Source organism: Janthinobacterium sp. SUN033 (assembly GCF_030397595.1).
In the GTDB taxonomy this organism is placed as follows: domain Bacteria; phylum Pseudomonadota; class Gammaproteobacteria; order Burkholderiales; family Burkholderiaceae_D; genus Janthinobacterium; species Janthinobacterium kumbetense.
The window spans coordinates 1,307,725-1,423,067 of the sequence record NZ_JAPQNV010000001.1; the positions used below are offsets into that span (position 1 = coordinate 1,307,725).

At 61.9% G+C, this 115,343-nt stretch carries 96 protein-coding genes, 3 tRNA genes and 1 pseudogene (2 of these 100 only partly in view); 42 read left to right on the forward strand and 58 right to left on the reverse strand.

What is annotated here, in order from left to right:
- The 3 genes from OX460_RS06065 to OX460_RS06075 form a co-directional block, all read left to right on the forward strand.
- A protein-coding gene (locus tag OX460_RS06065) for a hypothetical protein (RefSeq protein WP_143451315.1) crosses the window boundary here: on the forward strand, window positions 1–97 show its 3' end. It extends 353 nt beyond the left edge of the window; the window shows 97 of its 450 coding nt (coding positions 354–450); the start codon falls outside the window, past its left edge; its stop codon occupies window positions 95–97.
- Between the two features lie 33 nt (window positions 98–130).
- Window positions 131–523 carry a hypothetical protein gene (locus OX460_RS06070; RefSeq protein ID WP_289898059.1) on the forward strand — a complete coding sequence of 131 codons (393 nt, stop codon included), beginning with the start codon at window positions 131–133 and terminating at the stop codon, window positions 521–523.
- A gap of 63 nt (window positions 524–586) precedes the next feature.
- Window positions 587–1,114 (forward strand): hypothetical protein, encoded by a 528-nt coding sequence (locus OX460_RS06075; protein WP_289898060.1) that lies wholly within the window; start codon window positions 587–589, stop codon window positions 1,112–1,114.
- Window positions 1,115–1,151: 37 nt separating this feature from the next.
- Here the strand turns inward: OX460_RS06075 and OX460_RS06080 are convergent, their stop codons facing one another.
- Complete coding sequence (locus tag OX460_RS06080) at window positions 1,152–1,607, reverse strand: tellurite resistance TerB family protein (protein WP_289898061.1); 456 nt, start codon at window positions 1,605–1,607, stop codon at window positions 1,152–1,154.
- 269 nt (window positions 1,608–1,876) lie between these two features.
- Between OX460_RS06080 and OX460_RS06085 the strand changes: the two are divergent.
- The 4 genes and pseudogenes from OX460_RS06085 to OX460_RS06100 form a co-directional block, all read left to right on the forward strand.
- Window positions 1,877–1,960 (forward strand): annotated as a pseudogene (locus OX460_RS06085) (DUF2837 domain-containing protein); the annotation flags it as partial.
- Between the two features lie 419 nt (window positions 1,961–2,379).
- Window positions 2,380–5,676, forward strand: a complete 3,297-nt coding sequence (locus tag OX460_RS06090; RefSeq protein WP_289898062.1) for a hypothetical protein — start codon at window positions 2,380–2,382, stop codon at window positions 5,674–5,676.
- A gap of 10 nt (window positions 5,677–5,686) precedes the next feature.
- Window positions 5,687–6,130: a response regulator gene (locus OX460_RS06095; RefSeq protein WP_289898063.1), complete on the forward strand. Its 444-nt coding sequence runs from the start codon at window positions 5,687–5,689 to the stop codon at window positions 6,128–6,130.
- 5 nt (window positions 6,131–6,135) lie between these two features.
- Window positions 6,136–7,356: a hypothetical protein gene (locus OX460_RS06100; protein WP_289898064.1), complete on the forward strand. Its 1,221-nt coding sequence runs from the start codon at window positions 6,136–6,138 to the stop codon at window positions 7,354–7,356.
- A gap of 104 nt (window positions 7,357–7,460) precedes the next feature.
- Here OX460_RS06100 and purL read toward each other — a convergent pair whose 3' ends face one another.
- Window positions 7,461–11,510, reverse strand: coding sequence for a phosphoribosylformylglycinamidine synthase (gene purL / locus OX460_RS06105; protein WP_289898065.1), 4,050 nt, complete (start codon window positions 11,508–11,510; stop codon window positions 7,461–7,463).
- 193 nt (window positions 11,511–11,703) lie between these two features.
- Complete coding sequence (locus OX460_RS06110; RefSeq protein ID WP_289898066.1) at window positions 11,704–12,768, reverse strand: GGDEF domain-containing protein; 1,065 nt, start codon at window positions 12,766–12,768, stop codon at window positions 11,704–11,706.
- A 348-nt stretch (window positions 12,769–13,116) separates the two neighbouring features.
- On the opposite strand from OX460_RS06110, the gene OX460_RS06115 reads away from it, so the two are divergent.
- A complete protein-coding gene (locus OX460_RS06115; protein WP_289898067.1) occupies window positions 13,117–14,742 on the forward strand; it encodes a tetratricopeptide repeat-containing response regulator in 1,626 nt (541 codons plus the stop codon).
- Between the two features lie 207 nt (window positions 14,743–14,949).
- On the opposite strand, the gene OX460_RS06120 is transcribed toward OX460_RS06115, so the two are convergent.
- The 7 genes from OX460_RS06120 to OX460_RS06150 form a co-directional block, all read right to left on the reverse strand.
- Window positions 14,950–16,044, reverse strand: a complete 1,095-nt coding sequence (locus OX460_RS06120; RefSeq protein WP_099664132.1) for a S41 family peptidase — start codon at window positions 16,042–16,044, stop codon at window positions 14,950–14,952.
- A gap of 109 nt (window positions 16,045–16,153) precedes the next feature.
- A complete protein-coding gene (locus tag OX460_RS06125) occupies window positions 16,154–16,687 on the reverse strand; it encodes a MarR family transcriptional regulator (RefSeq protein ID WP_289898068.1) in 534 nt (177 codons plus the stop codon).
- Window positions 16,688–16,982: 295 nt separating this feature from the next.
- Window positions 16,983–17,285 (reverse strand): HNH endonuclease, encoded by a 303-nt coding sequence (locus tag OX460_RS06130; RefSeq protein ID WP_289898069.1) that lies wholly within the window; start codon window positions 17,283–17,285, stop codon window positions 16,983–16,985.
- 172 nt (window positions 17,286–17,457) lie between these two features.
- The gene (locus OX460_RS06135) at window positions 17,458–18,165 is read right to left on the reverse strand and encodes a hypothetical protein (protein ID WP_289898070.1); all 708 of its coding nucleotides are present in this window, start codon (window positions 18,163–18,165) and stop codon (window positions 17,458–17,460) included.
- A 263-nt stretch (window positions 18,166–18,428) separates the two neighbouring features.
- Window positions 18,429–19,079, reverse strand: coding sequence for a TetR/AcrR family transcriptional regulator (locus OX460_RS06140; RefSeq protein WP_289898071.1), 651 nt, complete (start codon window positions 19,077–19,079; stop codon window positions 18,429–18,431).
- 11 nt (window positions 19,080–19,090) lie between these two features.
- Window positions 19,091–21,526 (reverse strand): membrane-bound PQQ-dependent dehydrogenase, glucose/quinate/shikimate family, encoded by a 2,436-nt coding sequence (locus OX460_RS06145; RefSeq protein WP_289898072.1) that lies wholly within the window; start codon window positions 21,524–21,526, stop codon window positions 19,091–19,093.
- A gap of 298 nt (window positions 21,527–21,824) precedes the next feature.
- Entirely contained in the window at window positions 21,825–22,877 is a 1,053-nt protein-coding gene (locus tag OX460_RS06150) for an NAD(P)-dependent alcohol dehydrogenase (RefSeq protein WP_251348907.1), read from the reverse strand.
- A gap of 179 nt (window positions 22,878–23,056) precedes the next feature.
- Between OX460_RS06150 and OX460_RS06155 the strand changes: the two genes are divergently transcribed.
- A complete protein-coding gene (locus OX460_RS06155) occupies window positions 23,057–24,019 on the forward strand; it encodes an AraC family transcriptional regulator (RefSeq protein WP_289898073.1) in 963 nt (320 codons plus the stop codon).
- On the opposite strand, the gene OX460_RS06160 is transcribed toward OX460_RS06155, so the two are convergent.
- A complete protein-coding gene (locus OX460_RS06160) occupies window positions 24,001–27,492 on the reverse strand; it encodes a hydantoinase B/oxoprolinase family protein (protein WP_289898074.1) in 3,492 nt (1,163 codons plus the stop codon). The two genes, OX460_RS06155 and OX460_RS06160, sit on opposite strands and share 19 nt — an antisense overlap.
- A 132-nt stretch (window positions 27,493–27,624) precedes the next feature.
- On the opposite strand from OX460_RS06160, the gene OX460_RS06165 reads away from it, so the two are divergent.
- On the forward strand, window positions 27,625–29,169 hold the full coding sequence (locus OX460_RS06165) for an NAD(P)H-hydrate dehydratase (RefSeq protein WP_289898075.1): 1,545 nt from the start codon (window positions 27,625–27,627) through the stop codon (window positions 29,167–29,169).
- 91 nt (window positions 29,170–29,260) lie between these two features.
- Here OX460_RS06165 and OX460_RS06170 read toward each other — a convergent pair whose 3' ends face one another.
- Window positions 29,261–29,908, reverse strand: a complete 648-nt coding sequence (locus OX460_RS06170) for an ABC transporter ATP-binding protein (protein ID WP_289898417.1) — start codon at window positions 29,906–29,908, stop codon at window positions 29,261–29,263.
- Between the two features lie 112 nt (window positions 29,909–30,020).
- On the opposite strand from OX460_RS06170, the gene OX460_RS06175 reads away from it, so the two are divergent.
- Window positions 30,021–30,710 (forward strand): arylesterase, encoded by a 690-nt coding sequence (locus OX460_RS06175; RefSeq protein WP_099664141.1) that lies wholly within the window; start codon window positions 30,021–30,023, stop codon window positions 30,708–30,710.
- A 169-nt stretch (window positions 30,711–30,879) separates the two neighbouring features.
- Here the strand turns inward: OX460_RS06175 and OX460_RS06180 are convergent, their stop codons facing one another.
- The 11 genes from OX460_RS06180 to OX460_RS06230 form a co-directional block, all read right to left on the reverse strand.
- Window positions 30,880–32,805: a SurA N-terminal domain-containing protein gene (locus OX460_RS06180; RefSeq protein WP_289898076.1), complete on the reverse strand. Its 1,926-nt coding sequence runs from the start codon at window positions 32,803–32,805 to the stop codon at window positions 30,880–30,882.
- A gap of 411 nt (window positions 32,806–33,216) precedes the next feature.
- A tRNA-Asp gene (locus tag OX460_RS06185) sits at window positions 33,217–33,293 on the reverse strand.
- 17 nt (window positions 33,294–33,310) lie between these two features.
- Window positions 33,311–33,387: transfer RNA gene (locus OX460_RS06190), tRNA-Asp, on the reverse strand.
- A gap of 124 nt (window positions 33,388–33,511) precedes the next feature.
- Window positions 33,512–33,784, reverse strand: a complete 273-nt coding sequence (locus OX460_RS06195) for an HU family DNA-binding protein (RefSeq protein ID WP_010398442.1) — start codon at window positions 33,782–33,784, stop codon at window positions 33,512–33,514.
- A 204-nt stretch (window positions 33,785–33,988) separates the two neighbouring features.
- On the reverse strand, window positions 33,989–36,400 hold the full coding sequence (gene lon, locus OX460_RS06200) for an endopeptidase La (protein ID WP_034787304.1): 2,412 nt from the start codon (window positions 36,398–36,400) through the stop codon (window positions 33,989–33,991).
- A gap of 276 nt (window positions 36,401–36,676) precedes the next feature.
- On the reverse strand, window positions 36,677–37,945 hold the full coding sequence (gene clpX / locus OX460_RS06205) for an ATP-dependent Clp protease ATP-binding subunit ClpX (RefSeq protein WP_010398446.1): 1,269 nt from the start codon (window positions 37,943–37,945) through the stop codon (window positions 36,677–36,679).
- A 200-nt stretch (window positions 37,946–38,145) separates the two neighbouring features.
- Entirely contained in the window at window positions 38,146–38,772 is a 627-nt protein-coding gene (clpP, locus tag OX460_RS06210; protein WP_034787300.1) for an ATP-dependent Clp endopeptidase proteolytic subunit ClpP, read from the reverse strand.
- A gap of 198 nt (window positions 38,773–38,970) precedes the next feature.
- On the reverse strand, window positions 38,971–40,311 hold the full coding sequence (gene tig, locus OX460_RS06215) for a trigger factor (protein ID WP_077409110.1): 1,341 nt from the start codon (window positions 40,309–40,311) through the stop codon (window positions 38,971–38,973).
- Between the two features lie 724 nt (window positions 40,312–41,035).
- Window positions 41,036–41,118: transfer RNA gene (locus OX460_RS06220), tRNA-Leu, on the reverse strand.
- Between the two features lie 189 nt (window positions 41,119–41,307).
- Window positions 41,308–44,406 carry an efflux RND transporter permease subunit gene (locus OX460_RS06225; protein ID WP_099664143.1) on the reverse strand — a complete coding sequence of 1,033 codons (3,099 nt, stop codon included), beginning with the start codon at window positions 44,404–44,406 and terminating at the stop codon, window positions 41,308–41,310.
- The gene (locus OX460_RS06230) at window positions 44,403–45,566 is read right to left on the reverse strand and encodes an efflux RND transporter periplasmic adaptor subunit (protein WP_289898077.1); all 1,164 of its coding nucleotides are present in this window, start codon (window positions 45,564–45,566) and stop codon (window positions 44,403–44,405) included. The genes OX460_RS06225 and OX460_RS06230 overlap by 4 nt, the downstream gene beginning before the upstream one ends.
- Window positions 45,567–45,855: 289 nt before the next feature.
- On the opposite strand from OX460_RS06230, the gene hpnC reads away from it, so the two are divergent.
- The 6 genes from hpnC (at window position 45,856) to OX460_RS06260 (ending at window position 50,900) form a co-directional block, all read left to right on the forward strand.
- Window positions 45,856–46,737: a squalene synthase HpnC gene (gene hpnC / locus OX460_RS06235; protein WP_289898078.1), complete on the forward strand. Its 882-nt coding sequence runs from the start codon at window positions 45,856–45,858 to the stop codon at window positions 46,735–46,737.
- Between the two features lie 46 nt (window positions 46,738–46,783).
- Window positions 46,784–47,617, forward strand: coding sequence for a presqualene diphosphate synthase HpnD (gene hpnD / locus OX460_RS06240; RefSeq protein ID WP_077403957.1), 834 nt, complete (start codon window positions 46,784–46,786; stop codon window positions 47,615–47,617).
- Entirely contained in the window at window positions 47,610–48,989 is a 1,380-nt protein-coding gene (gene hpnE, locus OX460_RS06245; protein WP_289898079.1) for a hydroxysqualene dehydroxylase HpnE, read from the forward strand. Before hpnD ends, hpnE begins: the two co-directional genes overlap by 8 nt.
- 130 nt (window positions 48,990–49,119) lie before the next feature.
- Window positions 49,120–49,275, forward strand: a complete 156-nt coding sequence (locus OX460_RS06250; protein WP_180278542.1) for a hypothetical protein — start codon at window positions 49,120–49,122, stop codon at window positions 49,273–49,275.
- Between the two features lie 19 nt (window positions 49,276–49,294).
- Window positions 49,295–50,083, forward strand: coding sequence for a DUF1700 domain-containing protein (locus OX460_RS06255; RefSeq protein ID WP_289898080.1), 789 nt, complete (start codon window positions 49,295–49,297; stop codon window positions 50,081–50,083).
- A gap of 10 nt (window positions 50,084–50,093) precedes the next feature.
- Entirely contained in the window at window positions 50,094–50,900 is an 807-nt protein-coding gene (locus tag OX460_RS06260; protein WP_251348915.1) for a head GIN domain-containing protein, read from the forward strand.
- Here OX460_RS06260 and OX460_RS06265 read toward each other — a convergent pair.
- Window positions 50,887–52,137: a TIGR03862 family flavoprotein gene (locus OX460_RS06265; RefSeq protein ID WP_289898081.1), complete on the reverse strand. Its 1,251-nt coding sequence runs from the start codon at window positions 52,135–52,137 to the stop codon at window positions 50,887–50,889. The genes OX460_RS06260 and OX460_RS06265 overlap by 14 nt on opposite strands.
- A 155-nt stretch (window positions 52,138–52,292) precedes the next feature.
- On the opposite strand from OX460_RS06265, the gene OX460_RS06270 reads away from it, so the two are divergent.
- Entirely contained in the window at window positions 52,293–52,535 is a 243-nt protein-coding gene (locus OX460_RS06270; RefSeq protein ID WP_289898082.1) for a hypothetical protein, read from the forward strand.
- A 47-nt stretch (window positions 52,536–52,582) separates the two neighbouring features.
- Here the strand turns inward: OX460_RS06270 and moaD are convergent, their stop codons facing one another.
- Genes moaD through thrC form a run of 3 tightly spaced genes read right to left on the reverse strand, consistent with a single transcriptional unit; the run spans window position 52,583 to window position 55,570 of the window.
- On the reverse strand, window positions 52,583–52,837 hold the full coding sequence (gene moaD, locus OX460_RS06275; RefSeq protein WP_077403939.1) for a molybdopterin converting factor subunit 1: 255 nt from the start codon (window positions 52,835–52,837) through the stop codon (window positions 52,583–52,585).
- Window positions 52,838–52,847: 10 nt separating this feature from the next.
- The gene (glp, locus tag OX460_RS06280; protein WP_289898083.1) at window positions 52,848–54,074 is read right to left on the reverse strand and encodes a gephyrin-like molybdotransferase Glp; all 1,227 of its coding nucleotides are present in this window, start codon (window positions 54,072–54,074) and stop codon (window positions 52,848–52,850) included.
- Window positions 54,075–54,088: 14 nt separating this feature from the next.
- Complete coding sequence (gene thrC, locus OX460_RS06285; RefSeq protein WP_289898084.1) at window positions 54,089–55,570, reverse strand: threonine synthase; 1,482 nt, start codon at window positions 55,568–55,570, stop codon at window positions 54,089–54,091.
- A gap of 268 nt (window positions 55,571–55,838) precedes the next feature.
- Here thrC and OX460_RS06290 point away from each other — a divergent pair, with 268 nt between their 5' ends.
- Window positions 55,839–56,579, forward strand: a complete 741-nt coding sequence (locus OX460_RS06290) for an AAA family ATPase (RefSeq protein ID WP_099664153.1) — start codon at window positions 55,839–55,841, stop codon at window positions 56,577–56,579.
- A 128-nt stretch (window positions 56,580–56,707) separates the two neighbouring features.
- Here the strand turns inward: OX460_RS06290 and OX460_RS06295 are convergent, their stop codons facing one another.
- Genes OX460_RS06295 through kbl form a run of 3 tightly spaced genes read right to left on the reverse strand, consistent with a single transcriptional unit; the run spans window position 56,708 to window position 60,366 of the window.
- Window positions 56,708–58,108 (reverse strand): L-serine ammonia-lyase, encoded by a 1,401-nt coding sequence (locus OX460_RS06295; RefSeq protein ID WP_289898085.1) that lies wholly within the window; start codon window positions 58,106–58,108, stop codon window positions 56,708–56,710.
- 48 nt (window positions 58,109–58,156) lie between these two features.
- Window positions 58,157–59,122 carry an NAD-dependent epimerase/dehydratase family protein gene (locus OX460_RS06300; protein ID WP_289898086.1) on the reverse strand — a complete coding sequence of 322 codons (966 nt, stop codon included), beginning with the start codon at window positions 59,120–59,122 and terminating at the stop codon, window positions 58,157–58,159.
- Between the two features lie 20 nt (window positions 59,123–59,142).
- Complete coding sequence (gene kbl / locus OX460_RS06305; RefSeq protein ID WP_289898087.1) at window positions 59,143–60,366, reverse strand: glycine C-acetyltransferase; 1,224 nt, start codon at window positions 60,364–60,366, stop codon at window positions 59,143–59,145.
- Window positions 60,367–60,587: 221 nt separating this feature from the next.
- Here kbl and OX460_RS06310 point away from each other — a divergent pair, with 221 nt between their 5' ends.
- Window positions 60,588–61,163 carry an XRE family transcriptional regulator gene (locus OX460_RS06310; protein ID WP_077403922.1) on the forward strand — a complete coding sequence of 192 codons (576 nt, stop codon included), beginning with the start codon at window positions 60,588–60,590 and terminating at the stop codon, window positions 61,161–61,163.
- A 31-nt stretch (window positions 61,164–61,194) separates the two neighbouring features.
- Here the strand turns inward: OX460_RS06310 and OX460_RS06315 are convergent, their stop codons facing one another.
- Window positions 61,195–62,298: a PEP-CTERM sorting domain-containing protein gene (locus OX460_RS06315; RefSeq protein ID WP_289898088.1), complete on the reverse strand. Its 1,104-nt coding sequence runs from the start codon at window positions 62,296–62,298 to the stop codon at window positions 61,195–61,197.
- Between the two features lie 270 nt (window positions 62,299–62,568).
- On the opposite strand from OX460_RS06315, the gene OX460_RS06320 reads away from it, so the two are divergent.
- Genes OX460_RS06320 through OX460_RS06340 form a run of 5 tightly spaced genes read left to right on the forward strand, consistent with a single transcriptional unit; the run spans window position 62,569 to window position 67,700 of the window.
- Complete coding sequence (locus tag OX460_RS06320) at window positions 62,569–63,495, forward strand: STM4015 family protein (protein ID WP_289898089.1); 927 nt, start codon at window positions 62,569–62,571, stop codon at window positions 63,493–63,495.
- Window positions 63,496–63,510: 15 nt separating this feature from the next.
- Entirely contained in the window at window positions 63,511–64,608 is a 1,098-nt protein-coding gene (locus tag OX460_RS06325) for an STM4014 family protein (RefSeq protein WP_289898090.1), read from the forward strand.
- Window positions 64,601–65,452, forward strand: coding sequence for an STM4013/SEN3800 family hydrolase (locus OX460_RS06330; protein ID WP_289898091.1), 852 nt, complete (start codon window positions 64,601–64,603; stop codon window positions 65,450–65,452). Before OX460_RS06325 ends, OX460_RS06330 begins: the two co-directional genes overlap by 8 nt.
- The gene (locus OX460_RS06335; RefSeq protein ID WP_289898092.1) at window positions 65,449–66,828 is read left to right on the forward strand and encodes an STM4012 family radical SAM protein; all 1,380 of its coding nucleotides are present in this window, start codon (window positions 65,449–65,451) and stop codon (window positions 66,826–66,828) included. Before OX460_RS06330 ends, OX460_RS06335 begins: the two co-directional genes overlap by 4 nt.
- Entirely contained in the window at window positions 66,822–67,700 is an 879-nt protein-coding gene (locus tag OX460_RS06340) for an STM4011 family radical SAM protein (RefSeq protein ID WP_289898093.1), read from the forward strand. Before OX460_RS06335 ends, OX460_RS06340 begins: the two co-directional genes overlap by 7 nt.
- A 49-nt stretch (window positions 67,701–67,749) precedes the next feature.
- On the opposite strand, the gene OX460_RS06345 is transcribed toward OX460_RS06340, so the two are convergent.
- Window positions 67,750–69,945 (reverse strand): prolyl oligopeptidase family serine peptidase, encoded by a 2,196-nt coding sequence (locus OX460_RS06345; RefSeq protein WP_289898094.1) that lies wholly within the window; start codon window positions 69,943–69,945, stop codon window positions 67,750–67,752.
- Between the two features lie 413 nt (window positions 69,946–70,358).
- On the opposite strand from OX460_RS06345, the gene OX460_RS06350 reads away from it, so the two are divergent.
- Complete coding sequence (locus OX460_RS06350) at window positions 70,359–72,146, forward strand: GGDEF domain-containing protein (RefSeq protein WP_289898418.1); 1,788 nt, start codon at window positions 70,359–70,361, stop codon at window positions 72,144–72,146.
- Window positions 72,147–72,190: 44 nt separating this feature from the next.
- On the opposite strand, the gene OX460_RS06355 is transcribed toward OX460_RS06350, so the two are convergent.
- From OX460_RS06355 to OX460_RS06375, 5 genes are all read right to left on the reverse strand, one after another.
- On the reverse strand, window positions 72,191–72,634 hold the full coding sequence (locus OX460_RS06355) for a DUF6386 family protein (RefSeq protein WP_289898095.1): 444 nt from the start codon (window positions 72,632–72,634) through the stop codon (window positions 72,191–72,193).
- Window positions 72,631–73,107 carry a DUF4262 domain-containing protein gene (locus OX460_RS06360; protein WP_289898096.1) on the reverse strand — a complete coding sequence of 159 codons (477 nt, stop codon included), beginning with the start codon at window positions 73,105–73,107 and terminating at the stop codon, window positions 72,631–72,633. The genes OX460_RS06355 and OX460_RS06360 overlap by 4 nt, the downstream gene beginning before the upstream one ends.
- Window positions 73,108–73,197: 90 nt before the next feature.
- Window positions 73,198–74,595, reverse strand: coding sequence for an SEL1-like repeat protein (locus OX460_RS06365; protein WP_289898097.1), 1,398 nt, complete (start codon window positions 74,593–74,595; stop codon window positions 73,198–73,200).
- A 175-nt stretch (window positions 74,596–74,770) separates the two neighbouring features.
- Window positions 74,771–75,400, reverse strand: coding sequence for a 3'-5' exonuclease (locus OX460_RS06370; protein WP_171985014.1), 630 nt, complete (start codon window positions 75,398–75,400; stop codon window positions 74,771–74,773).
- A gap of 119 nt (window positions 75,401–75,519) precedes the next feature.
- Entirely contained in the window at window positions 75,520–76,770 is a 1,251-nt protein-coding gene (locus OX460_RS06375) for an Hsp70 family protein (protein ID WP_034781446.1), read from the reverse strand.
- Between the two features lie 179 nt (window positions 76,771–76,949).
- Between OX460_RS06375 and OX460_RS06380 the strand changes: the two genes are divergently transcribed.
- Window positions 76,950–79,052, forward strand: coding sequence for an Ig-like domain-containing protein (locus OX460_RS06380; RefSeq protein WP_289898098.1), 2,103 nt, complete (start codon window positions 76,950–76,952; stop codon window positions 79,050–79,052).
- Between the two features lie 239 nt (window positions 79,053–79,291).
- Window positions 79,292–80,329 carry a LacI family DNA-binding transcriptional regulator gene (locus OX460_RS06385; protein ID WP_251348933.1) on the forward strand — a complete coding sequence of 346 codons (1,038 nt, stop codon included), beginning with the start codon at window positions 79,292–79,294 and terminating at the stop codon, window positions 80,327–80,329.
- Between the two features lie 178 nt (window positions 80,330–80,507).
- Here OX460_RS06385 and OX460_RS06390 read toward each other — a convergent pair whose 3' ends face one another.
- The gene (locus tag OX460_RS06390) at window positions 80,508–81,011 is read right to left on the reverse strand and encodes a YidB family protein (RefSeq protein ID WP_354669817.1); all 504 of its coding nucleotides are present in this window, start codon (window positions 81,009–81,011) and stop codon (window positions 80,508–80,510) included.
- A gap of 176 nt (window positions 81,012–81,187) precedes the next feature.
- Here OX460_RS06390 and OX460_RS06395 point away from each other — a divergent pair, with 176 nt between their 5' ends.
- The 3 genes from OX460_RS06395 to OX460_RS06405 all read left to right on the forward strand — a co-directional run bounded on the left by OX460_RS06395 (window position 81,188) and on the right by OX460_RS06405 (window position 82,779).
- Window positions 81,188–81,400: a hypothetical protein gene (locus OX460_RS06395; protein WP_034751103.1), complete on the forward strand. Its 213-nt coding sequence runs from the start codon at window positions 81,188–81,190 to the stop codon at window positions 81,398–81,400.
- Window positions 81,401–81,509: 109 nt separating this feature from the next.
- Window positions 81,510–82,217 (forward strand): hypothetical protein, encoded by a 708-nt coding sequence (locus tag OX460_RS06400; protein ID WP_289898100.1) that lies wholly within the window; start codon window positions 81,510–81,512, stop codon window positions 82,215–82,217.
- An 88-nt stretch (window positions 82,218–82,305) separates the two neighbouring features.
- On the forward strand, window positions 82,306–82,779 hold the full coding sequence (locus OX460_RS06405; RefSeq protein WP_289898101.1) for a DUF6328 family protein: 474 nt from the start codon (window positions 82,306–82,308) through the stop codon (window positions 82,777–82,779).
- Here OX460_RS06405 and OX460_RS06410 read toward each other — a convergent pair.
- Window positions 82,776–83,678 carry a LysR family transcriptional regulator gene (locus OX460_RS06410; protein WP_289898102.1) on the reverse strand — a complete coding sequence of 301 codons (903 nt, stop codon included), beginning with the start codon at window positions 83,676–83,678 and terminating at the stop codon, window positions 82,776–82,778. The genes OX460_RS06405 and OX460_RS06410 overlap by 4 nt on opposite strands.
- A 102-nt stretch (window positions 83,679–83,780) precedes the next feature.
- On the opposite strand from OX460_RS06410, the gene OX460_RS06415 reads away from it, so the two are divergent.
- The 5 genes from OX460_RS06415 (at window position 83,781) to OX460_RS06435 (ending at window position 88,485) form a co-directional block, all read left to right on the forward strand.
- Window positions 83,781–84,797: an aldo/keto reductase gene (locus OX460_RS06415; protein WP_289898103.1), complete on the forward strand. Its 1,017-nt coding sequence runs from the start codon at window positions 83,781–83,783 to the stop codon at window positions 84,795–84,797.
- Window positions 84,798–84,813: 16 nt separating this feature from the next.
- Window positions 84,814–85,230, forward strand: coding sequence for an SRPBCC family protein (locus tag OX460_RS06420; protein ID WP_099664170.1), 417 nt, complete (start codon window positions 84,814–84,816; stop codon window positions 85,228–85,230).
- A gap of 294 nt (window positions 85,231–85,524) precedes the next feature.
- Window positions 85,525–86,742, forward strand: a complete 1,218-nt coding sequence (locus OX460_RS06425) for an MFS transporter (RefSeq protein WP_083299622.1) — start codon at window positions 85,525–85,527, stop codon at window positions 86,740–86,742.
- A gap of 166 nt (window positions 86,743–86,908) precedes the next feature.
- Complete coding sequence (locus OX460_RS06430) at window positions 86,909–87,649, forward strand: HipA family kinase (protein ID WP_289898104.1); 741 nt, start codon at window positions 86,909–86,911, stop codon at window positions 87,647–87,649.
- Window positions 87,646–88,485, forward strand: coding sequence for a DUF3037 domain-containing protein (locus OX460_RS06435; protein ID WP_289898105.1), 840 nt, complete (start codon window positions 87,646–87,648; stop codon window positions 88,483–88,485). Before OX460_RS06430 ends, OX460_RS06435 begins: the two co-directional genes overlap by 4 nt.
- A gap of 113 nt (window positions 88,486–88,598) precedes the next feature.
- Here the strand turns inward: OX460_RS06435 and OX460_RS06440 are convergent, their stop codons facing one another.
- The 6 genes from OX460_RS06440 to OX460_RS06465 all read right to left on the reverse strand — a co-directional run bounded on the left by OX460_RS06440 (window position 88,599) and on the right by OX460_RS06465 (window position 93,927).
- Complete coding sequence (locus OX460_RS06440) at window positions 88,599–89,297, reverse strand: amino acid racemase (RefSeq protein WP_289898106.1); 699 nt, start codon at window positions 89,295–89,297, stop codon at window positions 88,599–88,601.
- Window positions 89,298–89,364: 67 nt separating this feature from the next.
- A complete protein-coding gene (locus tag OX460_RS06445) occupies window positions 89,365–89,769 on the reverse strand; it encodes a hypothetical protein (RefSeq protein ID WP_289898107.1) in 405 nt (134 codons plus the stop codon).
- A gap of 20 nt (window positions 89,770–89,789) precedes the next feature.
- Window positions 89,790–90,311, reverse strand: coding sequence for a hypothetical protein (locus OX460_RS06450; protein ID WP_289898108.1), 522 nt, complete (start codon window positions 90,309–90,311; stop codon window positions 89,790–89,792).
- Between the two features lie 360 nt (window positions 90,312–90,671).
- Window positions 90,672–91,025, reverse strand: coding sequence for a hypothetical protein (locus OX460_RS06455; protein WP_251348942.1), 354 nt, complete (start codon window positions 91,023–91,025; stop codon window positions 90,672–90,674).
- A 524-nt stretch (window positions 91,026–91,549) separates the two neighbouring features.
- Window positions 91,550–93,085 carry an ATP-binding protein gene (locus tag OX460_RS06460; RefSeq protein ID WP_289898109.1) on the reverse strand — a complete coding sequence of 512 codons (1,536 nt, stop codon included), beginning with the start codon at window positions 93,083–93,085 and terminating at the stop codon, window positions 91,550–91,552.
- Between the two features lie 11 nt (window positions 93,086–93,096).
- The gene (locus OX460_RS06465) at window positions 93,097–93,927 is read right to left on the reverse strand and encodes an alpha/beta hydrolase (protein WP_289898110.1); all 831 of its coding nucleotides are present in this window, start codon (window positions 93,925–93,927) and stop codon (window positions 93,097–93,099) included.
- A 238-nt stretch (window positions 93,928–94,165) separates the two neighbouring features.
- Here OX460_RS06465 and OX460_RS06470 point away from each other — a divergent pair, with 238 nt between their 5' ends.
- Both OX460_RS06470 and OX460_RS06475 read left to right on the forward strand, forming a co-directional pair.
- Window positions 94,166–95,425, forward strand: a complete 1,260-nt coding sequence (locus tag OX460_RS06470; protein WP_289898111.1) for a PepSY-associated TM helix domain-containing protein — start codon at window positions 94,166–94,168, stop codon at window positions 95,423–95,425.
- A gap of 322 nt (window positions 95,426–95,747) precedes the next feature.
- Window positions 95,748–98,051, forward strand: a complete 2,304-nt coding sequence (locus tag OX460_RS06475; protein WP_289898112.1) for a TonB-dependent receptor — start codon at window positions 95,748–95,750, stop codon at window positions 98,049–98,051.
- On the opposite strand, the gene mdcH is transcribed toward OX460_RS06475, so the two are convergent.
- Genes mdcH through mdcA form a run of 9 tightly spaced genes read right to left on the reverse strand, consistent with a single transcriptional unit; the run spans window position 98,048 to window position 105,358 of the window.
- Complete coding sequence (mdcH, locus tag OX460_RS06480; RefSeq protein ID WP_289898113.1) at window positions 98,048–98,986, reverse strand: malonate decarboxylase subunit epsilon; 939 nt, start codon at window positions 98,984–98,986, stop codon at window positions 98,048–98,050. The genes OX460_RS06475 and mdcH overlap by 4 nt on opposite strands.
- Complete coding sequence (locus tag OX460_RS06485; protein ID WP_289898114.1) at window positions 98,983–99,600, reverse strand: malonate decarboxylase holo-ACP synthase; 618 nt, start codon at window positions 99,598–99,600, stop codon at window positions 98,983–98,985. The genes mdcH and OX460_RS06485 overlap by 4 nt, the downstream gene beginning before the upstream one ends.
- The gene (gene madM / locus OX460_RS06490) at window positions 99,600–100,364 is read right to left on the reverse strand and encodes a malonate transporter subunit MadM (protein ID WP_289898115.1); all 765 of its coding nucleotides are present in this window, start codon (window positions 100,362–100,364) and stop codon (window positions 99,600–99,602) included. Before madM ends, OX460_RS06485 begins: the two co-directional genes overlap by 1 nt.
- A complete protein-coding gene (gene madL, locus OX460_RS06495; RefSeq protein WP_070288196.1) occupies window positions 100,357–100,785 on the reverse strand; it encodes a malonate transporter subunit MadL in 429 nt (142 codons plus the stop codon). The genes madM and madL overlap by 8 nt, the downstream gene beginning before the upstream one ends.
- 54 nt (window positions 100,786–100,839) lie before the next feature.
- Window positions 100,840–101,652, reverse strand: coding sequence for a biotin-independent malonate decarboxylase subunit gamma (gene mdcE / locus OX460_RS06500; protein WP_289898116.1), 813 nt, complete (start codon window positions 101,650–101,652; stop codon window positions 100,840–100,842).
- Window positions 101,649–102,503: a biotin-independent malonate decarboxylase subunit beta gene (locus OX460_RS06505; RefSeq protein ID WP_289898117.1), complete on the reverse strand. Its 855-nt coding sequence runs from the start codon at window positions 102,501–102,503 to the stop codon at window positions 101,649–101,651. The genes mdcE and OX460_RS06505 overlap by 4 nt, the downstream gene beginning before the upstream one ends.
- A complete protein-coding gene (locus tag OX460_RS06510; protein WP_289898118.1) occupies window positions 102,500–102,808 on the reverse strand; it encodes a malonate decarboxylase subunit delta in 309 nt (102 codons plus the stop codon). Before OX460_RS06510 ends, OX460_RS06505 begins: the two co-directional genes overlap by 4 nt.
- Window positions 102,795–103,676: a triphosphoribosyl-dephospho-CoA synthase gene (locus OX460_RS06515; RefSeq protein ID WP_289898419.1), complete on the reverse strand. Its 882-nt coding sequence runs from the start codon at window positions 103,674–103,676 to the stop codon at window positions 102,795–102,797. Before OX460_RS06515 ends, OX460_RS06510 begins: the two co-directional genes overlap by 14 nt.
- Window positions 103,677–103,684: 8 nt before the next feature.
- Window positions 103,685–105,358 (reverse strand): malonate decarboxylase subunit alpha, encoded by a 1,674-nt coding sequence (gene mdcA / locus OX460_RS06520; RefSeq protein ID WP_289898119.1) that lies wholly within the window; start codon window positions 105,356–105,358, stop codon window positions 103,685–103,687.
- Between the two features lie 119 nt (window positions 105,359–105,477).
- On the opposite strand from mdcA, the gene OX460_RS06525 reads away from it, so the two are divergent.
- Window positions 105,478–106,401 carry a LysR family transcriptional regulator gene (locus OX460_RS06525; RefSeq protein WP_289898120.1) on the forward strand — a complete coding sequence of 308 codons (924 nt, stop codon included), beginning with the start codon at window positions 105,478–105,480 and terminating at the stop codon, window positions 106,399–106,401.
- 103 nt (window positions 106,402–106,504) lie between these two features.
- Here the strand turns inward: OX460_RS06525 and OX460_RS06530 are convergent, their stop codons facing one another.
- The 4 genes from OX460_RS06530 to OX460_RS06545 all read right to left on the reverse strand — a co-directional run bounded on the left by OX460_RS06530 (window position 106,505) and on the right by OX460_RS06545 (window position 111,906).
- Window positions 106,505–106,864, reverse strand: coding sequence for a hypothetical protein (locus OX460_RS06530; RefSeq protein WP_289898121.1), 360 nt, complete (start codon window positions 106,862–106,864; stop codon window positions 106,505–106,507).
- A 159-nt stretch (window positions 106,865–107,023) separates the two neighbouring features.
- Window positions 107,024–108,853, reverse strand: coding sequence for a glycoside hydrolase family 15 protein (locus OX460_RS06535; protein ID WP_289898122.1), 1,830 nt, complete (start codon window positions 108,851–108,853; stop codon window positions 107,024–107,026).
- Between the two features lie 3 nt (window positions 108,854–108,856).
- Complete coding sequence (otsB, locus tag OX460_RS06540; protein WP_289898123.1) at window positions 108,857–109,618, reverse strand: trehalose-phosphatase; 762 nt, start codon at window positions 109,616–109,618, stop codon at window positions 108,857–108,859.
- Window positions 109,618–111,906 (reverse strand): trehalose-6-phosphate synthase, encoded by a 2,289-nt coding sequence (locus OX460_RS06545; RefSeq protein ID WP_289898124.1) that lies wholly within the window; start codon window positions 111,904–111,906, stop codon window positions 109,618–109,620. The genes otsB and OX460_RS06545 overlap by 1 nt, the downstream gene beginning before the upstream one ends.
- 237 nt (window positions 111,907–112,143) lie before the next feature.
- On the opposite strand from OX460_RS06545, the gene OX460_RS06550 reads away from it, so the two are divergent.
- The 3 genes from OX460_RS06550 to OX460_RS06560 form a co-directional block, all read left to right on the forward strand.
- A complete protein-coding gene (locus OX460_RS06550; protein ID WP_289898125.1) occupies window positions 112,144–113,259 on the forward strand; it encodes a mechanosensitive ion channel domain-containing protein in 1,116 nt (371 codons plus the stop codon).
- Between the two features lie 51 nt (window positions 113,260–113,310).
- Window positions 113,311–114,606, forward strand: coding sequence for a cation:proton antiporter (locus OX460_RS06555; RefSeq protein ID WP_289898126.1), 1,296 nt, complete (start codon window positions 113,311–113,313; stop codon window positions 114,604–114,606).
- Between the two features lie 109 nt (window positions 114,607–114,715).
- Window positions 114,716–115,343, forward strand: the 5' portion of a protein-coding gene (locus tag OX460_RS06560) for a serine hydrolase domain-containing protein (RefSeq protein ID WP_251348961.1). It continues 563 nt past the right edge of the window; 628 of the gene's 1,191 nt are visible here — the first part of the coding sequence; its start codon is at window positions 114,716–114,718; its stop codon lies off the right edge, out of view.

The window sequence follows — 115,343 nt, forward strand, 5'->3', positions numbered from 1 at the left end:
GGGCGGTGAAGTGCTGATGCGGGTACCGGCCGAAAAACTGGCCAGCGGCGAGATCGTGCCCGCCCATGTGCAAAGCATGAGCCTGGCATCGCGTTAGGGCGGCAAGCCGCATGCCGCATGGGTGACAGCCATGAGCAAACAGTATTCTGTGCAACAGCAAAACGCGCTGACCCAGGCCGCCATCAAGCAGACGGCGGCCTGGTGGCGCGCCCGTCCCCTGCCCGACGCCTTGCGCCAATGCGCGGCCAGCCATGGCGTGGCGCTGGGCACGGCCCTCATGCTCGACCTGAAACTGGCCTGCCCCGGCATGCCCGCCGTGTACGGCAAGCTGCTGAGCGCCGATGGCCACTTCATTCATTTCGAGATGGACCTCGACGACGACTTGCGCCCCTTGCCCGGCAGCGTGGCGTGGGACGACATCAGCGCCGGCTACGACCTGGCCGCGCACAAACGGGGCACGGGCGTCGGCTATGGCGTGCTGTGCAAGAAGGTGTTGCAGGAATTGAATCGCGGCGCATGCTAGCGGAACCGCCCTTGGCGCATGCTATGATCGGCGCCCCGTTCATGAGATAAATGGCAACGCTACATGCAGCATCCATCCGGCAACAACCCGATCCCGGCGCTGCTGCGCCGCGTCCTGCGCCTGCTGGCCTGGCCCTTGCTGGCCCTGGTCAGCGCCGCCTGCACCACCACCACGCGCCATCCTGCCAGCGAGCCCACGCAAGTCATCCTGCGCTTTACCTTTGACGATGGCAAGCCGATGCGGCATGAAGATCACATGGTCATGGCGCGCCAGGAAACGTATACCAAGTACTGCAGCAAGATAGGCAGCACCACTGTCTGCGATGTCGGCATCGATATACTGTATGCAAGCGCCGACGCGCCGCTCGATGCCACTGGCGAAGTGCGCGTCACCCTGCGTTCGACCGGCCCCATCGGCGACCTGCCGACCGAACGCTGCATCAATGGCAAGTCCTACCTCTTTAATTCCGGCGACTGGATACGCGGTCCGTTTCACCAAGGGCAGGTGATCGAGATCCGCTACAAGATAAGTCCATTGAAGATGGCATGCCCGAGGTCGGAGAGCGCGCCGCCGTGGTGGGACAAGGATTAAGCTAGCCAGTCCCAGCCGGGGCCGGCTGGCTTGGCGCTTACTGCAGCTCGAACTCCGCCGGAGTCAAGCCCAGCTCGCGCGCGATCTTGCCGGCCACGCGCTGCTCGTTGGCGTCGAAATTGCCGTCCGACGAAGCGACGGCGATGATCATGCGCACCAGCAGGCGCGACGCCTCCACATTCGACTTCATCTTGCCCAGCGCCTGATACGCCTTGGCTTCGCCGATATCCTTGTCGAACTCCAGCTGGCCGACATATTCCTGGAACGCCTTGATCACGTCCGTGGTGCTAAACACCGACAGCGCATCATTGCTTTCAATAAACTTCACCATCTTCTGCTTCTCTTCCGCACTGACGCTGCCGTCGGCCATGGCGATCAAGGCCGATCCCGCCATCGCGGCATTCAGGAAATCCTTGTTCTTGTACTTCAGTGCCTCGGTTTTCAGTTCGCTGGCTTTGCTCTTCAGTTTGGACAGAAAGGAATCGAAACTCATGGTGTACCTCCGGTTTGGTTGGTGCATATCGAGCGGCAAGACATGCCGCCACCAGGGATAGTTGAGGGTGCAAGCTTGAAATACAAGCAAGGGACGAGCAACAAGCACGCAACTGAGCGCGCCGCGTTTGCCGATCGCCATGCCTTGCCCTGAAAAACAACTGCAATCCAACACCAATTGAGCCACACGCAACGTTAAATAATTTGCAGTTGAAAAATAAGTAACTTCGTGGCAGCATGGAATTACATTTTCTTCACTGCAAGGTTGTGATGGACAAGCAATTGCTGTTGATTTGCGCACTGACGTTCATCATCCACATCATCGGCACCCTCGCCTATTCCGTGCGCATCGCCGCGGCCCCTGCGCGACAGCATCCTGATGTTGCTGTCGCGCAGGTCGACATCCGTTCTCGCTCTCTTACCCCAAAAGCACTTGAAGACTGGCGTCGACCAATACGTGGTCGACAGCACGCGGTGGATCAAAATTCGTCGGCTACTCTTGTCGCCGGCCGGCCGAGCCTATCCACATCACTGGCCAATTCCTGCATTTGGGAAGTACACCGCCATAACAATCTTGGCCCACATTTCACTCACTACATAAGGTAGTAGGAATGAATCAAAACTCTACGATTCTCGATGAAGTATTCAGAAAATTAAATCTCACACAAATTTAAATAAATATATCCATAAAAAAATATTATCCAACAACTAAAAATCAAACAATTAAAAAATAGCACTATTAACGTAAAATAAATCAAAAATGCGAGGAAGAATTGACTGATCAAACACTTATTTTATTGCGAAGCGCAAATTCTAGCAATGCAAAATTTTTTTCAGTTATAGATCAAATAAGGAAAAAAAGTGCAATAAGTAATTATAGGCATCTATTTTCAAAAATTAAACGAGTAAAGCCATTTGGCAGAAACACTCTTATTCCAACAAAAACGGAAAACCTAAGTAAAATTTCTGGCGTAATACCTTTAAAATCACTCCCTTTTGAAAAGGAGGTTGCCTGGACTGCCTTTCAGATATTTGACAATTTAAAAAAATTAATTTTTCACATTGAATGTACTGGAAAATTAGCCAAATTCATAAATAATGGTGAATTTGATAGTGCCATAGAAATTATTGAGCAGCACATTAGGCAGTATGGTGAAACACTCTGGGGCATAGAAGCAAAAATTGGAATTTTAAGCAGAAAAGATTTCTCATCAGAAGAGGTAAATAAATACTTAGACTCTCGTTTTGAAGTTTATGGGTCCATCGCGGATTATCTCGCATATTTATTTTTAGATTTATATGACGAAGACACCACATTAGGAGGTTTCCAGAGAAGAATGACTCTCCGATTAAAAACATTTACACGATCCGATCTTAAAAATTTTATCAATGTAAAAGCGATGAGCTTTGAAGAAACTACTAGTGAAGCATTAAGCGACTTCGTTAGAGTAAATTCAAATTTTAGCTTAGTGGATGCATATGAAGCCTTACTAACCTCCGTTCCTCAGCATCTATTTTCCGCTTTAGACTTTCAAAAGAACGGTGTACTTCTAACTGTATTGGCGCCCTTAAGCAAATTAGGAGATCCACGCCTCGTACAAATATGCAACACATTAAGTTATTCTGCACATTTTGAAAAAAGCATTAGTATTGAATTATTACACAAAATTAGTCCCGTAGATGACTTCCCAGATTTTCGAAAAATATCAATCACCTCGCTCTGTTCTACAGAGCAAGCAGCATCAGTTGGAGTAACATCTGAAAATTTTTCCAATATAGAACGTCAGTTTTCGGATCTACTGCTATCATTCAAAGATAGAAATATTGAACTAATATCGACCTATGAACAATTACAAACATTTGCCTCTAAATATTATTTTCTTCCATGGTTTTTATCTGCAAAATCCTGGATAGAAGGTATTTTCTTACCATTTTCAGGGGAGCTAAGGTTCCTACTATACAGAGCAAGCACCTGCTTTCAGGACATCTCCTATGTAAATCTGGAATCGCTCACACAATCACTTCCGTGGTCCACGATATATGAATCGTCACCAGAGGAAAGAAATATTTATTTACAGAATTCATTTAGTTTGCTTTCAGAAAATAAAAATCACTGTGTAGAAATTCCGTTATCGAACAATGAATCATTGAAATATGGCAACCAGTTGCTTGGACTAGCAGTAGCCTTAAATTTTAGAGACGAAAACAAAACACTAAAGATTTGCGTTAACATTGCCATTACCAATATTGGTAGCTCGACATTTTTGCCTTTTGCGTATATTTTTGAAGGAAAAGAGACTTGGGCGGACTTAATTGACCTAGATACTTTAGACGTAATTATAGGATTATATTTTACCTCCCTTGGCGATCGTGAATCCAGAAATAGATTTTTACTTGAATTCGCTTGCAAAAAGATGCTATCCGACTTCCGTGACGGATCACCATCAAAAATACTAGACATCATCGACAAAAGCGATCCGAGGGTATTATTTATTCTGAGAGAAATATTTGTCCCTAAAAATTTACGATTAGTTGGCGGACTACATACAGTTGAAGATCTTGAAAAATTTCGCATTGATGTTTGCGCGGCAATGCTAGATATAGATAAAGAATATAGTGATAGATATGTCGCGGAAACCATGGAGATTCTACAGTCGCAAGATTTAAGAAAAGCGGAAAAGGAAGTAGAGAGTGCTCGCATTAATGTAGATAGAGAGGGTATTAAACAATGGGCCGAAAAAACATATCGTGAAGAATTTCTGCGGGCCAAGAAGGCGCGCACTACAAAAATGGCGCCTTCTATTGAAGAAATAGAAAAAAACTTTTCCGAGAATGTATACTCCAGTGAAAATAAGGAAAATGCCAGTCTAGCTCAAAATCTCAAGGATCCGATATTTTCAATTGCCTCTGAAATATTTAGTAAATGCTTTTGGAAAGAAGATGATGGGCTAGATCATTTTCTAAGTCTTAGAATTCGGCATGGGTCATTCGCGGGTTATTTACGCGCGCCACTCGAACAAGTCAATCTTGTAGGTGCTGGATCCCCTACTGCTGGTTTAACTAAAAGATTCTGGAGCGCAAATCTATCTCGTTCTTCGGAGCGCTCCTTAGAATTGCTATTAACTGCATTGGATAGCTTTCAAATATCATATGATACGATAGTTGAACATTTTAGAAGTGATTTACTTCAAATATCCACCGTCACAAAGCCACACGGACTTTTCATTCCAGGTCTTCATAAAGCCCTATGGGACGCTTATCATTTAGATTGGGAAGGCGCAAAGAATTTTGACGTATTTTTTGACTATATTTGGAATGCTTTTCAAGAGGCACTGAATTCATCTTTAAAAATTGTCATATCATCAATTGACGAGAAAATATTATATGGGAGTGAGAACCTATTGAGCAACCTTCGCAGAACTGTAAATGAATGCGGGTTAGATGATATTGATAGAGCAAGTGTAATTTCAGCTTTAAATGAAGGAGTTAGATCGTTACAGGAAGCTGTTAAATCAGTCAAAAAATGGTTTGAAGTGAAACGCGACCCAACAAGCGATATAACCTTAAATTCAAAACAAGTGCTTGAGCTAGCCTTAAAATTATTTAAAAAAATACGTCCAAATTTCGCGCTGGAATTTCAGCCCACAATAGAATCAGGCAATGTTGTCTTTTCAGGGACAAATATTTCTCGCGTTACGGATGCTTTGTTTATAATATTCGACAATATCTACAAACATTCTGGACTACACGATGTAGCAAAAATACATCTGACTTTTAAATGGGAAGAAGATTCAGATAAAACTGGCTTTTTCTACATATCAATAATTAGCCCTATCAGCAAAGATAAAAATATAGACGATATTGAAAGGCGAATTCATGACGTAAAAAATATTATGAATTCTGGAAATAATAGAATTGCATTGGTAAATGAGGGGCTTAGCGGACTCATAAAATTATCATGGCTTGCGTCAAAAGGACAGCATGGAGGAAAAATAGATTTTTCAGTATCAGAAAATAAGGAGTTTAGCGTATCCATTTGGATGGGATTTAGTTTTCAATCCTTATCTTAAGAGGGAAATTATGAAATATAAAATTCTACTCGTCGAAGATGATGAATTTAAAAGAAAAAAGATACAGGATTTCATACTAAGTGAATCTTGGTGTGAAAAACTATCTACAGCAGTATCTGTATCAGGCGCGATACGTGAGCTAGACGATAATATTTTTGATATTTTACTTCTCGACATGGCAATTCCTAATCATGATGATGGTGCTGATGGCGCACAAGGACTAGGCGGACTTGCAGTTTTTAGGTATCTTCAAATTATTTCAAAATCAACAGATGTAATCGTCGTCACTCAATTTGAAGCATTGAATGAAGGTTCAACAGTTGTAGATATAGGAACGCTTCAAAATTTATTGGTAAACGAATTTAATTCACAATTTTTAGGATTAATTCAATACTTAACAGATACCGACACATGGAAAGAGCGTGTGACAAAAATGATAAACACAAAAAGGTGACGACATTGGATATATTAATTGTTGAGGATGACCATGAAAAATTCGTTAGAATATGTCAGGTCATTAAAAGCTGCCAAGATAAAAGCCAAGAGAAATCGGAAAACATTACAAGAGCAACTACAGTTGCCGACTCACGGCAACATTTATCAGAAAAGTACTTTGACCTGATGATCTTGGATGTGCGCATGCCAATTCGAGAAATGGAATGTCCGGACGATACAGCTGGCATACAACTTCTCGAACAACTATTTTTAGATGATGAATATAAGCGCCCACGATATGTCGTGGGTCTATCAGGCATTGAAGGTTTATACTCAAGCGCATCCAAAAAATTTCATCGGCATGGGTGGATATTACTGCAGTACTCTCCAACTGATCAATCTTGGTGTGATGCATTGTGTTATTTCGTCAAACACATTAATACCGTTGCATCTCCGGGTACGAAACATCTGCAAGCCGATGTAGTTATTCTTGCTGCACTTGAAGATCCTGAATTCACTTCTGTTAGGGAGGTATTCCCCGAGCTTAAAGGACCACGGACACTCGATGGAAAAACACTTTATTGGGAAGGTGATATTATTACGAAAAATGGTAATATCAGAGTGGTGGCTGGCTACTCTTGGCAGATGGGTCTCACAGCGGCTGCAGTTTTGACTGGGAAATTCATAAATGAATTTTCACCAAAACTAATTGCAATGACAGGAATATGCGCCGGATTTGAAGATAGTATTAACTTAGGAGATGTAATTGTGGCCACTCAAAGTTGGGAGTGGCAAGGAGGGAAAATAAAAGATGGGCCTGAAGGGCCAACGCTATTTATGGCTCCCGAACCTTATCGCGCTTCGCAATCTATAATTACAAACCTGAGATCCCTTAGCTCTGATAAGAATTTTTCCTCGGAAATTACACGTAATGTATATCCACAAGACGTTGGTGAAACTTGGGCTGTACATTATGGCCCTATAGTTTCTGGTTTGAGCGTAGTGGCATCATCAACCGTAATGACAGAGGCGCAACTGCAACATCGTAAGATGCTTGGCTTAGAGATGGAAGCATATGCGATCTATGCTGCTACGGATTTGAATGCTCATGAATGTAAAAGAGTCGTACTAAAAGGAGTATGCGATTTTGGTACTGCTGAAAAAGCTGATAATTTTCAGAAAAAGGCGGCTATGCGATCTGCGATATGTTTGCGCGCATTAATTACAGAAAAAGATATTGATTGAGAGTACTCATAGTTAAGAAAGCCGCTGTTTCCCGACAGCGGCTTTCTCATTCCTCCCCCAGCAGCAGCGCCTTGTAGTCCAGCGCTGCCCTGCAAGCGAGCTAATTACCCCACAAACTTCCGCGCATTCCTGAACATGCGCATCCATGGCGAATCCTCGCCCCATGCTTCAGGGTGATAGGACTGCTGCACACTGCGGAACACGCGCTCCGCGTGCGGCATCAGCACGGTGAAGCGGCCGTCTGGCGTGGTGACGGAGGTGATGCCTTCCGGCGAGCCGTTCGGGTTGTACGGATACGCTTCCGTGGCGGCGCCCTTGTTGTCCACAAAGCGCATGGCTTTGGTGACCTGGGTGATGTCGCCCGTTTGCGAGAAGTCGGCGTAGCCTTCGCCGTGGGCGATGGCGATGCCGGCTTGGGTGCCGGCCATGCCGTTGAAGAAGATCGATGGGGAATCCATCACTTCGACCATGGCAAAGCGGCCTTCGAATTTCTCCGACTTGTTGCGCGTGAATTTAGGCCAGGCGTGGGCGCCGGGGATGATGGATTTCAGATTGCTCATCATCTGGCAGCCGTTGCAGATACCGAGGCCGAAGCTGTCCGTGCGGTTGAAGAAGCGCGCGAACTGTTCCGCCAGGCTGGCGTTGAACAGAATCGTTTTCGCCCAGCCTTCGCCCGCGCCCAGCACGTCGCCGTAGGAGAAGCCGCCCACGGCGATGACGCCCTGGAAGTCGTCCAGCTTGACGCGGCCCGCGATCAGGTCGCTCATGTGCACGTCGACGGCCGTGAAGCCTGCCTGGTGCATCACGTACGCCGTCTCGATGTGCGAGTTGACGCCCTGCTCGCGCAGGATGGCGACACGCGGACGCACGCCCGTGGCGATGAATGGCGCGGCGATGTTCTCGTTCTGGTCGAAGGTGACGATCGGCGACATGCCCGGATCTTGCACGTCCAGCAGGCGGTCGTATTCGGCGTCCGCGCAGGCCGGATTGTCGCGCAGGCGGGCGATGCGCCAGCTCGTTTCGCTCCACAGGCGGTGCAGTTCGGCGCGCGGCTGGGTATAGATCAGCTTGGCGTCGCGCGTGAATTCGATCACGTCGCGGTCGTTCAATTTGCCGATGATATGGCTGCAGGCGCCCAGGTTGAAGGTGCGCAGCACGTCCATGACGAGCGATTTTTCTTCCGCGCGCACCTGGATCACGGCGCCCAGCTCTTCGCTGAACAGGGCGCGCAGGGTCAGTTCGTTGCGGCGTTCCGCTACCTGGCCCGTCCAGTTCTTGGCATCGCCCCAGTCGCTCGAATGCTCGCCTTCCATGGTCAGCATGTCCAGGTTGACGGACATGCCCGTGTGGCCGGCGAAGGCCATTTCCGTCAGGGTGGCGTACAGGCCGCCATCCGAACGGTCATGGTAGGCCAGCAGCTTGTCGTCGCTGTTGAGCTTTTGAATGGCGGCGAAGAAGCCTTTCAAGTCTTCCGCGCTGTCCACGTCCGGCGTTTCATTGCCCAGCTGGCCCATGACTTGCGCCAGCGCCGAGGCGCCCAGGCGGTTCTTGCCGCGGCCCAGGTCGATCAAGATCAAGGACGTGTCGCCCTGGTCCGTCTTCAGCTGCGGCGTGAGCGACTTGCGCACGTCCGTCACCGGCGCGAACGAGGAAACGATCAGCGACACGGGCGACGTGACGGATTTCGCCGCGCCCGTGCTCTCGTCTTTCCACGTCGTGCGCATCGACAGCGAATCCTTGCCGACGGGGATGCTGATGCCCAGCGCCGGGCACAGGTCCATGCCGACGGCTTTTACCGTGTCGTACAGGGCCGCGTCCTGGCCAGGCTGGCCGCAGGCGGCCATCCAGTTGGCGGACAATTTGATGTCGGAGATATCGGCAATCGCCGCTGCGGCGATGTTGGTGACGGCTTCGCCCACGGCCATGCGGCCCGAGGCGGCGGCGTCGATGACGGCCAGCGGCGTGCGTTCGCCCATGGCCATCGCTTCGCCCAGGTAACCTTCAAAGCTCATGGTGGTGACGGCGCAATCGGCCACCGGCACTTGCCATGGTCCCACCATCTGGTCGCGCACGGTCATGCCGCCCACGCTGCGGTCGCCGATGGTGATCAGGAAGGATTTGTCGGCCACGGTCGGCAGCAGCAGCACTTTTTGCGCTACATCAACCAGGTCCATGCCCGTCAAGTCGATGGCAGGGAAATCGTTGGCCACGTGGACCACGTCGCGCTGCATCTTTGGCGGTTTGCCCAGCAAGACGTCCATCGGCATGTCAACCGGCTCGTTACCCAGTTCCGGGTCGATCAGTTTCAGTTGACGCTCTTCGGTGGCCACGCCCACGGCGGCGAACAGGCAGCGTTCGCGTTCGCACATGGCTTTGAACAGCGGCAGGCTTTCCGGCGCGATGGCCAGAACGTAGCGTTCCTGCGATTCATTGCTCCAGATTTCCTTCGGCGCCATGCCCGATTCTTCCAGCGGCACTTTGCGCAAGTCGAAAATCGCGCCGCGCTTGGCGTCGTTGGTGATTTCCGGGAAGGCGTTCGACAAGCCGCCCGCACCCACGTCGTGGATGGAGATGATCGGATTGTCCGCGCCCATTTGCCAGCAGGCGTTGATGACTTCCTGGGCGCGGCGTTCCATTTCCGGATTGCCGCGCTGGACGGAGTCGAAGTCCAGGTCGGCCGTGTTGCTGCCGGTGGTCATCGACGAGGCGGCGCTGCCGCCCATGCCGATGCGCATGCCCGGGCCACCCAGCTGCACCAGCAGGCTGCCGACGGGGATATCGTTCTTGTGCGTGTGCTGCGCCGAGATATTGCCGATGCCGCCAGCGATCATGATCGGCTTGTGGTAGCCGAAGACGGCGTCCGGTGCGCCAGCTTCTTGCGCGCCGACGTTCTGTTCATACGTGCGGAAGTAGCCGCCCAGGACAGGACGGCCGAATTCGTTCGAGAACGCGGCGCCGCCCAATGGGCCTTCGATCATGATTTGCAGGGGCGAAGCGATGCGTTCCGGTTTGCCGTATTGATCTGCGTCAGTACGCGCGGCCAATGGCGCCGTCACGGAAGCGGCCGTTTCCCAGCTGCGCACGGCATCCGGCAGCGACAAATTCGATACGGTGAAACCCGTCAAACCGGCTTTCGGCTTGGCGCCGCGGCCCGTCGCGCCTTCGTCGCGGATCTCGCCGCCCGCGCCCGTCGAGGCGCCGGGGAAGGGAGAAATGGCCGTCGGATGGTTATGCGTTTCCACCTTCATCAAGGTGTGCGTCAATTCGTTTGACGCCGCATATTCGTGCTTGTCGCCGCGCGGGTAGAAGCGCGACACGGTCGCGCCTTCCATGATGGACGAGTTGTCGCTGTAGGCGACGACGGTGCCTTTCGGCTGCAGTTCATGCGTGTTCTTGATCATGCCGAACAGGGACTTGGGCTGCGCCACGCCGTCGATGGTCCAGTCGGCGTTGAAGATCTTGTGGCGGCAATGCTCGCTGTTCGCCTGCGCGAACATCATCAGTTCCACGTCCGTCGGGTTGCGGCCGGCCTTGGTGAAGGCGGCGTCCAGGTAGTCGATTTCGTCTTCCGACATCGCCAGGCCCAGTTCCGTGTTCGCCGTTTCCAAAGCAAGCTTGCCCTGCCCCAGCAAGTCGATCGATTCCAATGGGCGTGCTTCCAGGGTGCGGAACAGGCCCTTGGCGTCGTCCGCGCTGCGCAGCACGGATTCCGTCATGCGGTCGTGCAGCAGGTCGGCCACGGCCTGTACCTGCTCGTCCGTCAGTTTGCCGGCGCCAATGGCGCTGCCCAGGATGCCCGATTTCAGGTTGATGCGGAAAGCGATGCCGCGTTCGACGCGCTTGATGTGCGCCATGCCGCAGTTGTGCGCGATGTCGGTGGCTTTCGAAGCCCACGGCGAAATCGTGCCGAAACGGGGGATGACGAAGAATTCTTCGGCAGCGCCTTCCGTATTGTCAGCGTGGGCCGGCTCGCCGTACGTCAGCAAGGCGCCAAGGCGCGTGCTGTCGTCGTTACTGAGAGGCGCGCTGGCATCGATGAAATGGACATAGCGTGCTTGCACGGCAACAATCGCAGGCGAAACGGCTTGCAGTTGGCTTAACAGACGGTGGCTACGGAAATGGGACAGGGCATTGGAACCCGGCAGTATCAACATGATTGGAAGGTGGTTGATGCAGCGTGGCTGCGGGTTAAAGGTAGGTATGACAATATCTTTCGTACGGCAAATTTCCTTTGCGCGCATTATACCCGTTTTACCCCTGCCTTATGACCGGAACTTGGGCCTTTGCCACCCTTTTGCCCCGCACAGCGGCCATTTATGACGCGACAACAACACCGTCAGCCGACGATCAGGCGATCACGTAGCGGTTCTTGCCCTGCCGCTTGGCCAGGTACAGCGCCTCGTCGGCCAGCCGGTAGCTGTGGCCCAGCTCCTTGCCCCGGTCCAGCTCGGCCACGCCCACGCTGATCGACACAAACTGTGCCGCATGGAAAGCCTGGCTGACGGCCTCGACCAGGGCGCCGGCAAATGCGCGCGCCGCGTCGCGGTCGCCCGCGTAGACGATGCCGAATTCCTCGCCGCCCAGGCGCCCGCACAGATGGCCTTGCGCCTTGTCGGCGATGATGGCGGCCGTGCGCACCAGCACCTCGTCGCCCGCATCGTGGCCCTGCTGGTCGTTGATGATCTTGAAATCGTCGATATCGATCATCAGGAAATACAGCATGCCGCCGTGCGGCGCGCCATGCATCTGCTGGGCGCGCTGCGTGAACATGCGGCGGTTGTTGAGGCCCGTCAAGCCGTCCTGGAAGGCCAGCCGCGTCAATTCCACCTTGGAGTGATAGTTGCGCAAGCGCAATAAACTAAAGCTGACATTCAGCGCCAGCCCGAACAGCACGCTGACGGCGATCATCAGCGGCGCCCAGGATTCGTCGGGCAAGCCCGCGTTCACCGGATACAGGCCGTGGCCCACGTTCCACCACACGCCCGCCACGACGGCCAGGTAACTGAGGCCGCCATTGAAGATGGAGGCGATGGCCAGGGTCATGAAGACGCCCACGGGCAAGACCCAGAAGCTGGCGTGATGGACGGCGTCGGCCATGGTGCGCAGGCCGAAGGTCAGGGTCAGCACGGCGCAGGCGCCCGTAATGGTCAGCACGGGCAAGGTGGTGCAGCGGTAGCGCACGATCAGGCTCGTCAACATGCCCAGCAGCGCCAGCACGGCGTGCGAGAAGTTTGGATGATAGGGATCGGGCATCAGCAGCCAGGTCAGGCTGTAGGCGATGATGCCCAGCAGCTGCGTCACCATGCCGACCCGGTGCAATTCCGCGAAATACGTGTGCTGCTGCTCGCTGTTGCCGCCAAAAGCGAGGGGGACGGCAATGCGCCGCAAGAAAGAAAGGTCAGGAACACGCATACGGGTATCGACACCACAAAGAGAAAAAGCGCCCGGTACAGCCTTGCGCATGCCTGGCCGCAAGATTGCGCGGCATCCAACATTAGTTGTAATTAGGATACTATCATGCTAGTCAACTATGTGCTGGAATATACGGCTCCGGCGCCCGCGCGCAGGGCAACGGCGCCATGAAATACAACGCCGCGCGCCAGCGGATGCATCCTGCGCCCCGCCCCGCGCCCGATTGCATGCATTTTGCTGGCAGTGTCGGGCGCCTTTGCAGTATGCTGATAAAAAACAATACTGCCAGGCAGAGACATATAAGAAGAGTTCCCGCAAATGACCGAACAGATGAACGAGAGCTGAACAATGCCAGAAACTAGCGACTTATCTGTCCTGATCGTCGACCCGAACCCCAGCATGCGGGGCAATCTGCACAATATGCTGAACCAGGCGGCCATCACCAAGGTGGAATATGCCGTCAATTCCGGCACGGCCATCCGCTTGCTGACGAAGAAACCGTTCGACATCATCCTGTGCGAATACGATCTTGGTAGTGGCACGGATGGCCAGGATGGCCAGCAATTGCTGGAAGACTTGCGCCACCACAAGCTGATCGGCCTGTGGACGATCTTCATCATGCTGACTTCCGAAGCCATCCACAGCAAGGTGATCAGCGCGGCCGAACTGACCCCGTCCGACTACATATTAAAACCGTTCACCGTCGACGTGCTGAGCGGACGCATCGCGCGCGCCATCGAGCGGCGCGCCATGTTCCTGCCCACCTACCAGCTGATCGACAAGGGCGACTTGCGCGAAGCCGTGAAAAGCTGCCGCGCGGCCGAGCTGCAGCATCCGCGCCTGGCGGCCGATTTCACCCGCCTGCGCGCCGAGCTGCACCTCACCCTGGGCGAATGGAAGGAAGCGGAACAGCTGTACGCCGACATGCTGGCCACGCGCCCCATGGCCTGGGCCCACCTGGGACTGGCGCGCACCCTGTTCGAGCAGCAGCGCCACGAAGAGGCGCAGGATTCTCTGCTGGAACTGGTGGAAATCTATCCCCGCTTCATGGCCGCCTACGACTTGCTGGCGAAAAACCACGAAGCCATGGGCCAGCAGCTGCAGGCCAAGAAAATACTCGAAGACGCGGTGGCCATCTCGCCGCACATGGTGCGCCGCCTGCGCCACCTGGGCGGCATCGCGTATGACACGGGCGACATCGGCGCGGCCGAACGGGCGTATAAACAGGTCGTGACGAAAGCGAAGTACTCCGAATTCCGCGATCCGGAAGACCACGTCAACCTGGTGAAGACGCTGGTGAAGAAAGGCGATGCGCCGCAGGCGAGCGGCGTACTGCGCGACATGGAACGCTCGCTGCGCGGCGGCGCCAACGTGGAAGCGTGCCGCGCCATCTCGGCCGCCATGCTGCATGAATTGTCGGGCAACGACATCGCCGCCGCCAGCGAACTGCAGCTGGCCGCCGCCGCCCTGGACACGGCGCGGGGCCTGTCGACGCAGCTGAAGGTGGGTCTGGTGCAAAGCTGCCTGAAGAACAACCTGGAGCAGGCGGCGTCCGACGTCATGATGAAGCTCGTCAACGAAGCGGACAGCGAGGTGACGATGGAAGCGGCCGTGGACGTGTTTGAAAAGGCGGGCCGCCATGATCTGGCGCAAGGCATGGGCCAGCAGATCACGAACCAGGTGCAGGAACTGATGCAGGATGCGGCCAGCAAGTCGGAAAGCGGAGAGCTCAAGGGCGCCGTCTTCGTGCTGCGCCAGGCCCTGCGCAAGACGCCGGGCAACCTGCCCGTGCTGTTCGCCTCCGTCGACGCCATCTTGCGCCAGCTCAATATGCTGGGCTGGGAAGCCCCGCTGGCCGAACAGGCGCAGCACCAGATGCAGGTGATCCGCAAGATCGACCCCAAGCATCCGAAGCTGGAGTCGCTCAAGCAGCAGTATGCGGCCACGCAGCACAAATATGGTATTGCGACCTGATCTGAGGGACGCACTGCAAACCTGCTGCGCAGCCCACTCTCGGGTCGGCGTTGCTCACCGTACTAAAGTACGGCTGCGCTGCTCAACCCGACATTGGGCTTGCTCGCTACGGTTTTCAGAGGCGTCGTGACGTGCGTTGGCGTCAAAAGCGCGCAGGTCGGATTAGCGAGCCGCGCGCTTCTTCGCCGGCATGTCCGGCGGCTTGCATCAAGGCTCTCCCCTGAGCGTGTAGACCGGCTTCTCGGATTCGCCTTTTTCCGCCATCGCAAGCACGCGCTGCAGTTCCTTGCGCTCGCTGCCCTCCTTGGCCGATGACACCAGGTTGCGCAGGATGGCGACATGCGCCGCCTGCAGCGCCTGCGCCGCGGGCACGGCGATGTCCGGTTTCACGCCGACGTGCTCCCAGTTGGTTTTGGTGACGACATTGGTCGTGCGCGCGGTCGGGATCGAGACGATGATGTCCTGCCCAAGGTTGTACCAGCTCACGGGATTGGAGCCGCCGCCGGTGGTTTCCCCGACCACCGTGCCGCGCTTTTGCGCCTGGATGCCATACGAGAAATCCTCTCCGGCGGAAAACGTGCGGGCCGAGGTCAGCACGTACACGGGCTTGTCGTAACGCTGTGCGACCGTCTTCACGGTCCAGAACTGCCGCGTCAGACCGGTCGGGCGATCGTACATGTCGATCAGATGGCGCTCGTCGCCGAGCGGGAAGAAATGACTCATCAGGTAAGCCACGCTGGCCGGGCTGCCGCCGCCGTTGCGGCGCAGGTCGAGGATCAGCGCATCCGTCCCCGCCATGAGCGACATCGCCGCCGTGTACGCCGCGCTGACGTATTCCGGGCCGCCAAAGCCGCGCAGCTCGATATAGCCGACGTTGCCGGGAAGGCGTTCGATCTTCTCGATGTCATAGCCGCGCCGCGCGGTCTGGTCGCGCCATTCGTCCGTCTTGGCGCGGCTAGGCAGCTCGGGGTTGGCGCTGCGCTCGCGAAGGCCTTCGTACACTGCGGTGCCAAAATGCAAGTCGCCGCTCAATTCCCGCAAGTCCTTTGCCAGCGCGGTACTGAACGCCTGGGTGTTGGCGGCGCTCGCATAGCCTCCTTCGGCATTTTTCCTGGCGATCGCAGTGCCGACCCGTTCGGCCACAGCCGGTTCGATGTAATTCGCGTTCATTTTCGTGACCAGTGTCTGCACGATCGCAGCGCGGCCGGACGCGTTCAACGCGGTGTCCGCCGCCGCAAAGGCCTGAAACGACACCAGCGTACCCAATACGACAGCTGCGACAAATTTCTTGCTACCTGACATACATTCCTCCAAGTTGGACTGCGAAGCGATTGATCGTTGTGTGAAAAAAATACGCGTGACGCCCCCCTGGGCGCGTCATCGAAGCGGCGCCTGGGCAGGCATGCCTGCATCATTCGGGTTGATCGTCCAGGTGTGGCCGTGCCTGCGCCAGAGCGGTATCCGGCTGCAGCCCGCCGTCGCGCAGGCGCTGCAAGTTGGCGTCGCGGATGCGCGCGCCGAAGGAGCGTGTCTCGAGTACGGCGATCGCCTGTCCGAGGCAGGCGGACAAGGGAAACGCCAGTTCCGCATCGAGGCTGTCGGCCGCCGATTTGGTCGCCTGCCAGCACACGCGCAGGCGCGGCAGCAGCGTTTCGCCAGTGGCGCTGAGCCGCACCACGCGCTGCCTGCCGTCTGCGCCGCCGGCGGTCACCGTCAACAGGCCCTTTTTCACCATCAAGGCCACTGTCTGCGTCGCGGCGGGCTGCGTGAGGCCGGCCAGGGCCGCCAGCTCGCCGACGGTCGCGCTAGCCTGCTCGGCCAGCACCCGCATCACCGGTGTGTAGCGCGGCCGGTAATCCAGCCCCGCGTCCACGTAGGCTTGCTCGACCGCGCCGTCCAGCAGTTCGATGAGATGTCGTAATTGTGTGCCGAGTCCAGGTTTCATGGAACCATGGTAGCACCATTTACATAAGAGCTTATATAAATATTTTACATATTTGAAAACGCTTGCGGCGAGCTGCCGCCGGAGGCTGCCGCGTGGAACTCAGGAAGATGAGAGACGAGATAAGGTGAAAAACGGATGGATGGCGTCAAGGGCCAACGGGGCATCCCCGCCCTGACGGATGGCGAAGGATGCCCTGCCCGACCGGGCTGGCATCAGCAGCGCGCCGGCTACTGCGCGCCACAGGTCATCGCCTGCATTTACGCCAGGTTGTAAGCTGTTTCCAGGACCGCGATTGTCAGCGCGGCAATTTGTACCGTATCAGCAGCGTAGGTCCCTTGCCGCCGGATGGCGTCAGCAGTATCTCGTCACCGGGCAGCATCTCTTCATACATCACGGTGCAGCAGGTCGGCATTGAGTGGCCGCGCGCCGGATAGATGCCGACGTCGGTGTGCAGGGTTGCAGCGCGCACGTCCACGCTGGTCTTGCCGGCCTTTCCCTCTTCTTGCAGCAGTTTGCGCAATGCGGTGACGAAGTCCCCTTTGCTGAGCCTGACAGGCGTCTGGCTGGCTTGCGGGCGCGCGGTTGCGTCGTTTTTCATGGCAGTTTCTTTCAGTGTATACATTCCCGCCACTATATCATCCGCCCCCTGGCGGCATCACGCCAAAATAGACGCCAGCCCTGGCCGCTTAAGCTCTGCTGATGGTGCGCTCCGGCGGAACTCGCAGGCAGGTGACGCTTATTTCTTTCCGAGGCAGGTGCAACAGGCCGGCTTAGCTAAAGTCCAACATGATTAAAATAGTACTCGATGGAGTGTCGTAGAACATCAAAAGTTTATCTGCTCCATGATCCCGATAGCGATACCCAAGCAATATCCCAATTAATCGATATCGCTGCCCCTGTTCGTTTAGCGGATGAGTGAAGTTGACGCCATTAACCGTCTCGTCCTCGCGCATCATCCGAGATGGCCTGAATCCCCATTTAGCCACCTCATCAGGCAAGGAGAGATCGTTGGTCCAGTTGCCGGCCAGGGCATTTTCTCCAAAAGCGCTGCCCCAACCAAAGCTGTCAGATTGCCGATTCATGAGACCCTGCTCATGCCATGCGCGCCTACGCTCGGCATAGCTTTTGTTGGCCTCCCCGTACCAGAAGTCAGCCTCCACATCATGCTCCCTATTAATCGCAAAATAGCGCCAATCCCCGGCGAATCGATACTTTGATCCTATCCGAACGAACTTAATCCATGCTTCGCCACAGTGAGGACCGTAGTAATCCGTGCTGCCTTCGCCCAAAGCACCATCATACGGCTCTATGGGCAAGACGAAGTGGAACTGCCCGGTCCACGTAGGGTCGACCTGTGCTGCGGGTATGGTTAGAATAGGATGGAACACTTTCAGATGGAGCCCGACGTCTTCCATAAAGACGTCGTCTGGATCAGGATAGGGCACGAATCCGGGAGGGACTACTAAATTTTGAGCCATTGATGATGCAACCTTATGTAAATAGTGACTTACATAAGCCAGACGTTTCTCGGAGATGGAAACCGCATTTATTTTGCATCATTATGCAAAAATATTTTTTAGATTGCGACGGGTTCACACGACACCGCAGAACTGATCATCAACATCGCCGAAAGGCGGCCAACCGCCTCCCGGTCGCGCAGATCGGATTAACAGGGCCGCCGAAGCACGCAAGCGCGTCATCCGAATACCAGCGGCCAACAGACTATTCTCGGATTACGGTCCTAGCGGGCCGAATCCGCCTTGCGCGCCACCCTTGCCACCACCAGTTCGATCAGTTCCGCGATCAGGGGCCGGAACGTAGCCGCATTGCCGCCCTGCCCCAGCATGACGGTGCGCGTGGTCAGGTGCGAAAAGACGGCGTCGAACAGGATCTGCGGCAGGTTGGAAAACGAGGTGTCGGGCGCGATGCGCCCCTGGGCGCGCTGCTGCTCCAGCAGGCGTAATATCAGTGCGTGCCACACTTGCGGACCGTGTTCGTACCAGGTCAGGCCGACGGCCGGCACGGCGGCCGCGCCTGTGACGACAAGGCGGTAGAAATCCACGTGGCGGGGGCTGGTGACGACGGCCACCAGTTCATCGAGGATCAGCTGCAAGCCCTGTTCCAGGCCCGCTTGCGAGGTATCGAGCCGGCGCAGGTCGATGATGAAATCGGCGCACAGGTATTCGACCACCGCCACCAGCAGCTCCTGCTTGCTGCCGAAGTAGCGGTAGGCCGTGGCCTTCGAGCCGCCCGCCTCGGCCACGATGGCGTCCATGCTGACGCCGTCGTAGCCGGAAGCGAGGAAGAGGTCCGCCGCCGCCACCAGCAGCTTGCGCCGCCGCTCCTCGCTTCGGGTACTCGGGGAAGCTGGAACGGTGCGCAACTGGGGCATGAAGCAAACTCTTACTGTGTCTTGGGAAGCGCGTATGCTATCACGTAATCTCCCCGGTCCGGGCTCTGGCGGGCGCCGCCCGCCGCCACCACGACGTACTGGCGGCCCGAGGCTGGCGACACATACGTCATCGGCGTGCCTTGCGAACCGACGGGCATGCGCGCCTTCCACACTTCACGTCCCGTGGCGATGTCCATGGCGCGCAGATAGTAATCCTGCGTGCCCGCATAAAACACGAGGCCCGACGCCGTGCTCACGCCGCCGCCCAGGGTGGGCATGCCCAGCGGGATGGGCAGCCGCGCGCGCACGCCGTTGATGACGGCGTCCTGCACCGTGCCGGCCGGACGTTCCCACACTTTCGTGCGCGTCTTCAAATCGATGGCGGCAAACACGCCCCACGGCGGGCTTTGGCAAGGTATGCCCAGCGGCGAATTGAAGGCCTTGTGGTCGATGACGAAGGGCGTGCCATCCATCGGATAGGTGCTGCCCACGCCGTGGCCCGACGTCAGCTTGGCCACGTCCACCGTTTCGCGCGGCACCAGCTTGACCACTTGCGGCATGCGGATATCATTGACGAACATATAGCCATTGCTTTCATCGACGGCCGCGCCGCCCCAATTGAAGCCGCCGTAGTAGCCCGGATAGATCAAGGTCTCTTGCGTGCTTGGCGCAGTGAACTCCCCTTTGTAATTAAGCTTGCGGAAGCTGATGCGGCACGCCAGCTGGTCGAAGAAGGTGGCGCCCCACATGTCGCGCTCCGTCAGGGTTTCCGCGCCCAGGGCCGGCATGCCGGTGGAGTATGGCTGCGTCTTTGCCACCCAGTCGCCGGCCGCGTGCTCCTGCGGCACGGCTTTTTCGATGACTTCGGCAATCGGCTTGCCCGTGCGGCGGTCCAGCATGAAGATCTGGCCACGCTTGGTCAGCTGCACCAGTGCGGGAATCTTGCCGCCCTTGCCGTCCGGGACGTCGTACAGGGCCGGCTGCGCCGCCACGTCGTAATCCCAGATGTCGTGGTGGACGGTTTGATACGTCCACCGTTCGCGGCCCGTGGCCATGTCGAGGGCGACGATGGCCGACGCGTATTTTTCCGTCAGCGGCGGGCGCTTGCCGCCCCAGAAGTCCGGCTGCTCGTTCCCCGTCGGCAGGTAGACGAGGCCCAATTCGTCGTCGAAGGCCGGGGTCGACCACATGTTCGGCGTGCTGCGCGTGTAGGTCTGCCCTTCCGGCGGCAACTTGGTGATGGCCGGATTGCCCAGGTCCCAGGCCCACACCAGTTCCCCCGTGTCGGCGCTGTACGCGCGCACGACGCCCGACGGTTCATCGGTGGAGCGGCCGTCGAAGACCCAGCCGCCGAGGATGATCAGGTTGCGCGCCACCGTGGGCGCGGACGTGTAGGCGTAGTACGGCACGTTCATTTTCACCTTGCCCAGGCCGACGGTGAGGTCGACGGACCCCTTGTCGCCGAAGCCCTCGCACTGCTTGCCCGTCTGCGCGTCGATCTCGATCAGGCGCGCATCCATGGTCACTTGCACGATGCGCTTGGCGCACGCGCCCGCCGCCGGCGCGCCGGACGCCTGCATGCCCTCGACACGGAACGGCTTTGTCACTTTGGCCGGCTCGTAATAGCCGACGCCGCGGCAGCGGTTCCACGTCTTCGTGTTGACCGGCTTCGGATCGAAGGTCCAGCGCTCCTTGCCCGTGTCCGCGTCCAGCGCGATGACCTTGCTGGTCGGCGTACACGTATAGATGGTGTTGCCGATCTGCAGCGGCGTATTCTGCGATTCGGACGCGCCCTCGGCCAGCTCGCCCGTGCGGTAACTCCACGCCACTTGCAGCTGGCCGACATTCTGCTGGTCGATCTGCGTGTACGGCGCGAAGCGCGTGCCTTTCGGCCCATGGCCATAATGCGCCCAGTTGGCGCTGCCGTCATTGACGGGCGTCACGGCATCCTGCTGCGGCTGCGCGGTGGCTTCCAGCACGCCGTGCGGCTGGAACATAGAGGCAAAGCCGGCCACCAGCACGACGGCAAACAGGGCCGCGAAGCCGTGCGACTGGCCGCCGTGGCCACGGCCTGCCAGCCACGGATGCAGCAAGGCGGCCACCAGACCGATGACGAGGAATGGCGCCAGGCGCGGCACCATGGGCCAGAAGGCGAAGCCGATTTCCCACACGGCCCACAGCAAGGTGGCCAGCACCAGCGCAGCGACCACGCCACTGGCCAGCGGTTTGCGGCGCCAGTACAGCACGCCGGCCAATATTAAACCGAGACCGGCCAGCAGGTAATACCAGGAACCGCCGAGAGTAATCAGTTCGATGCCGCCCGCCGCCAGGGCCAGGCCGGAACATCCGAGAAAAACGCCAAAAACCGCCAGGGTAATGCGCTTGCCCCTGGAGACCGCCGGGATCGCCGGGATCGCCGCCGCTCCATTCTTTGTTGAAGTGTCCATTTTTTATCCATGACGCCTCCCCTGCCCAGGCCAACACGCCGGGGATGGCTGATTTTTTAAATCTACGTAGTGAAACTGTACTGTACGGTTTCATTTTATGCCGATTTTTGACGCAAGGAAAGAAAAATTGATGTGGAAGCTTGATTTTTGGCGGAGATGAGGTGTTGGCGGCAACCAAGGGGTCAGACCCGATGGGTCTGACCCCAGCCTTGTGCCTCGCTCGGAGTATCCAATGGTGCTCAGGGCTCAGCACCGGAAAAGCTGGGGTCGGACCCGACGGGTCCGACCCCTTGTCAAATTACTCAGCCAGCGATGACATATCGATCACAAAACGATATCTGACATCGCTCTTGACGACGCGCTCGAACGCCTCATTGATATCCTGGATGCGGATGATCTCGATGTCGGAGACGATATTGTGCTTGCCGCAGAAATCCAGCATTTCCTGGGTTTCCTTGATCGAGCCGATCATGGAACCGGACAGGCTGCGGCGGGCGCCCACCAGGCCGAAGGCGCTGATCGGCGGCACGGCGCCGTCGGGAATGCCGACGATGACCATGCTGCCATCGACTTTCAGCAGGTTGATGTACTGGTTCCAGTCGATCGAAGCGCCCACGGTGCAGATGATCAGGTCGAAGGTGCCGGCCAGTTTGCTGAACGTTTCCGCGTCATTGGTGGCGTAGTAGTGATCGGCGCCCAGGCGCAGGCCGTCTTCGCGCTTCGACAGGGTCTGGCTCAGCACCGTCACTTCGGCGCCCATGGCGTGGGCGATCTTCACGCCCATGTGGCCCAGGCCACCCATGCCCAGGATGGCGACCTGCTTGCCGGGGCCGGCTTTCCAGTGGTTCAGCGGCGAGTACAGGGTGATGCCGGCGCACAGCAGCGGCGCGGCCGCATCCAGCGGCAGGTTGTCGGGAATCGACAGCACATAGCCTTCCTTGACGACGATGCTGTCCGAGTAGCCGCCCTGCGTGGCCGTCTTGCCGTCCGCTTCGACGCCGTTGTAGGTCTGGATCAGGCCGGGCATATACTGTTCCAGGTCCACGTTGCGCGTCTTGCAAGTGGTGCAGGAGTCGACGAAGCAGCCCACGCCCACGTGGTCGCCCACCTTGAACTTGCTGACGTTGGCGCCGACGGCCGTGACGACGCCGGCGATTTCATGGCCGGGCACCATCGGGAAGGCGGCGCCGCCCCATTCGTCGCGCGCCTGGTGGATGTCGGAATGGCACACGCCGCAGTATTTGATCGAGATGGCCACGTCGTCTTCGCGCGGGGCGCGGCGCTCGAACGTGAACGGTTGCAGTGCGGAGGTCGGGCCCAGTGCGGCGTAGCCTTTGGCGATGGTGGTCATGAAAACTCCTGTATCTATATGTGTGTAACGAGGGGGAACGCGTGCCATGCATGCGATTGCACAAGTGTGCCCGAGAAGCCGCCCCGCCGTTACCGCGATCCTGCAAGACCTTTGCACGATCCTCCAAATCTGCGTAAGATCAACCCCTGCCCTCCCTCGCCTGACGCATACTGCCACCCATGCCTACCTTACTCCTGCCCCAAGATGAAATCGCCGCCCTGATCAGCCGCCACGCGCCGCGCACGGGCGATTACGCGACGGCCATCGGCAACCTCACCTTCCACCGCCAGTCGTCCGTCACGGAATCGCTGTTCCATGCGGCGCGCCCCAGCGTGGCCATCATCGCGCAAGGAGCGAAGGACGTCACCCTGGGCACGGAAACCTTCCATTACAGCCGCATGCAGTATCTGCTGACGTCCGTCGACCTGCCGGTGCAGGTGCGCGTGGTGGAAGCGAGCGTGGACAAGCCGCACCTGTGCGTGGTGCTGGGCATCGACATCGCCGACGTGGCCGCGCTGCTCGATAGCGAAAGCGGCGGCGACAGCGCCGCGCAGCAGAAAATCCTGCCCGCCGCGCGCGGCATTTCCGTCAGCGACGTGTCGCCCGAGCTGCTCGACGCGATGCTGCGCCTCGTGCGCCTGCTCGACAAGCCGGGGGAAATCGCCGCGCTGGCGCCCCTGATCCGCCGCGAGCTGACCTACCGCCTGCTCAATGGCCCCGTGGGTGCGCGCCTGCGCCACATGGCGCTGGCCAGCAGCCAGTCGCACCAGGTGGGGCAAGCCATCGACTGGATCAAGCACCATTACGCGCAGCCGCTGCGCATCGAGCACCTGGCCGGCATGGCGAACATGAGCATGTCGTCGCTGCACCACCACTTCAAGGCGATTACCGCCATGACGCCGATGCAGTACCAGAAGCTGCTGCGCCTGCAGGAAGCGCGGCGATTGATGCTGGTCGAGCAGATCGACGCGGGCACGGCCGGCTACCGGGTCGGCTACGCCAGCGAGTCGCAGTTCAGCCGCGAATACAGCCGCCAGTTCGGCCGCGCGCCCATGCGCGACGTGGGCCAGGTGCGCGCGCAGCTGAGCGGCGCCAGTGCCGCCAGTGCCAGTGCCGACCTGGCCTATTCCGTCTTGCCGTAGCCGCCGCCGCCCGGCGTTTCGATGACGAACACGTCGCCCGCCAGCATGTCCGTCTTGCCGATATGCGCCAGGTGCTCGATGCTGCCATCAAGCCGCTCGACGTAATTGCGCCCCAGCGCGCCCGCCTCGCCGCCGGCCATGCCGAACGGCGGAATAATCCGGTTGTTCGACAGGATCGCCGCCGTCATCGGCTCCAGGAAACGCACCCGGCGCACGCCGCCATTGCCGCCATGCCAGCGCCCCGCTCCGCCCGAACCTGGGCGGATGCTGTAGCTGTCCAGGCGCACGGGGAAGCGCCACTCGAGGATTTCCGGGTCCGTCAGGCGCGAATTGGTCATGTTCGTCTGCACCACGTCCGTGCCGTCGAAGCCGGGGCCGGCGCCCGAGCCGCCCGATATCGTCTCGTAATACTGGTATTTCTCGCTGCCGAACGTGAAATTGTTCATCGTCCCCTGCGAGGCGGCCATGGCCCCCAGCGCGCCATACAGGGCATTCGTGATGCAGGTCGAGGTTTCCACGTTGCCCGAGACGACGGAAGCCGGATACCGCGGGTTGAGCATGGAGCCGGGCGGGATGATCACGGTCAAAGGCTTCAGACAGCCCGCATTCAGGGGAATCGCGTCGTCGACGAGGGTGCGGAACACATACAGCACGGCCGCCATGCAGACGGCGGATGGCGCATTGAAGTTGTTCGGCAGCTGGCTCGAGGTGCCCGTGAAATCGATGACGGCGCTGCGCCGCGCCACGTCGACCCTGATCGCCACCTGGATGCGCGCGCCGTTGTCCAGGTCCAGCGCGTAGCTGCCATCCTTCAGGGTCGTGATGACCCGGCGCACGGCTTCCTCGGCATTGTCCTGCACGTGGCCCATGTAGGCTTGCACGACAGGCAAACCGAAATGCGCGACCATGTTATGCAGTTCTTCGGCCCCCTTCTGGTTGGCCGCCACCTGGGCGCGCAGGTCGGCCAGGTTTTGCCGCGGATTGCGGGCCGGCCAGCTGGCGCCCGCCAGCAGGGCCAGTGTTTCCGCCTCGCGCATCACGCCCGTGGCGCCGTCGACCAGCTTGAAATTGTCGATCAACACGCCCTCTTCCTCGATGCGCGTGGAGTCCGGCGGCATGGACCCGGGCGTCGTGCCGCCGATATCCGCATGGTGGCCGCGCGAGCCCACGTAGAACAGGATGGATTCTCCCTTTTCATCGAAGACGGGCGAAATCACCGTCACGTCGGGCAGATGCGTGCCGCCGTGGTACGGGTCGTTCAGCATGTACACATCGCCCGGCCGCATGGCGCCCGCGTTGCGCGTCATGACGGTGCGGATGCTCTCGCCCATGGAACCGAGGTGCACGGGCATGTGCGGCGCATTGGCGATCAAGTGGCCTTGCGCATCGAAGATGGCGCAGCTGAAATCGAGTCGCTCCTTGATGTTGACGGAATGGGCCGTATTTTGCAGGCGCAGACCCATCTGCTCGGCGATCGACATGAACAGGTTGTTGAAAATTTCCAGCATCACGGGGTCGGCATCAGTCCCGATGGCGCGCCGCTCCGGCAAGGCGGCGACTCTGCGCAAGATCAAATGGCCATGCACCGTCACTTGCGCGCGCCAGCCCGGCTCAATGACGGTGGTGGCGTTGGCGTCGCTGACGATGGCCGGGCCGTCGACGGCATCACCCGGGCGCAGGCTGTCCGCCGCATACAGGCCGCTGTCGCGCCATGCACCGGCGCAGTACATGGCCACCGTCTGCACGGGCGCCAGCGCGCCAGCGCGGGCCGCATACGCCGGCGCGGCCACTTGCGGCGCATCGGATGCGCCGAGGGCTTCCACGGAAATGGCTTCGACGATCAAGGCGCGCGCCGGCATCAGGAAGGAAAAGCGTTTTTTGTACGCCGCTTCGAACTGCGCCTGCATGCTGGCCACCGTATCGAACAGCACGACGAGGGCCGAATCCGTGCCTTCGTAGCGCAGGTGCACGCGGTGCACGAGCGCGATGCGCTCGCCTGCCACGCCCTGGCGCAGCAAGTCGCCCCGCGCCTGCTCTCCCAGTGCGGCGAAATCGCGCGCCAGGTCGGCCCCCAGTGTCGCTTCGATGGCCCGTTCGCGCATGGCGCTCTGGTCGGCCAGGCCCATGCCGTAGGCCGACATCACGCCCGCCAGGCTGTGGATGAACACCGTGCGCATGCCCAGCGCGTCGGCCACCAGGCAGGCGTGCTGGCCGCCCGCGCCGCCAAAGCTGGTGAGCGTATATTCCGTGACGTCGTGGCCGCGCTGCACGGAAATCTGCTTGATGGCGTTGGCCATATTGCCCACGGCGATGGCGACATAGCCTTCGGCCACCTCCTCCGGCGTGGCATTGACCGTGCGCGCCAGCGCTTCGAACTGGGCGCGCACCGTGGCCGCGTCCAGCGCTTCATCGGCGTCGGGGCCGAAGACGCGGGGGAAGAACGCGGGCTGCAGCTTGCCCAGCATGACGTTGCAGTCGGTGACGGCCAGCGGGCCGCCGCGCCGGTAGCTGGCGGGCCCCGGGTTGGCGCCCGCGCTGTCCGGCCCCACCTTGTAGCGGGCGCCGTCGAAATGCAGCAGGGAGCCGCCGCCAGCGGCCACCGTATGGATGCTCATCATGGGCGCGCGCATGCGCACGCCGGCGATCTGCGTCTCGAACACGCGTTCGAACTCGCCCGCGTAATGCGACACGTCCGTCGAAGTGCCGCCCATGTCGAAGCCGATGACCTTGTCGAAACCGGCCAGCGCGCTGGCGCGCACCATGCCGACGATGCCGCCCGCGGGGCCGGACAAGATACTGTCCTTGCCCTGGAAGGCGCGCGCATCCGTCAAGCCGCCGTTCGACTGCATGAATTGCAGGTGCACGCCGGGCAGCTCCATCGCCAGCTGGTCGACATAGCGGCGCAGGATCGGCGACAGATAGGCGTCGACCACGGTGGTATCGCCGCGCGCCACCAGTTTCATCATGGGGCTGACCTCATGCGACACGGACACCTGCGTAAAACCGGCTTCGCGCGCCAGCTGCGCCACCCGCGCCTCGTGCGCGTGATGGCGGTAGCCGTGCATCAGCACGATGGCGATGGCGCGCACCCGTTCATCGATCTCGATCACGTCACCATACAGCAGTTCGGGCAGGATGATCTTGCGCGCGAACAATTGCGGGCGATTCTGGTAGGCGATGCGCAAGGCGTCGCGAAAACCGCGCGTGATGGCCAGCACGGTGGGCTCGCCCTTGCGTTCGAGCAGCGCATTGGTGGCGACCGTCGTGCCCATCTTGATGGCGCCCACCTGCTCCACGGGCAGCGGCGCACCGGGCGCAAGGTCCATCAGCCGGCGCATGCCGGCCAGCGCCGCGTCGCGGTACTGGCCCGGATTTTCCGACAGCAGTTTGCAGGTGGCCAGGCTGCCATCGGGACGGCGCGCCACGATGTCCGTAAAGGTGCCGCCACGGTCGATCCAGAATTGCCAGTCCATCGCCTTGCCCCCGCGCTTATGTGAGATGGCTATTGTAGCCGCCAAACAGGCGCGCATTTCAGGCGTGCGCGCCTTGCCTTTCGCCCGCATCGGCCTTATGTTGAAGACATGCTGACTAACGGAACACGCTCCATGCCCCTGATCGACTCTGCAACACCGCTGTACTCCATCGCCGAACTGCGCGCCATCGAACAGGCGGCCATGCGCGACTTGCCGCAAGGGCTGCTGATGCAGCGCGCGGGCCAGGCCGCCGCCAGTGCCGCCCTGAAGCTGCTGCACGCCCAGGAAGAAGGCGGCGATGCGGGCCACCGGCGCGTACTGGTGCTGGCCGGCCCCGGCGACAACGGCGGCGACGCGCTGGAAGCGGCCGCGCACCTGGCCGGCAGCGGCACCGAGGTGCTCGTCTGGCTGGCGCCCGCGGCGCAAGCCACGTCGCCCGAGCGCGAACAGGCGCTGAGCCGCGCGCGCAACAGCGCCGCGCGCTGCATGGATGCGGCAACCAGCACGGCGTCGGCCGCCGTGGGCGCGGCGCCGTGGCACCTCGTCATCGATGGCCTGTTCGGCATCGGCGCATCGCGTCCCCTGGACGGCGAATGCCGCGACGTGGTCCAGCTGGTGAACCAGCTCGATTGCCCCGTGCTGGCGCTCGACGTGCCCAGCGGCCTGCACGCGGACACAGGCGCCATCGACGGCGTCGCCATCCGCGCCACGCATACGCTCACCTTCATCGGCGACAAGCCTGGCCTGCACACGGCAAATGGCCGCGACCATGCGGGCGAAGTGGAAGTGGCCGCGCTGGCCATCGATCCCGCCCTGCTACTGCCGGCGAAGGCGCAGCTGGGCGGCCTGCACCTGTTCGCCCGCCAGCTGCAGCCGCGCCGGCAAAACACGCACAAGGGCAGCTACGGCAGCGTGGCCATCATCGGCGGCGCGCAAGGCATGGCCGGCGCGCCCATCCTGGCGGCCCGCACGGCCCTGCACGCGGGCGCGGGACGGGTGTATCTCGCCTTTCCCGACGCGCCGCCCGCGTTCGACAGCGGCCAGCCGGAACTCATGTGCCGGCACGCCCGGGACGTGGATTTCTCGGGCCTGCACTTCGCCGCGCTGGTGGCGGGGCCCGGCCTCGGCGACAAGGCCGGCACGGTGGAGCTGCTGCTGCGGGCGTTCGACAGCGACAGCCCCCTGCTGCTGGACGCCGATGCGCTGAACCTGATGGCGGCCGAGCCGGAACTGCAATCGGCGCTGGCCGTGCGCACGGGCGCGGGGGCGACGATATTGACCCCGCATCCGCTGGAAGCGGCGCGCCTGCTCGACATGACGGTGACCGAGGTGCAAGCCGACCGCCTGGGCGCGGCGCGCCAGCTGGCCACGCAGCTGGGCGTCATCGTCGTCTTGAAAGGGTCGGGCACGGTGATCGCCGCGCCCGACGGCCAGGTCGTCGTCAACAACACGGGCGGCCCCGCGCTGGCGACGGCCGGCACGGGCGACGTCTTGGCGGGCCTGTGCGGCAGCCTGCTGGCGCAGGGCTGGCCGGAATGGGAAGCGGCGCTGGGCGCCGTGTGGCTGCACGGTGCGGCAGCCGATGCGCTGGTGGCCGCAGGCAGCGGCCCCATCGGGCTGACGGCGGGGGAATTGATCCCGGCCATCCGCCGGTTGATCAATGCCTTGTCGGTGTAATAACGACGTATTACAAGGAATGTCACGACGTCTGACAGCAAGTAGGTCGGATTAGCGCGTCAGCGCGTAATCCGACAATCAGCAGCACCAATCACACCAGCCTGCCCGCCGCAATCGTAATCGTGCGCCCGCATCGGGCCGCGATCGAGCTGTCGTGCGTGACGAGCACGAGGGTCGAGCCCCGTTCACGGTTCAGCTCGAACATCAGCTGGATCACGGCTTCGCCCGTGGCAGCGTCCAGGCTGCCCGTCGGCTCGTCGGCGAACAGCAGCGGCGGCTCCGTGACGAAGGCGCGGGCCAGCGCCACGCGCTGCTGCTCGCCGCCGGACAGGTATTTCGGATAGTGCTTCAGGCGGCTGCCCAGGTTGACCCTTCCCAGCATGGCTTGCGCCTTCTCTTTCGCGTCCGGGTCGCCGCGCAATTCCAGCGGCAGCATGACGTTTTCCAGCGCCGTCAGATGGGCCAGCAGCTGGAAGGACTGGAACACGAAGCCGAGCTTTTCCTTGCGAAAACCGGCGCGGCCGTCTTCGTCGAGGGCGAAGATATCGGTGCCGTCGAGCATGACCTTGCCCTCGCTGGGCGTGTCCAGGCCGGCCAGCAAGCCCAGCAAGGTAGACTTGCCGGAACCGGAGGCGCCGACGATGGCCAGCGTCTCGGCCGTTTGCACGGTAAAATCGACTTGATGCAGGATGGTCAGTTCACCATCGGCATCGGGTACGCGCTTGGCCAGCTGGACCACTTCGATGGCCGGCCGGGCATTTTGGCTGTTTTGACTGTTAGGTGCGGCGGGCCGCTGGGCCGCTGCTTCTGACGGGAGAAAACTGGTGGAAGTCGCTTTAGGGAATTCGGGCATGCTGATCTATCTTAAAAAATTTCGTGAACAAATAAGTGTCGAGGGCGGCAACCGCCTGCGGCGGCGTACCCTGTCCTTGCTTCCTGCGGCAGCCCTGCTCCTGGTGTCAGGCATGACGAACGCCTATTCTGCACCAAAAACGCTGCTGGTGCTCGGCGATAGCCTGTCGGCTGAGTACGGGCTGGCACGGGGCACGGGGTGGGTGGCGCTGCTGGAACAGCGGCTGCAAGCGCAAAAGAACGACACGCGCATCGTCAACGCCAGCATCAGCGGCGAGACCACCAGCGGCGGCCGCGCGCGCCTGCCCGCCCTGCTGGCGAAGCACCAGCCCGACGTCGTGCTGATCGAACTGGGCGCCAACGACGGCTTGCGCGGCTTGCCCGTGGCGGCCGCCGAAGCGAATCTGCGCGCCATGGGCGAGGCGGCCAAAAAATCGGGTGCGCAGGTGGTGCTGGTGGGCATGCGCATGCCGCCCAACTATGGCCGCGCCTACGGCGAGCAATTCTATGGCGTGTACGGCAAGCTGGCAAAGGAATGGAAGGCGCCTTTGGTCCCCTTCATGTTCGAAGGCATCGCCGACCAGCCGCAGCTGTTCCAGGCCGACCGCATGCATCCGAATGCCAAGGCGCATCCGACGATTCTGAAAAATATCTGGCCGCAACTGGCGCCGTTGCTGAAAGCCAAGTAAGCCAGTTGTTGACGTTACCTCTAGCCCGAGGCAAAAATCCGGGGTCAGACCCGGCGGGTCTGACCCCAGCTCTACGCTGATGGTCATGCTCAGTTCATTGGCACGCACATTCCGCAGACAAAAAAATAGCCGCTCGAGAGCGGCTATTTTTATGCGTGGAAACTAAATCTTACGGTGCTTCCGGCGCTGCGACGGCTGGGGCGGTGAGCGGTTTGACGATCTTCACCTTGGCCTTGGCTTTCAGGTACTCGACGTAATCGAACATTTCCTGTTGCGCCAGGATGCCGCCGATCTGGTCTTTCTCTTGCTGGCGGCGGGCCTCGTCCACTTGCGCCGGCTGCTGCACCTTGCCGATGCGGTAGATGCCGTAGCCCAGGGCTGGCAAGTCCACGCCCACATAGGCTGGCAGCTTGCTCGTGTCGGCCTTCATGACTTGCGCGATGGCGGCACGGTTGATGCCGTCCAGCTTGCTACGCGATACCCATTGCGCCGCGCCGAAGCCCGTCGCATCGCCCGACGCCTTCAAGGCGGCCAGCTTGGTCTCGCCCGCCTTCTTGGCCAGCTTTTCCGCTTCTTCCAGGGTCACGCGCTGACGGATCATCGCTTCGACTTCGGCCAGCGGACGCTTCGTTGCCGGCTTGAATTCCACCACGCGGCCAGCGATCAGCACGTTAGGTGCGACGGTCACGGCTTCCGTGTTGCGCTTGTCTTTCAGCGAATCGTTCGAGAAGATGGCGGCCAGGAACTTGGCGTTGTTGAACGGCGCCTTGCCCAGTGCCGGCGACGGCGTGCGCGACAGGTTGGCGACGCTTTCCACTTTCAGTTTCAGCTTGTCGGCCACCGGCTTCAGGCTGTCCGATTGCTCGTAGACCGTGTTGGTAAACGTTTCCGCCATTTCCGAGTATTTCTTGGCAGCAAATTGCTTGCGCAGGTCGGCCGTGATTTCGCCGCGCACTTCATCGAGCGCACGCACGTGCTGCGGCTTGAGCGAGGTGACGGTCAGGATGTGGAAACCGAAATCGGAAGCGACGACATCGCTGATTTCGCCTTGCTTGAGTTTCGAAATAGCGCTCAGCAGCGGTGCCGGCAAGCCATCCTTGCCGATCACGCCCAGGTCGCCGCCCTGTTCCGCGGAGGCCGGGTCTTCCGACTTGGCTTTCGCCACGGCGGCAAAGCTGGCAGGCGCCTTGCGCACGTCAGCCAGGATCGCTTCAGCCTTGGCCTTGGCGGCTGCCTTGTCGGCGGCCGAGGCGTCTTTCTTGACGGCTACGAGGATGTGGCTGGCCTGGCGCGCTTCTTCCGTCGTGTAGGCTTTCTGGTTCTTCGCGTAGTAGCCGGTCACGTCGGCGTCTGTGACGTCGACTTGCTCGCCGGCGGCGCTGTCGTCCAGCACGACGTATTCGATCTTGGCTTGTTCCGGGATTTCAAAGAACTTGCTGTTCTTATCATAGAACGCCTTGATCATGGCGTCCGTCACTTTGACTTCCGACACGTACTGGGCGATTGGCAACAGCAGTTCCTGCACTTCACGCTCTTCCGAGGTGATGTCGGACAGGCGCTTGGACACGGTGTTCGGCGCGAAGGCGGTGCCTTGCACGGCGCCGGCCAGTTGCTGCAGGGCCAGGTCGCTGCGGCGGCGCGCATCGTACATCTGCGGCGTCATGCCCTGGGCAGCCAGCATGGCCTTGTAGCGTTCCAGGTCGAATTTACCGTCCGGCAAGGTCAAGCCTGGGATTTCCAGCACTTCCTTTTGCAGCACGGCATCGCTGATGACGAGGTGGCTACGGCCCACTTCGGCGGCCACGGCGCGCTCGGCGATCAGGTTGTCGAGGATGCTCTGGCGCGCTTCCGGCGTGTCAAACATTTTTTGGTCGAACTGCTCGCCCATCATCTGGCGGTAGCGGTCGATCTGCTGGCGTTGCGCTTCTTCATATTGCTGCTGCGTAACGACCTGGTCGCCGACCTTGGCGATGGTGTTCGCGCCATCGCCGAAGCTTTGGTAGCCGCTGATACCGACCAGTGCAAAAGACGGGACGATGACCAGCATCAGGAGAAACTGCATCAAGCGTCGATGGGTACGAATAAATTCAAACATGGTCAGCCAATTCGGGATGAGTGGATCACTATAAAAAAAGGCGAACATGCGTTCGCCTTGATTTCTTCGGCGGAATGGACGGGACAGATGTCCACTTCCCCTTTAGATTCAACAACTTGGCGCTGGAACTAAAGCAGGATTCTGACGCCCAAGCCATTATCTCCTGATTCTACAATGCCCATAGCGCTATAGCAAGAGTAAATCAGGGCGCGCGCCCTGCCCTGGCGTCGCCTGGATGGCAAGGCGCCGGACTCGGGCATTTAACCCGATGCAGCTTAAAGGGGATTTAAACGCCGGCGTTTTTATTCAACACGGCAGGCGGGAATTTTAAAAAGCAGGCGCGCCGAGATAATCTGGCGCTGGAAAAGAAAAACCCGCGCCACTTATTCAGCAGCGCGGGCTTCTATATTCTGGCGGAGCGGACGGGACTCGAACCCGCGACCCCCGACGTGACAGGCCGGTATTCTAACCAACTGAACTACCACTCCTTAAGAGCGTATTTTTTTGGCGGAGCGGACGGGACTCGAACCCGCGACCTCCGACGTGACAGGCCGGCATTCTAACCAACTGAACTACCACTCCGAAAAATACACAGTACTACTTGCATTTGTATCCAGGATCGCCATTCAAGAACGTCGATCCTGAAATCGCGGCACCCAAAGGCGCCGCCAAATGTTTCCGGTGATTGTCACCTCACCGAAGTCCGTTAGTTTACAGCATCCTTCAAAGCTTTACCAGCTTTAAATTTTGGAACTTTTGCTGCTTCGATCGTGATCGCTTCTTTGGTACGCGGATTGCGGCCGGTACGCTCAGCGCGTTCGCTGACCGAGAAAGTGCCAAAACCAACCAGCGTCACGCTGTCGTTGTTTTTCAAAGTTTCCGTCACGCCGCCGATAACAGCGTCGAGTGCGCGCGCAGCGGCGGCTTTGGAAATGTCAGCTTTTTCAGCAATGTGGTCGATCAATTCAGTCTTGTTCACTAGCATCCCCAATTACAAAGGTATAAAACGTTTACCGTATCGTTGCGGCACTTTTGGCACCACAGCTGTCCGGCGAAAAAAATGTGCAGGCGTATTAAACAAGCCACACTGTATATGTGTCAAGCGCTTTGGGGGCGCAATTCACGTTTCAATATAAAACAAGCGCTCTAAAAGCGCTTGTTTGGGGAAAACAGGGGTAAAACGTTAGTGTTTTACTACCTCACCGGCCGCGTCAGGCTTGGCCGCGGCAGCCGTAACAGCCTCCACCGCAGCGACGTCCGCCAACGCTTCAGGCATGCGTTCGAGGGCGATTTCCAGCACTTTGTCGATCCAGCGCACCGGCACGATCTCCAGTTTGTTCTTGACGTTGTCCGGAATATCGGCCAGGTCTTTCACGTTTTGCTCTGGAATCAGGACCGTCTTGATGCCGCCGCGATGGGCCGCCAGCAGCTTTTCCTTCAAGCCGCCGATCGGCAATACTTCACCGCGCAAGGTGATCTCGCCCGTCATCGCCACGTCGGCGCGCACGGGAATGCCCGTGAAGACCGACACCATCGCCACCGTCATGGCCGCGCCAGCCGAAGGACCGTCCTTCGGTGTCGCGCCTTCCGGCACGTGGATGTGGATGTCGCTCTTCTCGAACACGTCCGCCTTGATGCCCAGGCGCTGTGCCCGGCTGCGCACCACCGTGCGGGCTGCCTCGATCGACTCTTTCATGACGTCGCCCAGGGTACCCGTGCGGATGATGCCGCCCTTGCCCGGCATCGACACGGCTTCGATGGTCAGCAGATCGCCGCCCACTTCCGTCCATGCCAGACCGACCACTTGGCCTACCTGGTTTTCTTTCTCTGCGACACCGAAATCATAGCGGCGCACGCCGAGGAATTTATCCAGGTTCTTCGAGTTGACGATGACTTTCTTGTCGGATTTCTTCAGCAGCAGCATCTTGACCACCTTGCGGCAGATCTTCGACACTTCCCGCTCGAGCGAACGCACACCGGCTTCCCGCGTGTAGTAGCGGATGATGTCGCGCAGCGCCGACTCGGCCACCGAGATTTCCTCTTCCTTCAAGCCATTGTTCTTGATCTGCTTCGGCAACAGGTAACGCTGCGCGATGCTGGTCTTTTCATCTTCCGTATAACCGGACAGACGGATCACTTCCATGCGGTCGAGCAAGGCTGGCGGAATGTTGTACGAGTTCGACGTCGCCACGAACATCACGTCGGACAAGTCGAAATCGACTTCGATGTAATGGTCGGAGAACGTGTGGTTCTGTTCCGGGTCGAGCACTTCCAGCAGGGCCGACGACGGGTCGCCACGGAAATCGGCGCCCATCTTGTCGACTTCATCGAGCAGGAACAAGGGATTGCGCACGCCGACTTTCGACAGCGATTGCAGGATCTTGCCCGGCATCGAGCCGATGTAGGTGCGGCGGTGGCCGCGGATTTCCGCTTCGTCGCGCACGCCGCCCAGGGCCATGCGCACGAACTTGCGGTTCGTCGCGCGGGCGATGGACTGGCCCAGCGAGGTCTTGCCCACGCCCGGAGGACCGACGAAGCACAGGATAGGCGCCTTGAGCTTGTCGACGCGCTGTTGCACCGCGAGGTATTCCAGAATGCGTTCCTTGACCTTGTCGAGGCCGTAGTGGTCGCCCTCGAGCACTTTTTCCGCGTTCGCCAGGTCGTTATTGACCTTGGATTTCTTTTTCCAAGGCAAGTTGACGAGGGTGTCTATGTAGTTGCGCACGACGGTGGCTTCGGCCGACATCGGCGACATCAGCTTGAGTTTTTTCAACTCGTTGGTAGCCTTGTCGAGCGCTTCCTTCGGCATTTTGGCCGAAGCGACTTTTTTCTCCAGCTCGTCGAGGTCGGCGCCATCTTCGCCCTCGCCCAGTTCTTTCTGGATCGCCTTGACTTGCTCGTTCAGGTAGTACTCGCGCTGCGATTTTTCCATCTGGCGCTTCACGCGGCCGCGGATGCGCTTTTCCACCTGCAGGATGTCGAGTTCGCCTTCGAGCTGGCCCAGCAGGTGCTCGAGGCGCTTGGCCACGCTGAAAATTTCCAGGATGACTTGTTTTTGCTCAAGTTTCAGCGGCAAGTGCGCGGCCACCGTGTCGGCCAGGCGGCCGGCATCGTCGATGCCCGACAGCGAAGCGAGGATTTCCGGCGGGATTTTTTTGTTGAGTTTGACGTACTGGTCGAACTGCTGCACGATCGCCCGGCGCATGGCTTCGACTTCCGACTCGTCGCCCGGCTCGGACTCGAGCGGCGTCAGGTCGGCGATGAAGTGCGTCGGGGCATCGCTGATGTGGTTGATACGGGCACGCTGCGCGCCTTCGACCAGCACCTTGACGGTGCCATCGGGCAGCTTCAGCATTTGCAGAATATTGGCAACGCAGCCAATTTCATAGATATCCGAAGGAGACGGCTCGTCCTTCGCGGCTGCTTTTTGAGCGGCAAGCATGATGCTCTTGCCCTGCTCCATCGCAGCTTCCAGCGCCTTGATCGACTTTGGACGGCCAACGAACAGCGGTATCACCATATGCGGGAAAACGACGACATCCCGCAACGGCAATAACGGCAGTTGAGTTTGCTCAGTTAATTTGGAAGTTGTCATGGCGTACCTTATAGAAAGCGTGTTTACGATGTTGGCGCTCGCTGCCAAAACACAAGACCGGCGAGAATAAATAATTCTGTGAAACAAACATTTTTCTGTTTATTTCGCAAAACACACCCGCATGACGGTAATAAATGCAGTTTTCACAGTAAAAAAGCCACGCGCAGCTAAGCGCCGCGAGTGGCTTTCCGATTGAAGCCTGCACTCATTGATTTAAATTGTACTGCCATGCATTAAGGAATCAAAACCCTTTTTATGCATTTGTCTCGGCAGTTTTCAATTTTCTCCGGAGGCTTTGGCAGTCTCTTGATAAATCAACAAAGGTTTGGCGCCGCTGGTGATGGTATTTTCGTCGATGACGACTTTCACCACATTTTGTTCGCTCGGCAGTTCGTACATGACGTCCAGCAAAGCATGTTCCAGGATGGAACGCAGGCCACGGGCACCGGTCTTGCGCGCCAGCGCTTTCTTGGCGATCGCATGCAGGGCGGCCGGACGAATCTCCAGTTCCGCGCCTTCCATCTCGAGCAGCTTCGAATACTGCTTGATCAGCGCATTCTTCGGCTCGACGAGAATCTGGATCAGCGCCTCTTCCGTCAATTCCGCCAGGGTGGCGATGACGGGCAGGCGGCCCACCAGTTCCGGGATCAAGCCGAATTTCACCAGGTCTTCCGGTTCCGCTTGCAGCATCAGTTCGCTGGCCGAGCTTTGCGACTTGCTGCGCACCGTGGCCGAGAAGCCGATGCCGCTCTTTTCGGAACGGTTGGCGATCACTTTCGACAGGCCGTCGAAGGCGCCGCCGCAGATGAACATGATGTTGGTCGTGTCGATCTGCACGAAATCCTGGTTCGGATGCTTGCGGCCGCCTTGTGGCGGCACGGAAGCCATCGTGCCTTCGATGAGTTTCAGCAAGGCTTGCTGCACGCCCTCGCCCGACACGTCGCGCGTGATGGACGGATTGTCGGACTTGCGCGAAATCTTGTCGATTTCATCGATATAGACGATGCCGCGCTGGGCTTTCTCGACGTCATAGTTGCAGCTTTGCAGCAGCTTCTGGATGATGTTTTCCACGTCTTCACCCACGTAACCGGCTTCGGTCAGGGTGGTGGCGTCGGCGATCACGAACGGCACGTTGAGCATGCGCGCCAGGGTCTGTGCCAGCAGGGTCTTGCCCGAGCCGGTAGGACCGACCAGCAAGATGTTGCTCTTGGCCAGTTCGATGTCGTCTTTCTTGCCCAGGTGCTTGAGGCGCTTGTAATGGTTGTACACCGCCACCGACAGGATGCGCTTGGCAGTCTGCTGGCCGATCACGTACTGATCGAGCAAGGCGGCAATTTCTTGCGGCGTCGGCAGGTCGGATTTGGTACCGGTCACCGTCTCGATGCTCGACGTTTCATCACGGATGATGTCGTTGCACAGGTCGATGCACTCGTCGCAAATGAACACGGACGGGCCGGCGATGAGTTTCTTCACCTCGTGCTGGCTTTTGCCGCAGAACGAGCAATACAGTAATTTTTCGCCGCTAGAGGATTTTTTGTCTGACATAAGGCATTTTGGTTGGAACTGCATTAACAATATTGCAAAATCGCAAGCCGGATGATGGTTGCCGCCCGTTAAGGCAACTCCCCATGGCGCAAGTCAACAACGTGCACAAGCTCCATGCTACCCGAAATAAAAGCGAAACGCCCGAACGTTTGAGCGCCCGGGCGTTTACTTACGTACTTAGCAATACCGGTAGGGGCTCATCAAGCGCGGCTGGTCAACACTTTGTCGATCAAACCATACTCAACGGCCTCGTCGGCGGACATGAAACGGTCGCGGTCGGTGTCCTTGGCGATCTGTTCGATCGTCTGGCCCGTGCGCTCGGCCATGATGCCGTTCAAGCGGGTGCGCAGGTAAAGGATTTCCTTCGCCTGGATCTCGATGTCGGACGCCATGCCTTGCGAACCACCGGACGGCTGGTGAATCATGATGCGCGAGTTCGGCAGCGAGAAACGCTTGCCCTTGGCGCCAGCGGCCAGCAGGAAAGCGCCCATCGAAGCAGCCATGCCCGTGCACAGGGTCGAGACGTCCGGCTTGATGAACTGCATGGTGTCGTAGATGGCCATGCCGGCCGAGACCGAACCACCTGGCGAGTTGATGTAGAGCGAGATTTCCTTTTCCGGATTTTCGCTTTCCAGGAACAGCAGCTGGGCGACAACCAGGTTGGCCATCTGGTCATTGACCGGGCCGACCATGAAAATCAAGCGTTCCTTCAGCAAGCGCGAGTAAATATCATACGAGCGCTCGCCGCGACCGCTTTGTTCCACCACCATCGGCACCAGGCCGAGCATCTCTGTGTCCAGCGCCGGATTACGGTTCATACCTGTCATTTCATTTCCTTGTGAAGCAGTTAGGGGATGCTACCACCACCTTGGAACACCTGACAAAACCTACTGCGCGTCGCGATTTGCGGCCTCCGATGCTCACTGTGCATTCGCACAGCTCCGCTTCTCAGCCACAACTCCCATCCGCTCGCTACGGTTTTATCAGGTGTTAAAAGCGATCATGGCATCCCAATACCAACTGGTTTACGCTTGTGCGTTGCTTCCCATCAGTTCGTCGAAAGCAACTGCTTTCGTCGTGACTTTCGACAGGCCCAACACGTAAGTGACGACGTTTTCTTCCAATACAAGGGCTTCGATCTCACCCAGACGACGACGGTCGCTGTAGTAGTACTTCAGCACTTCGCGTGGATCTTCGTAGCTTTGGGCGAAATCTTCGATTTGCGCCTTGACTTGCTCAGGCGTAGCTTGCAGCTTGTTGTCGCCCACCAGTTGCGACAGGATCAGGCCCAGGCGTACGCGACGCTCGGCTTTGTCTGCGAACAGTTCTGCTGGGAAAGGCACGTCCTTGACGTTCATGCCGCGCTGCGCCATGTCCTGGCGGGTCATTTCGGCCAGGCGCTCGGAATCCTGAGCGATCAGCGTTTTTGGCACTTCCAGCTCAGCAACTTTGATCAGCGCGTCCATGACGGCTTCCTTGTTGCGTGCTTTCACGCGGCCAGCGACTTCGCGTTGCAGGTTGACTTTGATGTCTTCGCGCATTTTGGCCAGGTCGCCATCGGCAACGCCCAGCGATTTGGCGAATTCGGCATCGACTTCCGGCAGGTGCGCCCATTCCAGCTTTTGCAGGGTGATGGTGAACGAAGCGGTTTTGCCGGCTACGTCCTTGCCGTGGTAGTCCTCTGGGAACGACAATGGGAAAGTCTTCGACTCGCCCACTTTCAGGCCCAGGGTCGCTGCTTCGAATTCTGGCAGCATGCGGCCTTCGCCCAGCACGAAAGCGTAGCCTTCAGCTTTGCCGCCTGGGAATTCAACGCCGTCGATCGAGCCGACGAAGTCGACGGTCACGCGGTCGCCGTTGGCAGCGATCGGCTCACCGCCGTCGCCGTGTTCGCCAGCTTCGCCCTTGGTGTGGAAGTGCACGCGCTGCTTGCGCAGGATGTCGATGGTCTTGTCGATTTCGGCTTCCGACACGTCGGCTTGCACGGTTTCGATTTCAACGGCCGTCAGGTCGCCGATGGCGACTTCCGGATACACTTCGAACGTTGCGTCGAAAGCCAGCTGGCCTTCGGCTGCTTCTTCTTTCGGCACGATGTTCGGGAAACCGGCCACGCGCAGATTGTTTTCGTTGGCGGCGTCGTTGAACGCGCGGCCGACTTTGTCATTCAGCACTTCGGATTCAATTTGGTAGCCGTATTGTGCTGCGACCATTTTCAACGGCACTTTGCCCGGACGGAAGCCCGGTGCCTTAGCCGTACGGGCTTGCACTTTCAGGCGCTTCTCAACTTCCGTGCGGACGTCCGTCAGCGGGAAGGAGATCGTGATACGACGTTCGAGTTTGCCCAAGGTTTCGACTGCAGTTGCCATGTAAAAAATCGTCCAAAAAATAAACACTGTTGGTGCGAGAAAAGAAGACCCGACCCCTTGCGCCATCACTGGCGGCAAGACATGGGTCCAGCTTCACTCGCTCGCATATATCATCTGTAAAAGTACTGCAAACAGGACAATGGACCTGGTCTACCCGGCAGTGGGAAAACCCGCACCAGGCACCAAACAATCCGCCGCTTCCAGTACTGCGACAGGGCTCCGAGCGTCCAGCCTTGCTTCTAAGTAAATGCAGGGCCGGCCATCATTCGGTAAAGCGTGGCATTATAACAAAGGACTTCGGGAAAGTGGCTGGCTTTGCAGCGCGGCCACAGAGGATACCAGCGGCGGCGAACGAGTCGCCACAGCCTGGGGGTGCCCTGTCTTTACTCTTGCCCCGGCATTCTTTGTTTCGCCAGAGACAGGCTTTCCAGCCTGCTTCGTTCATTAGTATATGCGAACTGGCGCCCCGTCCGAAACAAAGAAATGCGCTCATAGCGAAGATTTCGGGCAAAAAACCTTTGATTTATCTCAATTTGGCCATTTTTCAGGTAAATCGCCGCCCATACCCCGCCCTATCCTGCCGTGCCGGACGAAAAATAGCGCGATGGAAGACGCATCCCATGACGAAAACACGGGAAGAACAAGAAGAAAAACAGGAAGATGCCTGCACGAGGCTGAAGAACAACTTGATGGTGCTGCACGTCCGGGCTGGAACAACCCGGATTGGTGCGGATGGGGAGACTCGAACTCCCAAGCCGAAGCACTGGCTTCTAAGACCAGCGTGTCTACCAATTCCACCACATCCGCATTTTTTCACTACCAGCAACAGACTGCCGCCGCGCAGACTGTCGTCTGCGCCTCCCTGATTTTAACAACTCGGGAGCGATCTGGCTACCGCAGACTCAACGAGCAAGCCCTCGGTAAAGCAAAGGCGGCATTCTACTGGATTTCCCAGAGGAATGCCGCCTTTTTTTGCCTATGCCCTGGCGCTGGCGGCTAGCCCTCTTTTGCGGTCGCCGGCGCCGGCTTCTTGACCCGGAACCAGGCCGCATACAGGGCCGGCAGGAACAGCAGAGTCAAGGCCGTCGCCAGGATCAGGCCGCCCATGATGGCGACCGCCATCGGGCCCCAGAACACGGAGCGCGACAATGGGATCATGGCCAGCGCGGCGGCTGCGGCCGTCAGCACGATGGGACGGCAACGGCGCACGGCCGAGTCGATGATGGCATCCCATGGAGCCGAGCCATCGCGGATGTCTTGCTCGATCTGGTCGACAAGGATCACCGAGTTGCGGATGATCATGCCGAACAGCGCGATGACGCCCAGGTTGGCCACGAAGCCCAGCGGACGGTGCAGCAGCAGCAAGGCAAACGCGGCGCCCGCCACGCCCAGCGGCCCCGTCAGGAAGACCAGCAGGGAACGCGAGAAACTGTGCAGTTGCAGCATCAGCAAGGTGAAGATGATGAAGATAGCCAGCGGCAAGTTCGCCGAGATCGACGCTTCCGCTTCGCCGCTGTCGGCCGCCACGCCCTTCACATTGATGCGGTAGCCGGCCGGCAACTTGGCCCGCAAGGCGTCCAGCTGCGGCGCCAGCTGCGTCGACACGGTGGCGCCCTGGATGCCGTCGATCACGTCCGACTGCACCGTAATGGCCCATTCGCGCTTGTCGCGCCAGACGACACCCGGTTCCCACACGAAATGCGCGCGGGCCAGCTGCGAGATGGGCACGGACTTGCCCGTTGCCGTCGGAATATTCGTGTCATTCAACACGGAAATCGTCGCCCGCTCTTCCAGTGGCTGGCGCACCTGGATATCGATCAGCTTATTGTCTTCGCGGAACTGGCCGATGACCGTGCCCGACAGGATCGTATTGGCCGCCTGCATCACCGTTTTCGACGTGACGCCCAGCGCGCGCATCTTGTCCTGATCCAGGTCCAGGCGCAATACTTTCACCGATTCATTCCAGTTGTCGTTCACGCCCAGGGTGTTCGGATTGGCGCGCATGATGTCCTTGACCTGGTCGGCGATGGCGCGCACACCGGCCACTTCCGGTCCCGTGACGCGAAATTGCACGGGATACGGCACGGGCGGTCCATTCGGCAACAGTTTGACGCGGCCCCGCACTTCCGGGAAATCTTTCTTGAAGACATCGACGATTTGCTGGCGCAAGCGTTCGCGGTCGGCCAGGCTCTTCGGCAAGACCACCACTTGCGACACGTTGGTCTGCGGGAAAATCTGATCCAGCGGCAAGTAGAAACGGGGGCTGCCCGTGCCGACATAGCTGGTGACGCTTTCCACGCCGTCGAGCTTGCCCACGAAGGCTTCGAATTTCTTCACCTGCTTTTCATTCGCGGCAAAGGTCGTGCCTTCGGGCGACCACAGCTCCACCATCAGTTCGGGACGGCTGGAATCGGGGAAGAATTGCTTTTCGATAAAGTTAAAGCCGTAAATGCCCAGCGCAAAGATGGCCAGGGTGGCGGCGATCGTCGTCTTGCGCCATTCCACGCACCAGGTGACGGCGCGGCGGAAGCGGCGGAAGTTCGGCGTATCGAACAATTCATGGTCGTTGTGCGCGTGCGGTTTGACTTTCAGCAAGACATAGCCGATGTAGGGCGTGAAGACGACGGCCACCACCCACGAGATGATCAGGGCCAGCGCATTGACGGAGAACAAGGAGAACGTGTATTCGCCGGCGGCCGACTTGGCCAGGCCGATGGGCAAAAAGCCCGCCACCGTGATCAGGGTGCCCGTCAGCATGGGCATGGCCGTCGACGTGTAGGCGAACGTGGCCGCGTCGAAGCGCGACATGCCCTCTTCCATCTTGCGCACCATCATCTCGACGGCGATGATGGCGTCATCGACCAGCAAGCCCAGCGCGATGATCAGGGCGCCCAGCGAAATCTTGTGCAAATCGATGTCGAGCAGGCGCATGAACAGGAAGGTGACGGCCAGCACCAGCGGAATGGTCAGCGCCACCACCAGGCCCGGACGCACGTCGATGCGCAGCGGTTTCGTGTGCAAGCCCAGCGCGACAAAGCTGACTGCCAGCACGATCAGAATCGCCTCGACCAGGGTGTGCACGAACTCGCCCACGGAGGCGGACACGGCTTCCGGCTGGTTCGACACGCGCTGCAGTTCTATGCCGACCGGCAACTCGCTCTTCATGCGCGTGACCGTTGCCTGCAAGGCCTTGCCCATGTCGATGATATTGCCGCCCTTTTCCATCGACACGCCCAGGCCGATCACTTCCTTGCCGTTGAAACGCATCTTGTCCTTCGGCGGATCGATGAGTTCACGTTTCACGGTAGCAAAATCACCGAGGCGGAAGGTGGTGCCGTTGGCGCGCAATTCCAGGTTTTCCAGGTCCTTGACGGTCAGCATGGCGCCCGTCACGCGCACTTGCAGATTGTCCGTCGGCGTCACCAGCACGCCCGTGGCGTTGATGCTGTTTTGCGCGGACAGTTGCTGCACGATGGCGTCGAAAGGAATGCCCAGCTGGGCAAATTTCTTGTGAGAAAAGACAATATTGATCTTTTCATCCTGCACGCCGAACAGTTCCACCTTCGATACCTGCCCTACGGCCAGCAATTCCTGGCGCACCTTGTCCGCGTAATCCTTCATTTCCGCGTAGGTAAAACCGTCGCCGGACAGGGCGAAGATGGAGCCATACGTGTCGCCGAACTCGTCATTGAAGAACGGGCCCACGACGCCGGCCGGCAAGGTGCCCTGGATGTCGCCGATCTTCTTGCGCACCTGGTACCAGGCGGCGGCCGTTTCCTTGGGCGGCGCCGATTCGCGCAGTTCCAGCAGGATCAGGGTTTCGCCCGGCTTCGAATAGCTGGTGATTTCGTCGATGTACGGCGTTTCCTGCAGTTTCTTTTCCAGCTTGTCCGTCACCTGCTCGGCCATCTGCAAGGCCGTGGCGCCGGGCCAGTACGCTTGCAGCACCATGGCGCGGAAAGTAAACGGAGGATCTTCATCCTGGCCCAGGCTGGCGTAGCTGAGCATGCCGCCGATCAGCAGCACAGCCATCAAGTAACGCGTCAGCGGGATGTGTTCGAGCGCCCAGCGCGACAGATTGAAACCGCCCTTCATTTGGCCGCACCCACGCTGACGGCGGCGGCACCGGCGGCAGGCTTGCTGGCCAGTTCGGCGCCGAGGATGGTCACTTTCTGGCCCGGCTTGAGCAGGTTGACGCCGGCCGTGACCACGGTCTGGCCCGCTTTCACGCCCGAGGTCAGCAGCAGCTCATTGCCCGCCACGCCGCCCACCGTCACCGGCACCAGCTTCACGGCGCCGTTTTCCACCACCCATACGGAACTTTGCGATTTCTCATTGAACAGGGCCGTCAGCGGCACCTTGATCTGCGGCGTGGCCGTTTGCGAGGCGAACTGCACCACGGCCGTCATGCCCAGGCGCGCCTGCGGCGCGTCCGGGATGCTGACCTTGGCGATATAGGTGCGCGTGGCGGCATCGGCCACGGGCGACACTTCGCGTATCTTGCCCGGCAAGCCCTGCTTCGGGTCGGCCCACAGGCGCACCACCACATCCTTGACGCCGCGCAAGGTCTCGACCTTGTCTTCAGGAATGCCGATCACGACTTCCTTCTCGCCGCTCTTCGCCACTTGCACGACGGGCGCGCCGGGCGCCACCACCTGCCCCACTTCGGCCTCGATGCGCGTGACGACGCCATCGACGTCGGCCAGCAAGCTGGCATAGCCGGACTGGTTCGCCTGGCCACGGTACAGGGCCTGGGCCGCTTCCACGTTCGCCTGCGCCGCCTTGTAGGTGGCATCCTTGCCGTCAAGTACGGCCTGGCTGACGAAATTTTTCTCGCGCAAATCCTGGTAACGCTTCAATTCCGCGCGCGCCAGGTCGCGGCTCGTTTCCGCGCTGACGAGCGACGCCTTGGCCTGCGCCTGCGACAGCTGCAAGTCGGCAGGGTCGAGCTGCATCAGCACTTGCCCCTTGCTGACGCTGGCGCCCACGTCCACCTTGCGCGCGACGATCTTGCCGCCCACGCGGAAGCCCAGCTGCGATACGACACGGGGCACGACCTCGCCCGACAGCTCGGCACTCACGTCAACATTACTGCTAGACAATACGATCGCGCGCACGGGGCGCACGTCTTCCACTTTGACGGCAGGCTTGGAACAAGCCGCCAGGGTCAGCGCCAGGGCGGCGGCGGCAATCAGCCGCAGGGCGGGAAGTGCGGGAGCGCCGGTCTCGCGGCGCAGGGTTTTCAGGGCAAACAAGGTATTTTCCTTTACTATGCGGGCTGCAATATTTTTATGCGGAGAAACTTTTTGCTTGTCCTTTGGGCCAAGCCAAACTTTTTCGCACGCGATATCCTTAAATTTGTGACAATATCAGCTTGGTCATCGCGGGGAGCGATTTCCCCCTAATGACTTTCTGGTTATTAATTATAATCGTGCGTAAAAGTTTTTAGTGACTTTTGCGTCATTAATCTTGAGACGTACAACGTCCGGCCCCATTCCAGCGTGTGAGGGTGCCGGACAAACGCAAGACTAGAGAAGTGTGTTCATGCCTGTAGACCATTACGAAAATTTTCCTGTTGCATCATTTTTACTGCCGCGCCGCCTGGTGCCCGCCGTCGAAGCCATCTATGCCTTCGCCCGCAGCGCCGACGACCTGGCCGATGAGGGCGACGCCACGCCGGCCGAGCGCCTGGCGGCCCTGCACGCCTATGAAGAAGCGCTGGGCCGCATAAACCGCCACGAAGGCCATGCCGGCGAGAACGCCGCCATGTTCGAGCGCCTGGCCGCCGTCATCGCCAAACACCAGCTGCCGCTGAAGCCGTTTTACGATCTGCTGTCGGCATTCAAACAGGATGTGGAAACGACGCGCTACGCCAGCTATGACGATGTGCTCGATTACTGCGCCCGCTCGGCCAACCCCGTGGGGCTGCTGATGCTGCACCTGTATGGCGCGGCCGATGAACAGAATGTACGCGATTCCGATGCGATATGTTCAGCTTTGCAACTAATTAATTTCTTGCAAGACGTCGCCATCGACCAGCAAAAAGAGCGCATCTACCTGCCGATGGAAGACTTGAGCCGCTTTGCCGTCTCCGCCGCCGCCTTCGAGCGGCCCGAGGCCCACGGCAAGTGGAGCGCCCTGATGCGCTTCGAAGTGGCCCGCACGCGCGCCCTGATGCTGTCCGGTGCGCCGCTGGCCCTGCGCTTGCGCGGGCGCATCGGCTGGGAATTGCGCCTGGTGGTGCAAGGCGGCTTGCGCATCCTCGAATGCATCGAAGCCGTCAATTACGACGTGTTCCGGCGCCGTCCCAAGCTGGAGAAACGCGACTGGCTGATCATTTTCTGGCGCGCCCTGCGCATGTCGCGCAAAAGCTTGCATCAAGAGACACAAGTAAAAACGGCTTTTCCCCCGTCGCCCACTCTGTAAGACGATAGAATAGCGGCTTCGATCTGCAACCCTTGCTCTTTTGACTATGTCTCCCGACGAATACTGCCAACAAAAGGCCGCCCAGAGCGGCTCCAGCTTCTACTACAGCTTCCTGTTCCTGCCCGCCGAGCGCCGCAAGGCCATCACGGCCCTGTACGCCTTCTGCCGCGAAGTCGATGACACGGTCGATGAATGCACGGACGAAGCCGTGGCACGCACCAAGCTGGTCTGGTGGCGCAAGGAAGTCAAGGCCATGTACGAGGGCATCCCCACGCATCCCGTGATGCGCGCGCTGGAACCGCATCTGGCCGTGTATCAACTGGAAGAAAAGCATTTGCAGGCCATCATCGACGGCATGGAGATGGACTTGAACCAGACCCGCTACCTCGATTACCAGGCCATGAGCCGCTATTGCTGGCATGTGGCCAGCGTGGTGGGCATCTTGTCGGCCAGCATCTTTGGCGCGACCCGCCCGGAAACCCTGCTGTACGCGGAAAAACTGGGCCATGCCTTCCAGCTGACCAACATCATCCGCGACGTGGGCGAAGATGCGCGCAAGGGGCGCATCTATTTGCCGATCAGCGAATTGCAGCAATTTAATGTGACGGCGGCCGACTTGCTGAACGCGCGCCACAGCGAAAACTTTGAAAACCTCATGCGTTTCCAGGTGGCGCGCGCGCAAAAGGCGTATGACGAAGCTTTCGCGCTGTTGCCAGCCGAGGATCGCCGCGCCCAGCGTCCGGGCCTGATCATGGCCGCCATCTACCGCACCCTGCTCAACGAAGTCGAGCGCGACGGCTACCACGTGCTGAAACAGCGCATCTCGCTCACGCCGATCCGCAAACTGTGGCTGGCCTGGAAGACCTGGGTTCGTGGCTAAGCCTATCGTGAAGCAACGCTACGCCGTCATCGGCGCCGGCTGGGCTGGCTGCGCGGCGGCCATGGAACTGGCGCGCGCCGGCCACCCGGTGACCGTCTTCGAGGCGGCGCGCACCCTGGGCGGGCGCGCGCGCCGCGTCGAGAGAGAAAACACCGTGCTCGACAACGGCCAGCATATCTTGCTGGGCGCCTACACGGAAACCTTGCGCCTGATCAAACTGGCGGGGCAAGACCCGGACGAACTGATCCTCACGCTGCCCCTGCAGATGCGCTATCCGGACGGCTCCGGGGGCATGGATTTCATCGCGCCCCGCCTGCCCGCGCCGCTGCACCTGGTCTGGGCCCTGCTGCGCGCCACGGGACTATTGCGCGCCGACAAACTGGCCCTGATGCGCTTTTCCACCGCCATGCGGACGATGGGCTGGCAACTGTACAACGATTGCACGGTCAGCGAATTGCTGCAGCGCTTCGACCAGACGGACACTTTGTGCCGGCTGATGTGGCACCCGCTGTGCCTGGCCGCCCTGAATACCCCGCCCGAGCGCGCCTCGGCCCGCGTCTTCCTCAACGTGCTGCGCGACAGCCTGGGCGCCAGCCGCCGCCGCGCCTCGGACATGCTGGTCCCGAAGGCGGACCTGAGCAGCGTCTTGCCCGACGCGGCCGCCCGCTATGTGGAACAACATGGCGGTGCAGTGCGCACGGGCGCCAAGGTGGCCGCCCTGCAGGCGCTGCCCGACGGCCGCTGGCGGCTCGATGACGGCGTCGACGATGGAGATATCTTTGACGGCGTCATCGTCGCCACCTCGTCCGTGCAAGCGGCCGGCCTGCTGCAAGGCTTGCAGGACGCGCGCCTCGATGACGTTATTGCCAAAATGCAAGCCTTCACGCCGGAAGCGATCAGTACCTGCTACCTGCAATACGACGCCTCGGTGCGCCTGGACTTGCCGTTCTACGCCCTCGTCGATACGCCGGCGAACCGGCACTGGGGCCAGTTCGTCTTCGACCGGGGCCAGCTCGACAGCAAACAGGCCGGCTTGCTGGCCGTCGTCATCAGCGCTTCCGGCCCTGCCGCCGAGCAAGGCCACGGGCCGCTGGCGCAAGCCATCGCGGCGCAGCTGGCGCAAGTGTTGCAGCGCCCTGCCCTGGCCCAGCCCCTGTGGACCCAGCTGATCACGGAAAAGCGCGCCACGTTCGCCTGCACGCCGGACCTGGCGCGCCCCGGCAACGCCAGCGGCGTGCAGGGCTTGCTGCTGGCCGGCGACTACACGGCGAATGACGACCGCACGCTTGACTATCCGGCCACCATCGAGGCGGCCGTGCGCAGCGGCGTGGCGGCGGCCAAGGTCGTCACCACGGGCAAGGCGGCAAAGTAGACTTGACGGTGCATCCTCCCCTGGCGTCGCTCGCCCCCGCGAAATTGCATTCTGTCGCACCGTGCTGGTGCGCTCGCGTGCGCTTGGGTACAGTCTGATCATCGACAACGGCCATGCCACGAGGAATACCATGCACACCACCTTGCACTTGAAAAACAGCTTGAAAGCCCTGGCGCTGCTGGCGGGTGTGGTGCTGGCCACCTTGATCGTCATGCAGGTACAGCAGGCGCCACAGGCACCGTTGCTGCTGAGCCAGGCAAGCATGTTGCTGCCGGCAGTGGGCTGAAGCGGCGGACAGGAAGAATATGATGAACAAGCAAGATTATCTCGACGCGCTGCGGCGCGCACTGGCAGGCTTGCCACCGGACCTGGTGGCCAAGACGCTCGACTATTACGAGCAGACCTTCATCGAAGGCGCTGCGGCCGGCCGCAGCGAGCACGAAATCGCCGACGACCTGGGCGACCCGAAAAAAATCGCCCTCACCTTGCGCAGCAGCACCCATCGCCAGGCTTTCGAGCAAAAGAAAACGCCCGTCAACCTGCTGCGCCTGCTCGTCTCGCTGGTGGGCCTGGCCATCTTCAACCTGTTCATGGTCGTGCCTGCCGCCGTCTACGCGGCCCTGCTGGCCACCCTGTACGCCGTCGGCCTGAGCTTTTACCTGGCCGGCATCGCCATCACGGCCAGCGGCTTGTCCGGCGCCAACGAACTGGTGCTCGACGGCCCCCTGCGCCACGTCTTCATCCATGACGATGACGGCGGCGAAGGCGGCGAACGGCGCGAAACGCGCATCACCATCGGCGACACGGGCATCGAAGTCGACCACGTGCCCGGCCCCGTCAAAGCCGAGTCCACACCCGAGGCACCGGGCGCCTCGTCGCGCATGATGGAACGGGCCGAAGCGCTGGCCGGCGGCGGCATCCGCATCTCCACCGACATGGACCGCGATGCGCGCACCACGCAAACCGTGTTTGGCGTGGGCATGCTGCTCGGCGGCATCGCCATCTTCCTGCTCAGTCTGGTCGTAACGCGCTATACCTTGATCGGCATCAAGCGCTACGTTGCCATGAATGTTTCCCTGCTCAAAGGTCACTAGAAAGGCTGCCATGAAACGCTTGCTCAAAGTTGGCCTGTCCATGCTCTTGCTGGCACTGGTCCTGATCGCCATGTCGTATGCGGCGCTGCGCGCCAAGGGAATCAGCAATCCCAGCAGCGCTGCCGGCCGCGCCGTGCGCAGCGAAACGCGCCCGATTTCCGCCGATATCACCAGCATCGACCTGGCCGGCCCCATCGACCTGGTGCTGCGCCGCGGCGCCACGCCATCGCTGAAGGTCAGCGGCGAACAGCGTTTGCTGTCGAACGTCGACACCACGCAGGATGGCACGACCGTGCATATCGGCCCGAAAGGCATGCTGTTCCACCATCGCCAGCCGCTGCAGGTGGAACTGGTGCTGCCAGCCCTCGTGCGCGTCGAAGTGCACGGCAATGGCGACAGCAAGATCACGGGCTTTTCCGGCGACAGTTTCATCCTGGAATTAACAGGATCGGGCGACGTCAGCTTCACGGGGCGCTACAAGCAGGTACAAGCCACCGTCAACGGCAGCGGCGACCTCGACATCAATGCCGGCAACAGCGACAGCGTGGTGCTGGAAATGGTGGGCTCCGGGCGCATCGCCGCCAGCGGCAACACGAAATTCCTGCGCGCCGACCTCAGCGGTTCAGGCGACATCGATGCCGAGCACCTGGCCGCCGACAAGGCCAGCGTCAGCCTGCAAGGCTCGGGCACGAGCACCGTCTTCGTGCGCGACGCCGCCAACCTGACCCTGCGCGGCAGCGGCGACATCCACGTCCACGGCAACCCGCGCCAGCGCGAGACGCAGAAAAGCGGCTCGGGCGAAATTACCTGGCACTAACGCTCTCTTCCAGCCAGCTGACCGCCTGCTCGCCGGCCGCCTTGCCTTGCGCCAGGCAGGCCGTCAGCAGGTAGCCGCCCGTCGGCGCTTCCCAGTCCAGCATTTCCCCCGCCAGGAACACGCCCGGCATGGTGCGCAGCATGCTGCCTTTGACACCTTCAAAGTCCACGCCGCCGGCGCTGCTGATGGCCTCATCGATGGGGCGCGGACGCCGCAAGGTGACGGGCAGCAGCTTGATGGCGGCGGCCAGCTTGGCTTCGTCGGCAAAGTCTGCCGCGCTCAGGCATTCGCGCAGCAAGCCCGATTTCACGCCCTTGATGCCCAGGCGGCTGTTCAGGTGGCTGGACATGGAGCGGGCGCCGCGCGGGCGCGTCACTTCTTCGAACACGCGTTCATGACTGTGGTCGGGCGCCAGGTCGAGCCAGATGGTGGTGCTGCCCTCGGCGGCGATCTGCTCGCGCAGCGCGGCCGACAGCGCGTAGATCAGGCTGCCCTCGACGCCGCCCGCCGTGATGACGAACTGGCCCTGGCGCTTGATCGTCAAGCCATCGATATCGCGCGCCGTGATGGCCACGGTGGCCAGCGGCTCGCCCGCATGACGGCTGCGGAAATACTCGCTCCAGTCCACGTCGAAGCCGCAATTGGCCGGCGCCAGGGGCGTCACGGCCACGCCGCGCCCTTGCAGCAGCGGCACCCAGGCGCCGTCCGATCCCAGCCGCGCCCAGCTGCCGCCGCCCAGCGCCAGGATCACGGCGTCGAAAGCGAATAGCCGTTCGCCATCCGGCGTGGCGAAGGCCAGCTGGCCGTCTTGCCAGCCCGTCCAGCGGTGGCGCATGTGAAATTGCACGCCCGCTTCGCGCAGGCGGTGCAGCCACGCGCGCAGCAAGGGCGCCGCCTTCATGTCGGTCGGGAAGACGCGGTTCGAGGAGCCGACAAAGGTTTCCACGCCCAGGCCGTGCACCCAGTCGCGCACCTTTTGCGGGCCGAACTGGTCCAGCGCCGGTTTCACCCGGTGCGCTTGCCTGGCGTAGCGCGAGACAAAGGCCTGGTAGCCTTCCGCATGCGTGATATTCATGCCGCCCCGCCCCGCCAGCAGGAATTTGCGGCCGACGGACGGCATGGCGTCGAACAGCTCCACCCTGGCTCCCTGGTCGGTGGCCGCCTGGGCGGCCATCAGGCCGGCGGGGCCGCCGCCGATGACGGCGATGTGAAACGGAGGGGAACTGGTTTGGGTCATGGCGAGCTGGAAAGACGGTGAAAACCCCGGCATTTTAGTCGAGATAAGGCCGGCGGATGGCAAGAAGGCCGAAAAATGATGCATACTGCGCGGACATGCTGCAGCGATCGGCACTTCGACTTCACGAGACAACGCGACGACAAGAGGAGAAACACATGGGCGCAGGATTCTGGATTTCCCGTTATTTGCTGGCCAGTTCGATTTTATTCATCATCCTGACGGTGGTCGAGTACAGCAAGGGCACCACCAGCCGCGCCGACATCCTCAGCGCGCTGGCCTGGTCGCTGGTGGCGTCAGCCATCTTCATCGGCTCGAAATATTGGCGCTACAAGAAAGCCATCGCCTGCGCCACCTGCGGCGATACCACGGCCAGCAAGCCGAAAACCAAGACGCCATGAAAAAACGGCCACTTCGATGAAGTGGCCGTTGCATTTGGCGAGCGGGATCAGCCGCCCGTCACGGGCGGAAAGAACGCCACTTCGTCGCCGTCGCCTGTCACGGTATCGGCATCGCACATCACCTGATTATGCGCCATGCGCAGCGCTCGGCCCTGCGCCAGCGCATATTCCCAGTTGCCGCCGCGGGCGATCAGCAGGGCCCGCACCTCGCCCACCGTCAGCGGCCCGGCCACTTCCAGTGCTTCCTGGCCCGTGCCCACCAGCTCGCGCACGCTGGCAAAAAATCGCAGATTGATCTTCATCAAGACTTCCTTAGTACAGCAATTCGTTAAACGGGATAAACCGCAGCATGTCGCCGCGCGCAATCGACAGCCCCGGCGGGCAATCGATCAAGCCGTCGCCCCACACGGTGGACGTCAGCACGCCCGAACTCTGGTTGGCGAACAGTTCCAGCTCACCTTCTTCATTGACCTTGGCGCGCAGGAATTCGTTACGCTTGTCCGCCTTCAGGCGTTCAAACGCGGCCGGCAGCCTGTAGCTGCGCGGCGCAAGGCTCCCCGCCACGCCCTGCAGGCGCAGGATGAACGGGCGCACGAACAGCAAAAAGGTGACGAAGCTGGAGACGGGATTGCCGGGCAAGCCGACAAAGAACGCGTCCTGCACTTCGCCAAACGCCAGCGGCTTGCCCGGCTTGACGGCGATCTGCCACATGTTCAGCCGCCCTTCCGCTTCCACGGCCGGCTTGATATGGTCTTCCTCGCCCACGGACACGCCGCCCGAGGTGATGATCAAATCATTGCCCTGGGCCGCCTGGCGCAGCACGGCGCGCGTCGCTTCCAGGCTGTCGGGCACGATGCCCAGGTCCGTGATCTCGCAGCCCAGATTTTCCAGCAAGCCGCGCAAGGTAAAACGGTTCGAGTTGTAGACGGCTCCCGGCGCCAAAGGCTCGCCCGGCATGGCCAGCTCGTCGCCCGTGAAGAACACGGCCACGCGCAGCTTGCGCAGCACCGGCACTTGCGCCAGACCCACGGAGGCGGCCAGGCCCATTTCCTGGCTGCGCAGGCGCCGGCCGGCGCCGAGGACTTCGCCGCCGGCGCGGATATCCTCGCCCTGGCGCCGCACCCATTCGCCGGCGTGCGGCACGTGATTGACCGTCACCACGCCATCAAGCAAGGTGCACTGCTCCTGCATCACGACGCAATCGGCGCCGTCCGGGATCAGGGCGCCCGTGAAGATGCGCGCCGCCGTCCCCGCTTGCAAAGGCTGGCCCACGTGGCCGGCCGCGATGCGCTGCGACACGGGCAGGCTGGCCGCGCCGCTGGCGCAATCCTGCGCGCGCACGGCGTAGCCATCCATCTGCGTGTTATCGCGCTCGGGCACGTTCAGGGTCGACGTTTGCGCGGCCGCCAGCACGCGGCCGTTGGCGCGCATGGTGTCGACCAGCTCCACGTCAGCCACCGGGCGCGCCGCGCCCAGCATGAAGGCTTGCGCCTCGGCCACCGACAGCATGGGTTTGCGTTCTGCAGTCGGATCGTTCATCACAGGCGCACCCATCACAGCCCCGTATTGGCGGCGATGTACGCCTTCATTTTTTCCACGTCCGCATCCATCACGACGAACTTTTGCGGCAAGTCTTCGATGTTCTCGAAGCCGGCCGGGCGTTCCGCATCCACGCCCAGCGCTTCGAGGATGGTTTCGTTGAACTTGGCCGCCAGCGCCGTTTCCAGCACGATCATCGGCACGTTCGGCTCCAGGTGCTCGCGCGCCACCTTGATGCCGTCGGCCGTGTGCGTGTCGATGGTGATGCCGTAGTCGTCGGCCACGTCGCGGATGGTGTCGAGGCGGTCCTGGTGCGTGGACTTGCCTGACTTGAAGCCATATTTGGCCACCAGCTTGAACTCGTCGCCATCGCTGCCCGGCTTGCCGGACAAGTCGAAGCCGCCGTGCGTTTCCACTTTCGTGAACAGCGCGCGCACGCGCTCGCTGTCGCGGCCCACCAGGTCGTAGACGAAGCGCTCGAAGTTCGACGCTTTCGAGATATCCATCGACGGGCTGCTCGTATGGTACGTTTCGGCGGACTTGCGCACGCGGTAGACGCCCGTGCGGAAGAATTCGTCGAGCACGTCGTTTTCATTCGTCGCGGCCACCAGTTTCGAGATGGGCAGCCCCATCATGCGGGCGATGTGGCCGGCGCAGATATTGCCGAAGTTGCCAGACGGCACCGTGAACGACACTTTCTGCTCGTTGCTGGTGGTGGCCGCCAGGTAGCCGCGGAAGTAGTACACCACCTGCGCCACGACTCTTGCCCAGTTGATGGAGTTGACGGTGCCGATCTTTTGCTTCGCCTTGAACGGCAAATCGTTCGACACTGCCTTGACCATGTCCTGGCAATCGTCGAACACGCCTTCGACGGCGATGTTGTAGATGTTCGGGTCTTGCAGGCTGAACATCTGCGCCGTCTGGAACGCGCTCATTTTCTTGTGCGGCGACAACATGAAGACGCGGATGCCCTGCTTGCCGCGCATCGCGTACTCGGCCGCGCTGCCCGTGTCGCCCGACGTGGCGCCGAAGATATTGAGTTCGGCGTCGTGCTTGGCCAAGGTGTATTCGAACAGGTTGCCCAGCAGCTGCATGGCCATGTCCTTGAAGGCCAGGGTCGGGCCGTTCGACAGCGCCTGCAGGATCAGGGTGGCCGATCCGCCCTTGACGACGTTTTCTTCCAGCACGCGCAGCGGTGTGATATCGGCCGCGTTTTCGCCGGCGCGGGCGTTCTTGTAGACTGCCTTGGTATAGGTTTTCGCCGTCAGCGCCTTCAGGTCCGCGGCCGGGATATCGGTGGCGAACTTCTTCAGGATTTCGTAGGCCAGGTCGGCATACGACAATGTGCGCCAGGCGTTGAGCTCGGCACCAGTGACTTGCGGGTAGTGTTCAGGGAGATACAGTCCGCCATCGGGGGCCAGGCCGCCCAGGAGGATGTCGGAGAATTGCTGCGGATTCATTGGCGCTTTATCAGCGCGGGTAGACACGTAGTGCATAGATTTGAAGAGTCCAGTTGAGCTGAGTGCGGTTGATCATGAATGGCAGCGGATATTATAGTGCCAGCCGCCGTCCAAGGCGAATCGCGTGGCGCACGCCAGTTGCCGGCGTGACAATTGGAGAGCCATGCTGTTGTCAAACCACACATAATGCTTGAGATCAAGGCAGGTGGACATGGCCTGTGTGCGCACTGGCGCGCGCCGCCAATTTGCGCCACACTGCAGCTGTTACCCCGGAGCGGGGCCACTATGGAGTCGAAAACCGGCCATGTCGCTGAGTAAAAAACCGTATTTGCAAAGCGCCGCGCTGCGCCCTGACGCCGTCGTCGACCTGGACCACTATCCGTTCACCATTCCCGCCATCCGCGATTTCGTGCACATGGACTTCCACCGCGACGTGACGTTTTTCGTGGGCGAGAACGGCAGCGGCAAGTCGACCATGCTCGAAGCGCTGGCCGTGGCCCTCGGTTTCGGCAAGGATGGCGGCACGCGCAACGTGCGCATCGCCCTGCCGTCGGACGAGGAATCGGGCTTGCACGCGCACTTGCGCCTGAGCAAGAGCTATAAAAAACCCGAGGACAGCTATTTCCTGCGCGCCGAGAGCTTTTTCAACGTCGCCACCTACATGGACGACATGCCGGAATACCTGGCCAGCTACGGCGGCAAGTCGCTGCACGCGCAATCGCACGGCGAAGCGTTCATGGCCACCCTGATCAACAAACTGCGGGGAAAAGGCTTGTACCTGCTGGACGAACCCGAGGCGGCCCTGTCGCCCAGCCGCCAGATGGCAGCATTGTCCGTGATCCACCAGCTGGTGCAGGACGACTCGCAATTGATCATCGCCACCCATTCGCCCATCCTGCTGGCCTATCCGAATGCGAAAATCCTCAGTTTTACGGGCGGCGGCATCCACGAAGTGGCGTATGAAGACACGGAACACTACGCCGTGACGCGCGATTTCCTGAATAACTACCCGAGGAGGCTGGAGCAGTTGTTTGAGGAGGAGTGAGGGTGATGGCTTGCTGCCATGGTGATGTCGGCTTACGCCTGTTTGAGGAGGAGTGAGGTTGCCATAAGGCGCAGCGGAAATCTGGGTCAGACGGGGACGCCGAGTCCCGGCGGGTCTGACCCCGGCACTTAGCAGGCTGCATGGTTGACGGTGATTACATGCACGGCCAGCCCGCCCAAGGACGTTTCCTTGTACTTGTCCTGCATGTCCGCGCCCGTCTGGCGCATGGTTTCGATGACTTCGTCGAGGCTGACGAAGTGCGTGCCGTCGCCCTTCAGCGCCAGCGAGGCAGCCGTGATGGCTTTCACGGCGCCCATGCCGTTGCGCTCGATGCAGGGAATCTGCACCAGGCCGCCGATCGGGTCGCACGTCATGCCCAGGTGGTGTTCGATGCCGATTTCGGCCGCGTTTTCAATTTGTTCATTGGTGCCGCCCAGCGCCGCCACCAGGCCGGCCGCCGCCATGGCGCACGCCACGCCCACTTCGCCCTGGCAACCCACTTCGGCGCCCGAGATCGAAGCATTGCGTTTGCACAACATGCCGATGGCGGCCGCCGTCAGCATGAAGCGGCGCACGCCGCCGACCGGGTCGCTGGGACGGCAATCCTGCGCGTAGTAGCGCAACACGGCCGGGATGATGCCGGCGGCGCCATTGGTCGGCGCCGTCACCACGCGGCCACCCGCCGCGTTTTCCTCGTTGACGGCCATCGCGTACAGGCTGACCAAGTGCACGGCGTCGTGCGGCAAGTCGTTGGCGCGGTTGTCGGATGCTTTCGCTTCCTGCGCCAGACGCCACAATTTCGCGGCGCGGCGCTTCACGTTCAAGCCGCCCGGCAGGTTGCCCGTCGTTTCCAGGCCGTGCGCGATGCAGTCGCGCATGACGTGCCAGATGCGGTCCAGTCCTTCATTGAGTTCCGCGTCGCTGCGCTTGACGCATTCGTTCGCGCGCAGCATTTCCGGGATCGACAGGCCGCTTTCCACGCCGTGCGCCAGCAACTGTTCCATGGTATCGAAGGGGAAGACGACCCGCGCGCTGGCGGCCGACTCCACGGCCGCCTCGGCCTGGGCCTCGCCGGCTTCGCGGATAAAGCCGCCGCCGATCGAGTAATACACTTTGTCTACGCGGCTGCCATCAAGCAGTTTCAGGGTGAAACGCATGCCGTTCGGATGTTCGGGCAGGGATTCGCTCTTGTGCCAGATCAAGCCCGTGGCGGCCGTAAACGGCACCACATGCGTGCCCAGCAAGGCGATTTCACCGGCCGCCTCGATGGCGGCCAGCTTGCTGTCGACGGCATCGGGCGCCACATCTTGCGGCGTCTCGCCCATCAGGCCCAGAATGACGGCCTTGTCCGTGGCATGGCCCACGCCCGTCAGCGCCAGCGAGCCATACAGGGCCGCCTCGACGCCCACCACCTGGTCCAGCGGACCGTATTCGACCAGAAAACGCCGCGCCGCCACCATCGGCCCCACAGTGTGGGAACTCGACGGCCCGATGCCGATCTTAAACAGGTCAAATACGCTCATGTCCATGTAGTGTCTCTTTAGATTAGTATGTTTTTATGCAAGCGGGTTCGTACTTCAGGCAGCCTTGGCGGCATGGCCCACATCGACATTGGCCAGCATGTCCGTGACCATCTGCTCGACGCCGATCTGCGCCTTCCAGCCCCAGTCGGCGCTGGCCTTGCTGTCGTCCAGGCTTTGCGGCCAGCTGTCGGCGATGGCCTGACGGCTGTCCGGCTTGTAGCTGATCTTGAAGTCCGGGACCATGCGCACGATGGCCTTGGCCAGCTGCTCGGGGTTGAACGACACGCCGGCCACGTTGTACGAGGAGCGGATCTTGATTTGGGCCACAGGCGCGTCCATCAGTTCGATGGTGGCGCGGATGGCGTCCGGCATGTAAATCATCGGCAAGGTGGTGTTCGCATCGAGGAAGCAGTCATAGCGCTCGCCGCGCAAGGCCGCATGGAAGATGGCGATGGCGTAATCGGTGGTGCCGCCGCCCGGAGGCGATTTGTAGCTGATGATGCCCGGGTAGCGGATGCTGCGCACGTCCACGCCGTACTTGTTGAAGTAGTACTCGCACAGGCGCTCGCCGGCCAGCTTGCTGATGCCGTACATCGACGTCGGGTCCATCACCGTCATTTGCGGCGTGTTCACTTGCGGCGTGTTCGGGCCGAAGGCGGCGATCGACGACGGCCAGAAGATGCGCAGCGGCTTGCTCGCTTCGCCCCGCTCGCGCGCCAGTTCCAGGATATTGAGCAAGCCGTCCATGTTCAGGCTCCACGCCTTCAACGGCGCCGCTTCGCCCGTGGCCGACAGCATGGCCGCCAGCTGGTACACCTGGGTGATGCCTTCGTCGGCGATGATTTTCGCCAGGCCGTCCTTGTCCAGCACATTCAATTGCGCATAGCGCTTGGCCTGGTACAGATTATTCGTGCCGATGTCGCTGGCGATGACGTTGTCCGCGCCGTGCTGCTGCGCCAGTGCGCCCACCAGTTCACTACCGATTTGGCCGTTTGCGCCAATGACTAAGATGCGTTCCATGCTATTTTCCTGAATTCTTGTTAGTTGGTAGTGGTAGTGGTCAGCAAACCGAGTTCCTTGCCAGCCTGTTCGAAGGCGGCCAGCACCTGCACCAGCTGCTCGCGGGTATGCGCGGCGGACAGCTGCACGCGCACCCTGGCCTGGCCCATCGGCACGACCGGGTAGAAGAAGCCCGTCACCAGCACGCCCAGTTCATACAGGCGGGCGGCGAATTTCTGTGCCACGGGCGCGTCGAACAGCATCACGGGAACGACCGGATGGGTGCCCGGCTTGATGGTGAAGCCGATGCGCTCGATCTCGCTGCGGAAGAAAGCCGTGTTGTCATGCAGGCGGTCGCGCAGTTCCGTCGACTTGGCCAGGCGGGCCAGCACCGACAGCGAGGCGCCGGCGATCGATGGCGCCAGGGTGTTCGAGAACAGATAAGGACGCGATTTCTGGCGCAGGGTATCGATGACTTCCTTGCGCGCCGACGTGAAACCGCCCATGGCGCCGCCCAGGGCCTTGCCCAGGGTGCCCGTGATGATGTCGATGCGGCCCATCACATTGTGGTGTTCGTGCGTGCCGCGGCCCGTCGCGCCCATGAAGCCGGAAGCGTGGCATTCGTCGATCATCACCAGCGCGCCGTACTGGTCGGCCAGGTCGCAGATCTTGTCGAGTTGCGCGATCGTGCCATCCATCGAGAATACGCCGTCCGTGACGATGACTTTATGGCGCTTGCCGGCGGCAATCGCCGATTTCAGCTGCACTTCCAGGTCGGCCATGTCGTTGTGGGCGTAGCGGTAGCGGCCAGCCTTGCACAGGCGGATGCCGTCGATGATGGAAGCGTGGTTCAGCGCATCCGAGATGATGGCGTCGTTTTCATCGAACAGTGGCTCGAACACGCCGCCGTTGGCGTCGAATGCGGCCGCGTACAAAATCGTGTCTTCCGTGCCCAGAAAAGCGGAAATCGCCTGTTCCAGCTCTTTATGCACGGTTTGCGTGCCGCAGATGAAGCGCACGGACGACAGGCCGTAGCCATACTTTTGCGTGGCGGCAATAGACGCTTCCTGCGTCTGCAGGTCGCCGGACAGGCCCAGGTAGTTGTTCGCACACATATTGATCAGGGTACGGCCATCGTCGCACACCACTTCGGCGCCCTGGCGCGAGGCGATCACGCGCTCGGGCTTGTATAAGCCCTGTTGGCGCAGTTGATCGAGATTCTGTTGCAGACCGCTGAAAAAGGTGTTCTTCGCTTGCTCGCTCATGATGATCCTTGTGTGTCCCTGTTGTATGTGTGCTATCCGGGTGAGCTCAGTTGCCATAGGGAAAAGCGTCCGCTTGACCGGTGCGCGCACAATGCTGTACCGTGAAGCGCTGTTTGAAGTCTACACGTTTCCGTGTTTTTCCTCAAAATCCACTATTTCGAACTGAAATTCAATATAGTGGATATTACCCAAGCCTTTTGAACTTTGCAAGCCACCTGCCGATGAAAACCAGCGTTTCGACCAATTCTCCGCCCGAAGTGGGCGCCACCCTGCAACGGTTGCGCCTTGCGCGCGGCCTGACACTGGAGGATTTGTCGCGCATCGCGGGCGTCTCGAAGTCCATGCTGTCGCAGATCGAGCGCGAAAAGGCCAATCCCACCATCGCCATCACGTGGCGCCTGGCCAACGCCCTGGGCGTGCAGATCGGCGAATTGCTGTCCAGCGCGGAAAAAGCCGTGGAAACCATCCGCATCACGGACGCCCACGAAACCCCCACCCTGCCCGGCGACCACGCGGGCTACGTGCTGCGCATCCTGGGACCGATGGAACTGGCCGGCAAATATGAATGGTATGAAGTGACCCTGGCGCCGGGCGGCGAACTGGCGTCGCAGCCGCACGATCCGGGCACCACCGAGCATTTGACGGTGATCCACGGCAACCTGGAACTGGAAGTGGGGACGGCGAAGAAAAAGGTCAAGAATGGCGGCACGGCCAGGTATCCGGCGGACTTGCCGCATACCATCAGGAATCTGGGAAAAACGGAGGGCAAGGCGCTGCTGGTAGTGATCCACCGCTAGCGCGCCGGCCCATCCTGTCTGGCAGAAAGTATTACGTTACGGCATCACACGGGCGCTGTCGGCGCCGGCGCCCCGCAAAGCCCAGCAAGGTCATGCCAGCCAGCAACATGGCATAGGTTTGCGGCTCGGGCACGGCGCTGACGGGATCGAGGCGGACAATCTCGCAAATGAGCGACTGGCAACGGCGCGCGGAAATCTGTCCCGCCTCGTTGATGCCGCCGACGGCCATGTAGCTCCAGCCCGCCTCTCCCTGCACCAGACTTTCCAGGCTGTAAGTCACCCCATTGCTGTAGAACATGGCGTTTGTCCCCAGCACTTGGCCCAAGCCATCCACGCCGATCGGTGTGGAGATGGATTTCAGGACCGTGTTGTTGCCGTCGGTCTGGAGAAAACCGCGCGTCCGGTCCTGGTTCCAGTCGGGGGTGACATGGCCCACCATCTGGCCCGCATTGTTGATGCCCGAAATCGTGCTCTGGTAACCGCCCCAGCCCGTCGCGCTGGTCATCACGCCATCCTTGTACATGAAGCCTTGCGAACCGCCCGGAGTCGGCGCCATCGCGGAAGCGCCGACGACGACGCCATCGTCGTTGATGCCCGTGACATAGCTGTCCCTGCCGCCCAGGGTGCCCAGCGCCCGTATGCCCGTTTGCGGGTCGTACAGATAGGCTTTCGTCGTGTAGTCGAAAGTGGCATGGCTGCCGAAGCCCGCATTGAAGGCAACTTGCCCTGCAGCATTCATACTCCCGGACCACGTCGTTTGCCCGGCGATATTGAGCGAGGTGGCCACGCCGCCCGACAGGATGTGCACCATCGCATTGCCATTGCTGCCGGCCGAGCGTATCAGGCTGTCCCCCGCCGCATTGCTGGCAAACACCAGGTTACTCACCGCGGCCTTCGGCGCCACCGTCAATTGACTGCCCGCCGTGGCATACACCATGTCGACGCCGTCGAGCCGGCCCACGCCGTAAATCTGCCCCATGGCGCTGATGCTGCCCACCGTGAGGTTGGCGTGAGACGCATTGTCGAACACCGTGACGGTAAACTGTGGCCGCGATGCAGGCGCCCCCTGCGCCAGCAACAGCGGGCTGATGGAGCTGAAAAACAGGGAAAGCGTAACGTTCCGAATTATTTTCATCATTCCTCCAAGAAAAATGCACGATACGATTAAATATCAAAAATGTAAACTTATTTGACAACATTGTTGTTTGCAAGACATTTTCAGTCGCTGCGTTGCCGCGCAGCCGTGCGCAATAAGTCCTTTTGTCCATGTTAAGATTTCGCAATAGACAAGATTTCCAGGCCTGGATGTCTTTGCAGAGCGCCGCAGCACATCCCGGCTCGCCCCATCCTTGCTACGCCCCTGCGCGGCATCCAGGCCCCAACTGTTTTTTACGGAGCCCACGCGATGACGATTTCCGACAGCACCACCACCTTCCACAACAAGAAAGTCGTCCAGTACGACCCGGACCTGCCCTTCGACGCCTCGCCCGACATCGTCTACCGCCTGTCGCTCGAGTACGACGACAAGCGCAAGATGGACGAGCTGATCGCCGGCTTCATCGCCAAGGCGGACCGGAACGCGCTCGCAGCGCTGATCATCGGCATGTGGGGCGATCCGTACGAATCGGGCGCCGACGAAGTGATCGCCGCGCTGATCGCCCACGCGCCGCAACTGCCCAATGTGCGCGCCCTGTTCATCGGCGACATGACGTACGAGGAATGCGAAATCTCGTGGATCGTGCAAGGCAGCTACAAGCCCCTGCTGGACGCCTTCCCGCAGCTGGAAGAATTGCGCATCCGCGGCGGCAATGAGCTCGTCATCGAGCCGTTCGCGCACCAGCACCTGCGCCGCTTCACCATCGAAACGGGCGGCCTCGATCAAAAGATCGCCGAAGCGCTGGCGCAATCGAGCATGCCGCAGCTGGAACACCTGGAACTGTGGCTGGGCACCGAGGAATACGGCTTCTCGGGCGACGTCGACCTGTACCGCAAGGCGCTGGCGCAGCTGACCGTGCCGACCCTGCGCTACCTGGGCTTGCGCGACGCGGAAATCGCCGATGACCTGGCCGTGTGGCTGGCGGAAGAGCCGCTGGTGGCGCAGCTCGACACGCTCGACCTGTCGCTGGGCACCATCGGCGACCTGGGCGCCGTGGCCGTGCTCAATCACACGCAGCTGGGCAAGCTGAAACGCCTGGACCTGTCGCACCACTACATTTCCGAGGAAAACCAGGCCAAGCTGAAGGCGCTGCCCTTCGAAGTGGTGCTGGACGACCCGCAGGAAGCGGACGAAGACGACGGCGAAAGCTACCGCTACGTGGCCGTGGGCGAATAAGCGGAGTCTTTTCCTTTGGCTACACCCCTCACCCTGCTGGCCAGCGCCTGCAGCAAGCGCGTGCGCCTGATGCAGGCGGCGCGCGCGCAACTGCGCCTGCCGCCCGCGCAGGTGCTGGAATGGCGCGACTGGCTGGCGCGGCCGGCGCTGCTGGCAGACGCCTTGCGCCAGCCCGGCCTGTTGAAGATCGAGCCGCCCGGCGACGATCCTTCTGCCCATTTTCTCTTGCTGCAGGCGGGCTGGCGGCGGCTGGACCGCGCCCCCGTGCGTGCGCCCGAACATGGCGAACTGCTGGCCATGGATGCGTGGTTTGCGGGCTTTGCCAGCGCCATGCAAGACCTGGCGGGGCAACTGGCAGCCTTGCCGGCAATACGCGTCTTCAATGCGCCGGCCGAAATTGTCCGCATGACGGACAAGCTGGCCTGCCAGCACCACCTGGCAGCGCACGGCATCGCCATTCCCGCCCTGCTCGGCCCCGTGCATGGCTACGAGCACCTGCAAGCGCTGCTGCGCCAGCATGACCTCGACCGCGTGTATCTGAAGCCGCGCTACGGCTCGTCCGCGTCCGGCGTCGTCGCCTACCGCCGGAACAAGGCGGGACGCCAGCAAGCCACCACCTCAGCCGCCCTGCAGCATGGGGATGGCGCGGCGCGCCTGTTCAATGTCAAGCGCATGGCGCGCTATGACACGCAGCACGACATCGCCGCCCTCGTCGACGCGCTGGCCGCCCAGGAACTGTATGCGGAAACGTGGCTGAACAAGCCGCGCTGCGGCGACAGCCACTACGACCTGCGCGTCGTGACCCTGGCGGGCCAGCCCGCGCACCGGGTGGCGCGCATCGGACAGCACATGATGACGAATCTGCACCTCGACAACCGGCGCGGCGAGGCATCCGGCCTCTTGAACGCGGCCGACCTGGCGGCGCTGGAAGCGGCTGCCGCCCAGGCCGCGCGCGCCTTCCCCGCCAGCCACGTGACGGGCTACGACCTCGTCGTGCGCCAGGGCCAGGCCCACGTGCTGGAAGCGAACGCCTTCGGCGACCTGCTGCCAGGCCTGCTGTGGCAAGGCGCGGACACCTATGCGGCGCAATTGACGCAACTGACACATGCTTAAAGATACACCGGACACACCGGCCATCCCCGACATGCACGCCATCGTCGGCAGCCACGATATCGTCTTCCTCACGCTCGACACCCTGCGCTTTGACGTGGCGCAAGCCCTGTACGAGGCGGGTGAATTGCCCGTGCTGGGACGTTTTTTACCGCCGGGCGGCTGGGAACGGCGCCACTCGCCCGCCACGTTCACCTATGCCGCGCACCAGGCCTTCTTCGCGGGCTTTTTGCCCACGCCGGCCGCGCCGGGCCGCCATCCGCGCCTGTTCGCCAGCGCGTTTGCGGGCAGCGAAACGACGTCTAAGCACACGTTCGCCTTCGCGGAAGCAGACCTTCCCGCCGCGCTGGCCGCGCGGGGCTACCGCACCATCTGCATCGGCGGCGTGGGCTTCTTCAACAAGCAAACGGCGCTGGGCACGGTACTGCCGTCGCTGTTCCAGGAAAGCCACTGGAGCGCGGGCATGGGCGTGGCCAGCCGCCATTCGACGCAAAAGCAGGTGGCGCTGGCCCTAGCCCGCCTGGCGGACGGCGATCAGCGCACTTTTTTGTTCATCAACGTGGCCGCCCTGCACACGCCGAACCGCGCCTACCTGCCCGGCTGCCGCGCCGACTGCCTGGACAGCCACGCGGCAGCCCTGCGCTATGTCGACGGGGCGCTGGCGCCCCTGTTTGCCGCCTGCGCCGCGCGCGCGCCCACGTTCGCCATCGTCTGCTCGGATCACGGCAGCGCCTATGGCGAAGATGGCTATCGCGGCCACCGCATCGCCCATGACAGCGTGTGGAACGTGCCGTATGCGCACTTCTTCATCGCCCCCGATACACCTCCCAAGGAGTCCCCACCGTGAACCCAGCCGAACAACCTGGCACCCTGGCGCAACGCATGCGCCACACGCCCTACCAGGCGTATTCGTACTCGTATCCGCACAAGGCGGCCTACCGCGCCTTGCCGCAGGCGGCGCCGCTGGCGCCCCTGTGGGCGCGGCAAGACCGCTCCGCCCTGTTCGCGTACATCCATATTCCGTTTTGCGAGATGCGCTGCGGCTTTTGCAACCTGTTCGCCATGGCCCGCCCCGGCGCCGACATGGTCGAACGCTACGTGCGGCAAGTGCTGGTGCAGATGCGCGCCCTGGCCGGCGCGCTGGGTGAACGGCGCTTCGCCCGCTTCGCGCTGGGCGGCGGCACGCCCACCTATCTGTCGCCGGCGCAGCTGGACACCTTGCTGTGCGGCGCGCGCGACATCCTCGGCATCGATTTGCACGCCACGCCGGCCGGCATCGAAGCGTCGCCCGAAACCATCACGGCCGAGCGCCTGGCCGTCTGCCGCGCGCACGGCATCGACCGGGTCAGCCTGGGCATCCAGAGCTTTGCCGCCGGCGAGATGCGCGCGCTGGCGCGGCCCCAGCAAAACGCCACCGTCCATCACGCCATCGGCCTGATTCGCGCGGCCGGCTTTCCCACCCTGAACCTGGACCTGATCTACGGCATCGCGGGGCAAACCGTCGCCAGCCTGCTGGCGTCCATCGACAGCGCGCTGGCCTTCCGGCCCGAGGAAATCTATCTGTATCCGCTGTACGTGCGCGAGCAAACGGGCCTTGGCAAGATCGCGCGGCGCAAAGGCGCCGATACGCTGAACCCCATCATGCTGGCGCAGGACGGCGACAGCCGGCTGGCCCTGTACGCGGCCGCGCGCGACCATTTGCGCGCGCAAGGCTATGAACAGGTATCGATGCGCATGTTCCGCGCTCCCCATGCGCCGGAACAAAACGGTCCCTCGTACTGCTGCCAGAATGACGGCATGGTGGGCCTGGGCGCGGGCGCGCGCTCCTACACGGCCAGCCTGCATTATTCGAGCGAGTACGCGGTGGCACGGACAGAGACCATCGGCATCATCGACAACTACCTGGCGCTGGACGAGGAACGCTTCGCGCAGGCGGAACACGGCTACGTGCTGGGCGAGGAAGAACAGCGCCGGCGCTACGTGATCCAGTCGCTGCTGACGGAACCGGGCCTGGACCGCGACGCCTACACGGCGCGCTTCGGCACGCGCTGCGAGATGGATCTGCCGCAGCTGGCCGAACTGCACGCGCTGGAGCTGGTGCAGGAGGATGGTCCGCTGCTGCGCCTCAATGACCGCGGCTACAGCTATGCCGACACCATCGGCCCGTGGCTGGCCTCCGAGACGGTGCGCGCGCTGATGGCGCAAGAGGGCCAGGCGTGCTGACAACGCCGCCCGGCACTCTGTCCCTGCTGTACCGGGGCACGCTGGCGAGCTGCAATTACGCCTGCGACTACTGCCCGTTTGCCAAGAAGCGCGACAGCCGCGCCGCGCTGGCCCGCGATGCGCGCGAGCTTGTCCGCTTCACGGACTGGGTGGCGCGGCAAACGCGCCCCATCAGCGTGCTGTTCACCCCCTGGGGTGAAGCGATGGTGCGGCGCCACTACCGCGCGGCCATGCAAACCCTGGCCGCACTGCCGCACGTGCGCCAGGTGGCGCTGCAAACGAATCTGTCCGGCCCCCTGAACTGGCTGCAGGGGATGGATGGACTGGAAAAGATCAGCCTGTGGTGCACCTACCACCCGGACCAGACGACGCTGGCCCGCTTTCTCGAACGCTGCGCGCGCCTGGACGCCATGGGCGTGCGCTATTCCGTCGGCGTCGTGGCGATGAATGAACACCTTGACGCCATCCGCGCCCTGCGCGCAGCCCTGCCCGCGCACGTCTACCTGTGGCTGAACGCGTATGACCGGCGTGGTCCCGGCTACTACGCGGTGGAAGACCTGGCCTGGCTGGACGCCGTCGACCCGTGGTTCGCGCAAAACCGGCGCCCTTCGCCCTCGCGCGGCAAGCCCTGTCTGGCGGGCGAGGCGTCGCTGTCCGTCGATGGCGACGGCGAGCTGGCGCGCTGCCATTTCGTGCCCGAGCGCCTGGGCAACCTGTACACGGACGACCTGGCGGACCTGCTGCAAGAGAAATCCTGCCCGCGCTTCAAGTGCGATTGCTATATCGGCTATGCGCAGCGCAAGGATTTGCCGTTCCAGTCCACGTTTGGCAACGGCGTGCTGGCGCGCATCGCGCCTTTGCACCGGACGTAAAAAAGCGCGGGCCAACGGCACCCGCGCTTTTTACCTGAACACTACCTGATTACTGCGCCGCCACTTTCGCCGGCTCCGCCACTACTGGCGTCATCTTCAGCGAACGGCTGAGGAAGCCCCAGCGGTCGGCCACTTCTTCGATCTGCTTGGTCGTCGGCTTGCCGGCGCCATGGCCGGCCTTGCTGTCGATGCGGATCAGCACGGGCGCCGCGCCGCCTTGCGCTGCCTGGGCCGCGGCGGCGAACTTGAAGCTGTGGGCAGGCACGACGCGGTCGTCGTGGTCGGCCGTCGTGATCATGGTGGCTGGATAGCAACCGCCCGCCTTCAGGTTGTGCAGCGGCGAGTATTTCACCAGCGCCTTGAATTGCTCGGCATCGTCCGACGAACCGTAGTCAGGCACCCAGCCCCAGCCCACGGTAAACTTGTGGAAGCGCAACATGTCGAGCACGCCCACCTGAGGAATCGCCGCGGCGAACAGGTCGGGACGCTGCGTCATGGCCGCGCCCACCAGCAGGCCGCCATTGCTGCCGCCGCCGATCGCCAGCTTCGATGGCGAAGTGACCTTGTTATCTACCAGCCATTGCGCCGCGCCAATAAAGTCGTCGAACACGTTTTGCTTGTTCAGCTTGGTGCCAGCCTGGTGCCAGGCTTCGCCGTATTCGCCGCCGCCGCGCAGGTTGGCCATCACGTAGACGCCGCCCATTTCCACCCAGGCAAGATTTGCCACGGAGAAGCTCGGTGTCAGCGAAATATTGAAGCCGCCATAGCCGTACAGATAAGTCGGGTTGGAACCGTCGAGCTTCATGCCTTTTTTCGAGACGATGAACATCGGCACCTTGGTGCCATCGCGGCTGGTGAAGAATTGCTGGCGCGTTTCAAAGGCGTTCGGGTCGAAATCGACCTTCGGCTGGCGGTACACGCTGCTCTTGCCCGATTTCATGTCGTAGCGGTAGATGGTCGCCGGCGTCGTGAAACTGGTAAACGAGTAGAACGTTTCCGTGTCGCCACGCTTGCCGGCAAAGCCGCCGGCCGAACCGATGCCCGGCAAGGCCACTTCGCGCACCAGCTTGCCGTTCAGGTCGACGATCTTGATTTGCGTTTGCGCATCTTTCAAGTAATCGAGCACCAACTGGTTGTTGATCAGGTTGACGGCAACGAGGGTTTCCGCGCTTTGCGGCACGATTTCCTTCCAGTCGGCAGGCGCAGGCTTGCGCGTGTCGATGGCGATCACGCGCGATTTCGGCGCCTTGTTATCCGTCTTGAAGAAGAACACGGGGCCGTCATTGTCGATGAACGAGTACGACGCGTCGAACGCTTCCAGCAAGCCCACCACCTTGGCGTTCTTCTGGCGCAAGTCCTTGTAGAAAATGCGGTTCTTGCGTTCCGTGCCTTGCGTGGCCGTGATGATCAGGTAATTGCCGTCGTCGCTGACGGTGCTGCCGCCAAACGCCCATTCCTTCTGGTCGGGACGGTCGAAGACGAGCACGTCGTCGCTTTGCGGCGTGCCGATCTTATGGAAATACAATTTCTGGAAGTAATTGATATCGGCCAGCTTGGTGGCTTCGTTCGGCGCGTCATAGCGGCTGTAGAAGAAACCGGTGTTGTCCTTGGTCCACGAAGCGCCGGAGAACTTGGCCCACTTGATGTGGTCCGTCAAATCCTTGCCCGATTCGATGTCGCGCACCTTCCACTCGTTCCAGTCGGAACCGGAAGCGGACGTGGCATACGCCAGGTACTTGCCGTTCGGGCTGATCGAGGTGCCGGCCAGCGCCACCGTACCATCCGTGGACAGGGTGTTCGGGTCCAGCAGCAGGCGCGGCTCGTCCGTCAGTTTTTTCACCGTGTACAGCACGGCCTGGTTCTGCAAGCCGTCGTTGCGGCTGTAGAAGTAACGGCCGCCCTGCTTCGTTGGCGTAGAGAAACGCTCATAGTTCCACAGCTTGGTCAGGCGCTGCTTGATCGCGGCGCGCTCCGGGATGGTGCCCAGGTACGATTGCGTCAGCTTGTTTTGCGCCGCAACCCACTCGCCTGTCTCGGCGCTGTTGGCGTCTTCCAGCCAGCGGTACGGATCGGCGATGGTGGTGCCGAAATAGCTGTCTTGCTGGTCGACTTTTTTGCTGACCGGATACGTCACGGGTGCGCCATCGCCGGCCGGGCACGATGGCATCGCGGCGCTTTGCGCCAGGGCATTGCCACCGAAGGCGGCCATCAAGCTGAATATGAGGGTTGCACTACGTAATTGCATGGGTTGTTGTCTCATTGTTGGATGTCGAGGAAAGCAGGCCGCCTGCATGCGCCGCGGCTGCCCATGTTGACTTTCGCCAAGAGAAATCATAGCGCGGATTGCCACTTTTAAAGCACAGTTATCCAGTGGATTTACCATCTTTTGTTTGGACAATTCACGGGAATCACCGTGATAAATCGCGTTTTTGGCGGGAATCGGCAAACTGACGGTTAGGCAAGAAATATTGTCAAAAGCTAATACGTTTCATCAAGCCGTCATAAATCTTCTTTACTATCGGCAACATGTTCATGGCCCGTCCAGAGGCCGTGCCGCCACATCCGCCTATGCACACTCTCGCCCTCCCCCCCGCCACCGCCGCGCCGCCCGGCGCGGTGCCATCGAATGTGGCTTACCTGAAGCCGCCATCGGTATCCATGAGCATCGAAGGGACGGATGCCTTGCACGAGATCATTGCGGGCCGCAAGCTCAGCGCGCTGTTCCAGCCCATCATCCACATGCACAGCGGCGACATCATCGGCTACGAAGGCTTGATACGGGGGCCGTCCGACAGCCCCCTGCACGCGCCGATGAATCTGTTCAAGGTGGCGCGCGCACATGACCTGACCCTGGAAGTGGAACACCTGTGCCGGCAAGTGGTGCTCGAACGCTTCGCCGAACTGCAGCTGCCGGGCAAGCTGTTTCTCAATGTCAGCCCCGAATGCCTGTTGCTGCGCAATGCCCGCCATGGCGAGACCCTGGAATACATCGAGCATATCGGCATCAATCCGGACCGCGTCATCATCGAGCTGACGGAAAACCAGCCCACGTATGACTACGAGCTGATGCGCGAAGCGGTGCTGCATTACCGCAATATGGGTTTCCAGATCGCCATCGACGACCTGGGCGAGGGCTTTTCCAGCCTGCGCCTGTGGTCGGAACTGCGCCCGGAATACGTGAAAATCGACATGCATTTCATCCAGGGCATCAATAATGACCCTGTGAAACTGCAGTTCGTGCGCTCGATCCAGGAAATCGCAGAAAAATCGGGCACCCTGGTGATTGCCGAAGGCATCGAGGCGCAGACGGAATTGCTCGTCTTGCGCGACCTGGGCGTGGCGTTCGGACAAGGCTATCACCTGGGCCGGCCCAACGCGGTGCCGGCGCGCGCCCTGCCGGCCGAAGTGGTGCAGGCGCTGGGACGCAACGGCGTGGCCGTATATCCGCAGCGCAGCAGCCTGGAAAAGAACGGCGCCAGCATCCGCAAGCTGCTGCACCGCGTGGCGGCCGTTTCGCCCGAGAAAAACAATAACGAGGTGTACGATATTTTCCTGAAAGACCCGAAACTGATGATCATTCCCGTCGTCGATGACGGCGTGCCGCTGGGCCTGATCAGCCGCTTCGAGATGATCGACCACTTCGCCCGTCCCTACCAGCGCGAACTGTATGGCAAGAAATCATGCAGCCTGTTCATGGATGCCACGCCCCTGATCGCCGACCACGAGACGAGCTTGCAGGAACTCAGCTACACCATGGTGCAATCGAGCGCCCACCATCTGTTCAACGGTTTCATCATTACCGAACACGGCCGCTACCTGGGCATGGGCACGGGACACGACCTGATGCGCGAAATCACGCAGATGCAGATCAACGCGGCCCGCTATGCCAACCCGCTGACGCAACTGCCCGGCAACGTGCCCATCAACGAGCATATCGACCGCCTGCTGCACAGCGGCAGCCGCTTCTGGGTCTGCTATTGCGACCTCGACCACTTCAAGCCGTTCAACGACGTGTACGGCTACCGCAAGGGCGACGACGTGATCCAGCTGACGGGAGAAATCCTCAGCAGCCATTGCGACCCGAACCGCGACTTCATCGGCCACATCGGCGGCGACGATTTCATGATCCTGTTCCAGAGCGAAGACTGGGAAGCGCGCTGCCAGGCCATGCTGGACGACTTCGCGGCCGCCATCCTCGCCTATTACAGCACCAGCGATTGCGAACGGGGCGGCTACATCAGCGAAGACCGGCAAGGCAAGAAAGTGTTTTATTCCCTGATCAGCCTATCCCTGGGCGTCATCAAGGTCGAGGCGCACCAGTATTACACGCACCACCAGATTGCCACGCAGGCGGCGGAAGCGAAGAAGCAGGCGAAGAAAATCCACGGCAACAGCCTGTTCCTGGACCGGCGGCAAGGCGCGGGCGCGGCGCGCCTGGATGCGTAGCCAGAGGCACTAGTCAAAGCTGGACGGCGGCAGGCTGGCCGCACTCAAATACGCACGAGGTCGCCAAACGCATTGCTGCTGCGGGCATCGGGCACGAATGCCAGGCTGATGCGTGCCCCGTCGCGGCGCGCCTGCAAGCGGTAACTGCCCGCGGGCACGTCGACGAACAGGCCGCCATATGCCGTGTCCGGTTCCAGGCCGCCGCCGGTGACGTCCTCCCCGGCGCCGATGAAGACGCGGCCGGAGACCACGGCCAGATGCACGACCACATGCGGCTCGGCAAGTTCGGCGTGCAAGGCGATGTCATACGCGCCGTCGCCGCCGACGTTGAAAAACGCTACCTGCCCCGCGTTCACGGCCGCCAGTTCCGCACTGGGAATACTCCACCAGTCGCAGTCATCTTCCAGCTTGTGGCGCAAGAGGGCCGGGTCGAACACGCACAGGGTGGCCGTGCCCGTCACAATGCTGACGGACGCGCCTGCCGTCATGCCGCCAGCGGCGCCGGTCCCAGCAGCGGCTGGCTTTCCACGTACTGCGCACTGGCTTGCGCCTGCCATGGAAAATGGCCATCGCGCGACGGCCAGACGATCTGGTACACGGTAAACTCGTCACCCTGGTAATACCAGCGCGCATAGCCGACATAGTTGCGGTATTGCTCGACGGGCACGCGCACGAAGGCGCACTGATGGCCCTCCAGCAAGACGTCCGTGGTGGCCGTGAAATCCGTGATGGCGCCGCTGCGCGCGGCGTCCAGCGCCACGTCGAGTATCTGGTGGGCCATGGCCCGCGGCAAGCCCATGATGAGAAATTCAGGCTGGCCAAAGCTGTGGCAAGCGCCTATCGTGAAGGCGTAGCCGGGGCCCTCTTCATCCGCACTGATATGCACGCCATGCCAGCCATGCGTGGCGATGTCGTCGATGACTTTTTGCTCGGATGCATCCTCGCCTGCCTGCCTTACCATGTTCCGCCTTTCACTGTGCCAAAAACCACGCCGCCTTCGCGACATTCCTGCCGGCAATTATCGCACGCAGCCCGCGTCCGCGCCCACGCTTCAGTCGCGCGGTGGCCGTGGCGACCGCGGCGGGGAACGCACCTGGTGCCATTGCCGCATGCGCTGCTGCGCCTCTTGCAGCTGTGCCGGCTCCAGCCTGGCGGCCGCCGCTTCCCGCGCCCTGGCCGCTCCGCTATCGCCGCCCTCGGCCGCCAGCGCCAGCCACATATAGCCGCAAACGGGATCCTTCTCCACGCCGCGCCCGCTGTTGTACATGCCGCCCAGGTTGTACTGCGCCAGCGCATGGCCCTGGCCGGCCGCGCGCGCATACCATTGCACGGCCAGGCCATCGTCTTGCGGCACGCCGTGGCCGCTCGCATACATGACGCCCAGGTTGTTTTGCGCGCTGGCATCGCCCTGCTCGGCCGCCGTGCGGTACCAGCGCACGGCGCACACCTCGTCGCGCTCCACGCCCTGGCCATTCGCATACATCACGCCCAGGTTGAACTGCGCATTCGACGCGCCCTGGGCCGCCGCCCTGGCATACCAGTCCAGCGCCTGGCGCAGGTCGCGCGCGACGCCCCGCCCGCCTGCAAACATGCCGCCCAGATTGTATTGCGCCATGCAGTGACCTTGCAGGGCGGCACGCCGGTACCAGACGACGGCGCGCGCCTCGTCCTTGTCCACGCCCTGCCCCCGCGCCAGCATCAGGCCCAGGTTGAACTGGGCGTCGGCGTCATCCTGCTCGGCCGCCCGCTGCAGCCAGGCGTAGGCGCGCAGCTGATCGGGCGCCACGCCCAGGCCTTCCGCATACGCCACGCCAAGTTGCCGCTGCGCCACGGCCAGGCCTTGGGCAGCGGCCTGGCGGAACCAGGCCAGCGCCTGCGTGTCGCTTTGCGCCACGCCCTGGCCCCGCTTGTAGACGAGCCCCAGGTTCAGCTGTGCCTGCGCATCGCCCTGCAAGGCTGCCTTGCGGAACCAGGCCAGGGCCAGCGCATCGTTCTTTTTCGCGCCCAGGCCTTGCGCATAGGCTTCGCCCAGCAAGGATTGCGCGCTGGCCACGCCCTGTTCGGAGGCGCGGTAAAACCATGCCAGGGCCAGTTCATCGCTCTGCAGCACTCCCCGTCCCTTGCGGTACATCTGTCCCAGGTTTTGCTGGGCCGACGCATCGCCCTGCGCGGCCGCGCGGCGAAACCACAGCACGGCGTCCTCGTCGCTCTGCGCCACGCCGCGGCCGTGGTAATACAAGGCGCCCAGGTGGTTTTGCGCGAACGCCAGCCCTTGCAGCGCGGCCAGCCGTAGCCAGACAAAGGCGCGCGCATCGTCCTGCGCCACGCCTTCGCCCTTCTTGTACATCAAGCCCAGGTTGAACTGGGCGTAGGCATTGCCCTGCTCGGCAGCCGTGCGGAACCAGATATACGCCTCGTGGCTATCTCTGGCAGTATGGTGCTTGTCCATGTGCGCCCCCATCCACATTGCGCTTGCTGGCAGCACGCGCAAAACGGCGGCCCAGGGCGGCGAAATCATGTGTTGCTTAAATTTTAAATTCGATGCGGGGGAAGGACTTGAGCAGGCTCAAACGAAATAACAAAATTATATCGTTTTGATGAGCCCGCTTAGGCAGGCATGGCGCTCAGCGGCGTGATGGGTGTTTTTGCAGGAATTGCGGCACCTTGGCGGCGGCCAGCTTGTTCAGCGACACGAGCAAATCCGCGTCGACGTCGGCGATGCCATAGCTGCTGCGCAAATGGCGGCCGATGTGGATCAGCACTTGTGCCGCCACTTCCGCATCGGACTCGGCCCTGTGGGCGGCGCTCTTGAAGGCGATGCCCAGCTGGCTGGACAGCAAGCCCAGCTTGTAGCTGGCCATGCCGGGAAACACGCGGCGCGACAGTTTCAATGAACACACGAGCGACTGGTGCGCCGGTGTCAGGTTCAGCCTGGCGCTTTCCGCGCGCAGGAATTTTTCATCGAAGCTGGCATTGTGCGCCGACAAGGCATCGCTGCCGATGAAGTCCAGCAACTGCGGCACCACCTCGGCCACGGGCGGCGCCTTGTCCACCATCGCCTGCGTGATGCCCGTCAAGCCCGTGATGAACGAGGGGATGCGCGCATTGCAGTTGATCAGGGTCACATAGCGGTCCGTGATCTGCCCGCCCTCGATGCGCAGCGCCGCCACTTCCGTGATGCGGTCGCCCATGTCGGGAGATAAACCGGTCGTCTCGAAGTCGATCATGACGATCGGTTTGTCAAACACATTCATGGGGCGTTCTTTCGTGGGTGCAACAGTGGGGGTATCGATAAAATGCGCAGGGCAAGGCGCCGCGTCGCAGACAGTACACCAGTACGGCAAGACGCGGCAACGCCGCCATGCACATTTTATCAACCAAATTTACGCACGGCGTCCAGCGCGAGTCCCGCACCGATACTGCCGAACAGATCACCCTCGACCTTGCGCGCGGCCGGCACCAGGGCTGCGATCTTTTCGCGCAGCAAGCGCACGCCGCTCGAACCGCCCGTGAAGAACACGGTGTCGACGGCTTCCGGCGCCACGCCCGCGTCGCGCAGCAGACGCAGCACGGTTTCTTCCACGGAACCGCACAGGTGGCCGATGGCCTCGTCGAACTGCGTGCGTTTGAGCAACAGACTTTGCGCGGGCGACAGGCGGTCCAGTTCCAGCTGCACTTCGGCTGCGTCGGACAGGGCAATCTTGCCTTCTTCCACTTTCATGGCCAGCCAGTGGCCGGCGCGCTCGTCGATCAGCTTTTGCAGGCGCCCCATCTTGTCTTGCTCACGCGCATCGCGGCACACGTCGGCCAGCTGCACCCAGATCTTCTTCGTGTAGGCCAGGTTGATCGTGTGCCAGGTCGCCAGGTTGAAATAATAGCTGGACGGCACTTCGCTATTGTTATGCAGGCGGCTGCCATAGCCCAGCAGAGGCATGACGGAAGACAGGCTCAGGTATTTATCGAAATCCGTGCCGCCGATGTGCACGCCGCCGGTGGCGAGGATGTCGTCGCGCCGCTCGGTTTTCTTCGCCCGTTCCGGCGACAGGCGCACCAGCGAAAAGTCGGACGTACCACCGCCGATGTCGGCGATCAGTACCAGTTCTTCCTTGTCGATTTGCGACTCGTAGTCGAACGCGGCGGCAATCGGCTCGAACTGGAACGCGACGTCCTTGAAACCGACGGAGCGGGCCACTTCGGCCAGCGTGTCCTGCGCCAGCTGGTCGGCTTGCGCGTTGTCGTCGATGAAGAAGACGGGACGGCCGAACACGGCGGACGAGAATTCGCGGCCGGCGGACTGCTCGGCGCGGCGTTTCACTTCGCCAATGAATTGCGCCAGCAGCATGCGAAATGGCAAGGCGCGGCCACCCACTTCCGTCTGGCCATCGATGAGACTGGTACCCAGCAAGCTTTTCAGCGAGCGCATCAAGCGCCCCTCGTAACCGGCCAGATAGCCGGCCAGCGCCGCGCGGCCAAAACTGACTTCCTCGTCTTCCGCATTGAAGAAGACGACGGACGGTAAGGTCGTCTTGCCATCTTCCAGGCCGAGCATGGTGCTCTGCCCGGGACGTGCCCAGCCTACCGTGGAATTTGACGTGCCGAAATCGACGCCGCAAGCATTGGCCATGTCGACCCTTCCCTGAATAAAGGGGCGTTATGTTATCAGAAGGCAGGCCATTGCACCAGCAAAACCCGTTCGACGGGGTCAACAGCATAAGCTTGCTTTGCATCAAGTAGCGGCCGCGCGCAAAAGCTACTCTTGGGAAATGAATGCCGAGCAACTCGGCCAGCTCCCGGAGACCCATCGTGCCCCTCGCCCGCCTGCGCCACCCGCGCCACCTGCCCGCCGCTTTGCTGCCTGCTACCTTGCTGGCGGCCTTCCTCGTTTCCCTGGCCGGCTGCGGCGGCGGTTCCGCCGATACCCAGGCCGGCGCCGGCTGCTCGCTGCACAGCACGGCAGGCTGCGGCGGCAGTCCGCCGCCCACCGTGCCGCCCGTGAAGCCGCCGGTCACCCCGCCCGTGACGCCCCCCGTGATTCCTCCCGTCACGCCGCCCGAGCCGGCCAGCCTGGCCAGCGCCGTCAACCTGGTGTTTTCCAGCACGGAACTGGCCTCGGCGGGATTGGCCGGCAGCGAAGTGTCCGTCACCGCCCTCGTCAAGGATGGCGCCAACCTAGCCTTGCCAAACGCAAAGATTTCCTTTGCCGCCGATTCCGGAATCCTCGGCAGCGTCGACGCCGTGACGGACAAGAACGGCCAGGCGCGCGCCCTGCTGGGCACGGGCGGCGCCAACAGCAACCGCAGCATCACCGTGACGGCGACTGTCGGCGCGCGCAGCGGCAAGGGCACGGTGGCCGTGACGGGCAGCAGCGTGGAAGTGCTGGGGCCGGCCGCCCTGATGCTGGGCCAGGGCGCCGACCTCACCGTCACCGTGCGCGACTCGGCGCGCAAACCCGTGGCCGGCGCCGCCATCGCCTACAGCACGGGCACGGGCAACGGCGTGCGCGTCAAGGATGGGGGCGCGGCGCTCAGCAATGCGCAAGGCCAGCTGGTGCTGCGCCTGACCGCAGGCAGCCTGGGCAAGGATGCCGTGTCCGTCAGCGCGCTGGGCGCCGCCGCCACGCAAGCGTATGCCGTGGCCGGCAGCGACCTGCGCCTGAGTCCGGCCGTGGGCCAGGACGCCAGCGGCGCGGACGTGCTGCAGGAAGTGGCGACCCTGGCGTGCCAGCCCATCGACGCGCGCTATGACAAGGCGGGCGTGCCGCAAGCGGGCAGCGCCAGCCTGTCGACCTCGCGCGGCAGCCTGTTCAGCGACAGCGCCTGCAGCCAGGCCTTGCCTGCCAGCTTGATTTTCAACAATGGCAACTTGCCGCGCAGCTATGTGCAATCGGCCAACGCGGGCGTAGCCACCCTCACGGCCGCCGTGGCGGGCGGCCCCACGGCGCAGACGCGGCTGGAATTCGTCGCGCCCCTGAGCGGCGCCAGCAAGCTGGCCGTGCAAGCGGACCCGGCAGTGCTGCGCGCGAATACGACCACTTCGGCGGCATCGGCCGACAACGTCAGCACAAGTATCAGCACCATCAGCGCCGTGGTGCGCGATGGCGCGGCCAACAACCTGGTCAAGAACGCGCCCGTGCTGTTTTCCATCTTGAGCGACCCCAGCGGCGGCTATTTACGGCAGGCTGGCCGGGTGCTAACGGGCAGCGACGGCCTGGCGCGCGCCGTGTATGTGGCGGGGCCGGCCGACAGCGGCCGCGACGGCGTGCTGATCCAGGCCCGCATCGAAGGCGCGCCGCAAGCGGCGGCCACGGCCCTCGTGCGCCTGACGGTGGCGCGGCAAGCGCTGTCGATCAAGCTGGGCACGGGCAGCCTGCTGCGCGAATATTCACCCAGCGTGCTGCAGAAGGACTTTGCCGTGTTCGTGTCCGACAGCGCCGGCAATGCCGTGCAGGGCGTCGCCATCACGGCCGCCGCCTGGCCCAGCCGCTATGCCAAGGGATCTTACGTGTGGCAGGCGGACAAGCCCGAGTTCCCCGACACGGGCGTCTGGCGCCTGGCCCTGCCCCTCTACAGCTGCGCCAATGAGGATGTCTTGCGCAACGGCATCTTTGACGCCGCCTACGACCGCAACGGCAATGGCGTCCTCGACCCGGGCATTCCCCTAACCGTCAGCGCCAGCGGCCTGAGCGACGCGCTGGGCATGGCCACCGTCACCGTCAGCTATCCGCGCAACTATGGTTCCTGGGTGCACGTGGCCCTGACCGTGCGCGGCACCGTCAGCGGCACGGAAGCGAGCGCCACGGCGGAATGGCCATTACCCACGCTGGCCAGCGATTTCAGCGCGCGCCGCGTGGACCCGCCGGGACGCCTCAGCCCCTATGGCAGCGGGCCCTGCGACAGCGCCGATTGAGGAGCAAGCATACCACTTGCCATTCAGTCATATTTTTTGCAACATGAACAAGAAAACAGTCTTGCCATGCGGCAATCTTTTACGCTATGCTCATTCTGCCCGCCCAGGCCGCCACAAGCGGCCGGGCCTGCAGGAATACTTTGAGACAGGTTGCTTGCCAGACCAATATGCGAAAAAAGAATACTGTAGCCCGGACACCCAGCACCGCCAGCCGCGCCATACCCGGCGCCGGACGGCGCGTGACCTCGTATGACGTGGCCTTGCTGGCCGGCGTGTCGCAATCGGCCGTGTCGCGCTGCTTCAAGCCCGGTGCCAGCATCTCGCAAGCCACCCACGCCAAGGTCATGCAGGCGGCCATCAGCCTCGACTACATCCCCAACGCGGCCGCGCGCAGCCTGATCACGCGCCGCTCGAACCTGGTGGCCGTCATCATTTCCAACCTGGCCAATCTGTACTATCCGCAAGTATTGTCCGACCTGAGCCAGCACATCGCCCGCCAGGGCAAGCGCCTGTTATTGTTTACCCTGGAGCGCGAAGCGGATATCGGCAAGGTCCTCAGCGATGTGTGGCAATACCAGGTCGACGGCGCCGTCGTGGCCGCCTGCCTGTCGGACGAGCAGATGGCCGAATTCGGCCGGCGCGACGTGCCCCTGGTGCTGTTCAACCGCAGCCCGCGCGAACACGCCGTGCATGCCGTGCTGTGCGACCAGGGCGAAGCGGCGCGCCTGCTCGTCTCGCGCCTGGCCGAAGCGGGCCACCGCCAGTTCGCCATCATCGACGGCCCCGGCGATTCGGCCGTCGCGCAGGAACGCAAGGCCGGCATGCTGGATCGCTTGCTGACCCTGGGCTTGCCCGCGCCCATCGTCGTCAGCGGCAACTACGATTACGCCAGCGGCGGACGGGGCTTGCGCAAGGTCATCGACCGCCTGGGCCGCGTGCCGGACGCCGTCATTTGCGGCAACGACATCATGGCCATCGGCTGCCTGGACACGGCGCGCCACCAGATGGGCATCCAGGTGCCGCTGCAAATGTCGGTGGCCGGCTTCGACGCGCTGGAAGCGTCCGGCTGGCTCAGCTACGACATCACCACCCTGCGCCAGCCCGTGCAAAAGATGGCCGCCGATGCCGTCGCCATGCTGGGCGAGCTGATGGAACGGCGCGGCGGCAGCGCCGAGCGGAGACGGTATTGCTCGTATCTGGTGGAAGGGAGTACGGCGCGGCTGACCAGCGAACCGGCGTATATGGCGCAGCGCCTGGGAATAATGGCCGCCGCCTGAAAAACGCCCGTGGCGTTGTTGCCGGGGTTACTCTTGTCCCTCGCCGTACTCGCGTACTGTCTTCGGGGCGGCGCCTAGCCACAGGCGTTTTTCCGACGTTAACTCTGATCCCCCAGAAACCTTGCACATAAAAAAACCTCGCATCGCTGCGAGGTTTTTCACTTGCAAGACCAGGGAATCAACCGAAGATCTTGCCCTTAAGCATATTCAAGCCCTGGCTGACGAGGTCATTGCCTTCCGGCACCTGACCGTCCGGGGTCAGCTTGTCGATCAGCTGGGGCAGCAAGGCGGCCAGGCCGCCCGAGGCCGCGTCCGGGGCGACGCCCGCTTTTTCAGCGATCTGGGTGATCGTGTCGCTGCCCAGCGCATCCTTGATCTGTTCGCCGGAGACGGGTGTATTGGCGCCCGTGCCGATCCAGCTGGCCACCTGGTCGCCCAGGCCGCTTTCCTGGAATTTCTGCAGCAGGCCGGGCAAGCCGCCATGCTGGTTGACCAGGTCCATCACGCTGGCCATCAATCCCGATGGGGCTTCCCCGTCAGCACTTTTATTGCCCAAAGCGCTCATCGCCTGTCCTGCAAGTTGATCTAGCAAACTCATCGTATTCTCCTGAACGCTATCGATTGGTGCCGCGTGACCGCGGTGTCCGGCATGGCGCAGACCATTCTCCGCCATGGAAATCATTATACTATGAATAATAACAGTGACATAATTACAATCTCAAGGCGAACGCACAGACGGCCTCACTGTCGAGGCGCCCACCTCCATCATATTTAGTTCGGCACAACTTGCAAGCGTAAATTGACGGTTCACAAAAACGTGTAGAATTAATTTTCCCACTTACTGAGGAGTATCAACACATGAACATCAATAAAGCGGTAGACAAGGCTTACGAAAAAAAGACGTTCAAGGAAATCGCTGATGCACCTGTCGATGCGCTGCAAGGCGTGAGCGAGAAGGATGCGGAGCTGCTCAAGCAGGCATTCAATATCAAGACCGTGCGCGACCTGGCAAACCTGAAATACTCGAAGTGGGCGCGCGCCATCGTCACCCTGGCCGATACGGAAGAATAGACCGGGCCATGCCTCAGGCATCCCCGTCAGCACAGCCCGCCCCAACCGGCGGGTTTTTTGCTTCCGGCCAGCGGGCGGCTGGCAAGCCGATAGCCGCGCGGAGGCGCCATTGGCCACGCCGCTGACCCTGCCCGGCATCTGCTGGCCCCTGCACGCGAGCACGGGCCGTCTTGCCGTCACCACGTCCCACATCACGGGCCACTTTCGGGCCGGCGCGGGACTGGACGCCATCATCGTGTGCGATCTGCTGCCCGCTGGAAAATTTCGCAATGGCGCGGCACGCCAATGGTGCCGCACGCACCAGTGCTACTGGGGCACGCAAGCCGACCTGGCCGCCTGCCCGTCCGCGCAGCCCATGCAGTGCCGCCAGCACGCCAGCCCCATGGGCTATGTGCTGTATCCGGAATTGTTCGACCCCACGCAATTCCACGCCAGCACCCTGCGCCTGGGCAATGATGGCCTGCTGCAACTGCGCGCCCGGGCCAATGACGGCAGCGCCCTGTTCAGCCGCGACCTGCCAGCCCTGACCATCGACTGCCGCGCCCTGCCCGGCCTGTTTCCTCCCGACATAGTGCAACTGAATATCACGCCGCCCGCCGCGCAGGCGTTCGCCGCCGCCTTGCAGGCTGGCGCGCCACCGGGCTGCAGCGACTGCGCCCGCTGCGGCCACCCGCACCTGGACCTGGGCGACTTCGCCCTGGCGCCGCACCGGCGCCACAGTTGCGGCCATTGCGGCCACGACGCCTCGCACAGTCCCACGGCCATCGTCTCGACGCCCTTGTGGCGGCTGCGCCAACGCTACCCGCACTGGTTCTGACGCAATGCGTCCGAAGGTGCGCCCGCCCACAGTCGGCCTGGCCGCCTGTGCGTAGACTGGCCCCATCGCCACCAACAGGAATAGCGCCATGCCGCACACCCCGCCACATGACGACAATAATCAGCCAGGCGAGGAAGGCGACTTGTCCGACCTGCTCAGCGAATTGCGCATCCTCTTGCCGGGCGCGCAGATGCTGACGGCCTTCCTCATCATCCTGCCCTTCAACGGCGGCTTCGCGAAGATCGTGCAGGCGGAAAAAATCGTCTTCCTGCTGACGTTTTTCCTGTCCATGACCAGCCTGGTGCTGCTCAGCGCGCCAGCCATCCAGCACCGCGTGATGCGCCCCCTGCAAGACCGCGAGCGCTTCAAGCGCGTGGCCGACCGCATCATGATGTGCGGCGCCTTTTCCCTGGCGCTGGCGTTCATCCTCGGCACCAATCTGGTGATGTCGGAAGTGTTCGGCCACGTCGCAGGCATCGTCGCCTGCGTGCTGATGGGCACGCTCATCGTCTGCATGTGGTGGTGGCTGCCCTTGCACTTGAAGCACGGCAGAAAGATTTAAGCGGCCACGCCCGCCTGCTGCAGCAAGGTTTCCCGGAAGATGCCCACCAGCGGGCGCAAATTGACCTTGTGCCAGGCCAGCCACAGGGGCGTGCGGTAGCTGAACCACGGCAATTCCCTCACGACGACGCCGGCCGGTGCGTGCTGGCGCAGGCTGTGCTGGATCATGGCCATGCCCAGTCCGGCCGCCACCAGGCCCAGCGCCGTCAGCGGCTCTGTTGCTTCCATGCGGATTTCGGGCGTAAAACCGGCGCGCGCGCAGGCGGCGATGAAGTTATCGTGTTTCAGCACGCTTTCCTTGTGCAGCACGGCGATCCACTCCTGGCCCGCCAGGTCGTCCGGGGTCAGCTGGGCCTTGGCCGCCAGCGGATGCGTCGCGGGCAAGGCCAGCAGCATGGGGTCGCTCAGCACTTGCGCGCAATCGAGGTCCGCGTCGTTCGGCAGCGGCGGCTCGCACAGCAGCGCGATATCGAGGCTGCGCTGGCGCAAGCCCTCGATCTGCTCGGCCGAATGCAGGTTGTACAGGGCCACGTGCACTTGCGGCCGCGTGGCGCGCAAGGCGCGCAGCCCCTCCGGCAAGACGCCCGCATGCATGGCGTTTTCGATGTAGCCTATGCACAGGCCGCCCTCGTCGCCGCGCCCCAGGCGTTTCGCCAGCGCTTCCAGGCGGTTCCCGTGGGTAATGAACGCGCGCGCTTCGGCCAGGAAGGTGTGGCCGTCGCGCGTCAGGCGGATGCGCTGGGCGCTGCGCTCGAACAGGGTCAGGCCCAGCCGGTCTTCGAGCTGGGCGATCTGCCGGCTCAGCGGCGACTGGGAAATATGCAGGCGCTCGGCGGCCCGTCCCACGTGTTCTTCCTCGGCGACGGCGATGAAGTATTGCAATTGGCGTATGTCCAGCATGTCAGACCTTTCAGGACTCAAGTTGCGCCAATTATGTCTTGGACAGGCTTAACTTGTCCAGCTATTCTGTCTGCACTGACTCACTCATTGAAGGAAAACAGCATGACAATCAAACACTTACTGACAGGCAAACTGGGTTTCGGCACGGCGCCGCTGGGCAATATGTTCCGCAACATTCCGGAACAGGAAGCGCTGGCGACCGTCGATGCGGCCTGGGAATCGGGCATCCGCTACTTCGACACGGCCCCGTTCTACGGCGCCGGCCTGGCCGAGCTGCGCCTGGGCGCCGCCCTGAAGCAGCGCCGCCGCGACGATTACGTGCTGAGCACCAAGGTCGGCCGGCTGATCCTCGACGAACTGGAAGACCCCGCCGCCCGCGAACTGGGCGAAAAAGGGGGATTGTTCGAATTTGGCCGCAAGAACAAGATCGTCGATGACTACTCGGCCGACGCCACCCTGCGTTCGATCGAAGACAGTTTGAAACGCCTGGATACGGACCGCCTCGATATCGTCTGGGTGCACGACATCGCCCAGGATTTCCACGGCGACAACTGGCTGGCGCAATTCGAGATTGCCCGCACGGGCGCCTTCCGCGTGCTGACCCGCTTGCGCGAAGAAGGCGTCATCAAGGCCTGGGGCGTGGGCGTGAACAAGGTGGAACCGCTGGAACTGACCCTGGACCTGGCCGAAGCCCAGCCGGACGCCTTCTTGCTGGCCGGCCGCTACACCCTGCTCGACCATGAACGTGCGCTGCAGCGCCTGATGCCGGCCGCGGCAAAACAGAACGTCGACATCGTCGTGGGCGGCCCCTACAGTTCAGGCATCCTGGCCGGCGGCGCCCACTTCGAATACCAGAAGGCTTCGCCCGAAATCATTGCCAAAGTAGAACGCATCAAGGCGATTGCCGCGCGCCACGGCGTCAGCGTCAAGGCTGCCGCCCTGCAATTTTCCTTGGCCAATCCGGCCGTGGCTGCCGTGATTCCCGGCGCCAGCCGTCCGGAACGCCTGGCCGAAGACCAGCAAGCGTTACACGCCGTCATCCCCGCCGCCTTCTGGCACGACATGCGCGCCGAACAACTCGTGTCGCCATTCGCCCCGCTGCCAACCGGCGCCAACTGATAGATAAGGAAAGCATATGGCACACACCACCACCTCGATCGACATCGCCGCCACGCCGGCGCAAGTATGGCAACTGATCGGCGGCTTCAATGCCCTGCCCGACTGGCTGCCCTATATTCCCAGCAGCACCTTGAGCGCAGGGGGCCGCATCCGCCACCTGGCCAACCCGGCCGGCGACGTCATCGTCGAGCAGCTGGAAGCGTACGACAACACGGCGCGCAGCTACAGCTATTCCATCCTGCAGGCGCCGTTTCCCGCCGCCGATTACCTGTCGACCCTGAAAGTGGAACCACTTGCCGGCAGCGATGGCGCGCGGGTCACCTGGTCGGGCCGCTTCACGCCCGTGGGCGTGAGCGAGCAGGAAGTGACGGACCTGTTCCACGGCATTTATGTGGCGGGACTGGAAGCGCTGCAGCAATCGTTAGCGAAGTAATACGCAAGGAAGACCATTTCCGCCACAGCCAGGCTTTCTTCGCTCTCCCTGTGGCGGAATCGCGCCAATTCCGTGTTATCGTTAACAACAAGAGCAAACGCTGTTGTGTGCAGTGCAGCAGATTTTAGCCGGCGCCCTGCAGAGCTTGCCCGAATCTCTTACAATGTTGTCTTTGGGCAGCTCTTCTAGCCCGGAAATACCGGCCATCCGTCGACTCTGGTGGCGCATTGCCACCTCCGGCTGGGCCACTGCGCGCCCCTCCGCCCTGTCATTCTTTACCCAACTAACAAGAACATGCACGCCTCCGTAGATCCCCTGATTCCGCGCGTCACCGCGCCTTTTGGCGCTGGATACGCCGACCTGGCCCTGGCCATCGGCGGCCTCGCCATCGGCACGGGCGAGTTCGCCTCCATGAGCATCCTGCCCGTGGTGGCCGACGACCTGGGCACGACCTTGCCGCAGATGAGCCACATGATCAGCGCCTACGCGCTGGGCGTGGTCATCGGCGCGCCCCTGATCACCATCTTCCTGGCGCGCATGCCGCGCCGCCTGATGCTGATCTGTCTGATGCTGATGTTCGCTGGCGGCAACTTGCTCAGCGCCATCGCCCCAAATTATGGCTTGCTGGTGGTGGCCCGCTTCGTGGCCGGCATCCCGCACGGCGCCTACTTTGGCGTGGCGGCGCTGGTGGCGGCCGCGCTGGCCGAACCGGACCGGCGCGGCCAGGCCGTGGCCCGCGTCCTGATGGGCTTGACCGTGGCGAATATCTTCGGCGTGCCGCTGGCAACCTACATCGGCCAGACCCTGGGCTGGCGCTCGGCCTTCCTGCTGGTCGCCGCGCTGGGCTTATTGACCATGCTGATGGTGCGCATCTTCGTGCCCATGGTGGCCGCCGGCGATTCCAGCCCGCGCCGCGAACTGGGCGTGTTCCGCCGCCTGCAAGTGTGGCTGACCCTGCTGATGGTGGCGATCGGCTTCGGCGGCATGTTCGCCGTCTACACGTTTATTACGCCAACCCTGCTGGAAGTGACGAAAGTGTCGCCGCTCGTCATTTCCATCTTGCTGGCCATCATCGGTATCGGCATGACGGTGGGTAATCTGATCGGCGGCTGGCTGGCCGACCGCTCGCGCCTGTGGACCATCTTCGGCGTGCTGCTGTGGAACGTGGCCGCGCTGGCCGCCTTTACTTATACCAGCAGCAATGTCTGGTTGACGGCGATCAACCTGTTCGCCATCGGCGCCGGCATCGCCGTCGCCCCGGCAGTACAGACGCGCTTGATGGACGTGGCCGGCGACGCGCAAACCGTGGCCGCCGCCCTCAACCATTCCGCCTTCAACATCGCCAACGCCCTGGGCGCCTGGGCCGGCGGCATCGCCATCGCCATGGGCATGGGTTTGCGCTCGACGGGCTGGGTGGGCGCCATGCTGGCCTGCGGCGGCATCGTCGTGCTCGGTATTTCCGTGCTGGTGGAAAACCGCAGCCGGAATGTGAGCGGCGCGCAGCCGGCTTGATGCTTGCGCATTGGTAGGATAATTTTCTCAGGATAGTTATCATTTCCTATATCATGAATAAAGATCGGATCTCGCAATTCCTGCGCATCCGATTTCTTTACATGATGAATGTGCAAGCCATGAACAAAGCAATCATCGCCAGATACACATCTGAAAGCTGTCCTCTGTGAATACCGCGACCATCTTCATTGACGAGGTTCTCGGGCGAGCGCAGCAAGGCATAACCGAGCCTTTTATTTGCCGAGGCGACGATGGAGCGATTTACTTTATCAAAGGCAAAGGGGCTGGTCGGCGTAGCCAGATTTGTGAGTGGGTCTCGGCGCAACTGGCCACCGAATTTGGCCTTCCCATCGCGGAATATGCATTGGCCGAAGTGGCTGAGGAACTCATCGAGGCAAATGCATTTCCAGATATCAGTCAACTCGGTAGCGGGATAGTCTTTGCATCGAAGGAGCTTCCACATCCACAAGAGCTGACAGCGATCACACGAGACCTTGTGCCGGATCAACTGGCAAGCGATGTGTTGGTTTTCGACTGGTGGTTGCATAACGAAGATCGTCATTTAACCGCACGTGGCGGCAATCCTAACTTGCTTTGGGACATGCAGAGTTCAGAGTTGGTCGTGATCGACCATAACCAAGCCTTTGATCGATACTTTGATTCGAGCAACTTCCTGAAAACGCATGTGTTTGCGAGCAGGTGGAATGACATTTTTAGCGACCATTTTCAACGCGAACACTACGCAAGGAAACTGGAGGCAATTTTGCCAAAATTGGCGAATATCCGTGCTAACATACCCGACTCTTGGTGGTATGTTGACGAGGGAGTCCCAGCAAATGTGACATGGGATGAAATCGAAGCATGCCTGCAACGGTGCCGCCGAGAAGATTTTTGGAATACCCCATGAAAAAGTTCGCCTGCCAATATGCTCTTTTGCGATTTCGCCCGTTTGTCGAAACCGGAGAGTTCGCCAACGTCGGTATTGCGCTGATCGCACCCGAAGCGCGCTTCTTTGGCTTCCGCATACTGAAGCGGTATGGCCGTATCACGCAATTCTTTCATCAGCTTGACCGTCAAATTTATCTGGATGGCCGCCAACTCTTTAAAGAAGAGATGGATCGCTTCGCTCTCGAGCTTCGTCGGCTGGCACTAGATGGACGAAAAACACAGCCAGATATAGTGCTCGCAAGAAATCTGTTTGCTGAAGTGGTACGCCCACGAGAAGCGATGCTGCAGTTTGCCGATCAACGAGTCGTCTTGGCGGAGGATCCAAAGGCCAAACTTCTGCAGCTCTTTGATCATTATGTCGAACGCAACTTTGTAACCAAGGAATACCAAGAGCGTTTATTGGAAAACAATGTTCGCAAACTCCTCCTCAATGCGCAAATCGGAGCGCGATATCAACGTGAAAAGGTTGGTACGGAAGACTTCGCCGTAAACTTTCCCTTTGTCGACATGGTTGAAGGCAAAGCTGAGCGAGTGATCAAACCGCTGTACCTTGCCCAAGGCGACAGCACCAAGATCCTTACGCATGGTGGTCAATGGGTTGACAAAGTCCGGCGCCTACGCAAACGCAATGCACTACCACCAAAGGTCTTGTTCCCCGTCACTCAACCGGCAGCCAACACCAAGCCTTACCATGCATTCCAAGAGATTCGGCAAGATTTGCTGGCTGAAAATGTACAGGTCGTGGCCGCAGACGATGAACGTCAAATACTCAAGTTCGCGACTGACAGAAGCTGACTTTAGCGCCTGATCATAATAGTGGCGATCTTGAAAGTGGCCGTACCGCTCAAAATGTCCGTGAATGACCCAGATCGCTACCCATATCGCGCAGAGGACGTTGACAGGTATCGCTACTCCGCAATGGCAAACGCCACCGCCGCCTCGCAATGAATGGCCGTGGTATTAAATAGCGGCAAGTCCACATCGCCCAGCTGGATCAGCAGCGGTATCTCCGTACATCCCAAAATCACGCCCTGCACGCCTTGCCGCCGCAGTTTTTCGATGATGGCGAGGAAAATTTTCCGGCTGGCGTCGGTAAAGATATTCTGCACCAGTTCCGTATAGATCAGGTCGTGCAGGATGTCCTGGTCGGCCGCATCGGGTGTCACCGTGGCAATGCCGCGCTGCTCCAGCGCATCGTGATAAAAGCGGCCCGCCATCGTCTGCTTGACGCCAAGCAAACCCACCTTGCGTATGCCCGACTGCTGCACCCGCTTTGCCGTTTCCTCGACGATACTGATAAAAGGCAAGCCGATGCGCGGCACGACGGCCGGCGCGAAACGGTGCGCGCCATTCGCGCACAGCAGGAAGAAGTCCGCGCCCATGTCTCGCAGGCGCTGCCCTTCCCCGACAAGGAATTGCTCAATGGCATGGGAATCGGGCTGTGCTGCGTGCGCGACGAAATCGGCCTGGTCCATGCTGACCAGCATGATGCGCGCGCTGTGCGCTGGCCCGATGCGCGCCACCAGCATTTCATTGAGAAGCCGGTAGTACTCGAGGGTCGAAGCCCAGCCGATGCCGCCGAGTAAACCGATAGTCTTGTTTTGCACATTATTCCCAGCGAAAAGAATTGCGAAAATTATACGATAGCGGCCGCCCGCCACGCGCATGCCGACCTTAGGCGTCGATCCACGCAAACAGCGCCTTGTCCGGCGTGGCGGATTGATGCCAGGTCGATTGCAACTCCATCAGAAATCCGGCCAGATCGAAGGGATTGACATCCAGCCCGGCCCATGGCGCCGTCTGCGCCCATGCCACCGCGATATCGGCCAAGTCGTCGGCCGTCAGCCGCTCGATAGCCTGCCCCATGGCATGCGCAAACACGTAAAGCTCACGCCCCGGGATAGACACGGGCCTGATGGCAGGCGCTGCCGAGTGGGTCAGCAATTGCCCCAGCGACGCAAAATCCAGTTCGCCGGGCAAGGCAATGCCCGTGACGGGAAAGGAGTCGAAGGCATCCTGCCAGCTGGCACATGCGCGCATCTCGGCGTCGGAACAGACAAAAATATCGATTTTTTTCATATTGCAGCCATTTGGCACAATCAAACGCCTGCCGCATCATGTTGGCTGGATGCCTCGCGGCTGTATTCGCGCTCGAACGCGGCCAGGCTATCCGCCTGCGCCCACAGGCTGGCGATATAGCGGAATTCATCCTCGAATGGCTGCTCGAAATCGGCTACATCCGTCGCATACTCGCAATTGCGGCTCAGCATGACCAGCCAGTCGGGATAATCGAGCGCCGGGTACAGGCGGGTAAAGATGGCGTCGAGCGACGCCGCGCTTTCCCGGCCCGCCAGGTAGGCGGCGCGCAGTTCGACGATGTATTTGCCGGCCAGGAATTGTTCACCGAGGCGCTGCGTTCCCCGGTAGCGCGCGATGATCATCTCGGCCAGCGGCAGCACCTCGTCGCGGCCCCGGGCGCTGGCCAGCAGCACGACTTCCAGGTCGTCGCCTTCCTGGTCGAGGCGCAAACGCTCCACAGCCCAGTCCACGCAGCGGTCCGCCCGGCCATCGCCATGGCGCAGCTGAAAGCATTCCAGCTCAAGTTCCGTCAATTGTTCCATTGTTATTTTTCCCGTGCGCATAAATGGACGTCAATGCACATAATGATTCAACTCCGGCCCGGCCAATTGCCATAAACGGCGAACGGTGCCCGGCACGCAGAACGAAGAGTATGGCTGGCATATTATACGACGGACAGTGGAAAGCCCGTGCCGGATAATGAGCGGGAGGAATGGGAACGCTTCGATAGAAAAGAGAGGGAGGAGCGATTAATTACACTGCCGCATAGCGGGGAATTTATTCGGGACAGGAAAAAAACGATTCACAAAAATGGAAAATCCAGGTTTATCTGGAAAGTATTCATTTAAAGAAACATCAAAACAGGCCATGCACGCGGCATGCCGAACATGGCCCTTGCCCGATTATTGCGGATTCGACGCCACGATGAATGGATCGAAGGTCAGCAGAGTATTGCCCGCCAACAACAAGGTTATCGTATATTGCACATTGCTGCCTTTGGCATTGACGCGGCCACCCCATACGGTGCTGTCATATTGCGGGTAAGGCGCCGGATTGATCATGCCGCTGGTGATGGCGGTGCCATCGAAGTTGTGGATGGAAACTTGTTCGGCCGGGTCCAGCGAGCTCACGTTCCAGACGATGGTGTCGCCGTTCTTGCACGTTGTCACCAGTTCATTGCCGCCTTCGTTGCCATTGCCCGAGTAGCCGGTCGTATCGACCATGAAGACGTACTTGCTCAGATTTTTTTGTGCCACTGCCTGACCAACATTGACCGCTACCAGTACATTAATTGTTGCCATGATTTTACCCCTATTTGGAATGGAATTAAACATTACAACTATCCTTTGTGCGATGAAATAATGAAGACCCATTCAGGTTTCCGGCAGCGCTCGCGGCGTAATCGGATTCCATCACTGGTGCATAAAAATACGCGAAATGTATCAATTAAAAATACACAAAATATATCAATAAATCACCAAATCTATCGATAAGATAATACGCCTGATGACCAATGATGTTTTTTGACCCTCATTACCGCAACCACGAAGTGAGGATATTTCGTTTATTTTCGCAAGTCAAATTATTTTTAATAATATTTAGAATCTATCCATTAATAACATTTAATTTTTAAATGAAATTTCTTTTATTTATAACATTGAAATTCCGTGTTTGATTTACCGCAAACAATAGAGGTATATCAACGGAAACAGATAATGAAAAGAAAGAAAACAGGGGATGTGATGGGCGCCGCAGGCGGGCAGGATGGCGCTACGGCAACTCAGCTCGTTTGCAGCATCTTCTGCAGCACCGCATCGAGCTCATAAAAATCCACGGGCTTGGTCAGATGTAAATCAAAGCCCGCGTCGGATGCCATCTGGCGGTCCTTGTCCTGACCCCAGCCCGTGACGGCCACGAGGATGGCGTCCTTGCCGCAGGGCTGGCTGCGCAACAGTCGCGCCACGTCGTAGCCATTCATGTGCGGCAAGCCGATGTCGAGCAAGATCACTTGCGGCATGAAAACTTGTGCCGCTGCCATGCCGGCCGCGCCGTCGTAGGCCGTGCGCACGTCATAGCCGAGGATGTCGAGCGCCAGCGCCAGGCTTTCGGCCGCGTCGGCGCTGTCGTCGATCACCAGCACCTTGCCTTCGCGCGTGCCTGCCAGCAAGCGGCGGTTGGGTTCGGGCGGCGCCTGCAAGGGTACGGCGGGCAGCGGCAGGCGCAAGGCGAAGGTGCTGCCCTGCCCCACGCCATCGCTGTGCGCGCTGATGCTGCCGCCATGCAACTCGGCCAGGCCGCGCACGAGAGACAGGCCGATGCCCAGGCCGCCCTGGGCCCGCGACAGGGCCGGTTCCAGCTGCGAAAACAGGTCGAACACCGTGCCCAGGTGCTCGGGCGCAATGCCGATGCCCGAATCGCGCACGCTGATGTGCACGTCGTTGTCCGTGCATGCCACTTCCAGCCCGATGACGCCGTTGGCGGGCGTGTACTTGATGGCGTTCGTCAGCAGGTTGGCGATCATCTGTCCCAGGCGCGTGGCGTCGGCGTCGAGCCAGATGGCTTGCGGCCATTGCTCCACGAGCACCTTGTGGCCGGATTGCACGGCCAGCTCCGCCACGCTGTGCAGGGCCGCCTCCACCACGGGCGCCAGTTCCACGCTGGCGCGGCGCAGTTCCAAACGCCCCTGCGTGATGCGCGACACTTCCATCAAATCGTCGACCAGGTGCGTCATGTGCCCCACTTGCCGGCCCAGCACGTCGCGGGCCCAGCGCAGCTGCGGGTCGTCCAGTTGCGCCAGGCGCAACACTTCCAGCACATTGCGCATGGGCGCCAGCGGATTGCGCAACTCGTGCGCCAGGGTCGCCAGGAATTCGTCTTTGCGCCGGTCGGCGGCGGCCAGCTGTTCGTTGAGCTCGCCAGCTTCCTTGCGCGCCAGTTGCAGCTGCTGTTCATACTTGCGCCGGTCGCTGGCGACAAAGACGGCGATCTCGTCATAACGCACGCCATCATGTTCGCGGCGCACGGCATTGAACAGCATGGGGATGGACTGCCCCTGGCGCTGGCGCATGTCGAGCAGGATTTCCGACACGCTGCCCTGCACCTGCATCAGCGGCAGCCAATGCGTCTGGTGGAATACGCGCCCGCCGATGGTCAGCAAGTCCTGCAGTTTCTTTTTCCCGAGCAACTCCCCGGCGCCATAGCCGAGCCAGCCGCAAAAGGTGGCGTTCGCCTGCACGATGGTGCCGTCGGCCGTGCACAGCAGCAAGCCGCAGGCTGCGTGCTGGAACAGGGTAGCGGCGTCAGGCAAGGAAGGCATCGTGTCGCGCATTACAGGTGTTGGCCATCGAGAAAGTGGCGGATGGCGCGGTAGCTGGCGTCGGGCACGCTCATGTGCGGACAATGGCCCACATTTTCGAGCACGTGCAGGCTGCTGTGCGGCAACATTTCACGCAAGTACACACCCACGCAAGGTGGCGCGATGAAGTCGTCGCTGCATTGCACGATCAGGGCCGGCGTGCTGTTTTGCGGCAAGACGGCGCGGTGGTCGGACAAGAACGTGGCTTGCGCAAAATGCCGGGCGATGACGGGGTCGGTGCGGCAAAAGCTGTTCGCCAGGTCTTGCCCCAGCGCCGGCTGCCCTGGCGCGCCCATGATGGCAGGCGCCATGCCGGCGGACCAGCCCAGGTAATTGCTGTCCATGGCATCGAGCAAGTCGTCGATATCGGCACGGCTGAAGCCGCCCCGATAGCCGGCCGCCGGATCGTCGACATAGCACGGCGACGGCGCCAGCATGACTTGCGCGGCGAACAGCTCCGGCTCGGCGATGCTGGCCAGCAAGGCGCTCATGGCGCTGACGGAATGGCCGATGCAAATCACGGGAGCGCCGCCGACGGCATGGATGACCTGGCGCAAATCGGCGCCATGCGCGTCGAGCCGCGCGTAACTATCGAAATCATAGGCACTGAGGTCGGAAGCGCCGCTGCCGACCAGGTCGAACAGCACGGTGCGGTAGCGCGCACGAAACAGCGGCTCCAGGTAACGCCACATGGTTTGGTCGCAGCCAAAGCCATGCATGAACACCATGGTGGCAGCCGCGCCCGCCTGCGGCGCACCGTTGCATTCGCGAATGCGGACATTGTTCCGGTCTTCTATGCGCATGCCGCCTCAGCCTTGAATATTTCCATGTGGAATGTAAATTAACTTCTTGCTAGCATCTTAGCATGCGCCATTTGACCCTGGGCAACACCATTGGCGCTGGACAAACGCCACGCCACGGCGGATAATGAGAACGATTCCCATTATCAAAATAGCAGGCGTGTGCCTGGCTTTTCCCTGTGCGCCCCCGTGGCGCCTGCTGGCGGCAACAAGCCGGTTTTATGTTAAAGGTTTGTACCGCATGCGCGCTTTCTGGACTGTCATACACCGCTGGGCCGGCCTGACCATCGCCCTCTTTCTCATCGTCGCGGGCCTCACGGGCGCCGTCACGTCGTGGGACCACGAGCTGGACGAATGGCTCAACGCCGACATCATGGACACGCCGGGCCGCGGTCCCCTGCAGCCGCCGTTTGTGCTGGCGCAAAAAGTCGCCGCCGCCGACCCGCGCGTGGAAGTCAATTACATGACCCTGGGCCTGGAAGAAGGCCATGCGGCCGCCTTCATGGTGCGCCCATTGACGGACCCGGCCACAAACAAGCCGTTCGTGCTCGACTACAACACCGTCTACATCGACCCCGTCACGGCGCAGATCACGGGCACGCGCGATTCGACGGCCATTTCCCTGTCGCGCCGCAGCCTGATGCCGTTCCTGCGCCACCTGCATTACAGCTTGCACGTGCCCGCCTTCTGGGGTACGGACCGCTGGGGTTACTGGCTGATGGGCACGGTAGCCCTGGTGTGGCTGCTCGACAGCATGGTGGCGTTTTATCTGACCACGCCGCGCCGCTTGCGCCCGCGCGCGCAGGACGAGGCACCGCGCCACCGCGACGCCGCCAGCTGGTGGCAGCGCTGGAAACCGTCGTGGGTGCTGCGCTGGGCGGCCGGCGGCTACAAGCTCAATTTCGATCTGCACCGCGCGGGCGGGCTGTGGGTGTGGCCCGTCATCATCGTCGTCGCGTTTACCTCGTTCTCGCTGAACCTGTACCGCGAAGTGTTTTATCCCGTCATGTCGCTCGTTTCCACCACCACGCCGGGACCGTACGAAACGCAGACGCCGGCGCCCTACGGCACGTATATCACGCCCGCGATCGGCTTCGAGCAGGCCGTGGAGATTGCCAAAAAGCAAGCCGCGCAGCGCGGCATCACGGCGCCCATCGGCGGCATTTATTATGGCGGCAATTATTCGTTCTACAACGTCTCCTTCTTCGACCCGGCCGACGAATTCGGCGCGGCCGGCATGGGCCTGTCGAACCTGTATGTCGACGGCATGGACGGCAGCATCATCGGCCAGCACAAGCCGTGGGAAGGCACGGCCGCCGACGTCTTCGTGCAACTGCAATTCCCCCTGCACTCGGGCCGCATCCTCGGCTTGCCGGGACGCATACTGATGTCCTGCATGGGCCTGATGGTGGCCATGCTGTCGGTGACGGGCATCGTCATCTGGGAAAGAAAACGGCGCGCGCGCCGGCTGCAGGCGAAAAAGCCAGCGAACTTCACCTGAAGCAGCGACTCCATCACGGCGCAGGCGGACCAATGCAGTCTGCGCCGCACACCTTGCCAGCGGCCTGATCACGCGCAACGCGCAAGGCCAGCACACCTCCCCCCTTTCCAACCCAGTAGCCGGCACATGCCGGCTGCCTGCGCTGCGCTGCTTCCGTGCGCCAGTCCGCCGATGCCATCAAATGCAGTTTACTTGCAATAGCATTTGGCGCAAGCTATTATTGCAACTCAATTGCATTTACACCTTCACGCCGGGCCTGCGTCCAGCACCACCTTCCGCCTTTTTAGAAAGTCCTATGCGCCATCACGTATTCGCAGCTGCCATGCTGTCCACTGCCCCGCTCGCTTACGCGGCGGACGACGTCACCCTGCAAACCATCAAGGTCCGGGCTGACCGGCCTTCCAGCATCGACAGCGTCGTCCTCGTCGAGAATACGCAAGCCCAGAACCGGACCCTGGGCGGCATGCTCGAACATGTCTCGGGCGTGCAAAGCAGCGCCTTCGGGCCGAATGCGGGCGCGCCGGTGATCCGCAGCCTGAGCGGCAGCCGCGTGCAGATCCTCGAAGACGGCCAGTCCATCCTCGGCATGAATGCGCTCAGCGGCGACATCAACATCCCCTTCGACCCGCTGTTTGCGCGCAGCGTGACGGTGAACAAATCGTCCGATAGCGTGCGTTTCGGCGGCAATGCCATCGGCGGCAGCGTCGACGTCGATTCCGGCCTCATTTCCAGGAAGATGGAAACCAAAGAAAAGGATGTGGAACTGGTCCTGCGCAAGGGCTTCAATGATGCCGACGCGCAAGGCCTGCGCGCAAACTTCAACGATGGCAAGCACTTCTCGACGAATCTGCAACTGTCCTTCCAGAAGATCGGGCATTACGATATTCCCGGCAACAGCAAGGCCGGCGTGTGCAACAGCCAGCTGTTCCCTGCAACCGGCGGTGTCAACACCTTCCTGGCCGACAGTTGCCAGAAGGAAGCGCGCATCCAGCAAATCTACAACAAGGCGTCGCAACCGTTTATCGACCAGTTCATGAAGGAAAATCCGGACTGGGCGGACGGTGATTTTTCCTTCTACACCAATAATCCCACCTCCGTCTGGCAACGCAAGACCTACGTCAACCCGGCCAATCCCGCCTACGTACCGGGTACGCCAGCGATGACCCAGAACAAGATCAACAAGGACGTCACCCCCGACTACCACGGCACCTTGGGCAACAGCCATGCCAGCAATGCCCACTTTGCCGTCGGCACCACCTACTTTTTCGACCAGGGCTACGTGGCCGTCAGCCTCGACTCCAAGGAAAGCGAGTATGGCGTGCCGGGCTTTTCCATGGAAAACAAGTCGTTCGGGGCGAATTATGACGAGGGGTTGCCCGTCGGCGTCGTAATCAAGCAGGATAAATATGCGCTGGAAGCCCGGCTGTCCAGCCCCGTTGCGTATCTTGAAAGCGTGCAATTGCGCATGTCACGCCTGAACAATGCGTCGGGAGAGCGCCTGGGTTCCACCAAGGCGAACGATTACCAGTTCGACACGAATCAAGCCGAGCTTCTGCTGGCGCACCGGCGCGCAGGCCCCTTGAGCGGCATGCTGGGCTTGAGCCACAAGGCCAGGGATATCGCCGGCAGCGGGCCGCAGCTGTACCTTCCCGACGCGAGCACGGTCAGCCGCGCGCTGTTCCTCAAGGAAAGCCTCGATGTCGACTGGGCCACCTTCGACGCGGGCTTGCGCCATGAAAAAGTCGAGCACGATATCCGCAAGAGCGGCTTCAAGACGTCGAGGAATGCGGGCAACTCGACACTCGAGGACAGGTCGTTCAGCCTGAACAGCTATAGCCTGGGCGCCTCGGCCAAGCTGGGCCAGCTGTTCGGCGCGAAGCTGCGCTATTCATCGTCGGAAAGAGCGCCCGACGTCAATGAATTGTATGCAAGCAACCGCCACTATTCGATCATGACCCAGGAAGAAGGCAACCAGAACCTGAAGGCCGAGCGCGCGAAGAATACGGAGCTCACCGCCCTGTTCGCCAACCGCGGCTTCCAGCTGTCGGCCACCGGTTACGTCATGAAGTACGAGAACTACCTCTACCTTGGCCACTCGGGCGCCCAGATGGCCAATCGCCTGCCCTTGAAGTACTGGAAGCAGACGGATACGACGGTGAGGGGATTCGAAATCGACGCCTCCCAGGTCGTGCAGCTTGGCGGCTACGGCAAGCTGAACCTCTCCGCATTCGCCGACCTCGTCAAGAACAAGGCGGACAATCCGGACAAGCTGCGCGCGCACAACGACGGCGCCTACCTGCCCAATATGCCCACCAACCGCTATGGCGCGAATGTGCTGTGGGAAAACAAGGGGTGGAAGGCCAGGCTGTCCGGCACCCGCTACGACAAGCAAAAGTACCTGGGCAAGAGTGTCAGCGAGGAAGTGCCGCTCGACGGCTACACCATGGTGAACTTCCAGCTGAGCCGCGCCCTGCAGGTAGCCAATTCGCCGTTTGCAGGCATCGAGGTGTTTATCAGCGGCAGCAACCTGCTCGATGCGGATGCCAGGCCGCACAATTCCCCACTGAAATACATCGCGCCCTTGCCGGGCCGTGGCTTTCAAGTTGGCTTGAGCGCCAGGCTTTAAGGCACGCTGCCGTTTCGCTCCCGCCGCACCAGCGCCAGCACGCTGTCGCCCCGGTTGCCGTCGCAGCAGGCGGCCACGCCGTCCGTGAAATCGGGCGCCGTCAGCCGCGTCAGGACGCTGCCCGGCGGCATTTCCAGCGCCAGCCGGGCGCCCCGCTCCCACGCCAGGCGTACGGTACTGGTCCACTGCACGCGCTGCGCCATGTTGGCGGCCAGGCTGTCGCGGATGCGGGCCGGGTCGAACAGCGCGCGCGCCGCGCTGCTGCTCAGGTAGACGAGCGAGGGACGGCGCACGGCCACGCCCTCGAAGGCGGCGGCCATGTCGAGCGCCGCGCCTTCCAGCAGCGGGCAATGCGACGGCACGCTGATGGCCAGGCGCTTGGCCTTGCTGGCGCCCTGCGCCAGGGCCAGCGCCATCACGGCTTGCAAGGCGGGCTCGCTGCCGGCAATGGCGATCTGGCGCGGCGCATTCAGGTTGGCGACATACACGGGGTTCGCGGCGCCATGCACCTGGGCCAGCAACGATTCGAGTTGCGCCAGATCAAGTCCGATGATGGCCGCCATGCCGTAGCCGGCCGGATACGCCCGTTCCATCAACTCTCCGCGCCGCGCCACGAGGCGCACGGCATCCGCATAATCGAGCGCGCCGGCCACCACGGCCGCCGCATACTCGCCGATGGAAAAGCCGGCCACCATGTCGGGCAGCGCGCCGCGCGCCGCCAGCGAACGCGCCATCGCCACGCCTGCGATCAGCAAGCACAGTTGCACGGCCCGCGTCGAGGCCAGCGCTTCAGCCGTGTCCAGCGCCAGGGAATCTTGGCCCAGCACGTCAGCCGCTTCGGCCAGGGCCGCCGCCACGGCCACATCGTCGGGCAGCGCATGCAGCATGCCGGGATATTGGGCGCCCTGGCCCGGAAAGGTAAACAACACGCTCATGTACGCTCCCAGGGCGTCGCCGTCAGCACGGGACCGTGGTCCGTTTTCAGCAAGACCCTGCCCCGGCCCGCCGCCCATTCCGCATACGCAAAGCCGCCATGGCCCGTGTCGATTTGCAGATCCAGCCGGCACGCCGTGACCGTGGCGGCGATGGCGCGCAGGGCGTCGGCTTGCGCGGCGTCCGGCGGCGCGGCGATGCGCAGCACGAGATCGAGGTCGCTGTCGGCGCGCAGCACGGGCAAGCCGCTGGCCAGGGCGAAGCCCACGCCGCCCGTCGGGCCCCAGGCCCAGTCCGTGGCATCGAGCAGCGGCGCCACCAGCCGCAGCGCATCGAGCGCAGTACAGTCAAAACCGGACGGCGGAGTGTGCGCCAGTTGCGCCAGCATTTCCGGCGTCACGCGGCGCAGCACGGCGGAAGACTCCACTTCGCACGCATGCCGTTCGCTGCGCAGCCGGCCGCGCAAGCCCACGGGGATGCGTCCGGGCGCCGTGCTGGCGCGCCGCACCACCAGCGGCGCCGCCTGCAGCCAGGCCGCGTCGGCCCAGGCGGGCAAGCATGCGTCGTCCGGCAAGCCGGACGCCCACAGCAAGTCATGCGCGCGCCAGGCGTCCATCAAGCCACCACCGCCTTGACGGCGAAGAACAGCAGCGATGGCCCCAGCAAGCAGCCCAGGCCCGTATGAAACGTGGCCACCAGCGCGCCATACGGCACCAGCTTGCGGTCGGTGGCGGCCAGGCCGGCCGACACGCCGCTGACGGTGCCGGCCAGGCCGCCGAAGACCATCGCCGAACGGGGCGTTTTCAGGCGCAAAAAGCGCGCAGCGGCGGGCGTGCCCACCATCACCAGGATGGCCTTGATGAGGCCTGCCGCGATACTGAGCGCCATGACGTCCGAGCTGGCGCCGATGGCCGCGCCCGTGACGGGGCCGACGATGTACGTGACGGCGCCGGCGCCGATGGTGGTCATGCTGACGGCGTCTGAATAGCCAAACGCATAGGCCACGCCGGCGCCGACGAGGAACGGCAGCACCACGCCCAGCAGCAGCGCCACGACGCCGATCAGGCCCGCCTTGCGCGCTTCCGTCGCCTGCACCTCGAAGGCCGTGGCGACGATGGCGAAGTCGCGCAGCATGGCGCCGCCCATCAGGCCGATGCCGCCGAACAGCGACAAATCGGCCAGGCCCTTGTGGCCGCCGCTATGCACGCCACCCCAGTACGCGAGGCCCAAGCCGATCACGATGGCGATGGCCGAGCCGTGCACGCGGCCCAGGGTCAGGTATTTCGACAGCGTCACCGAGACAAGCATGATCAGGCCGACGAAGGCGAAGGCCGTCACCAGGCCATTGTGGATGGCGGCTTTTTCAAAGAGTTCAAGCATGACGGTGCTCCTTCATCAACATCGAGTCGGCTTGCACGCGGTCGGCTTCAGCGGCAGCGATGGCAGCGGGGCTTTCCGACCGGTTAATCAACGAAATCACGGCGCCGCACACGAGCACGGAACCGATGGCGGCCAGCACGGCCACCGGCCCGCCGCGCAGCGCCGCGACCACGTCCTGCTGCGCCGCCATGGCCACCACCACGGGAATATACATGGCGCCCCAGTATTCGACGCCCCGTTCCGTCATCTGCGGCAGCCACGCGCGGCGCTGCATGTAGAGCCGGGCGCAGATCAAGAGCAGCATGGCGATGCCCACGCCGCCCACGTTGGTCTTGACGCCCATCAGCTGCCCGAGCAGGTCGCCCAGGAAGATGCCGAGCAAATGGCACAGTGCCAGCAATGCGGTTCCGTAAATGATCATGATTGTCTCCGTTATAGGAATAGGAATGACTTGATGTCTTCTCTGTTGTTGCACCTACCACTGCTGCCCCAGCACCTCCCTGACTCTTGCCGATGCCTGGCGGTGCGGCGCGCCCAGGCGGCTGGCCAGTCCCCGTTCCGGATCGGCGCGGATATCGGCCAGCGCCGCCTGCAGGCTGGCACACACCTGCGCCAGATCAAGCTCCGACGGCGCGTCCGGCTGCGCCACCCGCAAGGTTTGCCACAGCAGGCCCAGGGTGGCGTAGTTCCTGACGTCGTAGGCCATCGGCGCAATGGTGGCGGCCAGCGCTTCGAGCGCTTCCACGGTGCGCAGGGTGATGCGCGCGGCCGACGCCTTGCCCATGGCATGCACCATCACTTGCGGATCGTCGAGCGCGATCAGCCGGTTGGCCTGGTAGCCGTGGGCGAGAAAGGCGCCCGACATGGCCTTGCCGACGATCAGGCCGATCACGGGATGGCCCGCCAGGCGCGCCTCGGCATACGCGCCGGCAGCGCCGGCCAGCGCCTGGTGGATGCCGTACGCCTCTTCGCGCCGGCCGTAGGCCTGGCTGGCCACGTCGATGACGGCGACGATGGGCCGTTTCACGGCCAGGTCGCGGTCCTCGGCAAGCACCTGCTGCACGGCGCGCGCCAGCTGCCACGCCTCGGCCAGGCCGACCTCCCCCGTGCGGGCGCGCGTAAAACGGTTGCCGGGGTCGGGCAGCACGGCGAGGTAGCGCGCCGGCTCGCCCGCCAGCGGCGCGTCCACCACGCGCACGGAAGGCGGATAGCCGTCCAGCGGCGCAGCGGTATTCGTGAGTGCCGCCAGCCAGACGGCGCCGCGGCTCGTGTCGGTAATGGCGTTCATGCTGCTGCTCCTTTGCTGTAGATCAAACGTACGGCTTCCGGCGTGGCTTGCGGGCCCGCGTCGACTTGCGCCAGGCGGGCCAGGAAGACGTCGGCCTGGTCGCTGCGGTGCTGCGCCGGCACGCCGCGTGCGAACAATGCGGCCACGGTGGCGCGCATCTGCGCCGTGTCGTCTTCCACATAGGCGTCGGCCAAGCCGCTGTGGAAGCGCTGCTCGCCGCCCGTCAGGCTCCAGATGAACGGCTTGTTGCGCGAGTCGAATTCGCCCACACCCGCTTCCTGCTCGATCACGGCCGGGCCGTTGAGACCCAGGCGCGCTTCGCGCGTGACGACCAGATAACTGCACAGGCCCGCCGCGATCGACATGCCGCCGTAGCAGCCCACCGTGCCGGCCGTGATGCCGATGACTGGCTGGTAGCGGCGCAGGTCGACGATGGCGGCATGGATGTCGGCAATGGCAGCGAGGCCCAGGTTGGCTTCCTGCAGGCGCACGCCGCCCGTCTCGAACAGGATCACGGCCCGCGTCGGCACGCCATTGCGGTTGTCGCGCGCCGCCAGTTCCAGCGCGCCGGCGATCTTTGCGCCGCCCACTTCGCCCATGCTGCCGCCCTGGTAGACACCCTCGATGGCCAGCACCACGGCCGGCTGGCCGTCAAACAGGCCCTTGGCCACCACCACGCCGTCATCCGCCTGCGCCGTGACGCCTTGTTTCGGCAGCCAGGGCGAAGCGATGCCGCAGAACGGATCGAGCAGTTCGCGCATGCTGCCATCATCCAGCAAGGCCCTGGCCCGGCTGCGCGCGCCCCGTTCGATGAAGCTGTCGCGCTCCAGCAATTCCTTCAATGTACTCATGCCGCCCTCCCCGCTTGCAATTCTTCATAGGCTTGCTCGATGCGCATGCGCACCACGCCCGGCGTGGCGCCGCAATCGTTGATGACGATGCTCGCCGCCGGCAGCGGCTCACCGCCGAATACGCGCTGCAGGAGCGCATCCCACACGGCACCCTTGCCATCGACGGAGGTGTTCACGACGATGCGGGTCACGCCATCGTCGCCAGGCTGCAGCAGCACTTCCAGGTCGCCCGAACCGACGACGCCGGCCAGGGCCCGCCCTGCCGCCGGCCGTCCTGCCGGGAATGTATAGTCACGCGTTTCCATGCGCTTCTCCTTCAGTCAATCGATCGAGGAACAGGGTGGCCGCCAGCAAGTCCGCAGCGCCGCCCGGCGACACGCCGCGCTCCAGCGCCACCGCTTCGAGCGCCAGCAGCGCCTCGGTGCCGGCGGCAGTGGCAGCGCCGCCGGCGGCCAGCACCCGCGCCGCCCCCGATTGCAGTGCCAGCAAGGCCGCCTCGCCGCCGCGCGACAGCACGCAGGTGTCGTCCAGGCAGCTGAGAATGGCCAGCAAGGCGTTCAGGCGCGCCGTCGTCTCGCTGTCGCCGCGCGCCCGCGAGGCGTGCAAAGCGGGCAGCCCCGCACCCGTCACCAGGGGGAAACCGGCGCGGGCCTGGCCCCGCGCGCCATCGACCCGATACTGGCGGCACGCCAGCTCGCCCTTGTTGCCGGTGATGCCAGGCGCGCCACGGTCGCGCAAGCGGGCCAGCGCGCCGGCCCGTGCCGCCACGACGTGCGGCGCCAGCGACGCGCCGCGCGCGCCCTGCTGCGCCGCCGCCGTCACCAGCAGGCCCAGCGCCCAGATGGCGCCCCGGTGCGTGTTCACGCCGCCGGTGGCTGCCAGCATCAGCGCTTCGCCATCGCGGCCGATGGCGCCGATGCGCTGGCGCAGCTCGTCGTCATCGCCACTTTCCCAGCCTGCCTGCGCCATGGCGGCAAACACGGGCTCCAGCGCGCAGGCCGAGTGGCACATCAGGGCCCAGTTCAAGTCGGCGTGGGCGCCACGGCTGCGCAAATCGACCAGGCCCGGTTTCGGCGTCAGGGTCACTTCATCGAGCAGCGCCTGCAGCACCTGCCGCGCCAGCGCCGCAGGGCGTACCTGCACCGGCACTGTCGTCGTCATTGTGGTCATCATTGTCATCATTACCAGCTCCTGAATTTGGCGGGTGGTTGATACAGTCCGTCGGACCATTCGACCAGGTCGGCGATGCTTTTCGCGGCCAGCAGCGAGCGGCTGGCGGCGCCGCGCTGCACGCCGATATCCTCGGGCAGCGCGATCAAGCCGTCGGCGCGCAGTTTCGCCGTCGTCTTCGGGTCGTGGCGCAAGCCGATGGGCGTCACGCCGGCCACCGCCGCCAGCATGGCCTTGCGTTCGTCGAGCGAGCGGGCCTTGTACAGGTAGGCGATGCCCTCTTCCGTCAGCACGTGGGTGACGTCGTCGCCATAGATCATCACGGGCGCCAGCGGCATGCCGCTGGCCTGGCCCACGGCCACGGCGTCGAGCGATTCGACGATGGTCGGCTGGCCGCCGTCCTGGAACGTTTCGACCATCTGCACCACCAGCTTCTTGCCGCGCGCGAGAGGGTCGTCCGTCTCGATCAGGTCCAGCCAGGCGGGCGTCGGGTGGCGCCGGCCATGCGGATCGTGGCCCATATTGGGTGCGCCGCCGAAACCGGCCAGGCGGCCATTCGTCACGGTGGACGAATTGCCCAGGCCATCCATCTGCAGGGTGGCGCCGATGAACAGGTCGACCGCGTACTGGCCGGCCAGCTGGCACAGGGCGCGGTTCGAACGCATGGAACCGTCGCGGCCCGTAAAGAACACGTCGGGCCGGGCGGCCGCATAGCCTTCCATGCCCAGCTCCGCGCCGAAGCAGTGCACGCTCTCGACCCAGCCCGTCTCGATGGCGGGAATCAGGGTCGGATGGGGGTTGAGCACCCAGTTGCGGCAAATCTTGCCCTTCAAGCCCAGCTGCTCGCCGTAGGTGGGCAAGATCAGTTCGATGGCGGCCGTATTGAAGCCGATGCCGTGATTGAGCGACTGCACCTGGTGTTTTTCATACACGCCGCGGATCGCCATCATGGCCATCAGCACGTGCACGGGCTTGATCACGCGCGGGTCGCGGGTAAACAAGGGTTCGATGAAGAACGGCTTGTCGGACTGCACCACGAAATCGATCCACGAGCCGGGCACGTCGACCCGCGGCAAGTCGCTGACATCGTCGACGATCTGGTTCACCTGGGCGATGACGATGCCGTCGCGGAAGGCGGCAGATTCCACCAGGGTGGGCGTGTCTTCCGTGCTGGGGCCCGTGTACAGATTGCCCTGGCGGTCGGCCATGTAGCCGGCCACCATGACGACGTTGGGCGTCAGGTCGACGAACAGGCGCGCATACAGCTCGATATACGTGTGGATGGCGCCCACTTCCATCAAGCCATCCTGCAGGAACTGGGCGATGCGCAGGCTTTGCGTGCCGGCAAACGAGAAGTCGAGCTTGCGGGCGATGCCCCGCTCGAACAAGTCCAGGTGCTCGGGCAGGCTGACGCTGGGCATGATCAGGTGCAGATGGTGGATCTTGTCGGGATTGACCTGGGTCAGCATGCGGGCGAGGAAATCGGCCTGCTTCTGGTTATTGCCTTCGAGGACGACGCGGTCGCCCGGCGCAAGCAGCGCTTCGAGCACGGCGACCATGTCGCCCTGTTGCAGCACGGGGCCGCTCGCGTACTGGCGCACGGCTTCCAGGCGGCGGCGCTTCTCGGTGCGCCGCGTATCCCATTGTTTTTGCCGCTGCGCTGGCGCTGCTGTGGCGGTTGACATCATGCCTCCGGAATGAGCTATCGAACCCCGACGATAGAACGAAAGCGTCACCGCGACAATCAACCTGCTACCATGTTCATTACCCTGAAGTTAATGAACTCACGATAATCACGGTGATCATGGCCATCAACGAAGAAATTACCCTGAAAAAGCTGGAAGTTTTTCTCAGCTTTATGGAATTGAACAACCTGGCGCGGGTGGCCGATGCGCTGGGCCAGAGCACCGTCAGCGTGCACCGCGCCCTGCATTCGCTGGAAGACGGCTTGCGCTGCCCCCTGTTCAAGCGCGAGGGCCGCAGCCTGATCCCCCTGCATGCGGCCTACACCTTTGCCGAATCGGCGCGGCGCGCGCTGGCCGAGTGCGAGGAAGGCGTGCGCAAGGTGCGCGAAATGTCGGGCATCAATCCCGTGCGCCTGAAGATCGGCTCGCTGTATTCATTGACCCTGCACTGCATCCCGCAACTGGTGATCGCCCTGAAGCTGCGCCGGCCGGGCCTGGACATCGACCTGACCCTGGGGTCGAACCGCGAACTGCTGCAAAGCCTGGCCGATGGCAGGCTGGACGCCATCATCGTCGGCGTGCAGGAAGACGAACACCATGCGGGTCTGGTGGCAGTGCCCCTGTTCCAGGACGACATCTTCCTGGCCGCGCCGCTGGCCTCGCCCTATGCGGGGGCCGCTTCCGTGGACTTGCAGCAGCTGCGCGACGACAAATTCGTCACGCTCAACGAGGGATTCGTCACCTCGCAAAGCTTCAACCACGCATTCGAGCTGGCGGGATTTGTGCCCGACACGGCCATGCGCGTGGGCGACATCTTCTCGCTGATCAACCTGGTGAGCGGCGGCATCGGCTACAGCCTGCTGCCCGGCAGAGTCCGCGCCTTCAGCTCGCGCATCGAACTGCTGCCCCTGGACGCCCGCTACGGCTCGCACCAGCAAATCACCCTGCTGATGCTGAGCAGCCGCGAGCGCGACCCGAATCTGCTGGCGCTGGCGGCGGAGTGCAGGTTGTATGGGCGTGGCGAGCGCGCAACTGATAGCTGAAATGGAGTCGCACGTCAAAACAGTGGCACAGGAGCGCCGCGCTGCGATGCTGGGGCGCATGGAAAACGAGGCCACTTGCAATCTTCAACTGGGCAGTATCAGCTCAAGTTGGAAATTCTCCGTGCATATAGGTTTTCCAGAGATTGTCGATAAAGTCGATCTCGACTTTATCGTGACATGCCTGCGCAATCAAGCCCATGTCGTCCGACACATATCCAGCAAGGTCGGAATTTTCAGTGACTTGATACACTTTCTTGAATGCGATCTCCCTGATCTCCCTCACCAGCGCGCCTTCGGGTGGACAAGATGAGCTCACTTTTTCGTAGCTGGCACACCATGCACCATCAAACTCAAAAGAGTCCCTGGCGCACAATGCAGCATCCCAGTCAGTATCTTTCTGAAAAATAGTCTCAAAAAAAATACTCTTATTTATTGTCGCTAAAATTTCGCTTACGGTCGTCATCTCGATATTTCGTATTCATCTGTGTGGATGCCATTCGGCGTTTCGTGAGCCTGCGCGCCAACGATTGTTATGACCTGACGCCAAAACGCCCGCAAGCAGGTCAACACGCCCATTATAGGGACTGGCATGGACTGCTCACGGAACTGGAGCACAGTACAATCAAATCGCGCTATCCCAAGGCGCCGACAACCTCACCGCGCAGTTGATGAGACCCACCATCGAGTAGGTCTGCGGGAAATTGCCCCACATTTCCCCCGTCACGGGATGCGTATCTTCCGACAGCAAACCCAGGTGGTTGCGCGCCAGCAGCATGGTCTCGAAAATCTTGCGCGCTTCGTCTTTCCTGCCGATGCGCGCCAGGGCGTCGATGCGCCAGAAGGTGCAGATGTTGAAGGCCGTTTCCGGTTTGCCGAAGTCGTCGGGCGCTTCGTAGCGGCGCATGTAGGGGCCGTCGCACAGGGAGGCTTCCAGCGCGTCGACGGTGGCGATGAAGCGGGGGTCCATGGGGTCGATGAAGTTGACTTCCGCCATCAAGAGCACGGACGCGTCCAGGTCGCGTCCGCCCAGGCTTTCCGCGAAGGCCTGGCGCTCTTCGCTCCACGCTTCGCGCAGCAGGCGTTCACGGATCAGCACGGCGCGGCTGTTCCAGTGGTCGGCGCGGTCCGGCAAGCCCAGCTTGTGCGCGACCTTGGCCAGGCGGTCGCAGGCGGCCCAGCTCATCAGCATGGACGAAGTGTGCACCCTCGCCCGCGTGCGCAGTTCCCACATGCCCGCGTCCGGCTCCGCGTGCAGGCGGAACGCCTGGTCGCCCACGGCTTCCAGTGCGGCAAACTCGGCTTTTCCCGCCCGGTGGAACAGGCGGTGGTCGAGGAAGGCCTGCGCCGCGCCTAATACAATGTTGCCGTAGACATCGTGCTGGAAGTGTTCCTGCGCCTGGTTACCGACGCGCACGGGGCCGTTGCCCCTGTAGCCGGGCAAGTGGTCGAGCATGGATTCGGGCAACTGTTCTTCCAGACCGATGCCGTACAGGGGCTGGATGTGGCCGCCCTTCGAGCGGGCGACGATATTCGTCAGCCAGCGCAGGTATTCCTCCATGGTGCCCACTTCCGACAGGCTGTTCAATGCGCGCACGACAAAGAAGGCGTCGCGCAGCCAGCAATAGCGGTAATCCCAGTTGCGGCTGCTGCCCGGCGCTTCGGGAATACTGGTGGTCATGGCGGCGATGATGGCGCCCGTGTCTTCATATAAAGACAGTTTCAAGGTGATGGCGGCGCGGATCACCACGTCCTGCCATTCCAGCGGCACGGCCAGGCGGCGCGTGTAGGTGCGCCAATAGTTGATGGTTTCCTTTTCGAAAATGCGCGCCGTTTCGTCGATGCCGCCGGCCAGGGTTTCATCGGGACCGAGAAGGAAGTTGGCCGTGCCGCCCAGCACGAAATACGTTTCACTCAGCACATAGTTGAGCGACACATCGGTGTTCAGGCGCAAGGTCTGCTCCGGCCCCACGTAGCGGATGTGGTGGCTGCCCTGCGTGATCTGCGGCGCCAGTTTGCCCCAGTCGTAGCGGGGGCGCAGGCGCACCCGGATGCGCACGGCGTGGTCGAGCGGACGCACGCGGCGTATCAGCATCAGCGGGCGGAACATGCGGTCGCGGCTGAGGAATCGGGGCGCGAAATCCGTGATTTCCACGCCGCGCCCCTGCGTATCGTACAGCCGCGTGCGCAGCACGGCCGTATTCGGCTCGTAGACTTGTTCGCTGCGCGCGAAGTTTTCGATGTCGATGGCCCACACGCTGCCGTTTTCAGTGTCGTCCAGCAAGCGGTTGAAGACGGGATCGCCGTCGAAACGGGGCAGGCACGACCAGACGACCTGCCCCGCCTGGTCGATCAGGGCGCTGAAGGCGCAATTGCCCACCACGCCGCAGTTGAGGGACGCTGGGGCGGGCGCCCCGCCGGGGGTGTCATCAGCTTGTTCATGGGATATGGTCATCGGCTACTCCTTGAAAGGGGATACGGACGCGGCCAGCAGCGCGGCGCGCAAGGCGCGCGGGCTGGCCAGGCGCAGGGTGGCGGCGCTGGGGCCGCTGCCCACTTTCACGCCCTGCCCGCCTGCTTGTTGAACAAAGACAAAGCCCGCCTCGTCGGTGGTGTCGTCGCCCGCGAACACAGGCCGGCGGCCGGCGAACGGGGTTTCCTGCATGAAGGCGGCGATGGCGCCGCCCTTGTCCGTGGCGGACGGCTTGGCTTCCAGGACCATTTTGCCATGCAACAGCAATACCCCCGGGCACGCTTGCACGGCCGCCGTCATTTCTTGCGTGCACAGTTGCTCGAGTTCCGGCGCCAGCCGGTAATGCAGGGCCACGGCGCCCCGCTTGCGTTCCACCAGCAAGCCGGGGTGCATCGCCGCCAGCGCCTGCGCGCGCGCCAGCACGGGCGACACGTCGGGCGTGGCCGCCACGCTGAACGTGCCATCGGCGCCGCGCCGCTCCACGCCATGCACGCCCGCCACCGGCAACACCAGGGGCGCCAGCATGGCGTCGATCTGCGCCACGGGACGCCCGGAAATGACGGCCAACGCGCCGCCGTGGCGTTCGGCCAGCAGCGCCAGCGCCTCAATGACGCCCGCTTCCAGGCGCACGCCGTCGGGGGTGGGCGCCAGGTCGACCAGGGTGCCGTCGAAGTCGAGGAAAACGGCTGTGCCGGGCGTACCCAGCAATTGCAGCAAGGCTGCGCTGTCGTCAGGGGTATCGGCCATCAGATCATCCCCTTGCGCCGCTTGATGCGGCTGTGGGCGTCGATCTTGGTCATGACCTTGTCGCGCTGGCGCAAGCGGGCCGCATCCAGCAGCATGCGCCCGGCCCAGCGGTAGACATTGAAATGTTTCACGCGGGCCCGCATGCTCTTCATGCGCTCGCGCTGTTCCACGGGCGGCATCACGAGGGCGCGGTACAGGGCGTCGGCGCCCTGCTCGATGTGATACGGGTTGATGATCAGCGCTTCGTGCAGCTCGCGCGCGGCGCCCGTGAATTGACTTAAAACAAGTACGCCCAGTTCGTCGTCGCGGGCGGCGATGAATTCCTTGGCCACCAAATTCATGCCGTCATGCAAGCTTGTCACCATGCACACTTCCGAGGCGCGGAAATAGCGCTGCAAGTCGTCCTGGCCGTGGTGCTCCGCTTTCAGCAGGATGGGCACGTAATCTCCGCTGCCGAAACGGCGGTTGATGCGCTCGACCATCTTGCGCACCCTGGCGTCAAAACTCTGATATTCATCGAGCGAAGCGCGGCTGGGGGCGGCGATTTGCACAAAGGTAAAATTGCCCACCATGCCAGGCTGCTGCTCCAGCATGCGCTCGACGGCCTGGAAGCGCTCGACGATGCCTTTCGTGTAATCGAGGCGGTCCACGCCGATGCCCAGCAAGTGGTCTTGGGCCACGCCCAGCTCGCTGCGGATCTGCGCGCGGCAGGTGGCCACGTCGGGCTGCGCCGGGTCGTCCTCGGGCCAGGCGATGGAAATCGGGTAATCCTCGACCTGCGTCATTTCGCCGCCGTAGGAAATGGTCGACGCTTCCGGCTCGATGCGGGTTTCCAGGTAGCGGTCCACCGTTTCGAGGAAATTCTTGCGGTGGAATGGCGTGTGGAAGCCGAGGATGGTGCTGCCCAGCAAGCCGTCGAGGATTTCTTCGCGCCATGGGCAAATGCCGAACGATTCCGAATTCGGCCAGGGGATATGCCAGAAGGTGATGATCGTCGCCTTCGGCAAGGCTTCGCGCACCATGCGCGGCAGCAAGGCGAAGTGGTAATCCTGCACCAGCACGACGGGGTTGTCCGTCTTCGCTTCGGCGATCACGGCGTCGGCGAAGCGGCGGTTGACCTTCACATACTGCTCCCAGTCGGACGAGCGGAACACGGGGCGCACGTGGGCGATATGGCACAGCGGCCACATGCCCTCATTGGCGAAACCATAATAATAGCCCTGCTCTTCCTCTTCCGTCAGCCATACGCGACGCAAGGTATAGCTGGGATTGTCGGGCGGCACGGGCACGTGGTCGAGCTTATCCACCGTCTCGCGGTCGGCGGAACCGGCGCCATGCGCGATCCACGTGCCGGAACAGGCGCGCATCACCGCTTCCACGGCCGTCACCAGGCCGCTGGCGGGGCGCTGGACGGTAATGCCCGCATTTGTTTTTGTGTGGATATACGGTTCGCGGTTCGACACCACCAGCACTTGATCTCCCTGCAAATCCGCTTCCAGCAAGGCGCGCAGCTTGTCCGGCGTCCAGTCGGACGACCAGCCGTTATCGCCCTGGCGTTCCAGGTGGTATTCCTGCAGCAATTCGCGCAAATCGCCGATCAGCGGCTGCATTTCCGGCGGCGGCGCGGGCGCGGCGGCGGGTGCGGCGGCAGCCACGGCCCCATTACTTTTAGGCAATAACTCGCCCCGCAGAATATCTTTCACGGCCGACAGCCAGCCGCGCCAGCTCAAATGGGCCACGAACACGGTCATCAGGGAAATCAGTACGGCCAGCACGGCCAGGAAGGCAAAGATGAAGCGCTTGGTATCCGTATTGCGGCGCTCGACAAAGCTCATGTCCTGCACCAGCACCAGCCGTCCCAGCTGGGACGCATCCTGCATGACGGGGGTTTCGCTGAGGTGGACTTGGCCTTGCGGCAATTGCGCGAGGGATTTGTACAGGCCGCCAGTGGGAGGCGTGCTCCAGCAGCCGATGGAAGTTGGGTATTGCGCGGACTGGTACAGCAAGTGGCCTGCATTGTCGCAAAAGCCGATGGCGATCAGGCGTTCGTCGCGCGTGGCGCCCTGGAACAGTTCTTTGACGCGCGTGGCGTCTTGCGCGGGCAGGTATTCGGTGAGCGAGGGCCGGAGGGTTCCAGCGAGCAATTCTGCCCGGCTGTCGAGGTCGCGCACGTACCAGCGCAGGGTGATGTTGTCGAGCAGGGGTACCACGATATAAGCAAACAATCCCAGCACCAGGGCCAGTGGCAGGATGAAGCGCAAGGACATTCGGAGTGATCGTACTATCATCGTTTTCCTTTGCAAAAACAAAAAGCATGGCAAGTATGACTATGTTTCCACTGCGGCGACGCCCGTTTGCTTTCCGTATTGAAACGTCAACGTGGCATGGCGCAGCGCAGCAATTTCTTCCAGTATCCACCTTGACGCAGGTCTTATCCGTACGGCAACGCACGCCCCCGTTACGCCATCTGCCCGTAAAATACCGCTTCCGACATCCATTTCACTAAAAACAAGGAGTTTTCGCCTATGGATCTCAGCACGTTCCACTCGCTGATGGGAGGCCCGCTGCGCTCGGCGCTGACCGTGCTCGTTTCCGCCCTGCTCGTCACCGTGGTCGCCATCGGCGTGCACCGGGCCGGCATTGGTTTACTGAAAAGACTGGCCAATGGCCGCCCGTTCACCACCAACGCCACGCGCGTGGCCTTCCGCGCCAGCCAGCTGTGCGTGATCGTCTTCGGCCTGCGCATGGTGCTGGCCGGCGCGCCCGACGACACGCCGGGCTTGCTGGCCATGTCGCACCTCGCCAGCGTGGCGCTGATCATCGCGCTGACCTGGCTGGCCATGCAATGCATCCAGGCCCTGTCCATCACGATTTCCGAAGTCAACCCCGTCGACGTGGCCGACAACCTGCGCGCGCGCCGCCTGATCACGCAAGCCCGCGTGCTCACGCGCAGCGCGCACGCCATCGTCGTCATCCTGGGCCTGGCCTTCGTGCTGCTGACCTTGCCCGGCGCGCGGCAGATCGGCGCCAGCCTGCTGGCGTCGGCCGGCGTGGCGGGCCTGGTGGCCGGTATTGCCGCCCGTCCCGTGCTGGGCAATTTCATTGCTGGGTTGCAAATTGCGTTTTCGCAACCCATCCGCATCGACGACGTGCTGATCGTCAATGGCGAATGGGGCAAGGTCGAGGAAATCAAGGGCACGTATGTGGTCGTGCGCGTGTGGGACGAGCGCCGCCTGATCGTGCCGCTGCAATGGTTCATTGAGAATCCGTTCGAGAACTGGACGCACAGCTCGTCCACCCTGCTGGGCACGGTATTCCTGTGGCTCGATTTCAGCATCCCGCTCGACCCGCTGCGCGCGGAACTGACGCGCATCTGCGAAGGGGCCGCGCAATGGGATGGCCGCGTCTGCACGGTGCAGGCGACGGATTCGAACGAGCGGGCCGTGCGCGTGCGCTTCCTCGTCAGTGCGGCAGATTCGGGCCTCGCTTTCGAGCTGCGCTGCATCGTGCGCGAGCAGATGCTGGCCTTTATCACGGCCCGCTATCCGCACGGCCTGCCCCGTCTGCGCTCCACGCACGACCCCATCGAGGTGCACGCCATGCAGGCGCAGAACGACAGCGTGTCGCTGTACAAGGTGTAAAGAAACCGTGCGGCGCGCTGCCCTCGCCGGCGCGCCGCTACAATGGGCCGCATGAGCACCACCGCCTGGTTCATCCTGATCGGCTGCCTGATGCTGGCGCGTGGCCTGGGCGCCGACGGCATCGCGCGCCTGCCCTTGACCTCGGCCATGGCTTACCTGGGCGTGGGTCTGCTGCTGGGCCCCATGTTCCTCGGCCTGTTTGCCTTCGACCTGGTGCAGCAGGCGCCCCTGCTGGAAACCCTGACGGAAATCGCCGTCCTCATCTCCCTGTTTTCCGCCGGCGTCAAGATGCCCGTGCCGTTTAGCCTGGCGCGCTGGCTGCCGCCGCTGCGCCTGGCGTGGCTGTCGATGGCCCTGTCCGTGGCCCTGGTGGCCGCCTTTGCCTGCCTGGTGCTGGGCCTGCCCCTGGGCGCGGGCGTGCTGCTGGGCGCCATCCTCGCGCCCACCGACCCCGTGCTGGCCACGGACGTGCAGCTGCGCCATGCGGGCGACAGCGAGCAATTGCGCTTCATGCTGACCAGCGAAGCGGGCATGAACGATGGCAGCGGCTTTCCTTTCGTCATGCTGGGCCTGGGCTTGCTGGGCCTGCATGAGCTGGGTCCCCACGGCGCCACCTGGCTGTGGCGCGATCTGTTGTGGGCCAGCGGGGCCGCCATCGCCCTGGGTGCGGCCGGCGGCGCGCTGCTGGCGTGGCTGGGCTGGCAGGTGCGCGCCAAGGAACCGAAACATGCGATGCTGGACGACCTGGCGGCCCTGGGCCTGATCGCCTGCGTGTACGGCGTGGCCACATGGCTGCACGCCTGGGGCTTCCTGGCCGTGTTCTTTGCGGGCGTGGCCCTGCGCCAGACGGAACTGCGGCTGGCCGGCGCGCCCAAGGACAGGCAAGGCTTGCTGCAGGCGCAAGACACCCATGCCGTGTCCGCCGCCCAGCCGCACGACAGCGAAGTGCCGCTGACCGTCAGCGGCGAGTCGCTCGTCTTCAAGGAACATCTGGAACGCCTGTCCGAACTGACCCTGGTGCTGCTGCTGGGCGGCGCCGTCACGGCTGCCGCCTGGCGCTGGCAGGCGTGGAGCGTGGCGCTGTTCCTGCTGCTGGTGGCGCGCCCGGCCAGCGTGATGCTCGGCTTGCTCGCTTCGGGCACCAGCGTGCGCCTGCGCGGGCTGGCCGCCTGGTTCGGCGTGCGCGGCATCGGCTCGCTGTATTACCTCAGCTATGCCATCGCGCATGGCTTGCCGCAGGGCCTCGCGCGCGAACTGGCCGACATCACCCTGGTCGTCGTCATCCTGTCCATCGTCGCGCACGGCTTGACGGTCAAGCCCCTGCTGGAACGCTATTGGCGCAAATAGGCACCAGTCGGCCCACTTTGTCATTGGTTCAAAGCAATGTTTTGTCAATCGCCCCTATGTCGGGCGGAAATGTTGTTAAGATAATTAAAAATGGCAAAAGAGAGAATCAATGAAACGACGAAGCGTGCTGGGACTGGGCGTCTCACTGGCCCTGCTGCAAACGGGCTGCGCCACCGATCCGGCCAGGCTGGCGTGGGAAACGGAATTTGACGGCTTCATGCGCGATGGACTGGCCCGCACGGAAACGCCGGGCATGGGCGTGGCCGTGGTGCGCGGCGAGCAGACCATCTTCGCGCGCGGCTATGGCTGGGCCGACATCCAGGCCGGCAAGAAGGCCGATGCCAACACGGTGTTCCATGTCGCGTCCGTCAGCAAGCTCGTCACGGCCGCGGCCGTCATGATGCTGCTGGAACAGGGCGCCTTCCAGCTGGACGACAAGGTGGCGGCCTACCTGGACTTCCCGCTCATGCACCCGAAGTTTCCCGACGTGCCCATCACCTTTCGCCATCTGCTCAACCACACCTCGGGCATTTCCGACGCCGTGTACGAAAAGACGACGGCGTTTGCCGTGCAGGGCGACCCGCGATTACCGCTGCGCGACTTCGTCAAGGGCTATCTGTCGCGCGGCGGCGCCTGGTACGACGCGGATGTATCGTTTGCGGCACGGCCCGGCACGGAATGGCGCTACAGCAATGTCGGCATCGCCCTGCTCGGCTATCTGGTGGGCCGCGTGAACC

Coding starts and splice junctions, on each gene's coding strand:
- OX460_RS06255 (WP_289898080.1), top strand. CDS start 49,295: ATGATGAACAAGCAAGATTATCTCGACGCGCTGCGGCGCGCACTGGCA.
- OX460_RS06320 (WP_289898089.1), top strand. CDS start 62,569: ATGACGATTTCCGACAGCACCACCACCTTCCACAACAAGAAAGTCGTC.
- OX460_RS06265 (WP_289898081.1), bottom strand. CDS start 52,137: ATGACCCAAACCAGTTCCCCTCCGTTTCACATCGCCGTCATCGGCGGC.
- OX460_RS06390 (WP_354669817.1), bottom strand. CDS start 81,011: ATGATTTCCATGGCGGAGAATGGTCTGCGCCATGCCGGACACCGCGGT.
- OX460_RS06475 (WP_289898112.1), top strand. CDS start 95,748: ATGCTGTCCACTGCCCCGCTCGCTTACGCGGCGGACGACGTCACCCTG.
- lon (WP_034787304.1), bottom strand. CDS start 36,400: ATGACAACTTCCAAATTAACTGAGCAAACTCAACTGCCGTTATTGCCG.
- OX460_RS06315 (WP_289898088.1), bottom strand. CDS start 62,298: ATGAAAATAATTCGGAACGTTACGCTTTCCCTGTTTTTCAGCTCCATC.
- otsB (WP_289898123.1), bottom strand. CDS start 109,618: ATGGCCGATACCCCTGACGACAGCGCAGCCTTGCTGCAATTGCTGGGT.
- OX460_RS06405 (WP_289898101.1), top strand. CDS start 82,306: ATGCCGCACACCCCGCCACATGACGACAATAATCAGCCAGGCGAGGAA.
- OX460_RS06550 (WP_289898125.1), top strand. CDS start 112,144: ATGGATCTCAGCACGTTCCACTCGCTGATGGGAGGCCCGCTGCGCTCG.
- OX460_RS06525 (WP_289898120.1), top strand. CDS start 105,478: ATGGCCATCAACGAAGAAATTACCCTGAAAAAGCTGGAAGTTTTTCTC.
- OX460_RS06160 (WP_289898074.1), bottom strand. CDS start 27,492: ATGGACTGGCAATTCTGGATCGACCGTGGCGGCACCTTTACGGACATC.
- OX460_RS06420 (WP_099664170.1), top strand. CDS start 84,814: ATGGCACACACCACCACCTCGATCGACATCGCCGCCACGCCGGCGCAA.
- OX460_RS06425 (WP_083299622.1), top strand. CDS start 85,525: ATGCACGCCTCCGTAGATCCCCTGATTCCGCGCGTCACCGCGCCTTTT.
- clpX (WP_010398446.1), bottom strand. CDS start 37,945: ATGTCAGACAAAAAATCCTCTAGCGGCGAAAAATTACTGTATTGCTCG.
- OX460_RS06145 (WP_289898072.1), bottom strand. CDS start 21,526: ATGGACACTTCAACAAAGAATGGAGCGGCGGCGATCCCGGCGATCCCG.
- moaD (WP_077403939.1), bottom strand. CDS start 52,837: ATGAAGATCAATCTGCGATTTTTTGCCAGCGTGCGCGAGCTGGTGGGC.
- OX460_RS06270 (WP_289898082.1), top strand. CDS start 52,293: ATGGGCGCAGGATTCTGGATTTCCCGTTATTTGCTGGCCAGTTCGATT.
- OX460_RS06300 (WP_289898086.1), bottom strand. CDS start 59,122: ATGGAACGCATCTTAGTCATTGGCGCAAACGGCCAAATCGGTAGTGAA.
- madL (WP_070288196.1), bottom strand. CDS start 100,785: ATGATCATTTACGGAACCGCATTGCTGGCACTGTGCCATTTGCTCGGC.
- OX460_RS06435 (WP_289898105.1), top strand. CDS start 87,646: ATGAAAAAGTTCGCCTGCCAATATGCTCTTTTGCGATTTCGCCCGTTT.
- OX460_RS06545 (WP_289898124.1), bottom strand. CDS start 111,906: ATGATAGTACGATCACTCCGAATGTCCTTGCGCTTCATCCTGCCACTG.
- tig (WP_077409110.1), bottom strand. CDS start 40,311: ATGGCAACTGCAGTCGAAACCTTGGGCAAACTCGAACGTCGTATCACG.
- OX460_RS06140 (WP_289898071.1), bottom strand. CDS start 19,079: ATGCCCCAGTTGCGCACCGTTCCAGCTTCCCCGAGTACCCGAAGCGAG.
- OX460_RS06110 (WP_289898066.1), bottom strand. CDS start 12,768: ATGCGTGTTCCTGACCTTTCTTTCTTGCGGCGCATTGCCGTCCCCCTC.
- OX460_RS06125 (WP_289898068.1), bottom strand. CDS start 16,687: ATGAAACCTGGACTCGGCACACAATTACGACATCTCATCGAACTGCTG.
- OX460_RS06415 (WP_289898103.1), top strand. CDS start 83,781: ATGACAATCAAACACTTACTGACAGGCAAACTGGGTTTCGGCACGGCG.
- hpnC (WP_289898078.1), top strand. CDS start 45,856: ATGCCTGTAGACCATTACGAAAATTTTCCTGTTGCATCATTTTTACTG.
- OX460_RS06155 (WP_289898073.1), top strand. CDS start 23,057: ATGCCTACCTTACTCCTGCCCCAAGATGAAATCGCCGCCCTGATCAGC.
- OX460_RS06535 (WP_289898122.1), bottom strand. CDS start 108,853: ATGACCATATCCCATGAACAAGCTGATGACACCCCCGGCGGGGCGCCC.
- OX460_RS06310 (WP_077403922.1), top strand. CDS start 60,588: ATGAAAACCAGCGTTTCGACCAATTCTCCGCCCGAAGTGGGCGCCACC.
- OX460_RS06080 (WP_289898061.1), bottom strand. CDS start 1,607: ATGAGTTTCGATTCCTTTCTGTCCAAACTGAAGAGCAAAGCCAGCGAA.
- OX460_RS06250 (WP_180278542.1), top strand. CDS start 49,120: ATGCACACCACCTTGCACTTGAAAAACAGCTTGAAAGCCCTGGCGCTG.
- OX460_RS06530 (WP_289898121.1), bottom strand. CDS start 106,864: ATGACGACCGTAAGCGAAATTTTAGCGACAATAAATAAGAGTATTTTT.
- OX460_RS06555 (WP_289898126.1), top strand. CDS start 113,311: ATGAGCACCACCGCCTGGTTCATCCTGATCGGCTGCCTGATGCTGGCG.
- OX460_RS06180 (WP_289898076.1), bottom strand. CDS start 32,805: ATGTTTGAATTTATTCGTACCCATCGACGCTTGATGCAGTTTCTCCTG.
- OX460_RS06395 (WP_034751103.1), top strand. CDS start 81,188: ATGAACATCAATAAAGCGGTAGACAAGGCTTACGAAAAAAAGACGTTC.
- OX460_RS06075 (WP_289898060.1), top strand. CDS start 587: ATGCAGCATCCATCCGGCAACAACCCGATCCCGGCGCTGCTGCGCCGC.
- OX460_RS06510 (WP_289898118.1), bottom strand. CDS start 102,808: ATGGAAACGCGTGACTATACATTCCCGGCAGGACGGCCGGCGGCAGGG.
- mdcA (WP_289898119.1), bottom strand. CDS start 105,358: ATGTCAACCGCCACAGCAGCGCCAGCGCAGCGGCAAAAACAATGGGAT.
- OX460_RS06345 (WP_289898094.1), bottom strand. CDS start 69,945: ATGCAATTACGTAGTGCAACCCTCATATTCAGCTTGATGGCCGCCTTC.
- hpnD (WP_077403957.1), top strand. CDS start 46,784: ATGTCTCCCGACGAATACTGCCAACAAAAGGCCGCCCAGAGCGGCTCC.
- OX460_RS06470 (WP_289898111.1), top strand. CDS start 94,166: ATGCGCGCTTTCTGGACTGTCATACACCGCTGGGCCGGCCTGACCATC.
- OX460_RS06260 (WP_251348915.1), top strand. CDS start 50,094: ATGAAACGCTTGCTCAAAGTTGGCCTGTCCATGCTCTTGCTGGCACTG.
- OX460_RS06225 (WP_099664143.1), bottom strand. CDS start 44,406: ATGAAGGGCGGTTTCAATCTGTCGCGCTGGGCGCTCGAACACATCCCG.
- madM (WP_289898115.1), bottom strand. CDS start 100,364: ATGCTTGAACTCTTTGAAAAAGCCGCCATCCACAATGGCCTGGTGACG.
- clpP (WP_034787300.1), bottom strand. CDS start 38,772: ATGACAGGTATGAACCGTAATCCGGCGCTGGACACAGAGATGCTCGGC.
- OX460_RS06370 (WP_171985014.1), bottom strand. CDS start 75,400: ATGAATGTGTTTGACAAACCGATCGTCATGATCGACTTCGAGACGACC.
- OX460_RS06290 (WP_099664153.1), top strand. CDS start 55,839: ATGTCGCTGAGTAAAAAACCGTATTTGCAAAGCGCCGCGCTGCGCCCT.
- OX460_RS06350 (WP_289898418.1), top strand. CDS start 70,359: ATGAGCATCGAAGGGACGGATGCCTTGCACGAGATCATTGCGGGCCGC.
- OX460_RS06175 (WP_099664141.1), top strand. CDS start 30,021: ATGCTGATCTATCTTAAAAAATTTCGTGAACAAATAAGTGTCGAGGGC.
- OX460_RS06130 (WP_289898069.1), bottom strand. CDS start 17,285: ATGAAAAACGACGCAACCGCGCGCCCGCAAGCCAGCCAGACGCCTGTC.
- OX460_RS06095 (WP_289898063.1), top strand. CDS start 5,687: ATGAAATATAAAATTCTACTCGTCGAAGATGATGAATTTAAAAGAAAA.
- OX460_RS06515 (WP_289898419.1), bottom strand. CDS start 103,676: ATGATGACCACAATGACGACGACAGTGCCGGTGCAGGTACGCCCTGCG.
- OX460_RS06330 (WP_289898091.1), top strand. CDS start 64,601: ATGCTTAAAGATACACCGGACACACCGGCCATCCCCGACATGCACGCC.
- mdcH (WP_289898113.1), bottom strand. CDS start 98,986: ATGAGCGTGTTGTTTACCTTTCCGGGCCAGGGCGCCCAATATCCCGGC.
- OX460_RS06505 (WP_289898117.1), bottom strand. CDS start 102,503: ATGAGTACATTGAAGGAATTGCTGGAGCGCGACAGCTTCATCGAACGG.
- OX460_RS06450 (WP_289898108.1), bottom strand. CDS start 90,311: ATGGAACAATTGACGGAACTTGAGCTGGAATGCTTTCAGCTGCGCCAT.
- purL (WP_289898065.1), bottom strand. CDS start 11,510: ATGTTGATACTGCCGGGTTCCAATGCCCTGTCCCATTTCCGTAGCCAC.
- OX460_RS06295 (WP_289898085.1), bottom strand. CDS start 58,108: ATGGACATGAGCGTATTTGACCTGTTTAAGATCGGCATCGGGCCGTCG.
- kbl (WP_289898087.1), bottom strand. CDS start 60,366: ATGAGCGAGCAAGCGAAGAACACCTTTTTCAGCGGTCTGCAACAGAAT.
- mdcE (WP_289898116.1), bottom strand. CDS start 101,652: ATGAACGCCATTACCGACACGAGCCGCGGCGCCGTCTGGCTGGCGGCA.
- OX460_RS06115 (WP_289898067.1), top strand. CDS start 13,117: ATGCCAGAAACTAGCGACTTATCTGTCCTGATCGTCGACCCGAACCCC.
- OX460_RS06365 (WP_289898097.1), bottom strand. CDS start 74,595: ATGGACAAGCACCATACTGCCAGAGATAGCCACGAGGCGTATATCTGG.
- OX460_RS06120 (WP_099664132.1), bottom strand. CDS start 16,044: ATGTCAGGTAGCAAGAAATTTGTCGCAGCTGTCGTATTGGGTACGCTG.
- OX460_RS06165 (WP_289898075.1), top strand. CDS start 27,625: ATGCCCCTGATCGACTCTGCAACACCGCTGTACTCCATCGCCGAACTG.
- OX460_RS06150 (WP_251348907.1), bottom strand. CDS start 22,877: ATGACCACCATCGCCAAAGGCTACGCCGCACTGGGCCCGACCTCCGCA.
- OX460_RS06355 (WP_289898095.1), bottom strand. CDS start 72,634: ATGACGGCAGGCGCGTCCGTCAGCATTGTGACGGGCACGGCCACCCTG.
- OX460_RS06135 (WP_289898070.1), bottom strand. CDS start 18,165: ATGGCTCAAAATTTAGTAGTCCCTCCCGGATTCGTGCCCTATCCTGAT.
- OX460_RS06375 (WP_034781446.1), bottom strand. CDS start 76,770: ATGGCCAATGCTTGCGGCGTCGATTTCGGCACGTCAAATTCCACGGTA.
- OX460_RS06465 (WP_289898110.1), bottom strand. CDS start 93,927: ATGCGCATAGAAGACCGGAACAATGTCCGCATTCGCGAATGCAACGGT.
- thrC (WP_289898084.1), bottom strand. CDS start 55,570: ATGCACTACGTGTCTACCCGCGCTGATAAAGCGCCAATGAATCCGCAG.
- OX460_RS06070 (WP_289898059.1), top strand. CDS start 131: ATGAGCAAACAGTATTCTGTGCAACAGCAAAACGCGCTGACCCAGGCC.
- OX460_RS06360 (WP_289898096.1), bottom strand. CDS start 73,107: ATGGTAAGGCAGGCAGGCGAGGATGCATCCGAGCAAAAAGTCATCGAC.
- OX460_RS06410 (WP_289898102.1), bottom strand. CDS start 83,678: ATGCTGGACATACGCCAATTGCAATACTTCATCGCCGTCGCCGAGGAA.
- glp (WP_289898083.1), bottom strand. CDS start 54,074: ATGAACGATCCGACTGCAGAACGCAAACCCATGCTGTCGGTGGCCGAG.
- OX460_RS06460 (WP_289898109.1), bottom strand. CDS start 93,085: ATGCCTTCCTTGCCTGACGCCGCTACCCTGTTCCAGCACGCAGCCTGC.
- OX460_RS06445 (WP_289898107.1), bottom strand. CDS start 89,769: ATGAAAAAAATCGATATTTTTGTCTGTTCCGACGCCGAGATGCGCGCA.
- OX460_RS06485 (WP_289898114.1), bottom strand. CDS start 99,600: ATGGACGCCTGGCGCGCGCATGACTTGCTGTGGGCGTCCGGCTTGCCG.